The following is a 114,482-nucleotide window of genomic DNA, read 5'->3' as shown; positions in this document are numbered from 1 at the left end:
GCGCGCGCACCGTCGACAGGCGGTGCGCCACCACCAGCGTGGTGCGGCCCACCATCAGGCGTTCCATGGCCTGCTGGATCAGCACCTCGCTTTCGCTGTCCAGACTCGACGTGGCCTCGTCCAGAATCAGGATCGGCGCATCGGCCAGGAAGGCGCGGGCGATCGCCACGCGCTGGCGCTCGCCGCCCGACAGCTTGACGCCGCGCTCGCCCACCAGCGTCTCGTAGCCCTTGGGCAGCGCCATGATGAAGTCGTGCGCGCTGGCCAGCCGCGCCGCCTGCTCGATCTCGGCCTGCGTCGCGCCGGGGCGGGCGTAGGCGATGTTCTCGGCCAGCGTGCGGTGAAACAGCACCGGCTCCTGCTGCACGATCGCGATCTGGCTGCGCAGCGACGCCTGCCTGACCTGGGCGATGTCCTGCCCGTCGATGGTGATGCGGCCGCCGTTGACGTCATACAGGCGCTGGATCAGCTTGATGAACGTGGTCTTGCCCGAGCCCGAATGCCCGACCAGGCCGACCCGCTCGCCCGGCGCGATGCGCGCCGAGAAGCGGTCATACAGCGCCGCCTCGTGTCGGCCATAACGGAAGGTCACGTCCTCGAAGCGGATCTCGCCGGCCGTGACGCGGATTGCGCCCGCGCCAGCGCGATCGTCCACGCCCAGCGGCTGTTTCTCCAGCGCCACCAGTTCCTCCATGTCGTTGACCGAGCGCTGCAGGTTGCGGATATGCATGCCCACGTCGCGCAGGTGGCCCTGCAGCATGAAGAACATCGTCAGCGCGAAGGTGATGTCGCCGACGCTGGCCTGGTTGCGCGACCACAGCAGCAGCGACGCGCCCAGGATGCCGGCCTGCATCGCCACCAGCATCGCGCCCTGGATGCCGCCGTTGATCGTGGCGCGGATCCAGGTGCGGCGCGTGCGCCGGCGCCACTTGTCGACCACGCGCCCCAGGCGCGCTTCCTCGCGCGTCTCGGCGCCGAAGGCCTTGACGACCGGGTTACAGCTGACCGCGTCGGCCAGCGCGCCGCCCATGCGCGTATCCCAGGCGTTGCCCAGCCGCGCCGCCGGGGCCACGTAGCCCAGCGACAGCGCCGCCGTCACCGCGATGTACAGCACCGAACCCAGGCCCACCACCAGGCCCATCACCGGCCAGTACACGCCCAGCAGCACGGTGGCGCCGACCAGCATCACCACCGAGGGCAGCAGCGCCACCAACAGCGTGTCGTTCAGCACGTCCACCGCCCACATGCCGCGCGTGATCTTGCGCACGGTCGAGCCGGCAAAGCTGTTGGCATGCCAATCGGTGGAAAAGCGCTGCACCCGGTAGAAGGCGTTGGAGACCATGCCGTTCATCATCTTCAGGGTGAAGACGATGATGTTCTGGAACACGCCCTGGCGCAGCAGCGTGCTGCCGATGCCCAGTGCGATCAGCAGCCAGAACGCGGTGACGGCCGCGCCCCAGACCTGGGCGTCGGACGAGGCGCCGGAGGCCACCGCGTCGACCAGCCGGCCCGCGTACAGCGGTGTCAGCACGTCGGCCACGGCCGACAGCAGGGCCAGCGCGACGATAAGAGCGGTGCGCCAGGGCTGGGCGCGCCAATAGCGGAAGGTAAAGCCGAGGACGTCCTTGAAGGCTTGTCCTCGCAGATCGATTTTTGTTCGATTCATTGCGATCGCCCGGCAACGCGAAGGCGCCGGTTTCCTTGTGGGAAGAAGGTGATACGACCTGCGCCTCACGGCGCGGGCATTGCGTTCAGGGGTTTGGGGCGGGCGCGGCGGACCAGTCGCCAGGTAGTCTGGCGATGGGGCCGCGCGGGCGACGACTTAACGGCGTCGCGGAGATACGCGCGGGATGGCGGTATGCGGATTCATCATCTTGCGCCTCCCAGGTGTAGGTGAAGGGAAAAAAGAATGGGCACAGGCCCGAATTGAAGATTCTATAGAAGTGGTGTAGGCGGATCAACCGCGCGGGCGGTGGGGGATTGCGGGCGTGTGGGTTTTTCCCCACGGCGATGATGGGGCGCGCGTGGCGGGCGGCGCGGCCGTCGTGGGCAGTGCGGGCGGCGCGCCGGATGGCGGCGGAGCGCGGGCCGTCCGCCTTGAAGGGAGGGGGGAAAGGGAGAGGGGGTAGAGGAAGGGGGAATGGCCGGCGCGCCACGAAGGCGCGGCGGCCGGCCACGTGGTTACTTCAGGAACCCTGTCGAGATCCACGGCACCGCGGCGATGACCACGATGCCGACCGCCATCGAACCCAGGTAGCCCAGGATGGGCCGGATGCCGGCTTCGGGCGCGACCCGGCCGATGGCGCAGGCGGCGTAGTAACCCACCCCGAACGGCGGCGCGAACAGGCCCAGGCCCATCGACAGGATCACCACCATCGCGTAGTGCACCTCGTGGATGCCCATCTGGTGCGCGATGGGGAACAGCAACGGACCGAAGAGCACGATGGCGGGGATGCCTTCCAGCACGCTGCCCAGGATGACGAACGCCACGATCGACACCGCCATGAAGGTGGCGGCGCCGCCGGGCAGGCCGGCCATGGCTTGCGCCAGCTGGGTCGAGAAGCCCGATTGCGTCAGGGCCCAGGCCATGGCGGTGGCGGTGCCGATGATCAGCAGGATCGAGCCCGACAGGCAGGCCGTGTCGACCAGCATGGGCTTGAGCCGCTTGACGTCAAAGCAGCGGTAGACCAGCAGTCCGATCAGCGCGGCGTAGACGATGCCGATGGTCGAGACCTCGGTGGCGGTAGCCACGCCCTCGACCACCGCCGCCCGGATCACGAACGGCAGCGCCAGCGCCGGCAGCGCCACCAGCAGGGCGCGGCCGATCTGGCGGCCGCTGGCCTTGCGCACCGCGCTCAGGTCTTCGCGGCGGTTGCGCCACCAGACCACCAGGCACAGCATCACGCCCAGCACCAGCCCGGGCAGCAGGCCGCCCGTGAACAGCGCCGTGATCGACACGCCGGTGACCGAGCCGATGGTGATCAGCACCAGGCTGGGCGGCACGGTCTCGGTCTGCGCGCCGGTGGCCGACAGCAGCGCCACCAGGTCGCCCTCGTCGGCGCCGCGCTCGCGCATTTCCGGGAACAGCACCGGCGCCACCGCCGCCATGTCGGCGGCCTTGGCGCCCGAGATGCCCGAGACCACGTACATGGCGCCGATCAGCACGTAAGACAGGCCGCCGCGCACGTGCCCCAGCAGGCTGGCCAGGAACGCCACCATGCGCTTGGCCATGCCGGTCATCTCGATCAGCACGCCCAGGAACACGAACAGCGGCACCGCCAGCAGGATCAGGTGCGACATGCCTTCGTCCATGCGCCCGACCACCACCATCATCGGCACGTCGGTGGTCAGCGACAGATAGCCGAAGGTGGCCAGCCCGAACGAGAAGGCGATCGGCACGCCCGCGAACACCGTGGCCGCCACCACGCCGACGAAGAAGATCAGCAGGTTGAGGTTGCCCAGTCCCGCCAGCACCGGCTGCAGCGCCGTCAGGGCGGCCACCACGCCGCCGACCAGCAGCAGCGCCAGGCCGGTGACGCGCCACTGCGCGCGTTCAACCAACCGCAGCAGCGCGATCAGCAGCATCAGCGCGGTGCCCACTGGCAAGGCCGCGGCGCGCCAGGCGTTGGGGATTTCCAGCGCGGCGGTGGTGACGTACTGTTCCTCCGAGGCGTACTCGTAGCCCGGCGCCTGCAGCAGCAGCAGGAACGCCAGCGCCGCCGCCACGGCCACCATGTCCAGCAGCGCGCGGGTGCCAGGCGAGGCGCGGTTGACCAGCGCGCCCATGCGCATGTGCTCGCCACGGCGAAAGGCGATCACCGCGCCCAGCATGGCCAGCCACAGGAACAGGATCGAGGCCAGTTCGTCGGACCATACCAGCGGCGTGTGCAGCACGTAGCGCGCCACGATGCCCGAGAACAGGATGACGATTTCCGCGACCACCAGGATGGCCGCCGGAATCTCCACCAGGTGACCCAGGGCGTTGTCCAGCGTGATGGCCCAGGGGCGGCGCGCGCCGGACGCCGGGCCCGCCTCGGCCCGCAGCGCCGCCGGATGCGTCAGCGCAGCCCTCATGACAGACTCCCGGCCGCCTGCTCCAGCAGGCCCCAGGCCTTGTCGCCGTACTTTTCCTTCCAGCTGGCGTAGAAGCCGGCGCGGCGCAGCGCGTCGCGGATGGGGGCAGGGTCGGGGGTGTTGAAGGCCAGGCCCTGCTCGGCCAGCTTGGTCTGCAGCTGATTGTTGAGCGCCAGCACGTCGGCGCGCTCGGCCATGCCGGCGGCGTTGATGTGTTTGGCGACGACCTCGCGGATGTCGGCCGGCAGCTTTTCCCAGGCGCGGCGGTTGCCCAGGAACCAGAAGCCGTCCCACATGTGGTTGGTCATCGAGCAGTATTTCTGCACTTCGTACAGCTTGGCGGTCTGGATGATGGCCAGCGGGTTTTCCTGCGCGTCCACCACGCGGGTCTGCAGGGCGGAATAGGTTTCGTTGAAGTTGATGCTGGCCGGCGACGAGCCCAGCGCCTTGAACATCGAGGTCCACAGCGGGCTGACCGGCACGCGGATCTTCAGGTCGCGGAAGTCGTCCGGGCCGCTGATGGCGCGCGAGCTGGTGGTGACCTGGCGAAAGCCGTTGTCCCAGATGCGGTCCATGACGAACAGGCCCTTGCCATTAATGTCGGCGCGGATGTGGGCGCCCAGGTCGCCGTCCATGGCCTTCCAGACCGAGGCGTAATCGGGGAAGGCGAAGCCCACGCCGCTGATCGACGCGCTGGGCACCAGGGTCGACAGGATCAGCCCCGACAGCGTGAAGAACTCGACGGCGCCGGCGCGCAGCTGGCTCAGGGTGTCGGTGTCGGAGCCCAGCTGGCTGCTGGGGAACACCGCCAGTTCGAAGCGGCCGCCGGTGTCCTTGAGGATGTTCTGCGCGGCCTCGTTGGCGCGCAGGTTCATCGGGTGCGAGGGCGGTAGGTTGTTGGCGTACTTGTAACGGAACTGGGGCGCCGCCAGCGTGCGCTGGAACGGGGCCAGGGCGAGCAGCGCGCCGCCTCCCGCGGCGCGCATGAGGTTGCGTCGAGTCGTGTTCATGCTGTCTCCTTGGTTATGAGATCCGGCCGCCGTCGAGGACGGCCGGATAAAGCGCCTTGCCAGGCCTGTTGCTTTATCTTTGCATGAGGTCCATTATGTGGACCTGCTTACTACCCTTAAATTTATTTAATCACATTGATTCACTAGCGTAAATCAATAAAACTGGTGCAGAATGAAAAAACAAAATCAGGTTAATGGTCCACAAAATGGACCTGATGAAAACACAGGCGGAGACGTGACGGAGACCTCATCCCAGGTCGGTGGCGCCCAGGCGATATCCCGCGCCATGCTGGTGCTGCGCGCGGTGTCGCGCACCCGCGGCGAAGGCGCGGGCCTGCTGGCGTTGACGCGCGACACAGGCATGAGCAAGCCCACCGTGCACCGCATCCTGGCCGCCCTGGCCGCCGAAGGCATGGTCGAACAGGACCTGGCCAGCCGCCGCTACTTTCTGGGCCCCGAATGCCACGTGCTGGGCAACATCGCCAGCGAGCGCTTTGGCATCAACCGCCTGGCCGCGCCGGTGGTGGCGCGACTGGCGCACGAGTGCGGCGATTCCGCCTTCTTTTCGCTGCGCCGCGACGTGTTCGCGGTCTGCGTGCTGCGCGAGGACGGCGACTACCCGCTCAAGACCCACGTGCTGCTGCCGGGCGACCGGCATCCGCTGGGCATCGGCGCCGGCAGCCTGGCGATCCTGGCGGCGCTGCCCGACGACGAGGTCGACGCCTGCCTGCAGGCCAATGCGGCCCTGATCGAGCGGCGCTATCCGCATTACTCCGTGGCGCTGATCCGCACGCTGGTCGATGAGGTGCGCGAGCAGGGCTATGCCGTCAACCGCGGCCTGGTGGTGCCGGGCTCGTGGGGCATCGGCATGCCGCTGCGCGATGAGCAGGGCCACGTGCTGGGCGCCCTGAGCATCGCCGCGGTCGAATCGCGCATGGACGAGGAAAGACAGTTCCAGCTGGCCAAGCTGTTGTCACGCGAGGCCAAACGCCTGCTTGCGCAGGCCAACCCGGCAGGCCGCGAGGCGCGGGCGCGCCCGCAGGCCGCCAAGCCCAAGCCCTGATCCGCCGTGCCGGCGGGGCGGGACTGCCAACAGAGGAGACAGCAATGAGCAAGCGTGCCGTCATCGTGGGGTGGTCGCACACCCCGTTCGGCAAACTCGACGACCCCGACACCGAAAGCCTGATGGCGCGGGTATCCGGCGCCGCGCTGGAGCATGCGGGCATCAGCCCGGAGGCGGTGGACGGCATCTATGCCGGCGTCATGAACAGCGGTTTCCAGAAACAGGATTTCCAGGCCGCGCTGGTGGCGCTGGCCGACCCGGCGCTGGCTTATGTGCCGGCGACGCGGCTGGAGAATGCCTGCGCCACCGGCTCGGCCGCGCTGTACGCGGCCATGGATTTCATCGAGGCCGGACGCGGCCGCGTGGCGCTGGTGGTGGGGGCCGAGAAGATGACCGCGCGTTCCACCGAGGACACCGGCGACATCCTGCTCAATGCCAGCTACCGCAAGGAAGAGGCCAACCTGCCGGGCGGCTTTGCCGGCGTGTTCAGCCGCATCGCCACCGCCTATTTCGAGCGCCATGGCGACCACGGCGAGGCGCTGGCCCGCATCGCGGCCAAGAACCACGCCAATGCGCTGGACAACCCTTACGCGCAGATCCGCAAGGACCTGGGCTTCGCGTTCTGCAATACCGTCTCCGAGAAAAACCCTTATGTGTCGGCGCCGTTGCGCCGCACCGATTGCTCGCCCATTTCCGACGGCGCGGCGGCGCTGGTGCTGGCCGACGCGGAAACCGCGGCGGGCCTGCGCCGCGCCATCGGCTTTCGCGCCCGGCGCCACGTCAATGACTTCCTGCCGCTGAGCCGGCGCGATCCGATCGCGTTCGAGGGCGCGGCGCGCGCCTGGCGCGAGGCGCTGGCCGATGCCGGCGCGACCCTGGACGACCTGAGCCTGGTGGAGACGCATGACTGCTTCACCATCGCCGAACTGATCGAGTACGAGGCCATGGGCCTGGCGCCGCGCGGCCACGGCGTACGGGCGCTGCGGGAGGGCTGGGTGCAGAAGGGCGGACGTCTGCCGGTCAACCCGTCGGGCGGACTCAAGGCCAAGGGCCATCCGGTGGGCGCCACCGGGGTGTCGCTGCACGTCATGGCGTGTCTGCAACTGGCCGGCGAGGCCGGCGCCATGCAGGTGCCGGACGCGACGCTGGCCGGCGTCTTCAACATGGGCGGCGCGGCCGTGGCCAATTACGTCAGCATCCTGGAGCGCGTCAAATGAGCGGCCCGCTGGAGCAGGCCCTGGCGCCGCCGGGCGGGGTGGCGCCGGTGTCGCGCCGGGCCATGAACCTGGCGCATTTCCTGGTGCAGGCGGCGCGCCGCCACCCCACGCGCGCAGCGCTGGTCTGCGGCGAGGCCCGCCTGAACTGGCGCGAGCTGAACACGCGCACGGCCGCCCTGGCGCGGGCGCTGGCCGAGCGCGGCGTGAGCAAGGGCGACCGGGTGCTGGTGCACGCGCGCAACAGCTTCGCGTTCGCCGAAACCCTGTTCGCCGTGCTGCGGCTGGGCGCGGTCTGGGTGCCGACCAATTGCCGCATCTCGCCGGACGAGGCGGTCTATCTGGCGCGGGCGGCCGGGGTCAAGGCCTTCCTGTGCGAAGGCCAGTCTCCCGGGCACGCGGCGGCCGTGGCGCAGGCCATGCCCGACCTGGCCTTGCTGGCGCGGCTGGGCCCCGGCGAGTTCGGCGAGGCCGACACCGCTTCCCTGATCGCGGCGCATCTGGATGACGCGCCGGCGGCCTGCGCCGACGTGGACTATGACGATCCCTGCTGGTTCTTCTTTACTTCCGGCACCACCGGCCATCCGAAGGCGGCGGTGCTGACGCATGGGCAGATGGCGTTCGTGCTGACCAACCACCTGTGCGACCTGATGCCGGGCACCACCGAGCACGACGTCAGCCTGGTGGTGGCGCCGTTGTCGCATGGCGCGGGCATCCATTTCCTGACCCAGGTGGCGCGCGCCGCCGCCACCGTGCTGCCCGAGGGCGAGCGCTTCGACCCGGAAGAGGCCTGGCGCCTGGTGCAGGCGCATCGGGTGACCAACATGTTCACCGTGCCGACCATCGTCAAGCTGTTGGTCGAGCACCCGGCGGTGGACGCCTTCGACCACTCCAGCCTGCGCTACGTGATCTACGCCGGCGCGCCCATGTACCGCGAAGACCAGAAGCGCGCGCTGGCCAAGCTGGGCCGGGTGCTGGTGCAGTACTTCGGGCTGGGCGAGGTCACGGGCAACATCACCGTGCTGCCGCCGCAACAGCACCATGACGGCGACGGCCCCGAGGCGCGCGTGGGCACCTGCGGCTACGAGCGCATCGGCATGCAGGTCAGCATCCAGGACGAGGCCGGCAATCCGCTGCCGGCGGGCCGGACGGGAGAGATCTGCGTCTGCGGGCCGGCGGTGTTCGCCGGCTATTACGACAACCCGGGCGCCAATGCCAAGGCCTTCCGCAACGGCTGGTTCCGCACCGGCGACCTGGGCTACCTGGACGACGCGGGCTACCTCTACATCACCGGCCGCGAATCCGATATGTACATCTCGGGCGGCTCCAATATCTATCCGCGCGAGGTCGAGGAAAAGGTGCTGGCGCATCCGGCGATCGCGGAGGCGGCCGTGCTGGGAGTGCCGGACCCGGTGTGGGGCGAGGTGGGGGTGATGGTGTGCGTGCTGCGACCCGGCGAGACACTGGAAGAGGAGGCCCTGCTGGCCTGGCTCGGATCGCGCATGGCGCGCTACAAGCTGCCGCGCCAGGTGTTCTTCTGGGATGCGCTGCCGCGGTCGGGCTACGGCAAGATCACCAAGAAGCTGGTGCGCGAGGCCCTGCGCGAGCGGGGCTGCCTGGCGCCCGCCTAGGAAACGGGGCCGCCGCGCGGCGGCCGCGCAAGAGGGTGCGGACATCGCGAACACATCGCGAGCACACAACGAGGAGACCGAATCATGGATGGAGCGCAGGAAGCGGTGCTGGTCACGGGGGGCGCGTCGGGCATTGGCCTGGCCGTCGCGCGTGGCCTGCTGGGCGCGGGACGCCGGGTGCTGGTGGCCGACGTGTCGCAGGAACGGCTGGACGAGGTGCGAGGCCTGGCGCCGGCGGATCGGTTGGGCTGCGTGCGGATGGATGTGTCCGACGAGGCGCAGGTGAGCGAGGCGATCGCGAGGCTGGAGTCCGACTTCGGGCCGATCGCCGGGCTGGTCAATTCGGCGGGTATCGGCCGCGACGTGCCGTTCCTGGAGACCGACGCGGCGTTGCTGCGGCGGATCCTGGAAGTGAACCTGGTGGGGTCGTTCGTGGTGGCGCGCGAGGCGGCCCGGCGCATGCGCGATCGCGGCCGCGGGTCGATCGTGAACATCGCGTCCGTGTCGGGCATCCGCGGCAACGCGGGCCGCGCGGCGTACGGCGCTTCCAAGGGAGGCGTGGTGACGCTGACCCGGGTGATGGCGGTGGAGCTGGCCGCCTACGGCATCCGCGTGAACGCGGTGGCGCCGGGGCCGATCGAGACGCCGCTGGTGGGGCAGATGCACACCGACGAGGCGCGCGCGGCCTGGCGCCGGGTGGTGCCGCAGCATCGCTACGCGGCGCCGGAGGAACTGAACGGCACTATCGGCTGGCTGCTGGACGAGTCGCAGTCCAGCTACGTGACCGGGCAGGTGATCTGTGTGGACGGCGGCTTCACCGCGGCGGGCATGCTGCCGGCGGTGCATTGACGCCCGCGTTTTCAGCTTTCATTCCCATCTTGCGCCACAAGCGCACGGAGTGCACATCATGCGAACCACCACCGTGGATCGTTCGTTGCGGGGATCACCGGTATTGCCCCGCCCCAGGACGCTGATACACCCGGGAGCCTTCAACCCGGTCCGGATACACAGCCGCTGCGCGCGGCGCGGCCGTCATGTCCGGCTGGCGCTGCAGCCCGGCGCCAGTCTGTTCGAGGCGCTGGTCAATGGCCTGGCGCCGCTGGGCGTGGAGAACGCCTCGATGACGCTGCTGAGCGGAGAATTCAGCCATCTCGACTACTGCACCGCGCCGCCGGACCCGGCGCATCTGCGGGTGGTGGCGTACACCGCGCCGATCGCGGCGGGCGCGGCCACCCTGATCTTCGGCAACGCCACGCTGGGCAAGGGCGACAACGGCGAGCCGCTGGTGCACTGTCACGCGGCGTTCTGCGATCAGGGCGGGGCGTTGCTGGGCGGGCACCTGATTCCGCAGACATCGATCGTGGGCGCGGGGCCGGTGACGGTACTGGTGACGGCGCTGGAAGGCTTCGAACTGCGCGCCACTTATGACCCCGAAACCAATTTGTGGCTACTGCAGCCGCGGGAGATCTGACGATGATGCCGGCCGAGGTCGAAAGCGGAAGCATGGGGCGGGTGGCGTATGCGCGCATCGGGCCCAACGAGGATCTGGTGCAGGGGGTCGAGAAGCTGTGCCTGGCGGAGGGGTTTCGCAACGCCTTCGTGCGCGGCGCGCTTGGGAGCCTGGTGGATGCCTGCCTGTATGCGCGGGGCGGGGAGGTGCGGCAGCTGGAGGGGCCGGCGGTCGAGATCGTGAGCCTGGCGGGAGAGGTGCGCGCGCAGGCGGACGGGTCGGTGGTGGCCTCGTTGTCGGGGGTGGTGGCGGACCCGGCGGGGCGGGTGCACGGCGGGGTGTTCGTCCCCGGGGCGAACCCTGTCTGCATGACGTTCGAGGTGACGTTGGAGGAGTGGCTGCCGGACGGGTGATTTGCGCGCGGGGTTGCCGCCGCCATTGGTCTTGCTGGCCGCGAGACGGGGGGGGACGGGCTATGCCGACCATCCCAGCAGATGGATGGCGATACCCGCCACGCAACACACGCCTAGCGTGGCCATCATTCCCGCCTTGAAGCGAAAGAGCATGAACATGGCGACGGCGGCCAGCAGCAAGGACCACGGGTCCAGGCTTGCCAGGACGGGAATCTGCAGCGTGAAGCCATGCGCGTGCCTGACCTCGACCTGCCCGAACAAGGTGTGCAGGGCGAACCAGATCGCCAGGTTCAGGATGACGCCGACCACGGCGGCGGTGATGGTCGAGAGCGCCGCGCTCAGCGCCTTGTTGTTGCGCAGCGATTCCATGTACGGGGCGCCAACGAAGACCAGCAGGAAGGAGGGGGCGAACGTCGTCCATTTGGCGAGCACCCCTCCCAGCGTGCCCGCGAGGGCCGGATCGAGGGCGCCGGGCTGGCGGTAGGCGGCCATGAAGCCCACGAACTGCACCACGCTGATCAACGGGCCGGGCGTGGTTTCGGCCATGCCCAGGCCGGCCAGCATTTCCCCGGGCGCGAGCCAGTGGTAGTGCTCGACCGCCTGTTGCGCCACGTAGGAGAGAATCGCATAGGCGCCGCCGAACGTGACCACCGCCATCTTGCTGAAGAACTCGGCGATTCGCGTATAGACGTTGTCGGTTCCCAGCAGCGTCACCAGGACGGCCAACGGAGCCAGCCAGGCGACCAGGTTGATGGCGAGGATCTTGATCGCCCGGGCCAGAGAGGGCTTTACGTGTTCCGGAACTTCGATGGCGAAGGCGGCGTCGATGGCGGCCGTCTGTCCTTCGTCCTTCGCGGCGGCGCCGTGGCCAGCCCCCGCCTTGATGCCCTGCCATCCCAGCGCGTTGCCGGCCAGGCCTGTCGCCGCGGCGGCGGCGATGATGAGGGGGAAGGGCGCGGCCAGGAAGAAAATGGCAATGAACGAGAGCCCCGCGACGCCCACCATCGTCCGCGTCTTGAGGGCTCGACGCCCCACCCGCTGGACGGCTTCCAGCACCACCGCCAGCACGGCCGCCTTCAAGCCGAAGAACAGCGCCTGGACCACGCCCACATCGCCGTAGCTCGCATAGATCCAGCTCAGGACGCCCAGGGCGATCAGGCCCGGAAAGATGAACAGAATGCCCGCGACCAACCCACCGCGGGTGCGGTGCAGCAGCCAGCCGATGTATACCGCCAGCTTGTGCGCTTCAGGGCCGGGAAGCAGCGTGCAGTAGTTCAGGGCGTGCAGGAATCGCGTTTCGCTGATCCAGCGCTTTTCCTCGACGAGAATCCGGTGCATCACCGCGATCTGTCCGGCAGGGCCGCCAAAGCTCAGGGCCGCGACGCGGCACCAGACCCAGAACGCCTCGCGGAAAGACACGCCGTGACGCTCGTGCGCCGGAACCCGTGGCTTTGTGGAATCGCCTGCGTCGAGCGGCTCGGCCGTTTTGGCTTGCATCTTTTCACCTGCTTGTTCTGTTCGTTGCCCGGTTTTTTCGGTGGGTCGTTGACTATGGGATATCGGCCAGGCGGTTCATGGCGGTTTCCGGCAGATAGCCTGCCGCGCCGATCGGTCGCGCTAGGTCTTGTGGCCGGTGGCGAAGTGGGCATAGAGGGAGTCCAGCACCGCGCCGATTTCGGCCAGCAGGGCATCATCGTCATCCTGAATGCGCTTGCGGGCGCCGGCCAGCATGGCTTCGAACCCGGCCGCTTCCGGCACCGGCGTGCCGCCGACGTCCAGGGCGTGCACCAGTGCGCCCAGGCGCGCCAGGCCGCGGTTCCCGTCCAGCCCAAAACTGGCGAGCAGGACCTCAAAGGAGACCCGATCGCCCACGTGGGTGAATGTCGCTCCATCGAAATCGAAGCCCAGCGCGTCGGGCGGGCAATCGGAGGGCGTTTCCAGCCATAGGAAGCGAGCGGCCGGATCGATGAACCGCTGGATCAGCCACGCGGACGCGACACGGTCGACCCAGAGATGACGCCGGGTCGCCCATAGGCGCCCTTGGTAGCGGGTCGGATCGCGGCGCGCAATGCTTGCATCGACGGCGCGAGGTTCGCTGGGCGACAGGAGGGACTCGATGGCGTGGGCGAAGTCACGCCATTGCGCTTGCGCGCGCAGGGAGGCTTCGTTGGGAAAGAAATCCATCCGCCGCAGCGCCTGGAAACTGCGCTCGTGCCGGCGCGCCAGCCGATTCAATTCGGCGGGCTGCAGGGCAGGCAAGGTGGCGCGGCTTTCCGACAGTTCGGCCAGCCAGCTTTCGTAGTCCTGGGTTCGGTCAAAACGTGAGACGAACGCCTCGGATTCCTCGGCATCTTTCGGCTGGACCTTCAGAAGCCAGGCTTGCCCGCCTTCATCTCGGGCCTCGGCGGCCAGGTCGGAAAGCTGGAAGGCCTGCTCGGCATGGGCGGGCAACAGGTAGGCCCCATCCCGCAACGCGGCGCAGCCCAGGGCTTTGACGGCTCGCCAGATCCGCATGCGCGCGGTGGCGCTGTCGGTAGGCAGGCTGACAATGAGGAGAAGCCAGGCAGGGGTGTGCGGCGCGTTCATGACGGCAGAATATGGCCGGATCGCGATCTCTGCAATGATGTAGAGATCGCTACAAAGACTGCGTCGTTCGCCGGCATCGCCGCCCGGCTACCAGCCGGGCTTGCACGCTTGCGCTAGGGCCTCGCGCCCCTGGCCGCTGTTTCCGTTTTCGCCAATGCCGGCTGTTTGGGGCGGAAGCTGGCGAAATCCGCCCAGCACTGCTGTGTGTAGCTGTAGAGCGCGTCCTGGGCCTTCAGCGGGCTGCGGCCGGCGAGGCGGGCGAGAACGTAGTGGCCCTGGCGCTGGGGGTCGGCAGGAAGAGGAACTTCGACCAGGTCGCCGGCCTGCTGCTCCTGGCGGGTGACGCAGATGACGCCCAGCAGCAGGGTGTCGGTGGCGAGGGCCAGGTGGACCAGCGGAGCCAGGCTTTCGCAGCGCACGCTGACCATCTGCTCGGGGGCGCCGGCGGGGCCGAGGGTTTCGGCCAGGCGCAGGGCGACCTCGGGGCTGAGGGTGCTGGAGGCGACGGGGTACTGGCGGATGTGATCGATGGTGGGGCGGCGGTGGGCCAGGATAGGGTGATCCTTGCGACAGACCATGCCGGCGCGCAGGGGCGCGAGGGGCCGGGTCTCGATGTCGGCGGCGCCGTACAGCATGCGGGCGTCGCAGACCATGGCGTCGATGCGTTCGGCGCGCAGCAGATCGAGCAGGGTGGCGGTGGTGCCGAGTTCGGCCGCCACGCGCACCTGCGGATGGCGAGCGGCCATGTGCGCCAGGAAGGGCGTCAGCAACAGCGAGGCGGGGGTGGGACTGAGTCCGATAGACAGGGTGCCCGATTCGCCGCCGGCCAGCGTCTTGAGCTCGCGCCGCAGCTCGGCTTCTTCGTAGCGCATGCGGCGGGCGCGTTCCGCGACGCAGGCGCCGTAGGGCGTGAGGCGCACCTGGCGGGTGCCGCGGTCCAGCAGCGGCAGGCCAAGCTCGGCCTCCAGCGCCTGGATGCTGCGGCTGAGCGCGGGTTGCGACAGGTTGACCTTGTCGGCGGCGCGCGAAAAGGTGCCGTGTTCGACCACGGCGAGCAGGTGCTTGAGTTTCTGGAAGTCCATGTTCCAACCGCATGAATCATATGAATCAAATGCATTGGAATTATAGATTGGGCCTCCGTATCATGGTCCGCGGACGGCGCCCGGCAGAGGCGCTGCCATCGCCCGCGGCCGGCTCGCGGCGCGGTCCCATTCGATACGGAGACAGATTCAATGAAGCAGCATGTGTTGTCGGCCGCCCTGTTGGCGGCCAGTTCGTGCCTGCCCGCGATGGCGGCGCAGGCCGTGGCGCAACCCGTGGCGCCCGCCGCCGGGCAGGCCGCCGAGGCCGTCGCGGCGCGGCCGCAGGGCGCCGACGGCAAGGTCACGATCCGGCGCGATGCCTATGGCATGCCGCACGTCTATGCGGACACGGTGTACGGCATCTTCTACGGCTATGGCTACGCGGTGGCGCAGGACCGCCTGTTCCAGATGGAGATGGCGCGCCGCAGCACCCAGGGCCGGGTGGCCGAGGTGCTGGGCGCGTCGATGGTGGGGTTCGACAAGTCGATCCGCGCCAATTTCTCGCCCGAGCGCATCCAGCGCCAATTGGCGGCGTTGCCGGCCTCGGACCGCCAGGTGCTGGACGGCTACGCGGCCGGCATGAACGCCTGGCTGGCGCGGGTGCGGGCCCAGCCCGGCGCGTTGATGCCCAAGGAGTTCAACGACCTGGGCTTCGCGCCGGCCGACTGGACCGCCTACGACGTGGCGATGATTTTCATCGGCACCATGGCCAACCGCTTCTCGGACGCCAACAGCGAGATCGACAACCTGGCGCTGCTGACGGCGCTGAAGGACCGGCACGGCGACGCCGAGGCCATGCGCATTTTCAACCAGTTGCGCTGGCTGACCGACAGCCGCGCGCCGACCACGGTGCCGCCCGAAGAAGGCAGCTACCAGCCGGCCGTGTTCCAGCCTGAAAGCGCGGACAAGCTGGCCTACGCGCTGCCGCGCTACGACGGCACGCCGCCGATGCTCGAACGCGTGGTGCGCGATCCGGCCACGCGCGGCGTGGTCGATGGCGCGCCCGCCACGCTGCGGGCTCGGCTGGCCGAGCAGTACGCGCAATCGGGCCAGCCGGGCATCGCCGGCTTTCCCACCACCAGCAACATGTGGATCGTGGGGCGCGACCATGCCAAGGACGCCCGTTCGATCCTGCTGAACGGCCCGCAGTTCGGCTGGTGGAACCCGGCCTACACCTACGGCATCGGCCTGCACGGCGCCGGCTTCGACGTGGTCGGCAACACGCCGTTCGCCTATCCCGGCATCCTGTTTGGCCACAATGCGCACGTGGCCTGGGGCTCGACCGCCGGTTTCGGCGATGACGTCGACATCTTCGCGGAAAAGCTCGATCCGGCCGACCGCACCCGTTATTTCCACGACGGGCAATGGAAGACGCTGGAAAAACGCACCGACCTGATCCTGGTGAAGGACGCGGCGCCGGTGACGCTGGACGTGTACCGCAGCGTGCACGGCCTGATCGTCAAGTTCGACGACGCGCAGCACGTGGCCTACGCCAAGGCGCGCGCCTGGGAAGGCTTCGAATTGCAGTCGCTGATGGCCTGGACCCGCAAGACGCAGTCGGCCAACTGGGAACAATGGAAGGCGCAGGCGGCGCGCCACGCGCTGACCATCAACTGGTACTACGCCGACGACCGCGGCAACATCGGCTACGCCCATACCGGCTTCTATCCCAGGCGCCGCCCGGGCCACGACCCGCGCCTGCCGGTGCCGGGCACGGGCGAGATGGACTGGCAGGGCCTGCTGCCGTTCTCGACCAATCCGCAGGTCTACAACCCGCGCCAGGGCTTCATCGCCAACTGGAACAACCAGCCGATGCGCGGCTACCCGTCCACCGACCTGTTCGCCATCGTCTGGGGCCAGGCCGACCGCTACGCCGAGATCGAGACGCGCCTGAAGGCCATGACCGCCAACGGCGGCAAGGTCAGCGCGCAGCAGATGTGGGACCTGATCCGCACCACCAGCTACGCCGACGTCAACCGCCGCCACTTCCTGCCGTTCCTGCAGCGCGCGGTGCAAGGGCTGCCGGCCGACGATCCGCGCGCGCGGCTGGTGGCGGGGCTGGCGGCGTGGGACGGCATGGCGACCAGCGAGCGCCAGCCGAGCTATTTCGACAACGCCGGTCCGGCGGTGATGGACGCCTGGCTGCGCGCCATGCTCAAGCGCACGCTGGCCGACGAGATGCCGGCCGACTTCTTCAAGTGGTACAGCGCCACCGGCTATCCGACGCCGCAGGCGCCGGCCACCGGTTCGCTCAACCTGACCGCCGGCGTCAAGGTGCTGTTCAACGCCCTGGCCGGCCCCGAGGCCGGCGTGCCGCAGCGCTATGACTTCTTCAACGGCGCGCGCGCCGACGACGTCATCCTGGCGGCGCTGGACGATGCGCTGGCGGCGTTGCGCCAGGCCTATGGGCAGGATCCGGCCGCGTGGAAGATCCCGGCGCCGCCGATGGTGTTCGCGCCCAAGAACTTCCTGGGCGTGCCGCAGGCCGACGCCAAGGCGGTGCTGAGCTACCCGGCCACGCAGAACCGCGGCACCGAGAACAACATGACGGTGTTCGACGGCAAGTCGGTGCGGGCGGTGGACGTGGTGGCGCCGGGGCAAAGCGGCTTCGTCGCCCCGGACGGGACCCCGTCGCCGCACACCCGCGACCAGTTCGACCTGTACAACACCTTCGGCAGCAAGCGGGTGTGGTTCACGGCGGACGAGGTGCGGCGCAACGCTACGTCGGAAGAGACGTTGCGCTACCGGCGGTAAGGTCGCGCGCGCCCTGGTGGCTGGCAAGCCGGGCGTACGCGCCTTGCTTGCGCAGCAACTGGTCGTGGGTGCCGGCCTCGGCCAGGGTGCCGTTGTCCAGCACCAGGATCAGGTCGGCGTCGCGGATGGTGGCTAGGCGGTGCGCGATCACCAGCGTGGTCCGGTGCCGCATCAGCACGTCCAGCGCGCCGCGCACCTGCATCTCCGACAGGGTGTCCAGGTGCGAGGTGGCTTCGTCCAGGATCAGCACCGGCGCGTTCTTCAGGAAGGCGCGCGCGATCGAGATGCGCTGGCGCTGGCCGCCCGACAACTGCATGCCGCGCTCGCCGACGCGCGTGGCCAGGCCCTCGGGCAGGCTGCGCACGAAATCGCCGAGCGCGGCCTGTTCCAGCGCCCGCGCCAGTTCCTCGCGGCTGGCGTCGGGGCGCGCCAGGCGGATGTTGCCTTCCAGCGTGTCGTTGAACAGGTAGGTGTCCTGCGTCACCAGCGCGACGCGTTCGCGCAGGCCGTCCAGCCGCAGCTGGCGCACGTCCACGCCGTCGAGCTTGACCGCGCCCTGGCGCGGATCCCAGAAGCGCAGCAGCAGGCTGGCCACCGTGCTCTTGCCCGCGCCCGAGGCGCCGACCACGGCCACGGTGGCGCCGGCCGGCACGGTGAAGCTCAGGTCGCGCAGCGTGTCCTGGCTCTTGCCGGGATAGGTGAAATACACGTGGTCGAACGCCAGCGACAGGCCGTGCGGCGCCGCCGGCGGCGGCAGCGGGCCGTCGGTGACCGGCTCGGGTTCGTTGTTGACCACGTGCAGGCGGCGGGTGGCGGCGATGGTGTCGGCCAGTTGACGGCTGACCTGCGAGATCTCCGAGACCGGCAGGAAGGTGGCCAGCGCGATCAGCACCAGCAGCGGCAGCATGCTGGCCGACAGCGCGCCGGCTGACACCTGCAGCGCGCCGACCACGGCCACGGCCAGGCCGCCCAGGCCCATGGCGGTCTCGAACCAGGCGGTCTGGCGCGACAGGTCGCGCAGGATGTCCAGGCGGCGCACGCGGTACTGGTCGGCGACCTTGAGGAATTCCGCGCGGCGGCGGCCGGTGGCCTGGAATGCAGTCAGGTCGGCCAGGCCCTGGATGGTGTCGGTGGTGTGCGCGCTCATCTCGCCCAGGGCGTGGCGGGCGCGGTCGCCGAGCGCGTCGACCTTGCGGCGGCCGCGCACCGGCGACACCAGCGCATAGGCCAGGAACGGCAGCAGCGCCAGCGCCACCGGCCAGCTGTAGAAGGCCAGGAAGCCCAGCACCGACAGCGGCACCAGCACCGAGACGATGGCCGGGGCGATGGTGTGGGCGTAGAAGTACTCGACCATCTCCACGTCCTGCGTCGCCAGCGCCACCAGGTCGCCCGAGCGGCGTTGCAGCAGATAGGCGGGCGCCAGCCGCTCCAGCTTGTCGTAGAGCTTGACGCGCATGTCCGCCAGCAACTGGTAGGCCATGGCGTGCGCCAGCCACGATTCGAGCCAGTGGAACAGCGCGGCCAGCGGCGCGGCGATCAGCAGGCCGATGATCAGGGCCGACGTGTCGCGGCCGTCGCGGATGGCGGCCACCACCAGCGCGCTCAGCACGCCGACGCCGATGAAGGCGGCCACGCGCGCCACGCCCAGCAGGATGGTGGCGATCAGGGTGCCGCGCCACGGTTGCACCACCGACAGCAGCGTGGCCAGCGTGGCGCGCCAGCCGACCTGTTCGGCGTCGGCGTCCAGCGGGCGCAGCGCCGGGCCCTGGCCGCCGGATTCATCGTCAGTGGCGTGCGCGGCGGGCGTGGTATCGCGCGCCGTGGCGGCGGACGGCGCGTTTGGCGTGTTCGGCGCGCTCAAGGCCAGGGCCTGTTCGTGCATCAGGCGGTAGTACAGGCCATGCTGGCGCATCAGCGCATCATGCGGGCCTTGCTCGACCACGCGGCCCTGGTCCAGCACCAGGCAGCGGTCGGCGCCGATCACGCTGGCCAGGCGGTGCGCCAGGATCAGCGTGGTGCGGCCGGCCATGAGGCGGTCCAGCGCCTGCTGGATCAGCGCTTCGTTCTCGGTGTCGACCGACGACAGCGCCTCGTCCAGGATCAGGATGGGCGCGTCGCGCAGCAGGGCGCGGGCGATCGCCACGCGCTGGCGCTGGCCGCCCGACAGTTGCAGGCCGCGTTCGCCGATGCGGGTGGCGTAGCCCTGCGGCAGCGCCATGATGAAGTCGTCGATATTGGCGGCGCGGGCGGCGGCGCGCACCTGTTCGTGGCTGGCGTCGGGCCGGCCCAGCCGCAGGTTCTCGTCGATGGTGCCGTGGAACAGCGTGATGTCCTGGCTCACCAGCGCCATCTGGCCCAGCAGCGTCTGCGTGTCGAGCTGGTTGACGTCGTGGCCGCCGACGCGGATGGCGCCGGCCTGCGGCACGCATTCGCGCAGCAGCAGGCGCACGATGGTGGACTTGCCGGCGCCGCTGGGGCCGACGATGCCGACGCGTTCGCCGGCGGCGACGCGGAACGACAGACCCTGGTGCGCCGGGCGCTGCGGCGAATACGAGAACGCCACCGCGTCGAATTCGATGGTGGGGTCGAGCCGCGCGGGGGCGGCGCCCGCCCGCACGGCGGGGGCGGCGGTCAGCGGCTGCGCATCCATCAGCGCGTGGATGCTGGCGGCGGCCGACTGGCCCAGCATGCCCCGGTGCAGTACCGAGCGCAGGTCGCGCAGCGGGCGGAAGATCTCGGTGCCGGCCATCAGCACGATCAGCAGCGCTTCCACGCTCATGTCGCCGGCGGCCACGCGCCAGGCGCCGACCGTCAGCGCCAGCGCGGCGCCCAGCGCCACGCCCAGGTCGCTGATGCCGCGCGTCAGCAGGCTCACCGACAGCACCCAGAAGGTGTTGTCCGACAGGGCGCGGGCGCGCGCGGCCAGGCGCTGGCCAAAGGTCTTGCCCTGGCCGTACGACTTGAGCGTCGGCAGGCCCTGGACGGCGTCCAGGAATTCCTCGCCGAACTCGTTCAGCGAGCGCGTGCGCGCCAGGCTGGCGCGGCGGTCGAGCATGTGCACGGCCATCGGCCCGAACAGCGCGAACAGCGCCGCCACCAGGAACACCAGCGCGGTCGGCACGTCCCAGAAGGCGATGACGGCGAAGATGGCGAACGGCGCGGCCGCGGCGATGGCGACCTGCGGCAGGTATTGGCCGAAGAAGGTCTGCAGTTGCTCGACGCCGTCCACCACCGTCAGCATCACGCCGCCGGTGCGCTGGTTGGCGAACCAGGCTGGCCCCAATGCCACGATGCGGTCGTAGAGCCGCGCGCGCAGCGTCTGCTGTACCTGGGCCGAGCAGCGGTTGGCCTGCACCGTGCGCAGGTGGTCGAGCAGGGCGCGCAGCAGCACCATGGCGCCGGCGCACAGCGCCGGCGCGAGCCAGTCCCGCCACGGCGCGCCGTCGAACACCCTTGCCAGCAACTGGCCCAGGAACACATAGCGGGCGATGCCCGCCGCCAATGCCAGCAGGCCGAGGAAAATGCCGACCGCCATGCCGGCGCGCAGCCCCGCGGTCAGTTGCCAAAGCCTCGAATCGAAATACATATCAATGCTCCCTCCAGAGCCTGCATGGTCACGCATCCGGCGCGCTGGCGATAGCGATAGTTATTCAATCATGGGTTGAGATAAACTCAACCCATGCCGACCCTGCCCACCCATATGCCGCCGCTGGCGGCGCTGCGCGCCTTCGAGGCGGTCGCCCGCCTGGGCAGCCTCAGCCGCGCCGCGGCCGAACTCAATGTCACCAAGAGCGCCGTCAGCCACCAGTTGCGCGCGCTGGAGGCCGACCTGGGCGTGAGCCTGCTGCGCCGGGGCGGCACGGTGCGCCGCGCGGAAACCACCGAGGCCGGCGCCGCGTTGCTGGCTTCCGTACAACAGGCCTTGACCCTGCTGGAGACCGCCTGCCGCAACGCGCGGGCCAGCGCGCGCGGCACGCGGCGCTACAACCTGAACGTGTCGGCCAACCCGTCGCTGGCGGCGCTGTGGCTGGCGCCGCGCATCGGCCGCTTCATCGAATTGCACCCGGACATCGACATCCAGGTGTTCCTGCACGCCAGCCAGGACCCGGCCTGGAAGGCCCAGGACATCGACCTGGCGTTCCTGCACGTGCGCGCCCTGGGGCCGCACCTGGCCGCGCCCGGCGACATTCCGCTGATGACGGAAACCGTGGTGCCGGTGTGCAGCCCGGCGCTGGTCCCTCCCGACGAGCGCGACGATCCCGCCGTCTTCACGCGCCATCGCTGGCTCGAGGAAAAGCACATCGACAGCCCCGAGACCGACTGGCGCACCTGGCGTCCACGCCTGGGCCTGGCGGAAAGCGCCGGCCAGGATCCGCTGGTGCTGAGCGGCCTGAGCACGGTCGTGGCGGCCGCCGCGGCCGGCGTCGGCATCGCGCTGGGACGCGCGCCGCTGATCGACGAGGAACTGGCCAGCGGCCGGCTGGTGGCGCTGACGCCCGGCCTGCGCATGCCGGGCTCGTGGGGCTACGTGATGCGCATCCACGCCAATCGGCCGATGGACGCGTCGCTGCCGGCGCTGGTGGAATTCCTGGCGGAAGAAGGGCGTGGCGCGACGCTGTCTTGGCGCCAGCCCGTGGGGCGGCGAATGCCGAGGAGCCTGGCGCGCGCGGTTGAGCGGCCGCCGGTCGGACGCGGCCGGCGTTCACCGCAGGCTTGAGGGATCGCGCGCCGGCTGCCATACTCCGATGGCCGCGACGCGGCGACACCACAAAGGAAAGCGATGGGCGCGACGAATTCGGATGGATCGGCCGGTGTCATCGCCATGATGGAGCGCCCATGATGTCCCTGGCCCGCCGTGCGCGCCTCCTGCTGTTGCCGCTGCTCATGCCCCTGATCATGCTGTTGCCCGCCGCCGCGCTGGCGCAGGCCGCGCCCACGCCGGGCTGCGGGGATTTCCTGGCCGCATGGGGCGACAAGCCGGCCGCCATCGAATACCAGGGGTGCCGCCAGGAGTTCGGCCAGGGCAGGCCGTTGGTGGCGCGCTACCGGCTGGACGGCGCCGCGGCGGCCGAGGTCGAGCGCTACCTGCAACGGCGCTTCGGCATCGAGGCCCTGCGGTTCCGCTGCTGTGGCTGGGAGGCGCCGCCCCACTCGTGGCGCGACCCGCGTACCGGGCACAACTACCTGATCGGCTTCGGCTCCGAGGAAACGCTGGTGTCCTCGCGGGCGCAGTGGGATCGGATCGACAACTTCCACATCCGCGTCGAACGGTTCACCGAGGATAGCTGAGGGCGCGCCGCCGCCCGCTGGACGGCGCCATGGCGTCGTTTTCCTTCCGTCGCCACCACGCTAGCGCTTCTACTCAATATTCGCCGCGCTGATATACCGCGCGCCGGCTCGCGCCCGCGTCACACTGCCGCCATTCCCATCTGGAGCATGGCCATGAAAAGTTATGACGTGATCGTGATCGGCGCGGGCGTGGTCGGCAGCTCGGTCGCCTTCCACCTGGCCGCCCTGGGCGCCCGCGATGTGCTGGTGCTGGACCGCGCCGCCATCGGCGCCGGCACCACGGCGCAATCGTCGGGCATCCTGCGCACCCATTACTCGGTGCGCGAGAACGTGGAACTGGCGCGGCGTTCATGGAGCGCCTTCAACGACTTCGCCGCCTATGTGGGCGATGACGACGCCGCCAGCGGCCTGGTCCGCTGCGGCTACCTGATCGCCGCGGCCGATGACGACAAGCGCGCGCCGCTGGCCGATGCGCTGGCGCAGCAGCGCGCGCTGGGCATCCCGGTGCACGAACTGGACGCGGCGCAGGCCCGCGAACTGCTGCCCATCGCCGACTTCGGCGACGCCGCGCTGATCGGTTTCGAGCCGGAGGCCGGCTTCGCCGACGCCTATCTGGTCGCCACCAGTTTCGCGCGCGCCGCGCGCCGGCGCGGCGTGACGATCCGCGAGAACGTCGCCGTGCACGGCCTGCTGATGCGCAACGGACGCGTGGCCGGCGTGGCCACGTCGGAAGGCGATTACGCCAGCGCGGTGGTTGTCAGCACGCAAAACATCTGGACCGCCGAGCTGGCCGCCTGGACCGGGGTGGCGATGCCGCTGGCGCCCGAGCGCCACGCGGTGCTGGCGCTGGCGTGCGCCGCCGCGCCCTATGCCTATGCCATGCCGGTCTTCAAGGACCTGGCCTCGCCCGGCATGCTCTATTGCCGCAGCTATGGCGGCAACCAGATGCTGGCTAGCGAAGGCACTTCGGGCGAAACGCTGGCGCCGGGGGAGGCCGAGCAGGGCGACGTGCCGCTGGACTACGTGGCCGACGTCGGCGCGCAGGTGGCGGCGCGCTTTCCGGCCTATGCCGAGGCCGGCCTGGCCGCGTCATGGACCGGCGTGTACGACGTCACGCCCGACTGGAATCCCGTGCTGGGGCGCATCGCGCAGGTGGAGGGGCTGGTGGCCGGCTTCGGATTTTCCGGACACGGCTTCAAGCTGTCGCCGGCGGTGGGACGGGTGCTGGCGCAGGAAGCCCTGGGGCTGGCGCCCGATGTGTCGTTGGCGCCCTATGCGCTGTCGCGTTTCGAGCGCGGCGCGCTGCTGACGGGACGCTATGGGCGCGGCGCGGTGTCGTGATGGCGGTGGCGCGCGCGACCACGTCGCTCCGACGGCGTCAGCGGCGCAGGCTGCGCCACAGGGTGGCCGCTGGCAGGCCCAGCGCGGGCGCCACCTCGTGCTGCATCAGTCGTTCGACCGCCATCAGGATCACGTTGCGCGCCTCGGCCGGCAGCTTGCCGGCCTCGTGTGGCCGCGACGCGAGGTAGAAGGCGCGGGCCAGGTCGGGCGCGTCGGCGCGGGTCTTGTCCAGGCAGGACGCCAGCGGCAGCACCCGCAGCTGGTCGACGAAATGGCGCGATTGCCAGATGCACAGCGGCGTGCTGATCGCAAAGCCCAGGCCTGCGGTCACCAGGCTGAGCAGCGGATCGGTGTTGTCGAATTCGAAGGTGCGCTCGATGAAGATGCCGCGCGATTCCAGCAGCCGGTCGATGGCGGCGCCGATGTGCGAACGCGCGCTGTAGCGGATGAACGGGCTGCGGCGGGCCAATTCCGCCAGCTGGCCCGCCTGCGGCGGCGGCGTGGCGCGTGGCAGCACCAGCAGGTAGGGTTCGCTGAACAGCCCGAGCTTGCGGATGGCGGGAGGATCGGCGGCGGCGCTGGTGCTGATGACCAGGTCCAGCTGGCGTTCCTCCAGCTGTTTGTCCAGCACCGGGGTGATGCCGGACCACAGCCGGATCTGGCGCGAGGCGCCGGACAGGCCATGGATCAGCGTCGGCCCCAGCGTGCCGGCGAACGAATCGACGCAGCCGAAGCGCACGATGTTGCGCCGCGCGCGACTCAGGTTGCGCACGCTTTCGGTCATGTCGCCGGCCTGGGCCAGGAGGCGCGAGGCATGGTCGAACAGCAGCTCGCCGGCCGGCGTTGGACGCGCCGGACGGGTGCTGCGGTCCAGCAGTTCGGTCGACAGCGCGGCCTCCAGCTGCTTGACCCGCTGCGACACCGCCGCCTGCGACAGTCCCAGCAACCGGGCCGCGCCCGACACCGAGGCGGCCTGTACCACCGCGACCCAGGTCAGCAGCAGGCTCCACTCGGGATAGGCATCCGCGTCGCGGTGGGGCAGGCGGTTCATCGGGCGGCGCGGGGCGGCGGCCGGATCAGCGCTTGCGCGCCAGCGTCTGCGCCAGCGCGGCGCGCACCATGCTTTCGACCACCGGGATGACCTTGGCGGCCGCGTCGGCCTGGTAGCCGTAGGGATAGGTCTCGTCCATATAGGTGGACTGGCACATCTCCAGCTGCACCGCGTGGATGTCTTCGGCCGGCGATCCGTAGTGGCGCGTGATGTAGCCGCCTTTGAAGCGGCCGTTCACGGCGCTGGTGTAGCCGCAGCCGGGCAGGCGTTCGGCCAGCGCGTCCAGGATGTCGGGCGCGCAGCTGGCGCCGTCGGCGGTGCCCAGGTTCAGGTCGGGCAGCTTGCCTTCGAACAGGCGCGGCAGCACGCTGGCGATCGAATGGGCTTCCCACAGCAGTACCGTGCCGTGTTCGGCGCGGATACGGTCGAGTTCCTCGCGCAGCTTGGCGTGGTACGGCTGCCAATAGGTCTGCAGGCGGTGCTCGCGTTCGTCGTCGGTCAGCGGCGCGTCGTTCAGGTACAGCGCCTCGCCGCGGAAGGTGTGGGTCGGGCACAGGCCGGTCTTGGTCTGGCCGGGGTACAGGCTTTCGTCGTTGGGCGGGCGGTTCAGGTCGACCACATAGCGCGAGTAGCGCGCGCCCAGCACGGACGCGCCCAGCGCGTCGGCGAACTGGTACAGGGTGTCCAGGTGCCAATCGGTGTCACCGGACTGCTGGCCGACGGCCGTCATGCGGGCGCGCTGCGCGTCGGGCAGCTGGCTGCCCAGGTGGGGAATGGAGATCAGCAGCGGCGCGGTGCCGCGGCTGAAGTGATAGATGTCGCTCAAGAAAAACTCCGGGGTAAGGCGGGCCAGGCAGGCGCGGCGCGCGGGCTGGCTCAGTGCCGCGCTATGCTAGGCAGGCGGGCGGGCGCGGACATTTGCATCGAAAGCCACGATGCTGATCATCATGATATCTGATTCAAATTGCGTGCCGGCCCGGCCTTGTCCCAGGGCGCCCCGTGTTGCCAGCGCGCGGCGATGTCGTCAATCAGCCGGCGCACCTTGGGAGCCAGGTGACGCCGGTGCGGATACACCGCGCAGACCGGCGCGCCGGGTGGCGCGTAGGCTTCCAACAGCGGCACCAGGCGGCCTTCCCGCAGGTCCGCGCCAACCAGGAAGGCGCCCAGCTGCACGATGCCGGCGCCATCGAGCGCGGCGTCGCGCAGCGCTTCGGTGTTGCCCAGCCGCAGCCGGCCGGCCACGGCGACGCCGCGGTCCTGGCCGTGGCTGGCGTAGCGCCAGGGCACCGGCGTGCCCATGTGGGTGTAGGCCAGCGTCTGGTGGCGCGCCAGTTCATCGGGCGAGGCCGGCGCGCCATGGCGTGCCAGGTAGGCCGGCGCGGCGCAGGTGACGAGCCGGTGCGGCGCCAGCACGCGCCGCACCAGCCGGCTGTCGGCCTCGCCGCCGATGCGGATGGCGACGTCGATGCCGTCGCGCACCAGGTCGCTGTAGTCGTCGGTGAAGCTGATGTCGGCCTCGACCTCGGGCCATTGCCGCAGGTAGTCGGCCACCAGCGGCATGATGTGCAGCCGGCCCAAGGCCACCGGCAGGTCAATGCGCAGGCGGCCGCGCGGCGCCTCCTGGCGGCTGGCCATGGCGCCGGTGGCGTTGTCGACCTCGGCCAGGATGCGTTGCGCGTGTTCGTAGAACAGGCGGCCTTCGTCGCTGAGGCTGACACTGCGCGTACTGCGATGCAGCAGCCGCGCGCCCAGGCCGTGTTCGAGCCGCGCGATGCACTTGCCGATGGCCGAACGCGACAGGCCCAGCCGTTCCGAAGCCAGGGTGAAGCTTTGCGCGTCGGCGACGCGGACGAAGGCGATGACGTCGCCGATATGGTCGATGCCGGCGGCGGAGAGAGGCGTCATGGGGCGATTTCCACAGCAACGGGGATGCACGTCGGATTGGCGACGATTTGTCCCTTTTGTTTGTCTGATTGCCTACTTTATCAGCGAATTGGAAACAGTAGACTGGCCAGCACTGACACCCCCCAAGCTTCGATCACGCCGGCCGGCATGCCGCCCGGCGCCTGCCTCCGAGGGTGTTTTCCTTGTTCCTTCAGGCGAGAGACCTTCCATGACCCGCAGTATTGCCCTCGATCCGCGGCCCCCCACGGCCGCCGGCCATCCTCCCGCTGCCTGGGCCGGCGTGTCGGCCGCCGGCCTGGCGACGTTCTGCGTCGTTACCACCGAAATGCTGCCGGTGGGCTTGCTGCCGCCCATCGCCGCCAGCCTGGGCGTGTCGACGGGCCGCGTCGGCTGGCTGATGGTGGTGCCCGGCATCCTGGCCGCCCTGTGCGCGCCGCTGGTGGTAATGGGCGCGCGCGGCGTCGACCGACGCCGCATCCTGTGCGGCCTGTTGCTGCTGCTGGCAGGCGCCAACCTGGGCAGCGCGCTGGCGCCGCACCTGTGGGGGTTCCTGGCCGCGCGGGTGCTGGTCGGCGTCTGCATCGGCGGCATCTGGGCGGTGGCCGGCGGCTTGGCCGGCCGGCTGGTGCCGCCCGCCGCCGTCGGCCTGGCCACGGCCGTGATCTTCGGCGGGGTGGCGGTGGCGTCGGTGCTGGGGGTGCCGCTGGGCGCCTGGATCGGCGACGTGGCGGGCTGGCGCAGCGCGTTCGGCGCCCTGGCGGCGCTGAGCGCGGCCGCGCTGCTGTTCGCCGCGCTGGCCTTGCCGCCGCTGCCGGTGGCGCAATCGGTCACGGCGCGCGAATTGGGCCGGCAGCTGCGCAATCCGGGCGTGCGGCGCGGTCTGTTCATCACGCTGTTCCTGGTGGCCGGGCATTTCATGGCCTACACCTTCGTGCGGCCTGTCCTGCAGACCATGGCGGGGTTCGCGCCCGGCTGGATCGGCCCGCTGCTGTTTGCCTATGGCGTGACCGGCATCGCCGGCAATTTCCTGGCCGGCGGCGCGGCGGGGCGGCACCCGCGCGCGACCCTGCTGGGCATCGTGCTGGGCCTGCTGGCGACGCTGGCGTCGCTGCCATGGCTGGGCGACATGCGCGGCGCCGTGGTGGCGCTGCTGTTGCTGTGGGGGCTGTCGTACGGCGGTGTTTCGGTGGTGCTGCAGACCTGGGTGATGCAGGCGGCGCGCGGCGCCGTCGAGGCGGCGACGTCCTGGTTCGTCGGGGTGTTCAACCTGGCGATCGCGTTGGGGGCGCTGGCGGGCGGCGTCAGCGTCGATCACCGGGGCCTGCCCGCCACCTTGCTGGCCGCCGCGGCGTGCATGCTGGCGCCGCTGGCGGCGATTGCCTGGCGCGGCGGCCGCGGGTAGGGGCGGGTTGCCAAACGGCGCCCGGCGTCGCGCCGGTTCATGGCGCTAGCGCCGGCGTCCCGGCCGGAAAGCGTGGCCGCGTGCGCTCCAGGCTGCCAGCAGCGCAATCACGGCCAGCGCGGTCACCGTCCAGGCGAACGAGCCCGCGCCGGCGGTGTCGAGCAACGCGCCGCCCAGCACGCCGCCGCTGGCGATGCCCAGGTTGAAGATGGTGACCAGCATCGATTGCGCCACGTCGGAATGCTCGCCGGCGGTGTCGGCCAGGGCGGTCTGCAGCAGCGTCGGCGCACCGCCGAAGCTCAGGCCCCACAGCGCCACGCCGGCCATCAGGACGGCGGGGTGGGCGCCCGCCAGGCCCAGCGCGCTGGCGGTCAGGGCGAACAGCGCCAGCGACAGCAGCGTCAGCAGGCGCAGGCAGCGATCCACCAGCATGCCCGTCAGCAACAGGCCGGCGCGCGCGCTGGCGCCGAACACCAGCAGCACCGTATCGACGGAGGCCGGGCGGCCCAGGTGGATCAGGTAGGGCGCGATGTAGGTGTAGAGCACGTTGTGCGCCAGGATCCAGGTGAACAGCACGAACAGGATCGGCCGGATGCCGGGCAGCATCAGCGTCCGCGCGATCGGCAGGCGCCGGCGCGCGGTCTGGCCGGCAAAGTCCGGCACGGCGGCGCGCACCCAGATCACCAGCGTCAGCGACACCGCGGCCATCAACCAGAACACGCCGCGCCAGTCCATCAGGCTGCCCAGCCACGCGCCGGCCGGTACGCCCAGGCACAGCGCCAGCGGCTGGCCCGCGCCCACCACCGCCAGGGCCCGGCCCTGTTGGCGCGTCGCCACCATGCGGCGCGCGTAGCCGGCCAGCAGGCCCCACAGCAGGCCGGCCGCCATGCCGCCTCCAAAGCGCGCCGCCAGCGTCAGCACGTAGTCGGTGGACAGCGCGGTAATCACGTTGAACAGGCACAGGCCGCCGATGGCCAGCAGCAGCAGGGGACGGCGATTCCATCCGCGGGTGGCGGCGATGATTGGAATCGCCGCCAGCACCGAGCCGGCCGCGAACAGGGTGACCAGTTGCCCGGCCAGCGCCTCGGACACGCCCAGGCCCTGGCCGATCTGCGGCAGCAGGCCGGCGGGCACGGTCTCGGTCATGATGGTGATGAAGCCTGCCAGCGCCAGGGCCAGCAGCTTGCCCAGCGGCAAACCTTCGGTGTGGTCCAGGTGACAGGCGCCGGCGGGCAGGGGTGGGGTGCAGCTCATGCGGAAACTCCGATTGCGATTAAATTGGAATGATCGTTCCAAAAAAGAACGAAAAAAACGCGGCATGGACAGGCCGCGGCATGCCTCATGTCTTCTGGATCGAGCCCAGCGCCACCGAGATCACGTCACCCAGCCACTGCCGGCGTTCGCGGGCATTGCTGCCCTTGGCGACCACCCGCAGGCCCTGGATGGTGGTGACGATGAAGCGGGCCAGCGCGCGCGGCGACTTGCCGCTGTCGATCTCGCCGTTGGCCTGGCCTTCGGCCAGGATTTTCTCCAGCGCCTTTTCCAGGCGTTGAAAGTTACGTCGCACCAGTTCGGCCACCACGTCATCCTGACCCGCCATTTCCAGCGAGGCGTTGGCCACCAGACAGCCGCGCCGGCTGGCCTCGCGCAGTTCGTCGTCGGCGATGAAGTCGAGCAGCCGGCCGATGCGCTCGCGCGCATTGCCTGGGCGGGCGAGCAGGTCGAGGTTGGCGGCCGTCAGTTCGTGATAGCGCCGCAGCGCGGCTTCGTACAGGCCCTGCTTGCTGCCGAAGGCGTTGTAGAGACTGCCGCGTCCCAGCCCGGTGCCGTCCACCAGGTCCTGCACGGAGGTCGCGGCGTAGCCGCGACGCCAGAACACCTGCATGGCGGCGTCGGCGACGTCGTCGGGTTCGAAATCCTTGGTACGCATGGCGTGGTTTTTGGAATGATCGTTCAAATAACGATACAGTCCGCGGCGGCGCGGCGTCAAGCAAGACCGTTCGCCCCGAAGGGGCTTTGCGCATTGGGCGGGTCTTGGCGGCTTTCCTTGAACTTCCGCTTTATCCATGCCAGTCATAACCGTTAGCCGCGTCGCGGGCTCGCCGGCCGGGGGCCACGCCAGACAGCCGGCCTATGACCCGTTCAGCCCTGGCTTGCCGTCAATCGCGCGGTCAACGCCGCCATGTCATCCAGCATCCAGAACACGCGGCCGCGGTTGGTCTCGTAGGCGAAGTCGCGCAGCGACTTGCTGTCCGCCAGATAGGCCGAGATATCGCCCACCACCGCGCAATGCAGGCGGTAGTTGACGAACTTCTGGATCAGCTCGCCGGCGATGCGCGTTTCCAGGCGGAAGAAATCGGGATGCACGCGCGCGGCGGGCAGCGCCAGCCATTCGGCCTCGTGCTCCCAGGCGGCGCTGATCAGGTCGTTGGTGTCCTGGCCGGTGGCCAGGGCGGGGCCGGTCGCGTCGAATCGCAGGACGCGCTTGCCGCCGATGTCGACGAGCGTGGGAGATGAGGTGCGCATGGCGGGGATGTCTGGCTCAAAGGGCGTTGTCTTGGGGCGATCATGATAGCCGCTACGTGCCGACGTTCCTGGCGACGCGGGCGGTCAGGCCTGGCGGGTGATCATTGCGCGCCAGGGCGCACGCCGGTGAGTTCCGTGATCATGTCGTCGGTGCGATGCGTGCTCAGGTAGGGCATGAGGTCGCTTTCGGTGGGAACGATCCGCGCCATCCACTTGGCCGCTTCTGTGCCGATCTCTTCCAGCTGCTCGGCACTGGCGGCCTGCAGGCGGCGGCCGGTTTCCAGCATCGGATGCTCGTCCGGAAGATTGAAGTAGCCGGGTATCGCGCTATGGCCGTCCGTCCGCCCATCCGGATAGAGCGTGGCGTCGCCCGTGATCTTGCTGTAGTAGGGCACATCGTGGTTCGCATAGGCATCCAGCATTGTCTGGCGCAAGGCAGCGCGCAGGTCGGCGCGACCTTGGATGTCACGGATGCCATCGAGCTTGTTTTCCAGCGTGCCGTGCGGGTTGCGAGCGTCCGGGCCGAAGAACGCGGTGCCCAGTTCATCCATCAGGATTTCGCGTTGCCCCAGCGTACTGATGGGGTGATAGCGCAGATGGAAGCCGGTGGTGGCGGTGATGAACGGCTGCATGGTGTCGGCCGCTTGCAGCCGCGTCAGACCGTCGATCAGCCCTTTGCCAAAGTCCTCGGAATACCTGGCATAGGGTGACGTGGCGCCAGGATAGCGATTGTTGGAGTAGGTGTCGTCCGCGTTCCGCACCACCAGCAGGCTCTCGGGGACGTCCTCGAGGTTGTCCTGGCGCCTGAGGCGCCCGTCCACGAACCGATAGGCGGGTTGCAGCGGGTTGTTGTCGGTGGCGCAACCGAACGCCTTGTCCAGCATGATGGTGTCCATCAATTTGACCAGCGCTGGCGAAGGGGCGGTCTCGTCGTCGGCGCGGGCGTTGTCTTGCAGCAAGTCCGCAAAGCGTTGCGTCACGGGCGTGCTCAGCGCGAATTCCAAGTCGGTGAAGAAGAATCGGTTGTTGCTGACCATGATGTTCTCATGGTGGATGTCGGTGGCGCCCGCGAACATCAGGGCCGCAGTCGCTCGTCCCAGGTCCTGGAACATGTCGGCGGCGGCATCATGGGAGACCAGGTGGTTCTCCGCGTCGGCGTTCGGGATGAACTGCACGAATCCGAAGTCGCCGTGATCATCATGGCGGGGCAGGAATCGATAGGTCATTGCCGATGCTCCGGCAACTTCGAGCAGGCTGTGACCGCCCTGGCTCAAGGCGGCGCCGCTAATGGCCTCGTCGATGCGTACGTCGCGGGGCTTGTAGACGGCCTGCCTGCCCTGGCCGAAGTCCAACAGGGCGACGCGGTTGCCGCCCTTGTGCGGGTCGCTGTTGGTCAGGGTGATGCCATGCAACCGCGTTGACGCACCGTCGCCGGGGAAGCGTTCGCTGATGGCCTCGTAGTTGTCTGCCACCCGCGTCAGCATGGTGGCGACCGACGTTTCGAAAGCCCGGCACTCGGCCTGCAGATGCGGCGCGAGCGCCGGGATGGCCGCATGCAGGTGGGGCAGTCCTCCCTTGCTGTCGAGCCGGGCTATGAGCTGGTCCTGCGTCAGGCCGTCCACGTTCCGGGGGCCGAAGTGGCTGGCGGCATAGGCTTCCAGTCCGCGCAGCAGGTATTCGTCCAGCCGCGCGGCCAATTGTGTGCCCAGCGCGCCGGCGAGGCGTTTTTCCGGCGTGCCGTCGTTGGCCAGCACCTGCGGCAACAGGAGTCTGAGGGTGTCGCGCAATTCGGATTCGATGAAGTCGCCGCGAGGGCCGTCGGGCAGGCGCACATCGCCCATGACGAAGCGCATGGCGGCGTCCAGGTCGGCCGCCGAGGCGCCGTTCAGCGCCGCCTGGTTCAGCGCTTGCATACGCGCGGCGGCGTGCTGGGGAGCCGCGTGCACCGCGGCTTCGACGCGGTGGGAGGACAGCTTCCCGTGTTGCGTTTCCTCCAGCGCGAAGCGCCCCGCGCCGTGGCCGTGTTGTTCGTCCAGCGCATGCTGGAACGTGCGCAGCGCCTCGGTATTCTCCCTGGTCACGCTACCGTTGTAGAGGTCGCGTATCGGTTCTATCACGTACTTGGCGAGCCAGGAACGGGGCGTTCCATCGAGCGCGGCCGTCAGCGGACGCGCCTGGTCGTGCTGGCCATTCTGGCCATTGACGACGATGCGCTCCGCGGCGGGGTTCTGTTGCGCGAATTGGGTGAATCTGTCGAGGCCGACGCTCATGGTGCGCTCCTCAGGCCTGCAGCCAGCCCGTGGCCGGCGAGGCGTCCGGGGGATTGTCGGGGGATTGCGCCAGGGTGGCCCGCCACTGCATGGCGGTGTCCACGAAGGCGCCGGCCCATTGCTCCAGCGCCTGCACGTCCAGTCCGTGCCAGGGACGACGCGCGCTGATGAGCGCCGTATCGGTATTGCGCGCCAGGCCCAGGACGAACGAGGCGTTGCCGGCGCCATTGGCGCGCAGCATCTGTTCGAGCATGGCCGGTTTGCGCTCGGCGGGCACCTCGCCCAGCGGCGCGAACAGCGTCAGCATGTCGTCGGTCGCGGCGAGGTTCAGCGCCAGGGATCCGTCGACCATCAGCGTGCAAATACCGGTTTCGTCGATCGGCAGGGATTCCTGGCCAAGCAGGGGAGCCAGTTCGTCCAGCAGTTCCTTGAGCCGTTGCGCGGGGTTCATGCCTGTCTCCTGGTGCATCGCGCGCGAAGGGCGCGCAATGCCAGTGAGTAACGCTTCAGGCGCCAGGGTTCCATCCGAGACGCGGGCGTTCAGCCCGGTATCGGCCGATCGCTGCTGCCGCGCACCACCAGCGACGGCGCCAGCCGCACGCTGCGCGGGGCGCCGCCGTCGATCTTCTGCAGCAGCAGTTCCAGCCCCAGCCGCCCCATCTCGTGCATGGGTGAATGGATGGTGGTCAGGCCGATGGGCAGGGCGCCCGCCAGCGGCGTGTCGTTGTAGCCCACCACGGCCACGTCGCGGCCGGCCTCCAGGCCATGCTCGCGCGCCGCACCCATCACCCCCACCGCCAGGAAATCGTTGACCGCGAAGATGGCGGTGGGGCGGTCGGGACCGGCCAGCAGGCGGGCGCCGACCAGGCGGCCGGCGTCGGTATCGAACGGGCTTTCGATGCGCCATTGGGCGGGCACCTGAACCCCGTGCCGCGCGCAGGCCGCGAAAAAGCCCGCCGAGCGGTCGCGGCCCGTGCTGGTGAAGGGTTCGCCCACCATCACCGCGATGCGCCGATGGCCCATCGCCAACAGATGCTCCGCCGCCAGCCGTCCGCCTTCGAGATCATCGCAGGTCACGGCGCAATGGTCATCGGCGTGGCGGCTGACCAGCACGAACGGCACGTCGCGTTGCGCCAGGTCGGCCAGCAGCGGATTGGGCGCCGCGCCCTCGTGGCTGTGGGCGTCGCCCAGGATCAGGCCGTCCACGCGCCGCGCCAGCGCCATGTCGATCAGCTTGCGCTGCTTGTCGGGCGCATCCTGGGTGTTGGAAACGAAGGTCAGGTAGCCGTGTTCGGCGGCGGCTTCGTCGATGCCTTCGTAGATGGTGGCCAGCACCATGTCCGACAATCTCGGCACCAGCACGCCGATGGTGCGGCTGCGGCGCGTCTTGAGGCTGGCTGCGTGCGGATTGGTCCGATATTGCAACTCGGCGGCGAGCGCCCGGACCCGTTTGACCGTGTCGGGCGCGGCGGCGGCGCGCGCGTCATCCTCGGAACCGTTGAGGACGCGGGAGACGGTCGACACGTTCAGACCGAGCTGCCGCGCCAGGCTTTGCAGCGTGACAGGGCGGGATTTGTTCATGGGGCTGGAGGATACACGCACGAATACCGTCTCAGGGTCTTTGGCGGCAACCTAGGGTTTACACGGTGTCGATTTTTGTTTTCCGACCCCTTAGCATTGCGCAACCCAAACGTTTGGGTAAATCGACTGGATGGATCGCAATGACGCTTGAATCCCGGAACTCGCGGTTCCGTTACCGAATTTTCACCATGGTCGTGCTGCTGGCACTGATCAACTACATCGACCGCGGCGCCATGTCCTATGCCGCCGCTCACATCACCGGCGAATACGGCCTGGACCGGGGCGACTGGGGCGCCGTGCTGGGCTACTTTGGCTACGGCTACATGGTCGGCGCGCTGTTTGGCGGCATGCTGGCCGACCGTTTCGGCCCGCGCAAGGTCTGGATCGTGGCTGGCGTGACCTGGTCGATCTTCGAGATCGCCACCGCCTGGGCCGGCGACTTCGGCCTGGCCTTCCTGGGCGGCTCGGCGCTGGCGGGCTTTGCCACCATCCGCATCCTGTTCGGCGCGGCCGAGGGCCCGGCGTACTCCATCATCAACAAGACCATCGCCAACTGGGCCACCCCGCGCGAACGCGGCTTCGTGGTCGGCTTCGGCCTGCTCAGCACGCCGCTGGGCGCGCTGCTGACGGCGCCGGTGGCGGTGGGCCTGCTGAGCCTGACCGGCAGCTGGCGCGCCATGTTCTACATCCTGGGCGCGGCCGGCCTGATCGTGCTGGTGCTGTTCATGCGCATCTTCACCGACCGCCCCGACACCAACCCGCGCGTGTCCCCGGCCGAACTGCGCGAGATCCAGGCGGCGCGCGCCGAGCAGGCGGCGGCCGGGCAGGGCGGCGACGCGCCGGCGCTGCCGTGGTGGAGCTTCTTTCGCAGCAAGACCCTGCTGCTGAACACGCTGGGCTATTTTTCGTTCAACTACGTCAACTTCCTGCTGCTGACCTGGACCCCCAAGTACCTGCAGGACACCTTCGGCTACAGCCTGTCCTCGCTCTGGTACATGGGCATGATCCCCTGGACCGGCGCCTGCGTCACGGTGCTGCTGGGCGGCCGCATTTCCGACATGCTGGCCAGGCGCACCGGCAACCTGAAGATCGCTCGCAGCTGGTTCGCCGCCGGCTGCCTGCTGGCCACCACGCTGTGCTTCCTGATGGTGTCGCAGGCGCAGTCGGTGTTCGCCGTGATTGCGCTGATGACGCTGGCCAATGCCCTGAACGCCATGCCGAATTCGGTCTATTGGGCCGTGGTGATCGACACCGCCCCGGCCAGCCGCGTCGGCACTTTCAGCGGCCTGATGCACTTCTTCGCCAATATCGCTTCGATCCTGGCGCCGACGCTCACCGGCTATCTGGCGGCGCGCCATGGTTATTCCGTGATGTTCGTGGCCGCCTCGGTCGCCACCGCCGTTGGCATGATCGCCATGCTGCAAGTGCGTCCGGGCGTCGGCCCGCGCCTGCCCGCCAATTACCAGGGAGCCTCCCGATGAATCCGCAATCGAACCCCATTCCGGCGCTGGCCGTCGAACCCGGCTTTTTCGCGGGCCGCACCGTCGCCGAGCTGCAGGACGCCATGCGCCAGGGCGCGCTCGACGCCGAAGCGCTGGTGCGGCACGCGGCGGCTGCCATCGAGCGCCTGAACCCGCAACTGAACGCCTTCGTGCACGTGGACGTAGACGCCGCCCTGGCCGCCGCCCGCGCGCTGGACGCCGAGCGGGCCCGTGGCCAGGTGCGCGGGCCGCTGCATGGCATCCCGGTCGCCATCAAGGACAACGTCGACACCGGCGACATGCCCACCACCATGGGCGCGGCGCATTTCCTGGGGCACCGGCCCGCGGCCGATGCCGAGTGCGTGGCCTTGCTGCGCGCGGCCGGCGCCATCGTCATCGGCAAGACGCTCACGCACGAATTCGCCTACGGCCCCACTGGCGACCGCAGCGTCCAGGGCGCGGCGCGCAATCCGTGGCGCACCACCCAGATCACCGGCGGTTCCAGCGCGGGGAGCGGCGCCGCGGTGGCCGCCGGCATGGTGCCGCTGGCGCTGGGCACCGATACCGGCGGCTCGGTGCGGGTGCCCGCCGCGCTGTGCGGTGTGGTCGGTTTCAAGCCGACCCACGGCCGCGTGTCGGCGCGCGGCGTGTTCCCGCTGGCGCCCAGCATCGAGGATGCCGGTGTGCTGGCCAACAGCGTCGAGGACGCGCAGGTTTTCATGGAAGCGCTGTCCGGCGGCGCCATCGGCGCTTATGCTGAAGCGGCCGATCCCGGCCTGGCCGCGCCGCGCATGATGTGGGTGCCGAACGCGCCGTTCGCGATCGACGAGGCGGCCGTCACGGCGCGCGTCCGCGCCGCCGCCGAAGGCTTTGGCGGCGAGCTGGTGGATGGCGCCGAGGTCACGCGCCACGCCCGCGCGCTGCAGGCGGCACTGGGCGCCATCCAGCGTTCGGAAGCCTATGCGGTGCATGCCGAGCGGGTGGAGGACGAGCCCGGCAAGTTCGATCCCGAAGTGCTGGAGCGCCTGCGCGCCTCGCGTCCGGTACAGGGCTGGGAATACGTCCGAGCGCGCAATACGCGCGAGCAGTTGCGGGGCGTGTTCGCGGGCCTGTTCGAGCGGGTCGACGTGCTGGCGTTGCCGGCGGTGGCGATCACCGCGCCGGCGCTGCAACAGCGCAGCGTGGCCGGCCCGGGCAGCGCCGCCGTGCGCGAGACGTTGCTGGGCTTGACCAATCCGTGGAACCTGCTGGGTCTGCCGGCCATCGCCTTGCCGGCCGGCTTCGTCGACGGCCTGCCGGTGGCGCTGCAACTGGTGGCCGCCGAAGGCGCCGACGCGCGCCTGCTGGCGCTGGCGGCGCGGCACTGGCGCCGGCCCTAGACGCCGTTGTCGCCCTGCACCGGGCCGATCGACGTCTCGATATCGACCGCGCGGCGTTTGCCGCGCAGGTCGAACGCGTCCTGCTTGCCGGCGGGATCGTCCGGATCGCGGATCCACAACTGGGCGGACAGGCCGTTCTTGGCGCTGTAGTCGCCGAACCAGTCCACCACCCGGCCCACATAGCAGCGCGCGCCGATCCGCACCGTCAGGTCGCCGACCGTTTCGTAGCTGTAGTGGCCGGGTCCGTAGCCGTTGTAGGTCTCGCGCTGGTCCAGGCTGGTGCCGGCCGGCACCGGGCACAGGGGCTCGTCGCCCGGAGCGTCGCCCTTGGCCGGGCCCGCCGGCAGGCCGGCCAGCGCATGCGACAACGCCGCGTGCAGCGTGTCGTCCAGCGTCCTCGGCGCATTCGTATCCGGCCGCTTCTGCTGCCGGGGCACCGACAGGTCGTAGTGGTAGCGCACGGTCAGCGTCGGCACATCGCTCGCGCGGTATAGCGGCCGCAATAGATACAGGCGGTCCTCGCCGTAGGCGCCCACCCGGTAGGTGGCGTAGATGCGGCCGCGCAGGCGGATCCAGTCGCCCGACTGATTGGCGCCCCGGCCGTTGATGGTGTAAAGCGAGCCGCCCGCGTCGGGCGCTCCATTGGCATCGGCCGGGGCGAAACGCGCGCCGTCGCGGCGCAGGACGCCGATGTCGGAAAACAGGCCGGTGCCTCCGATGTACGTGTCGACCACCAGGTCGCGCCGGCCGTCGCCGTCCAGGTCCAGCAAGGTGTAGGAGACGTTGCCGCCTTCGGCGTCGCTGTCGCCGTCCAGGCCGGACGCCAGCACGGCGCGCCATTCGTCCTGGGTCACGCCCGGCGGCCGCTCGGCGGGCAGGCGGGCCGGGTCATCGCTATCGGCGGCGCGCACATTGGCGAACGTGGTCGCTTCCGCCTTGACCGAAAGCGCCGCCAGCGCGGTTTCCAGCGGCATTTCGGGATCCTTCAGGCGGGCCGCGGCCACCGCCTGGCGCAGGTCTTGCAGCGCCAGCCTGTCGGTGGCGTCCGGCTGGTAGCCCTGGGCCCGCCGCAACTGCCCCTGCAATTCGGCCGCCCGCGCCTCGTAGCGCTGGCGCAGGCAGTCGCCATCGGCGCCGCACAGGTCGCGCTGTTTCAGCCAGTCGCGCTGCGACTGACGCAACGCATCGCGCTGCCCGGGCAGGGCCGCGCGCAGCCGGGCATAGGTCGTGCCCAGTTCCTCGTCCAGCCGGTACAAGGCGGGATCGGCGCACAGGGTTTTTTCGGTTGGCGTGCGCGCCAGCTTGCAGTCCATGCCGGCCTGGGCGGGCGCGGTTGGCAGCGCAAGCAGCAGGGGCAGGGCGGCGAACCAGGCTCGCGGGCGAAGGACTGTCACTGCGCATTTCCTTTCTGGTGTCGTGGCCAGCGGCCACTCGGACGGCATGGTAACGGAGCGGGGGACAGGGTAAATACGGAGGTTTTCCTTTGCTTACATTACACTGTGCGGTGTAGCGCAGTCGACGACCCTGGACGAATGCGTTGCACGTCCATCCCGACCCGCCGCTTTTCCTCCACCGCGATGATTGATGATCTGGTTCAACTGGGCAAGCTGGTCAGCCTGGGCCTGGCGCTGATGCTGCCGCTGGCCAATCCCCTGACCTCCATGACCATGCTGCTGTCCCTGGGGCAGCACATTCCCTATAAAGAGCGCGAACGCCAGATCCGGCAGGCCGCCTGTTATGTCGTGGGCATCATGCTGGTGACGTACTACGCCGGCGCCTGGATCATGGCCACGTTCGGTATCTCGATCCCGGGTCTGCGCATCGCCGGCGGGCTGATCGTGGTCAGCATCGGCTTCACCATGCTGTTTCCGGCGGCGGCCAGCGCCGCCAGCGACGAGCGCGAGGCTGACGTGGCCGCCGATGTCGCGATCCATCGCCAGGTGCCGAACATCGCTTTCGTGCCCTTGGCGTTGCCGGGCACGGCGGGCCCGGGCACCATCGCCATGATCATCAGCGCCGCCTCGACGGTCGGCAGCCAGGCCGCCAGCGAGTATCCCGCCTGGACCATCGCGGTCACGCCGATCATTGTCTTTTCGCTGCTGGGCCTGTTGTTCTGGATCTGCCTGCGTTCGGCCGGCCGCATTGTCGCCCTGATCGGCAACGGCGGGGTCGAGGCCATCTCGCGCATCATGGGGTTCCTGCTGGTGTGCATGGGCGTGCAGTTCGTCATCAATGGCGTGCTGGAAATCGTGAGTCAACATGGCGCCGGGGCCTGACCGCGAACGCGCCGGCTGGGCCTGGCGCTGCCTGCGCTTGCTGGGGCGCCTGGCGCTCAGCCTGCTGATGCTGTTCTCGATGGCATGGGCCTGCCTGGCGTTCTGGTATCAGGGGCCGGGGGCCGTCTGGGCCAAGGCGGTGCTGATGCTGGCCTGGGTCGCCCTGGGGCTGTATGCGCTGCTGCGCCTGTGGCATGGCGTTGGCCGTCTGCGGCGCCGGCCGGCGCTGTGGGCCTATCTGTTGGCTGTGATCGCGCTGGCGGCGTGGTGGCAGGGCATCGCGCCCTCCAACGACCGGGTCTGGGCCGACGATGTGGCCCGCACCCTGCGCGGCAGTGTCGCGGGCAGCATCGTCACGCTGGACAATGTGCGCGACTTCAAATGGCGTTCAGACAGCGACTACACGCCGCGTTGGGAAACCCGGGTCTACGACCTGAACGACCTGCGCTCGGTGGACATGGTGCTGTCGTACTGGGACGGTCCGGCCATCGCCCACACCCTGGTCTCGTTCGGCTTTGCCGATGGCCGCCATGTGGTGTTCTCGGTCGAGATCCGCAAGGAACGCGGCGAACAGTTCTCCGAACTGGGCGGCTTCTTCAAGAAATTCGAACTGAGCGTGGTTGCCGCCGACGAGCGTGACGTGCTCTACGTGCGCGCCGGCCCGCGCGCGGAGAATGTCTACATCTACCCGGTGCAGATGCCGGTCGATGCCATGCGCGCGTTGTTCCTGTCCTACGTGCGGACCGCCAATGAACTGGCCGACACGCCGCGCTTCTACCATACCGTCACCGCCAATTGCACGACCCTGGTCTACCGCATGGTGCGGGCCATTGTGCCCGGGCTGCCGCTGGACTATCGCATCCTGTTGTCGGGCTACCTGCCCGAATACCTTTACGAGCAGGGCGGACTCGATACCCGACAGCCCCTGCAGACGCTGCGCGAACGCGGCTTTGTCGGCATTCCGCCGATCCTGGGCGAAGACTCGATCGGCTTCTCGCGGTCGATCCGGCGGCACCTGCGCGCCGAACCGGCGGGAGGCACGCCATGATCTCGCTGCGCGCCGTATTGTGGCTCCTGTTGGCGGGCGTGCTGGTGTTTCTGCTGATGCGCACGCCCGGCGTGCGGCTCTATGACGCCATTGCCCGCCGCCTGCGCGGCCGGCGGGCCGGCCCGGCTCCGAGCGACCCGCGCCCACGAACCCAGCCCGCCCCGCAGCAGCAGGCCCGACGCGCCAACCAGGCGCGTCAGCCGGGATAGCTGCGGGCCAAGGCCTGGCCCGCCAGCGACACCAGCGGCGGCAGCACGAACGCCCACAATCCGATCGACACGTGCAATAGCGCCGCCGCGCCGCAACCGATCGCGAACGCCAGCACGGCCCGTCCCATGCGCCCCATGCGGCGCTTGACCGCTTCGTCGGCCTGGCCGCGCGCGGCGTCGGCCAGGTCCAGCATGATCTGGGTGGTGGTGCCGGTCATCAGGGTCGAGGGCGGCGCCGCGCCCAGGTGGACGCGGTGCACCGCATTCTGGATCGACATCGCCAGCACCAGCGTCATGCCGGTGGCGAACAGCCCCCAGCTGTCACCCATCGGATACGGCCCCAGCGCCAGGGCCAGCGCGGCCGCCACGCACAGCAGCAGCGTCTTGGCCGTGAGCAGCCGCATGAACGCCGGCTTGCCCGCGTCGCGGCGCGCCTGGCCATACAGGCGCGCCAGGAACACGCCCAGGCAGAACATGGGCAGCGCCGCCAGCTTGGTCCAGGCGCCCGAGGCGCCGTTGCCGAGCGCATAGCCGATGGTGACGAAGTTGCCCGTCACGTGGGCGGAAAACAGACCGTGCAGGGCGATGAATCCCAGGGTGTCGACGTAGCCCGCGTTCAGGCTCAGCAGCAGCGGCAGGCGTTCGCCGGCGGGGGCGGCAGGGGGAGCGGCGGTGGCGGGCGCGGGCATCGGTGTTCCATCCGGGTGACGGCAGAGTGCCTACCGTTGTATCGCAGTTGCGGCGTTCACGCACGCAGGACGATGTTCCGATGACGCCGGTGATACGCCCAGGCCGGCGATGGCGCGGGGCGTTCAGAACCAGTACTTCACCGCATAGATAACGGTCATGGCGGCGCCCGTGACGATCACGAACGCCCGGATGGCCGAAGCCGGCAGGACGCGTATCAAGTGGCCTCCCAGGTAGCCGCCCGCCAGCGCGCCGGCCAGCATGCATAGCGTGGCCGGCCAATGCACCGAACCCTGCACGATGAAGATGACGATTGCCGCGGCGGTGACAAACGTGGCCAGCAGGTTTTTCAGCGATTTGATGGCGCGCAGGTTTCCGGGATCCGTGATGGAAATCACCGCGGTCAGGATCACGCCCAGCCCGGCGCCGAAAAAACCGCCATACACGGAGGCCAGCGCGATCGGCAGCACGCCGCGCGCGGGGCCGTCCTGCGCCTGGCCGCCGCGTCGGCGCGCGCTCCAGGCCTGCACCTGGGGCGCAAAGGCAAACAGCAGGGTGGCAAACGCGATCAGGGCCGGCACGGGCAGGATGAAATAGGCGGGAGGAATGGCAAGCAGAATGAATGCGCCCAGCGCGCCGCCCGCGGTGGTGGCGATGGATAACAGCCAGAAGCGCCGATCGGGAGCGGGCAGGTTTTCACGATCCGCCAGCGCCGCGAGGATATGGCCGGGGGATATGGCTACCGCGCTGGAGGCATTGGCGATGACGGGCGGCAGGCCCGCCGCCACCATCGCGGGAAAGGTAATCAATGTGGCGCCGCCCGCCAGCGCATTGATGACGCCGCCCAGCGTGCCCGCGCCGGCCAGCAGTGCCGCAATGCTCCACTCCATGCCCGCACCTCTTCGGTAAACCGCATTATGGTCCATATATTGGACCAATATATGGGGTGAAAATTTATTATTGCCTATTTTCCTCGCAAGTATAGAATGCTCGAAAATTAGAGAATAAATAATGGTCCAATATATGGACCATATAAAACTCCGGCGACGCCTTTTAGCCGCCCCGCAAGATCGCTGTCAACTCCCAGGACGGCGCATGCGGCCGGATCCGCATCGGCTGTGCGTGCCCCGTCCTGATCGCTGGTTTCCAACTCCGTCCCCGGAGTTGTTGCGTGTTCACCTGTCTGGCCCTGCGGGCCATCACCGTTGAATCAGGAGGGAATCTCGATGGATGTGAGCTTCATGGCGTTTTCCCGGCTGGCATTCGGGCATTGGGAGGGGCAACCCTTGTATGCCCTGGCCGACCTTGGGATTGCCCAGCGTTTGGCCGAACCCCGTACCTGCGCCGAGCTGGCTCGGGAAATCGGTTGCGAATCCGAGCCGCTGGAACGTTTGCTGGACTGCGCGGTCGCGCAAAAGCTGCTGGCATGTGACGGCGAGCGCTACGCCAATACCGATCTCAGTGCGCGTTTCCTCACCGAAGGCAGCCCCGAATCCCTGTTGTGCTGGCTCCGCGTCATGGCGCGCTGGAAGCAGCCCTGGACGCAACTGGCCGAGGCGGTGCGGCGAGGCGAGGCGGTGGACAACCAATCCAAGTGGCTGGGCGAGGATCCCCAGTTCATGCGCGACTTCATCCTGGGCATGCACCAGTTTGCGTCCCGTTCCGGCCCCGCGTTCGCGCAGGCGCTGAAAGACGTGCCCATTCGCCACCTGGTGGATGTGGGCGGGGGCGCGGGCACGTATTCGATTGCCTTGTGCGCGGCGCGGCCCGAGATAACCGCGCAGATTCTCGATCTGGCGCCGGTTGTCGAGATCACGCGCGAAACCGTGCGAGCGGCCGGCCTGGCGGACCGCGTGAGCGCCAAGGTGGCCGATTATCGACAGGACGGTTTTGGCGAGGCGGCTGACGCACTGCTTTTTTCAAACGTGCTGCATCAGGAAAGCGCGCAGGTGTGCCGATCGATGCTGGATCGCGCCAGGCAGGCCTTGCGGCCGGGCGGCGTCTTGCTGGTACAGGGTTACTTCCTTGCCGAGGACCGGCGCGCGCCGCTGTTCACCACGTTGCACAACCTGTCCGCGCTGGCGCTGTGGGACGGCGGGCGCAGTTGGACGGTGGGCGACATGCAGGCGCGGATCGCGGGTGCGGGGTTTGAGCGCCAGGCCGTGCTGCGCCAGGAGAGCAGCGGGTTCTGCCTGCTGTCGGCCGTCAAGGTCTGACGCGTTATCCACTTATTGAACCGGAGTCCCTATGTCCACACAGACCGTCACCGATACCGATACCGAAGCCGAAGTGATCGCCTGGCTGAAGGAAAACCGCAATGCGCAGGTGGAAGGCATCAAAGAGAAGAACCTGATCGAAGAGCGCATCCTGGACAGCATGCAGTTCCTGGATTTCATCATGTTCCTGGGCGAACTGGTGGGGCGTGATGTCTCGACCGCCATCACCGTCGACGACCTGCGCACGGTGGATGCCATCGTCGGATTCGTCCAGGCACAACGCTAGGCCGAGCGAGGAACGCACCATGACATTCGACTATTCAAGAATCGGCCGTCTGATGACGCTATCCAAAGGGCGCTCGCATGATCCCTACGAGCGTTTCGAGTGGCCCGCCCGTATCCCGGATGACCAGCCCTGGTGCAGCAATGACTTGCTCACCACCTATGGAACGCCCTTGCAGGAGCAATTGGACGCCGCCCAGCAGATACGGCTCAGCAAGTGGGAGGCGGTCAATTTCTTCAGCCTGAACGTGCATGGCATCAAAGGGGTGCTGAGCTTTGTCAGCCGCTGCATCTATGAAGAGCGCTATGCCGATGTCTCCGAATACCTGCATGTCTTCATGGGCGAAGAGAATTTCCATATGTGGTATTTCGCCAAGGCCTGCCTGGATTATGCGGGAAAGATATATCCATCCATTCAGTTGCAGGGCGATGCGCAGGCCGCCACGCCAGAGTTGGACGACTTGTACATGTTCGCCAGCACGCTGATCTTTGAGGAGTTCGTCGACTACTACAACCATAAGGTCGGCACCACGGACGGCATCACCGAGATCCTCAAGCAGATCAACTACCAGCACCATGTCGATGAGTCCCGCCACGTGTCCTTCGGCCGGGAAATGGTGCCGCGCCTGTACCAGCTGGCCTTGGAGCGCGGCGGCGATCCCGACGCGACGCGGGCGGAGGTGGCGCGCACGGTAACGAATATGTTCCGGTACTTCATCAGCCTGATGTACAACCCCGCCGTCTATGACGACGCCAAGGTCTACGAGCCGCTGGGGTTTCGCAATGGCAACGCCATGCGCAACGCGCTGCGCTCGCATCCGGCGCGCAAGGCCATCCACGAGCAATGGTTCAAGCGCAGCGCCGCCTTCTTCACCAAACAGGGGCTGGTGACGGACTTGAATCTGGCTGCGCTATAGGCGGAGGTTCACCATGGCGCGGATTGCCAGCAGTCCCGAGGTGGAGGCGTTTTTTGGCGCGTGCTTGCCTGTCCTGCAGGCCGGCATGGGCGGCGTGGCGCAGCCGGAACTGGCGGCCGCCGTGTGCGAGGCGGGCGCGTTCGGCATGATAGGGCTGTATCGCCACACGCTTGACGAGATCGGCGCGTTGCTTGCGCGGACGGCTCAACTGACCCGCGCGCGCTTCGGCGTGAATCTGGTGCCCTTCGTCCTGGACGCGGACGCGTTGCTGGAGCGGCTCGCCTTTCTGGCGGACCGTCCGGAGCGGCCGGTCGTGACCTTCTTCGGCCTGCCGGATGCGTCTGTGCTGCGGGCCTTGCCGGCCGGCATGGAATATGGCGTGCAAGCTGGGACCTGGGACGAGCTGGAAGCGGGGTTCGATGCCGGCGCCCGTTTTGGCGTGTTGCAGACGACGGAGGCGGGCGGCCATCACCTGGGCTCGACGCCGCGCGGACAGGCGCTGGACCAGGCCGGCCGCCATGGCGTCGACAGGCGCATGGTGTTCCTAAGCGGCGGCATCAGCAACGCGGCGGAGTTGCGCCAGGTGGTGCAGGCCGGATTTTCCGGCGCGCTGTGCGGCACCGTGTTCGCGGCCACCCGGGAGTCCGCCGCGCACGAGCGCTACAAGCAGGCGATCGTGAACGCCACGCCCGGCGATACCGTGGTCACCGACCGCTTCAGCATCGGCTGGCATACCCATCGCCACCGGGTTATCCGCAATGCCAGCTGCGAGCAATCGCTGCCGGCAAGCGTCATCGGTTCCGCGCATTACTTTGGCAAGCGTTATCCCATCCTGCGTTACAGCGTTGCGGTACCCACCGTGCACACCGAGGGTTTGATCGAGGAAATGGCGTTGTATTGCGGCACGTCCTGCAAGGACACGCATTCCATCCGAACCGTCCGCCAGGTGCTGGCTGACCTGACGGCGTAAGGCCGGGTCGTGCATGCATTCACTCAAGTGCTTTCAGGGATTTTCAGGAGATTGAATCGTGATTATCGAAAAGCAATGGCACCAGGTAAAGAACGTGCTGCAGGCCAAACTGGACGACATATTCTCGATTGCGCCCGACGCCACCACCGAGTTCGACAGCTTGCTGGCCCATGAAGAGATCAATGCGCTGGGCTACGTGCGCAATTTCCCGCACCTGACCTGCGTCATGTGCTCGATAGAACAGGGGGAGTTGCTGGGGTTCGCGCGCGGCCAGCGCAAGCTGGACCAGGATTTCAAGGCGCTTTGCGCCGACGTGGCGCTGTTGCCGGCCACTTGCTACAAGGTCTACCTGGGGCTGCAAGGGCAGCACCTGGAAGACGCGCGGGTGGAGTCCTGCATCGCGCGCTGCTTCCGGCACGAGGACAAGGCGCTGGATCGTTACCGCGCTTTCAACTTCACCATGAAGGAATACGTGTACCTGGGCACCGCGCAGGGCGCGCAGGCGCACCTGGAAGCGGGGTACGACCGCCTGTTCTCCCTGTTCGCGCAGCTGGGAATCAGCGCGGGTTGTGAAGAAGCCAACGATCCCTTCTTTGATTCAGGCAGCGCCGTGGCGCGCCTGTCGGCGCTGACCCCCACCAAGCGTGAACTGGTGTTCGACGGCCACGCCGTATCTTCGCTGAACTATCACCGCAACTACTTCGGTGAAAAGTTCGATATCCGCCTGGCCGACAGCTTCGTGCATACCAGTTGTGTCGCGTTTGGATTGGAGCGTTGGATCTCCATGTTCAAGGATCGTTTCGGCAATGCGGCGGATGCGCTCGCCGCGCTGGAGCGCGCCTAGATGGATGGCCCGACGCTACAGGCGCAGGCGCTGTTCGAGACGGGGCAGCGGTTCACGAAAACCTGCGTGGTCGATGCCGCCGCGAGCGCATTGAACTATGGGGGCGATCTGGACGTGCTGGCCACCCCGGTGATTGTCTATTGGATCGAGTCTTATGCGACCGAGTGCATCCGGCTGGCAGGCGACGGGCGCTGCGGGTCGGTCGGGCATGCGATCAGCGTGCGGCACGTGGCGCCCGCGCATCCGGGTAGCGCGGTGCGGCTGACGATCACGGTGGCGGCGATGTTCGGCAATTCCCTGCGGTTCAGTGCCCGCGCCGTGGCGGGCGAGGCCGACACCCTGATCGCGACCGGCACGCATGACCGCACCCTCGTCGACCTTTGACGTCACGGTAGTGCTGGGCCCTCCCGACCCGGTGCTGGCCGGGCGGACCGCGCGCGCTCCTACCCTGCGCACCCGGTTGGGCAAGCCGTACCTTCCCGGCCTTGCCGGTTTCGGCGTGAGCCACAGTGCCGGCGTGCAGGCGCGGCTATATGCCAATCGCAAGTACGTGGGCATTGATATCGAGCATCTGGACCGGCCCGACCTGGCCGCCCGCCAGCGCCGCCTGGCGGCCTGGCTGGCGCGGCGCGACCTCGTCGCCGTGGACTTCCTGGCCGGCTGGGTGGCCCGCGAGGCTTGCGCAAAAAGCGTGGGGCTGGGACTGCTGCACGCGCTGCCGCGCTTGTCCATCGCCTGGGCCCGGCCTTGCGGCCAGGACGGGGCGCAAGAAATCGGCCTGGTATTGAGCCGCTGGCGGTTCGTCGCGCGGTGCGAGCGGGTCGGCAGGGTGCTGCTATGCGTGTGTTATCGGCAGGACTATGGCCAGCCCGCCCTATCCTTGCTGCGGCCCGGCCTTGGCGCGGCCGGCGCCGTGGCCGCCAGCCCCGTGGCCGCCAGCCTTTCAGTCGTCAGCCTTTCCGTCTGGGGTACGGGCCGGCTCTTGCGGGGCGGCTGGAAATAGTCAGGCCAAACGACCAGGCAAAACAACCCGGCAAAAACAGTGTCCAGACAAAAACAGCGCCCAAACAAAAACAGCGCCTTTTAAGGCGCTGTCCTGGACTTGCCCAGATCACTCTGGAGCTTGAAGTGGTGGAGCGGAGGAGGATCGAACTCCCGACCTTCGCATTGCGAACGCGACGCTCTCCCAGCTGAGCTACCGCCCCAAATCAAGCAAGAACGCAACTATACAGGAATTTGCGCGCGCCGTGCAAGCTGGCAAACAAGATTCTTCGCTCAATCGAACGTCAGCGTGGCCACCACCGGCGCGTGGTCGGACGGCTGCTCGTTGCGGCGCGGTTCCTTGTCGATGACGCAGGCGGTGCAGCGCTTGACCAGCGGCGCCGACAGCAGGATGTGGTCGATGCGCAGGCCGGCGTTGCGGCGGAACGCGAATTGGCGGTAATCCCACCACGAAAACGATTTCTCGGGCTGCTCGAACAGGCGGAAGGAGTCGGCCAGACCCAGGTCGATCAGGTCGCGCAGCGCCTGGCGCTCGGGTTCGGAGACCAGCACCTGGCCTTCCCATTTCTCGGGGTTGTGCACGTCCTCGTCGGCCGGCGCGACGTTGTAGTCGCCCAGCACCGCCAGGCGCGGGAACTGCTTGATCTCGTCGGCCAGCCAGGCGCGCATGGCGGCGAACCATTCGAGCTTATAGGCATACTTGTCGGAACCTACCGATTGGCCATTCGGGCAATAGGCGCAGACCACGCGCACGTCGCCGTCGGCGCTGGGGAAGGTCAGCGCCAGCACGCGCTGCTGCGGATCCTCGTAGGTGGGCAGGTTGCGCACCATGGACGTGCCCGGCGCGCGCGACACGATGGCGACGCCGTTGTAGGTTTTCTGACCGGCCCAGGCGGCGTGATAGCCGGCTTCCTTGAAGGCATCCTCGGGAAACTTGTCGTCGGTCAGCTTCAGTTCCTGGATGCACAGCACGTCGACGGGATTGGCGGCCAGCCAGTCCAGCACTTGCGGCAGGCGCACGTTCAGGGAGTTGACGTTCCAAGTGGCTAATTTCATGTTGCGTGTCCGACCGAATATTGTTGCGGCTGGCCGTGCCGGACGCCTGGCGGCGCGCAGGCGGACGGCGCGTGACGGCGTCCCATCAAAGTCTGATACGGGGGGAGCCGCCGTTATCTGGGCCAGATGATACCGTGCCCGGCGCGCGCGCCGCGCGGCGCCGGCATCACCCCTTGACCAGCCCCCCATCCACAATCAAATTCTGCCCCGTCACCGCGCGCGACCACGGGCTGGCGAAAAACAGCACCGCGTCGGCGAACTGCTCGGGCGTGGTCACTTCGCGCAGCGGCGTGCTGGCGGCAATCAGGTCGAACACCGCCGCCGGCGTGGCGGCCGAGGCGTCGGTGGCGCGCAGCAGCCCGCCGGACACCATGTTGACGGTGATGCCGTCCGCGCCCAACTCGTGCGACAGCGTGCGCGTGAACGCCAGCAGCGCGGCCTTGGCGGCGGTGTAGTCGTGGTACGGCACCACCGGGTTCTGGACCAGGTTGGTGCCGACGTTGATGATGCGGCCGCCGCCAGCGGCGCGCATCGACGGCAGCACGGCCTGGGTGGTGTTGAGGGCGGCGCGCACGCTGCCCTCCAGTTGCGCGTTCATCCGCGCCCAGTCGAGCGTGTCGGCGTGGGGGCGGGCGTCGCCGTCGAACTGGAAGGCGGGCAGGGCGTTGTTGACCACGGTGCTGACCGGCCGGCCGAAATGCTCGCTGGCGCGCGCCACCATGGCGGCAACGGCCTCGGCATCGCGCACATCGGCCCGCACGGCCAGCGCGCGGTCCGGGGCGGTGGCGGCCAGTTCGCGCGCCGCGGCGTCGCTGTTCAGATAATTGATGACCACCCGCGCGCCTTCGCGCAGAAAGGCGCGGGCAATGGCCGCGCCCAGGCCGCGGCTGGCGCCGGTGACGATGACGAGTTGCTGGTCCAGGGGGAGGGGAAGGCTGGGCATGGTGGGGAATCAGGCGGAAATCAGGCAGTGAATCGGGTCAGGAAAAATGCGGTGGCGCCAGAAGGGCCGCATGAGCCGCCGCGCGGACGGGGCAGCGCCGGCGCCGCCTCAATGTTCCGAGCCGCTGTTGAGCATGCGGCTGCGGGCTTTTTCGATATGCGCGCGCATGATGTTGCGGGCGCCCTCGGCATCCTGTTCGCGGATCAGGCGGTAGATCTGGCGGTGTTCGTCGATGGCGGCGCGGGTGCGCTTCCAGGGTTCGCTGTGGACGAGGTGGCGCATCATGTTGACGGCGTGGCTGACGTCGTACTCCAGCGATTTGAGCACCTGCACGAAGCGCTGGTTGCCGGTGGCCGCCGCGATCGCGCGGTGAAAGCCATAGTCGTGATGGTGGGCGATGGCGCCGGCGGCGTCGGCGGCTTCGTAGCCGGCCAGCATGCGGTCCATTTCCAGCAGGTCGTCGTCGGTGCGGCGCAACGCGGCCAGGTAGGCGCATTCCGGTTCGATCACCATGCGCAATTCCAGCCCTTCCAGGATGTGGCCGACGCGGCGCGCGGGGTCGACCGCGGGCATGCCGCCCATCAGGTCGGGCTTGGCGCGCACGTAGCTGCCCGAGCCGCGCACCGACTCGACCAATTGGTCTTCACGCAGCCGGTCCAGCGCCTGGCGCACCACCGGACGCGATACTTCGAACAGCGCGGCCAGTTCCAGCTCGGTCGGCAGCTTGGCGCCCGGTGCGATCTTGCCCGTGGCGATGGCGTAGAACAGGCTTTCGTAGACCCGTTCGGCGAAGCGTTCGGCGCGCACGTAGCCCAGGCCCGAGGCCACTTCGGCCAGCACGTCCAGCTCCGGCCGCGGCCGGCTGGCCGCGGTAAGCAGCTTGTCCAGCTGCGGATCGCGCAGTTTGCTCATGGCCTTGCTCCTGTGGCGCGCACGCCAGGTTTGTTCTCTGTCATGACAAATCGAGCCGGCGCGTTCCGCGCTGAGCGAACGCTTCGACGGCCTTGATTTCCTAGGGATAACCCGAATTGGACGAAAAATATCCTGAAGCTTGGGACGAAAGCTGTCAATTCAATTGACAAGTTGTGGAGCGCTCCCTTACCTTGGCTGAATCCCGTTACGCCCCAAAACCACACCGCGCGCATTCGACGCCGGGCGGCGCGCCGATTCCCCCGGCCGCGCCAGGAGACCCAGCATCCGCGCGCGTTCCGCAACCGGCCAGCCGGCCGCTACTTTACTCCGCACATCGTGACTCAGAAGAACTTTATCGCCAATCAATGGGTGCCCGCCGTGAGCGGTGAAACCATTCCTGTCCTGAACCCGTCCGATGGCAAGGTATTCGAAGCCATCGCGCGCTCGGGCGAACAGGACGTGGACCGCGCCGTGATCGCCGCGCGCGCGGCCTTCGAGGGCGAGTGGGGCCAGATGGCCCCGGCCGCCCGCAGCCGCCTGCTGATGCGCATCGCCTTCGCGCTGCTGGACCGCCAGGAGGAGCTTGCGCAGCTGGAATCGGCCGATACCGGCAAGCCGATCAAGCAGGCCCGCGCCGACGCGGCCGCCGTGGCGCGCTATTTCGAGTTCTATGCGGGCGCGGTCGACAAGCTGCACGGCGAGACCATTCCCTATACCCCGGGCTTCACCGTGCTGACCGTGCGCGAAGCGCATGGCGTGACCGGCCACATCGTGCCGTGGAACTATCCGCTGCAGATCTTCGGCCGCAGCGTCGGCGCGGCGCTGGCCGCGGGCAACGCCTGCGTGGTCAAGCCGGCCGAGGACGCCTGCCTGTCGCTGCTCAAGGTGGCCGAGATCGCCGCCGAGGCGGGCCTGCCCGCCGGCGCGCTGAACATCTGCACCGGTTACGGCCACGAGGCCGGCGCCGCCTTGTCGGCGCATCCCGGCATCGACCACATCTCGTTCACCGGCTCGCCGCAGACCGGCAAGATGGTGGCGCACGCCGCCGCCGAGAACCACGTGCCGGTGACGCTGGAGCTGGGCGGCAAGTCGCCGCAGATCGTGTTCGACGACGCCGACCTGGACGCCGCCATGCCGGTGCTGCTGGCCGCCATCATCCAGAACGCCGGCCAGACCTGCTCGGCCGGCAGCCGCGTGTTGATCCAGCGCGGCGTCTACGAGAAAGTGCTGGCGCGACTGGGCGAGGCGTTCTCGGCCACCGTCACCGGCCCGGCCGCGCAGGACCTGGACGTCGGTCCGCTGATCAGCGCCCGCCAGCACGACCGCGTGCGCGGTTTCCTCGCCGAGGCCGAAGCCGAGGGGCTGAAGGTCGCCGCGCGCGGCAAGCTCAAGGACGGCGCGCCCGACAGCGGCTTCTACCAGCCGCCGGTGCTGTTCCGCGACGTGCCGCCCAAGAGCCGGCTGGCGCAGGAAGAAGTGTTCGGCCCGGTGCTGGCCGCCATGGTGTTCGACACCGAGGAAGAAGCGCTGGAAATCGCCAACGGCACGCTCTACGGCCTGGTGGCCGGCGTCTGGACGCGCGACGGCGGCCGCCAGTTGCGCCTGGCGCGCAAGCTGCGCGCCGGCCAGGTGTTCGTCAACAACTACGGCGCCGGCGGCGGCGTGGAACTGCCGTTCGGCGGTTCGCGCCAGTCGGGCTACGGCCGTGAAAAGGGCTTCGAGGCGCTGTACGGCTTCACCACCCTGAAGACCATCGCCATCCGCCACTGATCCGGCGGCGGCCGGGCGTGCCGCCCCGACAGGGGCGGGCGCCCGGTGGCAAAATATCGGTTACCTTTGATGTTTTGCCAGGGGCGCCCCGCCCCGTATCCAGGATCAGCATGTTCACCGGTATTGTCCAAGGCACCGCGAAGATCGCGAAAATCGCGGACCGCGAAGGCCTGCGCACGTTCACGCTGGCGTTCCCCGACGGCTTCTGCCAGGACCTGGCGATCGGCGCCAGCGTTTCGACCGACGGCGTCTGCCTGACGGTCACCGAAATCCTCGACGCCAACCAGGCCACCTTCGATGTCATGCTGCAAAGCCTGGCCATCACCACGCTGGGCAGCTACCAGGAAGGCGACCGCGCCAACGTCGAGCGCGCCGCCAAGGATGGCGCCGAGATCGGCGGGCATCCGCTCTCCGGCCACGTCGATTTCACCTCGGAAGTGGTGATGGTGAAGTCCTCGGACACCAACCGCCTGATGCGCTTCAGCATCCCCGAGGCCTTCCGCAAGTACGTGTTCGCCAAGGGCTACATCGCCATCAACGGCGCCAGCCTGACCGTGTCCGAGGTCAACCGCGCCGAAGGCTGGTTCGAAGTCTGGCTGATCCCCGAGACCCGCCGCATGACGGTGTTCGAGGACAAGCAGGTGGGCGACCACGTCAACATCGAGATCGAGCGCAGCACCCAGGTGGTGGTGGACACCGTGCGCGAGACGGTTCAGGAAAGCCTGGGCAAGCTGCAGCCGCTGCTGGAAGCCATCCTCAAGGAAAAAGGGCTGACGCTGGAAGATTTCGTCAGCCCGCAGGGCAAGCTCAAGTAGGACGCGGCCGTCCGCGTTCCATCCGCGTTCCGTTCAAGACCCGCTCCCGCGCGCCGGCCCGCGTTCGCGGGAGCCGGCGTGTCTGTATGAGGGCGCCCGGTCAGGCCTCGAACTCAACGAGCAAACCCAAGGCGCGAACTCAAGGCGCGAATTCAAGCCGCGAATGCCGGCCCCAGCGGCTTGATGCGGATGCCCGGTTGCAGCCGGGTCCAGGGCAGGTCGGCGGGATCGGCCTGCATCGGGCCCGGGGCCTTGGCCACCAGCACCTCATGCGCGATGGGCTGGAAGTCGGCGCGGAAGTGCACCGAGCTTTTCACCACCAGGATCGCCATCTCCTCGGGCTGCACGCCGCCGACGCGGAACAGGTTGCGATCCAGCATCTGCGACTTGGTGGCGCTGACCACCACGCGCACGCCGCCCAGGCGCAGCCCGGCCACCGCCTCCAGGTCCACGTCCATGCCGTTCATCATCGGGCCATCGAAGCGCAGCTTGCCCGGCGACAGCGTCTCGACCACGAATTCGCCCTCGAACGGCGCGTCGCCGGCCACGCCGGACTGGCCGCCCAGGCGCAGCTTCACCTTGCTGCCGATGCCGGCGGCGGTCGCCTGGCGCACGGCCTCGGGATCGTAGAACAGGCCCAGCGCGGCGTTCTGCGCGTCGGCCTCGACCAGCGCGCGCAGCATGCCGGTGGTGTTGGCGTCGCCGCCCGCGCCCGGATTGTCCTGGGTGTCGGCGATGACCACGGGGCGCGACGCGCCCGCCGCCAGCGCCTGGGCCCGCTTGACGGCGTCGGCCGGCGCCAGGAAGTCGGGCGACCATTGCGGTTCCAGTTCCAGCACGCGCTGGTACAGCGCCTCGGTCACGCGTTCGACCGCGTCGGCGTCGGTGCCGTAGGCCCACACCACCGGGCCGCATTCGGGAAAGTCGGCCGCCGGAAAGCCCGGCGCGAACGAGATCGAGGCCACGCCCGGCGTCCGCTCCAGGCGTTCGAGTTCTTCGTACACGCCCTGTGACGGCTGCAGCATCGTGCACATGCCGTTGATGGGGATCAGGAAGGGCAGGCGGCGTTCGGCGCGCACCCACTTGTCGCCGGCCGCGACGCGCGCGGCCAGCAGGCGCGCGGCATGCTCGCCGGTCACCGCCATGTCCACATGCGGGTAGGTGCGGAAGGCGGCCAGGCCGTCGGCCTCGCGCAGCATCCGCGCGGTGACGTTGGCGTGCAGGTCCAGGCTGCCGACCACCGGCACGCCGGGGCCGACCAGCGCGCGCACCCGCGCCAGCAGTTCGCCTTCGCCGTCGTCCAGGTGTTCGGCCACCATGGCGCCGTGCAGGTCCAGGTAGATGGCGTCGAAGCCGCCGGCGCGCGCCGCGTCGACGATCTCGCCGGCGATGCGTTCGTAGGCATCGCGGGTGACGTGGGCCGACGGGCTGGCGCCGGCCCAGATCACCGTGCGCACGGTGTGGCCCTGCGCCAGCGCGGCGTTGATGAAGCCGCCGGCGGGGATGTTGACCTCGCGCAGCGCCAGCATGTCCTCGCCGCGCACCATGGCGGGAAAGCCCTCGCCGCGCACGAAGTTCTCATAGGCCGCCTTGGACGGCGCGAAGGTATTGGTCTCGTGCTGGAAGCCAGCCACCAGAATGTGCATGATCGATTCCTTTGAGCGTCAGGCGCGCGCGGGCGCGGATTGGGGAGGACGGTTCACCAGCAGCAGCAGGGCGCCGGCCACCAGCAGGGCGGAGATCGCATACAGGCCGCCAGCCAGGCTGCCGGTGGATTCCTTGACCCAGCCGATGATGGACGGACTGAGAAAGCCGCCCAGCAAGCCGATGCTGTTGATCAGCGCGATGCCGCCCGCCGCGGCTTCCCCTTGCAGGTACTGCGACGGAATCGCCCAGAATACCGTGTAGGCGGCCCACATGAAGCCCGTGGCCAGCGTGATGGCCGTCAGGGATAGCGCGAATTGCGTCGGCGCCGCGGTGGCGATGCACAGCGCCACGCCGGCCAGCAGGGCGGGCACCAGCGTGTGCCAGCGGCGTTCGCGCATGCGGTCGGAACTGCGCGCGAACCACAGCATGAAGACCGCCGCGGCCACGTAGGGGATCGCTGAGTACAGGCCGATCTGCATGGTGTCCTGCACCCCGGCCAGCTTGAGCAGCGTCGGCAGCCAGAAGCTGACCGCATAGATGCCGCAGATCAGGCAGAAGTAGGTCAGCGCCATGCCGTAGATGGCGGGGTCGCGCAGCACCTGGGCGAAGGCGTGCTTCTTGTGCGCGCCGCGGCTGTCCAGGTCGGCGGCCAGCAGCGCCTTTTCGTCGGCGCTGAGCCAGCGCGCCTCGGCCGGCTTGTCGTCCAGGTAGCGGAAGGCGATGACGCCCAGCAGCACACAGGGCAGGCCTTCGAGCAGGAACATCCATTGCCAGCCGTCCAGCCCGTGCGCGCCGGAGAAGGCCGTCATGATCCAGGCCGAGACCGGCCCGCCGACGATGCCGCCGATCGGGCCGGCCAGCATCACCACCGCCATGACGCCGGCCATGCGCGACTGCGAGTACCAGTAGGTCAGGTAGAAGATCATGCCGGGGGCGAAGCCGGCCTCGAACACGCCCAGCATGAAGCGCAGGACGTAGAAGCTCCATTCGCCCTGCACGAACAGCATCGAGGCCGAGGTCAGGCCCCACAGCACCATGATGCGGCTGATGGTGCGGCGCGCGCCGATGCGCGTCAGCAGCAGGTTGCTGGGCACCTCGAACATCACGTAGCCGAGAAAGAAGATGCCCGCGCCCAGGCCGTAGACGGCATCCGAGATGCCGATGTCCTGCTGCATCTGCAGCTTGGCGAAACCGATGTTGATGCGGTCCAGGTAGGCGAACACATAACAGAGCAGCAGGAACGGCAGTAGCCGCCAGGTGATCTTGCGGTATAGCGGAGCCAGGCGCGGATCGGCGCCTGGCGTGGCCTGATGGGGCATTGCGTGTCTCCTCGCGGGCGGATCTGCGCCCGCCGCGGTGGTTGGGATGGCGGCGGTCCCCGGGGCGGGTCCGCGCGGCGTCCATATTGCGAGCACGCAGTGTTCGAAACAATGACCTGGGTGATAAATTATCGTTGCCTTCAGGGCAACATAAGGGCAACAGAAAGAGACGCCGGCCATGTCCCGGCTTCCATGACAAACCATGGCGGGCGCCGGGTTCCTGGCGCCGGACGTCCATAACCACAAAAAAGGGGAAACCATGGCGGAAATCAGCCAGACGCGGCTGAGGTATTTCAACGAGGTGGTGGCCTGTGGCTCCATCCGCGGCGCGGCCGACAAGCTCGGCACCGCGCCGTCGGTCATCAGCCGCCAGATCCAGTTGCTGGAGAAGGAACTGGGCGTGGCGCTGTTCGAGCGCCGCGCGCGCGGACTGACGCCGACCGAGGCCGCCGACATGCTGCTGGAATACCATCGCGCCTGCCGCGCGCAGCAGGAACACCTGAACACGCGTCTGCAAGAACTGCGCGGCATGCGGCGCGGCAACGTCCACCTGATGATCAGCGAAGGCTTCATCGACAGCCTGATGGAGCACGTGGTGGGGCCGTTCTGCATCGAACACCCGCGCATCAATGTCAGCGTCAACGTCGGCTCGGTCAACGAGGTGGTCGAGGCGGTGGCCACGGATGCCGCGCACATCGGCCTGGCCTACAACCCGCCGGTCGATCCGCGGCTGCGCTGCCGCGCCAGCCGCAAGCATCCGGTCTGCCTGCTGGCGGTGCCCGGCCATGCGCTGGCGCGGCGCCGCGCGCCGCTCACCATCGCCGACATCCTGCCGTATCCATTCGCGCTGATGTCCGCGCCGTATGGCTTGCGCCAGGCGGTCGACCTGCTGGAGTTCACGGAACGCATCCACCTGACGCCGAGCCTGACCACCAATTCGCTGCGCGTGCTCAAGCAGTACGCGATCAGCGGCGCCGGGGTGACGCTGATGCCGAACCTGGGCGTGCACCACGAATTGGCGAGCGGCGAACTGGTGGCGCTGCCGATCGCGCATCCGATCCTGAGCGCGCCCGAGTGCCAGATGCTGCTGCGTCTGGGGCGGCCGCTGTCATCGGCCGCCAACGAGGTGGTGCGTCGCATCGAACAGCGCCTGCCGGCATTCGCGGCGCCGTAATGGCGGCATGTGTGCCGAGGGCAAGGGGCCCGGGCTGCGGGTGGGTTTCGTTACGGATGGCGGCGCGTGAATATTGAAAGTTCCAGTATTCATGCGCTTTTTCAGCCATTTTTCTGCTGTAGGTCAATAAACAAGCCATTCTTCTAGTGAAATCGCCATGTAATGGGCTTTTCAGGGCGATGTCAGCTACAATGGCAGCACTTTCGGAGGTTTCTATGTCGGTAATATCCGATATCAAAATACGCCCCCTGGAGCGCGGCGACCTGCACTTCGTGCACAAGATCAACAATAACGACGTCATCATGCGTTATTGGTTCGAAGAGCCCTACGAGGCCTACGACGAACTGGTCGCCCTCTATGACCGCCACTTGCATGACCAGAACGAGCGGCGCTTCATCATCGAGCACGACACTGGCCAGCCGGCTGGCCTGGTGGAACTGGTGGAAATCGACTACATCCACCGCCGCGCCGAATTCCAGATCATCATCGCGCCCAGCTACCAGGGGCGCGGCTACGCCAAGGCCGCCACCCGCATCGCGGTGGGCTACGCCTTCCGCGTGCTGAACCTGCACAAGGTCTACCTGGTGGTGGACAAGGACAACCGCGCCGCCGTGCACATCTACGAGCGCTGCGGCTTCCAGATCGAAGGGCTGCTCAAGGAAGAGTTCTTTTCCAACGGCGCCTACCGCGATGCCTACCGCATGGCGCTGCTGCAGCACGATCACCTGCGCGAGGTCGGGCCGGGCGCGCCGGATGCGCCGGTGCTGCGCGACTGGCCGCAGGAAGAACAGACGGGCTGACGCGCGGCGCGATCGGCGTTGCATCCCCGCATGATCGAGGCGGCCCCGGCCGCCTTCCCGGGCAGTGCGGCTTGAACGATCGGACGGCGCGGGAGCGCGGCGCCGCGCCGATGTGGAAAAACGCCCCGGCAGGAGATTCCTGCCGGGGCGTTTCGCATCAGGGCGCCGCTTCAGTTCGCCGCCGGGGCGGCCCGCAGCAGCCGCAAGCCGTTGGTCACCACCAGCAGGCTGGCGCCGACGTCGGCGAATACCGCCATCCACAGCGTGGCGTTGCCGGTCATCGCCAGCGCCAGGAACACCACCTTGATGCCGAGCGCCAGCGCGATGTTCTGCACCAGCACGCGGTGGGTGGCGCGCGACAGGCGCAGGAAGGTGCCGATCTTGCGCAGGTCGTCGTCCATCAGCGCCACGTCGGCCGTTTCGATGGCGGTGCCGGTGCCGGCCGCACCCATGGCGAAGCCGATATCGGCGCGGGCCAGGGCCGGGGCGTCGTTGATGCCGTCGCCGACCATGCCGACCTTGCCGGCGGGCGCCAGCTTGCTTTCGATGGCGGCCAGCTTGTCCTCCGGCAACTGGTCGCCGCGCGCTTCGTCGATGCCGACCTGGCGCGCGATGGCTTGCGCCGTGGGCGTGTTGTCGCCCGTCAGCATCAGGGTGCGCACGCCCAGCGCGTGCAGGTCGGCGATGGCGGCCGCGCTGGTGGGCTTGACCGTGTCGGCCACCGCCGCCAGCGCCAGCACGCGCTGGCCATCGCTGAGCGCGATGGCGCTTTTGCCCTGCTGTTCCAGTTCGTCGAAACGGGCTTCCAGTTTTTCGTCCGACACGCCCAGCTCGCGCATCAGGCGGCGGTTGCCCAGCTGGAACAACACGCCGTCCACCTTGCCGCTGACGCCGCGGCCCGGCAGGGCGGTGAAGTCGTCCACGTCCAGCAGCGTCTTGCCGGCGTCGCGCGCGGCGTTGGCCACGGCCAGCGAGACCGGGTGGTCCGAGCGCGCCGCCAGGCTGGCGGCAATCCGCGCAGCGGGCTGGCGCGTCAGGTCGGAGACGTCCCAGTCCTGCAGGTCGGTCTGTACTGGCTTGCCATGGGTCAGCGTGCCGGTCTTGTCCAGCGCCAGCCACTTCAGGTTGCGGCCTTCTTCCAGGTACACGCCGCCCTTGACCAGGATGCCGCGGCGCGAGGCCGCCGTCAGGCCGCTGACGATGCTGACCGGCGTGGAGATCACCAGGGCGCAGGGGCAGGCGATGATCAGCAGCGCCAGGGCGCGATAGATCGCGTCGAACCAGGGCTGCGCCCACAGCAGCGGCGGCAGCACCGCCACCAGCACCGCCACGCCCACCACGGCGGGCGTGTAGATGCGCGAGAAACGGTCGATGAAGCGCTGGGTCGGCGCGCGCGCGCCCTGGGCCTGTTCGACCGCGTGGATGATGCGCGCCAGCGTGGTGTTGCCCGCCGCCGCGGTGACGCGGTAGTCGAACGAGCCGGCCGCGTTGACGGTGGCCGCATACACCTGATCGCCCTCGGCCTTTTCCACCGGCAGGCTTTCGCCCGTGATGGGGGACTGGTCCACCGCCGAGCGGCCGCTGACGATGATGCCGTCGGCGGCGATGCGTTCGCCCGGTCGCACGCGCACCACGTCGTCGATCTGCAGTTGCGCCGCCGGCACCGATTGCCAGCTGCCGTCGGCCTGGCGCACGGTGGCGGTTTCGGGCGCCAGGTCCAGCAGGCCGCGGATGGCGTTGCGGGCGCGGTCGAGCGAACGGGCCTCGATCAGTTCAGCCACATTGAACAGGAACATCACCATGGCCGCTTCCGGCCACTGGCCGATCAGCACCGCGCCGGTGACGGCGATGCTCATGAGCGCGTTGATGTTCAGGTTGCCATTGCGCACGGCGATCCAGCCCTTGCGGTAGGTGCTGATGCCGCAGGCCAGGATGGCGGCTACCGCCAGCGCGGCGGTGACGCCCCAGTGCATGCCGGCGAAGTGCGAGGCTTCGGACAGCGCGGCAAGCACGCCGGCGCCGCCGATGGCCCACCAGTTCACGCGCGCGGCGGCCGGGGCCGGCGTGCGCGGCGCGTCGTCGGCCAGCGGTTCAGGCGTCATGCCCAGCGACTTGATGGCCGCCGTGATGCGCTCCAGCGCGCCCTCGGCGTGCACCACCGTCAGGATGCGCTGCATCAGGTTGAAGTCCAGCGCGTGCACGCCGTCGACGCTGTCGAGCTTCTTGCGGATCAGCGTTTCCTCGGTCGGGCAGTCCATCTGGCCGATGCGCAGGCGCGCCAGCAACTGGCCCGGGCCGGCCTGCAGCACGGCCGCGCCGCCGGCGGACATCTGGATGTTGCCGGCATCGTGGCCGCAGCAGGCCGAGGCGCCGTGGTCATGCGCCCGCGCATGGGCATGGCCGTGATCGCGGTCGTGGCTGTGATTGTGATCGTGACCGTGATCGTGATCGTGACCGTGATCGTGATCGTGATCGTGGCCGTGATCGTGGGCATGCCCGGCGCCTTCGTGGCGATGGCCGTCGGCCGCGGCGGCCTTGCCTTGCGCGGGCCCGCAGCATCCGCCGGCGGCGTGGTCATGCCCGCCGGACGCAGCCGGGGCCTTCGTGCCGCAGTAGGCGTCCGGCCGTCCGGAAGCGGTGGGATCGGTATGTTTGTTCGTTGCGCAAGACATTCGCGTTGCCTTTTCGTTATCCATTGGCGGTATTCCACACCTTGGAGTTACTATAGGGTCAACCCCTTGAATCCATCGGATGCGTCCGGGAGGCACGATGCGTATCGGCGAATTGGCCACGGCGGCCGGCACCACGGTCGAAACCGTCAGGTATTACGAGAAGGAAGGGCTGCTGCCCGCTCCGGAACGGGGCCTGAACAACTACCGCAGCTACGGCCAGCCCCACCTGGAGCGCCTGCGGCTGATCCGCAACTGCCGCGCGCTGGACATGACGCAGGACGAGATCCGCGCCATCCTGTCGCTGGCCGACAATCACCAGGCAGGATGTGGCCCCATTAATGAACTGTTCGATGAGCACATCTCCCACGTGGACGAGCGCATCGCCGAACTGACCCAGTTGAAGACGCAATTGACCGATCTGCGCCAGCGCTGCCTGTCGGCGCGGCCCGACGCGGAAGACTGCGGCATCCTGCACGGCCTGTCGGAAATGCAGGTCGAGGAACGCCAGGAACGCCATACCCACCTGGGTTGAATCCGCCAGTCGCCATGCGCCGGGCAGGGGGATAGCCGTCCCCCGCGCGGCCATGGCGTAATATGAGAACCCTTCTCTTTCCCATTTGGGAAACCGCCAGAATCCTGTTACCTGTGCCTGACTCCATGACCCAGACCGCCACCGCCACGCCCCTGCATGCCATCACCTCGCGCCGTTCCGTGAAGTTCCTGCGGGGTCCGGCGCCCAAACCCGCCGAGCTTGAACAGATCCTGCAGGCCGCCATGTCGGCCCCCGACCACGGCGCGCTGCGTCCGTGGCGTTTCGTGGTGATCCAGGGCGAGGCCATCGGCAAGCTGGCCGACGTGGCGCTGGAAGCCGTCAAGCGCAGCGGCGACCCGCGCATGACGCCGGAAAAGGAAAAGTCGGTGCGCGAGTGGATGGCCGGCGTGCCGCTATTCGTCGCCGTGGCGCAGAAGATCGCCCACGACAACACCAAGATCCCCGAGGCCGAGCAACTGCTGGCCACCGGCTGCGCCACCATGAACATCCTGAACGCCGCCCACATGCTGGGCTATGGCGCGTTCTGGAGCACCGGCATCGGCACCTACGTTGAAGACGTGCAGGCGGCGCTGGGCCTGGATTCGCTCGACTACCGTTTCCTCGGCTTCCTGGCGATTGGCACCCCGGCGTGCGCGGTGCCGCCGGCCAACCGCCCGGACTACCGCGAGTTCGTCACCGAGTGGACCGGCCCGCTCTGACGCGCGCCGTGGCGCAATAAAAAACCGGCCGTTGGCCGGTTTTTTATTGCGTGTCGCCTACCGTTGTGACGCGATGGGCCGGAAGGCCGCGCGCACGAGTTTCTCCAGGCCCCAGCCCACGGCATAGAAGAGGGCCAGCGTCGGCAGCCCGATCAGCAGGTAGCCGCCGACCCAGGACAGCTCACCGAGCAGCTGGTCCAGGTTCAGTTCGTGCAGCAGCGCAAGCTGCAAGGCCAATGGCAATTGCAGCAGCACGAAGCGGCCCTTGTCGTCGCTGTCGGCGGACAGTGCGCTGGCGATGCAGAGGATGACGATGGCGAGGTAAAGCGCGGCAAACACGATGCCGGTCCAGCTGAACCCTTTCGAGGCAGTCAATCGAGGCACGTCGGTTTCCAGGGGAATCGGAAGCCGCAAGTATAGAGGTCGGCCAGATGCGGTCCAGCGCGCTAAGACACCGAGCCAAGACACCGAGCCACGACACCGAGCCAGGCCGACGTTGCTCGCCGTCCAGCTGCACCGGGCAGGCTTGCGCGGCCACCAATAAATGACAATAATTCTTATTGTTGATTAGCCCGCCATCCCATTCCCCGCCATGTCCCATCCCGCGCAGCCGACGCCGCACCCCGCCGCCCAGCTGTACGAGGCCCATCATCCGTGGCTGCTGGAATGGCTGCGGCGCCGGTTGGGTTGCCGTCATGACGCCGCCGACCTGGCGCACGATACCTTCGTGCGGGTGCTGGCCGGCCGCCCGACCGAGCCGATCCACGAACCCCGCGCGTTCCTGACCACGCTGGCGCAGCGCACGCTGTATACCTTCTGGCGCCGCCGCGAGCTCGAGCGCGCCTATCTCGACAGCCTCGAATCCCTGCCGCATGCCTGCGCGCCCAGCGAGGAACAGCGCGCGCTGGTGGCCGAGGCCCTGATGCAGATCGACCGCGCCCTGCAACGCCTGCCGGCGCGCACCCGCCACATATTTCTCCTGAGCCAGTTGCACGAACTGACCTATCCGCAGATCGCCGAGCAGCTCGGCGTGTCGGCCATCACCGTCCGGCGCGGCATGAAGCAGGCCATCACGCTGTGCGTGGCCGCGCGCCTGGCGGCATGAGCGCGCCCGCGCTGCCGGCCGCCGTCGAGGCGGCGGTCGACTGGATGGTGCTGCTGTCGTCGGGCGAGGCGAGCGCCGCCGACCGCGCCCGGTTCGAGGCCTGGCACCGGACCGACTCGCGCCACGCCGCCGCCTGGGACCTGGTCACCGGCGCCCTGGACAGCACCTTTGCGCCGCTGGGCGAGGGCGCCTCGTCCCGGGCGGCCGGCGCGGCGCTGCTGGCGCCGACCTCGCGCCGCCGGGCGCTGCGCAATGCCTTGATGCTGGCGCTGGCGGCCGGCGGGCTGGCCGCCCTGGTCGATCGCCAGACGCCGTTGCGGACCCTGGCCGCCGACCTGCGCACCGGCACCGGCGAACGCCGCGCCTATCCGCTGCCGGACGGTAGCGTGGTCACCCTGAACGCGCGCTCCGCCGTCGACCTGCAGTTCGATGACCGCGTCCGCGTGCTGCGGTTGCGCGAGGGCGCGGTCTACGTGCGGGTGGCGGCGGACGCCGCGCGGCCCTTCATCGTCGCCAGTCCCGATGGCGAGGTGCAGGCCTTGGGCACGGTGTTCGGCGTGGCGCGCGATGCGCGGGGCAGTGTCGCCTGTGTGATCGAGCACAGTGTCGAGATCCGCGCGGCCGGCCAGCGGCGCGCGCTGGCGGCGGGCGAGGGCGCGCGCTTCGGCGCGGACGGCATCGGCGCGCCGGACGCCGCGCTGGCCGAGGCCGCCGCCTGGCAAGACGGCATGCTGGTGGTGCGCGACCAGCCTTTGGGCGAGGTGGTGGAGGCATTGCGGCCATACCGGCGCGGCTTTTTGCGCATCTCTCCCGAGGCCGCCCGGCTGCGGGTGCTGGGCGCGTTTCCGCTGGACGACACCGACCGCGTGCTGGAATCCCTGCGCCAGACGCTGCCGATCGAGGTCGCCACGCTGGGCGGCTGGCTGGTCAGCATCGACCTGCGCGCCGATGCCGCCGAAAAAAAATGATCGCTCGCGGCGGGCTCGCTGGACATACCTCCTGAAGCACCCCCTTGTCGCAGGAGATTCCATGTTCCCCGTTCGTCCCGCGCCGCAGTTGGCGGCCGCGTTTCTCATCGCCCTGGCCGCGCCGGCCGGTATCGCCCAGGCCCAGGCGGGCGACCAATCGGGTGCGCCCATGGCGCAGCGCTACGATCTGCCCGCCGCGCCGCTGGCCGAGACCCTGACCCGTATCGCGCGCCAGAGCGGCCAGGCGGTGTCGGTCGATCCGGCGCTGGTGGCGGGCCGCCAGGCCCCGGCCGTGGCCGGCACCTACACCGCCGAGCAGGCCTTGCGCCAGGCGCTGGCGGGCAGCGGCCTGGAATTGCGTGTTACCGCCAATGGCACCTTCAGCGCGCGGCCCTTGCCGCAGGCGGGCGACGCCACCCTGCTGGAGCCGGTGCGCGTGACCGGCGCGGCCGAATCGCCCTCCGGCCCGCTGCATGGCTACGCCGCCCGCGTCAGCGCCACCGGCACCAAGACCGACACGCCCATCATCGAGACGCCGCAGTCGATCACGGTGGTCGGCGCCGAGGAAATCGAGACGCTCAAGGCGCAGAGCCTGCAGGACGCGCTGGGCTACGTGGCGGGCGTGAGCCGCGCGGAAGGCCTGGACCGCACCTCCGACAGCGTGTTCCTGCGCGGCTTTCGCGGCAGCCAGGGCAGCTACTATCGCGATGGCACGCTGTACACCGTGAACATCTACAACGGACGGCAGGAACTGTACGGGCTGGAACGGGTCGAGTTCCTCAAGGGCGCCGCCTCGGTGCTCTACGGCGCGGCGCCGCCGGGGGGTGTCATCAACACGGTCAGCAAGCGGCCCACGACCGAGCCGCTGCATGAACTGAACGTCGAGGCGGGCAACTTCCGCCGCAAGCAGATCTCCGGCGACTTCGGCGGCGCGCTCGATGACGAGGGTAAATGGTCTTACCGCCTGACCGCCTTGAAGCGGGACAGCGACACCTTCATCGATCACGTGCCGGACGACCGGACCTACGTGGCCCCGGCCCTCAAGTGGCAACCCAGCGATGCCACTTCGCTGACCCTGCTGGCGGAATACCAGGAGGACCGCACGGCCTACGTCTACGGCCTGCCTGGCCAGGGCACGGTCCTGCCCAATCCCAACGGCAGGATTCCCCGCAATCGATTCACGGGGGAACCTGGCTTCGACAAGTTCATCATGAAGCGCTATTCGATCGGCTACCTGTTCGAACACGCATTCACGGACCAGCTCAAGCTGCGCAACAGCGTGCGCTACTTCCACGCGGACAGCACCTATTTCTCCACCGACATCTGGCAGCTACAGGCCGACCAGCGCCACACCGCCGATCGCGGCGCGATGCCGCGCTGGGATCGGTCTTCGGCGGTTGTGGCCGATACATCGCTGCAGTACGACGCCACCACCGGCCCGCTGCGCCACACGCTGCTGGCGGGCCTGGACTACTCGCTGCCCAGGCACGAGACCGAGCGCTACCTGCGCAGCAACACCAACATCGATCTCTATGACCCGGTCTATGGCGTCCCCCTGGGACCGGCCACGCCGTTCCCGTGGTCGTCCTCGAAAACCGACCTGAAGCGCCTGGGGGTGTACCTGCAGGATCAGGTCAAGATCGCCGATAAGTGGGTGGTGCTGCTGGGTGGACGGCACGATTGGGTCACGGTCAACGAACGCAATTTCTTCACCGGCGAAAAGATCGCGGACAATGAAAAGAGCCAGGCCTTCACCGGCCGCGCAGGCATCGTCTACCTGGCCGACAACGGCCTGGCGCCGTTCCTGAGCTACAGCGAATCGTTCGAGCCGACCGGCGGCCAGGATCGCCAGGGCAGCCGTTTCAAGCCCACCACCGGTCAGCAGTACGAAGCCGGGGTGCGCTACCAGCCGGCGGGGGCGGACACCATGCTGTCGGCGGCGGTGTACCAGCTCACCCGCAAGAACGTGAACGTGACCGACCCGTTCGACACGAACTACGAGATCCAGGCAGGTCAGGCGCGCACCCGCGGATTGGAGCTGGAAGCGCGCACCCGCCTCGGCCGCCACGCCAACCTGATCGCCGCCTACGCCTACACCGATGCGCGCACCCTCAAGGCCAGCCCGCTGCAACCGGACGAGGTCGGAAAGCGTCTGAATTCGGTGCCGTTCAACCAGTTCTCGGTCTGGGGCGACTACGGCTTCGGCGCCTTCGGCCTGCCGGGGCTGCGGGTCGGCGCGGGCGTGCGCTACGTCGGCAGCACGCGCGGCCTGGCGCACGGCACGGCGGTCGAGGTGCCATCCTTTACGCTGTTCGACGCCATGGTCAGCTACACCTCCGGGCCATGGCGATTCGCGCTCAACGCCACCAACCTGGCCGACAAGACCTACATCGGCAACTGCACCTATGGTTGCTTCTACGGCGAGCCGCGCCGCGTGATCGGCACGGCGACCTACCGCTGGTGATAGCGGGCCGGCAGGGGCGTGCAACCCCCTGCCGCGCGCGCCGGCCGGCCCCCGAACCGCGCGGCCAGCAAGGCCCGGCGCGGCCCCTGTCTCGGGGCCGCGCCCTGTGCTACTCTGGCTCCCGGCCGTGCATGTTTATCCCTTTGCACAGGTCGACGATGGCAATGTCCGAGGTCACCCCCCCGGGCAGTGTCTTGGTAAGAAGAATGCGCATGACACGATCAAGCGTGGAGACAATTCATGAGCCAATACGGGCCGCTGAAGTTGCACGTCCCCGAGCCCACCGGGCGTCCGGGTTGCAAGACCGACTTTTCCTACCTGCGCCTGTCGCCACCCGGCGAGGTGCCCAAACCCCCCATTGATGTCGCCGCGATCGACACCGGCAGCCTGGCCTACAGCCTGGTGCGGGTCATCGACGACGACGGCCGCGCCGTCGGCCCGTGGGCGCCGGAGATCAGCGACGAGCTGTTGCGCCGAGGCATGCGCACCATGCTCAAGACGCGCATCTTCGACGGCCGCATGCTGACCGCCCAGCGCAAGAAGAAGATCTCCTTCTACATGCAGAGCCTGGGCGAAGAGGCCATCGGCTCGGCCCATGCGCTGGCGCTGGAGCAGGGCGACATGTGTTTCCCGACCTACCGCCAGCAGAGCATCCTGCTGGCGCGCGACGTGTCGCTGGTGACCATGATGTGCCAGCTCATGTCCAACGAGCGCGATCCGCTCAAGGGGCGCCAGCTGCCGGTCATGTATTCCGACCGCGAGAACGGCTTCTTCACCATCTCGGGCAACCTGGCCACGCAGTTCATCCAGGCGGTGGGCTGGGGCATGGCCTCGGCCATCAAGGGCGACACGCGCATCGCGTCCGGCTGGATCGGCGACGGCGCCACCGCCGAGGCGGACTTCCACACCGCGCTGACCTTTGCCCACGTGTACCGCGCCCCGGTGATCCTGAACGTGGTCAACAACCAGTGGGCCATCTCGACCTTCCAGGCCATCGCCGGGGGCGAGGGCGCCACCTTCGCCGGCCGCGGCGTGGGCTTCGGCATCGCCTCGCTGCGGGTGGACGGCAACGATTTCCTGGCGGTCTACGCCGCCTCGCGCTGGGCCGCCGAACGCGCCCGCCGCAACCTCGGCCCCACCCTGATCGAATGGGTGACCTACCGCGCGGGCCCGCACTCCACCTCCGACGATCCCTCCAAGTACCGTCCCGGCGACGACTGGAGCCACTTCCCGCTGGGCGACCCGATCGAGCGCTTCAAGAAGCACCTGATCCTGCGTGGCATCTGGTCCGAGGCCGAGCACGACGCGGTGCGCGCCGAGCTCGACGCCGAGATCCAGGCGGCGCAGAAGGAAGCGGAAAGCTACGGCACCCTGGTGGACGGCCACGTCCCCAGCGCCGCCAGCATCTTTGAAGACGTCTACAAGGACATGCCGGAGCACCTGCGCCGGCAACGTCAGCAGCTCGGAGTGTGAGTCATGGCTATCGATAACAATGTTGGTCCGGCGTCCGCGCCGATGACCATGATCCAGGCTTTGCGCTCGGCCATGGATGTGATGCTGGAGCGTGACGGCAACGTGGTGGTGTTCGGCCAGGACGTGGGCTATTTCGGCGGCGTGTTCCGCTGCACCGAGGGCCTGCAGGCCAAGTACGGCAGCTCGCGTGTGTTCGACACGCCTATTTCCGAAGGCGGCATCGTCGGCGTGGCGGTGGGCATGGGCGCCTACGGCCTGCGGCCGGTGTGCGAGATCCAGTTCGCCGACTATTTCTATCCGGCCTCCGACCAGATCGTGTCGGAAGCGGCGCGCCTGCGCTACCGCTCGGTGGGCGAATTCATCGCGCCCATGACCATCCGCATGCCCTGCGGTGGCGGTATCTACGGCGGCCAGACCCACAGCCAGAGCCCCGAGGCCATGTTCACCCAGGTCTGCGGGCTGCGCACGGTGATGCCGTCCAACCCCTACGACGCCAAGGGCCTGCTGATCGCGTCCATCGAAAACGACGATCCGGTCATCTTCCTGGAACCCAAGCGCCTGTACAACGGCCCGTTCGACGGCCACCACGACCGCCCCGTGACGCCGTGGACCGGCCGCCCGGGCAGCGTGGTGCCGACCGGTTACTACACCGTGCCGCTGGACTCCGCCGCCATCGTGCGCCCCGGCAACGCGCTGACGGTGCTGACCTATGGCACCACGGTGCACGTGTCGCTGACCGCGGCCGAGGAAACCGGCATCGACGCCGAGGTCATCGACCTGCGCAGCCTGTGGCCGCTGGACCTGGAAACGATCGTCAACTCGGTCAGGAAGACCGGCCGCTGCGTCGTGGTGCACGAAGCCACGCGCACCTGCGGCTTCGGCGCCGAACTGATCGCGCTGGTGCAAGAACACTGCTTCCATCACCTCGAAGCGCCCGTCGAGCGCGTGACCGGTTGGGACACTCCCTATCCGCACGCGCAGGAATGGGCGTATTTCCCCGGCCCGCGCCGGGTCGGCGAAGCGTTCAAGCGCGCGATGGAGGTGTGAGATGGGGATTCATGTCATCAAGATGCCCGACATCGGCGAAGGCATTGCCGAGGTCGAACTGGTGGGCTGGCACGTCAAGGTGGGCGACACGGTCGCCGAGGACCAGCCGCTGGCCGACGTCATGACCGACAAGGCCACGGTCGAGATCCCGTCGCCCGTGGTCGGCCGCGTGGTCGCGCTGGGCGGCGAAGTCGGCCAGGTCATGGCCGTGGGCGGCGAACTGATCCGCCTGGAAGTGGAAGGCGAGGGTAACGTCAAGGGCGAGGCGGCGGCGCAGACACCGCAGGCCGCTGCCGCGCCGGCTCCGGCGGTGAGCGCGCCGGCCGCCGCACCGGCGCCGGCCAAGGCCGACAAGGCCCCGGCCGGCGGCGTTGCCGGCCAGATCGCCGCGTCGCTGCAATCGTCCGCCGCCGCGCCGCAAGCGCCCTCCGCGCCGCCCAGCCGTCCGGCCGCCGCGCGCCAGGCGCCCGCCGCGTCCCGACAACCCGGCGAAAAGCCGCTGGCCTCGCCGGCGGTGCGCAAGCGCGCCTGGGACCTGGGCATCGAGCTGCGCTACGTGCACGGTAGCGGCCCGGCCGGCCGCGTCATGCACGAGGACCTGGACGCCTACCTGCAAGGGCAGGGCGCGGCCACGACCGCGCGCGGCCCGGCCTACGCCGAGCGCAACGACGAAGAGCAGGTGCCGGTGATCGGCCTGCGCCGCAAGATCGCGCAGAAGATGGCCGAGTCCAAGCGCCGCATTCCGCATTTCAGCTACGTGGAGGAAATCGACGTCACCGAGCTCGAGGAGCTGCGCGTCAGCCTGAACGCGAAGTTCGGCGAGTCGCGCGGCAAGCTGACGCTGTTGCCGCTGCTGGCGCGCGCCATGGTGATCGCGCTGCGCGACTTCCCGCAGATCAACGCCCGCTATGACGACGAGGCCGGCCAGGTGACGCGCTACGGCGCCGTGCATATCGGCATCGCCACGCAGAGCGACGGCGGCCTGATGGTGCCGGTGATGCGCCACGCCGAAACCCGTGACCTGTGGTCGATGGCGGCCGAGATCGGCCGGCTGGCGCAGGCGGTGCGCGCCGGCAGCGCCGGCCGCGGCGAGCTGTCCGGCTCGACCATCACCATCACCAGCCTGGGTCCGCTGGGCGGCATCGTCACCACGCCGGTCATCAACCATCCCGAGGTCGGCATCGTGGGCGTGAACCGCATCGTCGAGCGGCCCGCCTTCCGCAATGGCGCCGTGGTGGCGCGCAAGCTGATGAACCTGTCGTCCTCGTTCGACCACCGCGTGGTCGACGGCATGGACGCGGCCCGCTTCATCCAGGCCGTGCGCGCGCTGCTGGAACAACCCGCGCTGCTTTTCGTGGAGTAAGCATGAGCCAGACTACCAAGACGACAACCCTGCTGGTGATCGGCGGCGGGCCTGGCGGCTATGTGGCCGCGATCCGCGCCGGGCAACTGGGCGTGCCCACCATCCTGGTCGAGGGCGACCGGCTGGGCGGCACCTGCCTGAACATTGGCTGCATTCCGTCCAAGGCGCTGATCCACGCGGCCGAGGAATTCGACAAGGCGCGCCATTACGCCGGCCAGTCGGCGCTGGGCATCTCGGTGTCGGCGCCCGCCATCGACATCGGCCGCACCGTGGCCTGGAAGGACGGCATCGTCGGCAAGCTGACCGGCGGCGTGGGCGCGCTGCTCAAGAAGAACGGCGTGCAGGTGGTGCACGGCTGGGCCAGCCTGCTGGACGGCAAGACCGTCGAGGTCGAGAGCGCCGACGGCAGCCGCCAGCGCATCCAGTGCGAGCACCTGCTGCTGGCGGCCGGCTCCGAGCCGACGCCGCTGCCCTCGGTGCCGTTCGGCGGCATGGTGGTGTCCTCGACCGAGGCGCTGTCGCCGGCCGACATCCCGAAGAAGCTGGTGGTGGTGGGCGGCGGCTACATCGGCCTGGAGCTGGGCACGGTGTACCGCAAGCTGGGCGCCGAGGTGGCCGTGGTCGAGGCGCAGGACCGCATTCTGCCGACCTATGACGCCGAGCTGACCAAGCCCGTGGCCGCCGCGCTGGCCAGGCTGGGCGTCGAGCTGCACCTGGGCCGCAAGGTGCTGGGACTGAACGGCGCCGGCACCGCGGTGCGGATCCAGGACGCCAGCGGCGCCGAGACCGCGCTGCCCGCCGACCGGGTGCTGATCGCCGTCGGCCGGCGTCCGCGCACGCAGGGCTGGGGCCTGGAAAACCTGCAACTGGATCGCAAGGGCAACGCGCTGCGCATCGACGATCAGTGCCGCACCTCCATGCGCGACGTCTGGGCCATCGGCGATATCGCCGGGGAGCCGATGCTGGCGCACCGCGCCATGGCGCAGGGCGAGATGGTGGCCGAGCTGGTGGCGGGCAAGCGTCGCCACTTCCAGCCGGCCGCGATTCCGGCGGTGTGCTTCACCGATCCCGAAGTCGTGGTGGCCGGCCTGTCGCCGGCCGAGGCCGAAGCGGCCGGGCTGGACTGCCTGGCGGCGTCGTTCCCGTTCGCCGCCAACGGCCGCGCCATGACGCTGGAGTCCACCGACGGTTTCGTGCGGGTGGTGGCCCGTCGCGACAACCACCTGATCGTGGGCTGGCAGGCGGTGGGGCGCGGGGTGTCGGAACTGTCGACGGCGTTCGGCCAGTCGCTCGAAATGGGCGCGACGCTGGAGGACGTGGCGGGCACGATCCACGCCCATCCGACCCTGGGCGAAGCGGTGCAGGAAGCCGCGCTCAAGGCGCTGGGGCACGCGCTGCACATCTGATCCGTTACGGTGGATCCGCAGCCGCGGTGGCGGGCATCACGCCCGCCACCGCGGTTTTTTGCCGCCGGGCCGCCCCAAGGCAAAAACGCCCCCTTGGGGGGCAGCGACCCGCGCAGCGGCGGAGCGTCGGGGGCTATTTTTGCCGCCGGGCCGCCCCAAGGAAAAAATGTCCCTTGGGGCAGCGACCGCGCAGCGGCGGAGCGTGGGGGCCTTTTCCCTCTGGGTCCGCTAGCGGCGCGCGTCGATGTAGGGCCGCGCCTGCAGGATGATGATCTTGTCGCCGACCACCGCCCATTCGATATCCTGGTCGACCTGGCCCAGGCGCTGCTTGACCTGCCGGCCCACGGCGGCCAGCCGCGCCACCAGCGCGTCGTTCAGCACCTGGCGCGCGTCCGCCGCGATCGGCACTTCGCGCACGCCGCCGCCGGCGTCCGCCACCAACTGCGTGTCCTCGGCCGAGCGGCTCAGCACTTGCACCGCCTTGGACCAGCTCGAATACATCACCTGCTCGGCCTGGCGCTTGCCTTCCACCACCTTGATGCCGAGGCCGCGCTTGGCCGAGATGTAGGTCACGTAGCGGCGGCTGGCGTCGAACGGATCGCGCGTGATCATGACGCCGGAGCTGTCGGACGGCGCCGCCAGCTGCACCAGCACGGCCATCACCACCGCGTCCTGGGGGATGCCCGCCGCGCGCCGCGCCTCGTAGGCGTCGAAGTTGTAGACCGAGGCCCATACCGTCTGCACCGCCTTGGCCAAGGCCTCGGGCTGGGTGATGTTGGGCACGGTGGTGTACAGCCCGGCGCCGCTGAAGCCGGGCAGGTCCTCGGAATTGGACGAGCTGCGCACGAACACGCCCGCGCCCTTCAGGCGCGATTGCCACAGCGCGCGCCAGGATTCGGCCTGCGCCGGGTCGACGGCGGCCTGCATGATGTCCTGGCGCAGGGCCGCCAGTTCCTTGCGCCGTACTTCGGCGTCGGCCATGAAGTCGGCGCGCTGTTCCAGCGCGGCCACCCGTTGCGCCACGTTCAGCCGCTTCATGAAGGCGGCATATTGCGCGAACGGGATACAGAAGCCGTCCGGCACGCTGGCGGCCGGCGGCAATGCGGAGCGGAGCGCGCCCAGGTTGGCGGCCTTGACGCCGCAGTGGCGGCTGTCGCGCACGGCCAGGGCATCGAGCGGCTTGAGCGCCTGGACCGTCAGGTCCGGCTTGGGCAGTTGCGCGCGCGGCTTGGGCGGCGTGGCCGGCGGTTGGCTGGCGGGCTTGTCGCTGGGCCGCACCTGGTAGTCGTTGCCGCTGACGGTCAAGGTGACCCATTGGCCGTCGTACTGGCGCAGCGCGGTGTTGGCGTCGCGCACGTAGGCGTTGGGAATGCCCCAGCCCTTGGCCAGCAGGTTGACGTGCGACAGCAGCGTGGACGGCCGCTGCGTGATCAGGCCGGCCACGGGCGGGATGGCGATCGGCACTTCGTCCAGCACCACGATGTCGTCGCGCTTGAGGTCGGGCGTGGCGTCGACCGAGGCGACGATGCGCAGCCGGCCCTGCGCGGTGCCGGGGTTCAGCGGCAGGAAGGCTTGTTCGCGCAGCAGCGCTTCCTGGGTCACGAAGGTCAGGCCGGCGGTAGCGGCGGCCTGTTCGTGCAGCGTCGAGTTGGTCTTGAAGCGGACCGGGGCATAGAAGCTTTTGGCGACTACCTCGTCGGCCAGCTTCAGCAGCTCCGGGGTGAGGCGGTCGCCTTCCCAGAATTCATAGGTGTAGCCGGGCAGGTCGCGCTGCCAGCTGAGGGTGCCGAACAGCAGGCGGCGGTTCGGATCCTTGTACTGCGCGGTCAGCGCGGCCTTGTCCTTGCCGGGCAGCAGGCGGCGCTCGCGCGCGAAGGTCTCGTGCAGGCCGTAGCGCGGCGTGTCCAGGTAATGGATGCGGTTGCCGCGCTGGCGATCGATCACGAACAGCACGTGCGGGATTTCCAGCGGCGTGCCGGCGTTGTAGACGCGCGCCAGCTGGCGGAACGCGGCTTCGTCGTCGATCCGGGCCATGAAGGCCGGGCCGCCGCGGCGCGCGTCCTCGGCCTTGCGCGCCGCGATCTCCTCGGGGGTCAGCGGCCGGGGCGCCTTGAAGGGCTCGATGACGTTGTTTTCGTACGGCGACGGCTTGCGCGCCGTCTGCGCCTGGGCGGCGGGGAGGGCGGCAAGCGCCAGCAGGCAGGCGGCGGTCAGAACGGCCGGTTGGGACAGGGGCGACGGAAACCAGGACGCGCGCAGGGCTGGCATGGGGGTGGGGGGAGTGAGAAAGCGCCCATCATAGCGAACCTGTCCCCGCCGCTCGTGCGAGATCGGAAACGAGGAATGACACGCCGTGACAGGTCATTTGCGTAGCGTGGCCACAAAAGAAAACGGCCCCGGAAATCCGGGGCCGCTTGTTTTCCCGCCAGGGAATCGCCGGCGTGTTACGCCGCCGTCTCCTGCAGCACGCGGCGGGCTTCCTCGGCCACGCGTTCGGGGGCGGTGCCGCCCACATGCTTGCGCGCGGCGACCGAGCCTTCCAGCGTCAGCACCTGGTGCACATCGTCGCCGATGGTCGGGTGATAGGCCTTGAGTTCGTCCAGCGACAGGTCGGCCAGGTCGCAGCCGCGCTGTTCGCAGTCGCGCACGGCGTGGGCCACCACTTCGTGGGCGTCGCGGAACGGCACGCCGCGCTTGACCAGGTAGTCGGCCAGGTCGGTGGCGGTGGCAAAGCCCTGCAGCGCGGCGGCGCGCATGTTGTCGGCCTTGACCTTGATGCCGGCGGCCATGTCGGCGAATATCGTCAGCGTGTCGCGCACGGTGTCGACGGTGTCGAACAGGCCTTCCTTGTCTTCCTGGTTGTCCTTGTTGTAGGCCAGGGGCTGGCCCTTCATCAAGGTCAGCAGGGCGACCAGGTTGCCGTTGACGCGGCCGGTCTTGCCCCGCGCCAGTTCGGGCACGTCGGGGTTCTTCTTCTGCGGCATGATCGAGCTGCCGGTGCAGAAGCGGTCGGCCAGGTCGATGAAGCCGACGCGCGGGCTCATCCACAGCACCAGTTCTTCGGACAGGCGCGAGACGTGCGTCATGATGAGCGCGCCGGCGGCGCAGAACTCGATGGCGAAGTCGCGGTCGGAGACGGCGTCCAGCGAATTGCGGCAGACGCCGTCAAAGCCCAGGGTCTTGGCGACGCGTTCGCGGTCGATCGGGAACGAGGTGCCGGCCAGGGCGGCGGCGCCCAGCGGCAGGCGGTTGACGCGGCGGCGGCAGTCGGCCAGGCGCTCGGCGTCGCGGCCGAACATCTCGGCGTAGGCCAGCAGGTGGTGGCCGAACGTGACGGGCTGGGCCACTTGCAGGTGGGTGAAGCCCGGCATGATGGTGGCGGCGTTGTCCAGCGCCACCGTGGCCAGCGCGTGCCGCAACTGGCGCAGCAGGTCGATCAGCGTGTCGATCTCGCCGCGCAGCCACAGGCGGATGTCGGTGGCCACCTGGTCGTTGCGCGAACGGCCGGTGTGCAGGCGCTTGCCGGCATCGCCGACCAGCTCGACCAGGCGCTTCTCGATGTTCAGGTGCACGTCTTCGAGGTCGAGCAGCCACTGGAAGCTGCCGGCGTCGATTTCCGACAGTATCTGGGTCATGCCGCGCTGGATGTCGGCCAGGTCCTGGGCGCCGATGATGCCCTGGGCCGCCAGCATGTCGGCGTGCGCCAGCGAACCCTGGATGTCGACGCGCGCCAGGCGCTTGTCGAAGTCCACGGACGCCGTGTAGCGTTTGACGAGTTCGGAAACCGGTTCCGAGAACCGGGCGGACCAGGCCTGCGCCTTGTTGGCGAACTGGTTTTGATCGGGGGAGGGAGTGTTTGCCATGATGGCGGGGATTATAGGGCCTGCCTCGGGCGCCTGACGAATCCGGCGCCCCGCGGGGTGGCCCCGCTGTTGCGGCTGGAAACGCGCGGCGGCGCGAGTTGTCGGATAATTCAGGGTCATATCCGGCGGTCTACGGCGTTTTTCCATCGCCGAGCCGCCTCAGGATGAAACACGCCCCTCCGGGGGCGGCACGCCCAAGGCGGCGGGGCTTTCCCCGGCGGCTGTCGGCGCCTTCCCACTTAGTCACCTGAAAGAGAGCACACGACCTATGCCCATGGAATGGGAACAGCTGGCCACCGAACTCGATACTTATATGCCGCACCAGCCGTGGGCGCAGACGCTGGTCGGCATCGGCGTGCTGATCCTGACGGCGTTGTTCGTCCAGTGGGTGGTCGCGCGGGTGGTGCTGCTGCTGGCGCACCGGTTGCTGGTGGTCAGCGGCCACGAGGACTGGGACAAGGCGCTGCAGCGCCGTCGCGCCTATCAGAACCTGTGGTACGCGGTGCCGTTCGCGGTGGTGTCGGTGGGCATCGAACTGGTCCCGCACGTCGAGAAGGCCGCCACGCTGGTCGGGCGGCTGGCCCACGCCGGCGCCTGGATCTGCGTGTTCGTGGCGTTTTCCGGGGTGCTGAGCGCCTGGCAGGACACCTATTCGGCCACCACCCGGGCGCAGACCCGCTCGATCAAGGGCTATATCCAGATCAGCAAGCTGATCCTGATGGCGGTTTGCACCGTGTTGGTGCTTTCCATCCTGATCGACCGCTCGCCGCTGTGGATGATCTCCGGCCTGGGCGCGCTATCGGCGGTGCTGCTGCTGGTGTTCAAGGACACGCTGCTGTCGCTGGTGGCCAGCACCCAGCTCACCAGCAACGACATGCTGCGCATCGGCGACTGGATCGAGATGCCGCAGTCCAACGCCGACGGCTTCGTCAAGGACATCGCGCTGCATACGGTCAAGGTGCAGAACTGGGACAACACCGTCACCACGGTGCCGACCTATAAGCTGTTCTCGGAAAGCTACCGCAACTACCGCCACATGTTCGAGTCGGGCGGCCGGCGCATCAAGCGCACCCTGCGCATCGACGCCAGCAGCGTGCGCTTTCTGACCGATGAGGAAGCCCAGCAGTTGATGCGCTTCCGGCTGCTACACGATTACCTGCGGGTCAAGACCCAGGACATCGCCCAGGCCAACCAGACCATGGGCGAGCTGGCCAGCGTGCCGGCCAACCGCCGCCGCCTGACCAATATCGGCACCTTCCGCGCCTACGGCCTGGCCTATCTGAAGCAGAACCCCGAGGTGCGCCAGGACATGGCGATGATGGTGCGCATGATGGAACCCACCGCCGATGGCATTCCGGTGGAGGTCTATTGCTTCACCGCCGTCACCGCCTGGGTCGAGTACGAACGCATCCAGGGCGACATCTTCGACCATCTGCTGGCGATCCTGCCGGAACTGGGCCTGCGGCTGTACCAGCAGCCGTCCGGCGCGGACATCGGCGCCATGGGCAACTACCTGCGCGAGGGCGCCGTCCAGGCGGCGCTGGCGGCCGAAGGCGCGCATCACCGGGCCGATCCGGAGCGCCTGGCGCCGCCGTCCGGCGCATGACGCCGTGAGATAATCGCCCGGTAGGATTCCCAGGGCCTGCAGCAGGCCCGTTTCGTGCAGTTCCGTATCAAGGCGCCCCAGGCGATGGATCCGATGTCGAACCCGTTCTTCAACCTGTATTCCCATGGCTTCGCCCGGGTCGCCGTGGGCGTGCCCGAGTGCAAGGTCGCGGACCCGGCCTTCAACGCCGCGCAGACCATCGCGCTGGCGCAGCAGGCGGCCCAGGGCGGCGCCGTGCTGGTGGCGTTCCCCGAACTCGGCCTGTCGGCCTACACCTGCGACGACCTGTTCCACCAGAAGGCCCTGCTGGACGCCTGCGAGGCGGCGCTGGACCAGGTGGCGCGGGCCACGGCCGAACTGGATATCGCCGTCATCGTCGGCGCGCCGCTGCGGGTGGCGCACCAGCTGTACAACTGCGCCGTGGTCATCGCCGGCGGCCGCATCCTGGGCGTGGTGCCCAAGAGTTTCCTGCCCAACTACAGCGAATTCTACGAAGCGCGCCAGTTCAGCGCGGCCGATTGCGCCGTCGCCACCGAGATCCGCCTGCTGGAGCAGACCGTGCCGTTCGGCGCCGAGCTGCTGTTCCAGATGGAAAAGCTGCCGCTGTTCCAGTTCCACGTCGAGATCTGCGAAGACGTCTGGGTGCCGATCCCGCCGTCCTCGTTCGCGGCGCTGGCCGGCGCCACGGTGCTGGTGAACCTGTCGGCCTCGAACATCGTGGTCGGCAAGTCGGCCTACCGCCACCAGCTGGTGGCGCAGCAGTCGGCGCGTTGCCTGGCGGCCTACATGTACACCTCGGCCGGCCGCGGCGAGTCGTCCACCGACCTGGCCTGGGACGGCCAGGCGCTGATCTACGAAAACGGCGAGCTGCTGGGCGAGTCCGAGCGCTTCCTGAACGAATCGCACCTGCTGTTTGCCGACGTCGACCTGGAGCGCCTGTCGCGCGAGCGCATGCACCAGACCACCTTCGGCCAGTCGGCGCGCCGTCACCGCGACGAAGTGCGCCAGTTCCGCCTGGTGCCGGTGCCGGTCGCGGCGCCGCTGGAGGACGCCGAGCTGCCGCTGGAGCGGCGCGTGGCGCGCTTTCCGTACGTGCCGGCCGATGCCCGGCGCCGCGACGAGCGCTGCAAGGAGGTCTACAACATCCAGGTGCAGGCGCTGGCACAGCGGCTCTCGGCCAGCGGCATGTCCAAGGTGGTCATCGGCATCTCGGGTGGGCTGGATTCGACCCACGCGCTGCTTGTCTGCGCCCAGGCCATGGATACGCTGGGGCTGCCGCGCGCCAACATCCTGGCCGTGACCATGCCGGGTTTCGCCACCAGTACGCGCACGCTGCAGCAGGCGCGCCAGTTGATGGCGGTGGTCGGCTGCACGGCCTCCGAGGTCGACATCCGCCCGAGCTGCCTGCAGATGCTCAAGGACCTTGGCCATCCCTATGCCGATGGCCAGCCGGTGTACGACATCACCTTCGAGAACGTGCAGGCCGGCGAGCGCACCAACCACCTGTTCCGCATCGCCAATTTCAACAACGCCATCGTCATCGGCACTGGCGACCTGAGCGAGCTGGCGCTGGGCTGGTGCACCTATGGCGTGGGCGACCACATGTCGCACTACAGCGTCAACGCCAGCGTGCCCAAGACGCTGATCACGCACCTGGTGCGCTGGGTGGCCGAGTCCGGCCGCCTGGGCGAGACCGGCGCGGCGGTGCTGCTGGACGTGCTGGGCACGGACGTCAGCCCCGAACTGGTGCCAGGCGGCGATGACGGCAAGCCGACCCAGAAAAGCGAAGACACCATCGGCCCCTACGAGCTGCAGGACTTCAACCTGTACTACACGCTGCGCTACGGCTTCGCGCCGACCAAGGTGGCGTTCCTGGCGCTGGCGGCCTGGCGCGACCGCGACGCCGGCGCCTGGCCGGAAGGCGGCCACGTGGCGCGCAACCAGTACGACCTGGCGGCGATCAAGCGCAACCTGAAGATCTTCCTGGACCGCTTCTTCCGCCTCAGCCAGTTCAAGCGCACCTGCGTGCCGAACGCGCCCAAGGTGGGCTCGGGCGGGTCGCTGTCGCCGCGTGGCGACTGGCGCGCGCCGAGCGATTCCGAGTCGGTGGTGTGGATGCGCGACGCCGACCGGATTCCGGACGAGGCGCCGCCGGGTTGACCGGCGCGGGTCCGGCGTGCGGGTCGGCCAGGCTGGCGTCGGCCCGCCTGCCGCAAGCGCTGTCCGTGGCGCCGGCGGCAGACTTGCCCGCAAGGACGTATTCGGGTTTTCCCGGCAACGCCTGGCGGACCGTATGGCGCGCGGCGCCGGTGGTATTCTCTTAATCATTGCGCCTGGGTCCGAGAATGGTCGGATCCGGGCGCCGCAACAGACCGCATAATCAGGACGACCAACGTGAAACAAGTCACCGCCATCATCAAACCCTTCAAGCTCGACGAGGTCCGCGAAGCGCTGGCCGAGGTCGGCGTCAGCGGGCTGACCGTGACCGAAGTGAAGGGGTTCGGGCGCCAGAAAGGGCATACCGAGCTCTACCGTGGGGCGGAATACGTGGTGGATTTCCTGCCGAAGATTCGCGTCGAGGTGGTGCTGCCGGATGACCAGGTCGAGGCGGCGATCGAGGCGGTGGTGAAGGCGGCTCGTACCGGCAAGATCGGGGATGGCAAGATCTTCGTGACGCCGGTGGAGCAGGCCATCCGGATTCGGACGGGGGAGAGCGACGAAGAGGCGCTTTGAGTTTGCGCTGGGATTCGTTTTTGGGTTGACTGTCGGGGTGATCGTAATGGTCGCCCCGCTGTTTTTTGGGCGGGTGGTTGCGTTCTTGAGGCGCCCGGCGCGCAGGCGCAGCGGGTGCGGGCGCCAACGATTGCGGTCCGGAGCGTTCGCTCCGGACTTGCCTAGGCGGCCCCCCCCATCCTCATCCTTGTTGCCGCCTGCGGCGGCTGCCTTCGGATTCCGTCGGGCGCATCGACGGCGCCCGCACCCGCTGCGCCTGCGCGCCGGGCTCGCACCTTTGAGAATTGACGCGCTGCTGCGGTGGTGGCTTGCGGGAGAGCTTGCAGGGCCCGCAAACAGTGGCCGCGCGGGCGGCCGCTGTTGCATACGCGGGCCGGCTGCGGCGGGGTGTTGTTGCTTCGCGCGGGTGGGGAGAGAGAGAACTGTAGGGCGGCGGCTTTTGGGGCGCCGCTTTTTTTCTTGGCGTTCACTTTTGTCTTTCCGCGCACCGCTGTTCCAGCTGTTCCGCGGCGAGCCAATGCGTGCGTTGGCGGTTGTTCGATTCCTTGTTATTGATTCGGTGAGGCCTGCGGTTTGGACGCGGGCCTTTTCTTTTTGTGCGCCTAGCGGATCAGCTGGTTCATTTCCAGGATCGGCATCATCACGGCCAGCACGATCAGCAGGACGAAGCCGCCCATCAGCAAAATGAGGGCGGGTTCGAGCAGGGCGGTCATGGCCATGGCGCGGCGTTCGAGGTCGCGCGACAGGTTCTGCGCGCCACGGTCCAGCAGTTCGGGGAGCTGGCCGGTCTTTTCGCCGCTGGCGATCAGGTGGATGAGCAGCGAGGGGAAGGCTTTCTGCGCGGCCAGCGAGGCCGACAGGGATGCGCCTTCGCGCACGCGCGCGGCGGCTTCGTCGACGGCGCCGCGCAGCACGTCGTTGCCGAGGGTGCGGCGGGCGGCGTCCAGGGCGGTGAGCAGGGCGACGCCGCTGCCGCAGAGAATGGCCAGGGTCGAGGCGAAGCGCGCGGCGTTGACGCCGAGCACGAAGCGGCCGGCCAGGGGCAGGCGCAACACGCGGGCGTGCCAGGCTTGGCGGGCGGCGGGCACGCGCAGGGAGTAGCGCCACAGCACGATGGCCAGCGCGATGGCGGCGCCGGTGGCCAGGCCCCAGTCGCGCACGTAGTCCGACAGCGCCAGCATGATGCGGGTCAGCAGCGGCAATTGCTGCTTGGCGTGGTTGAAGGCCGACACCACCTGTGGCACCACGTAGCCCAGCAGGAAGATCACGATGATGACGGAGACGCAAGCCACCACGGCGGGATAGATGAACGCCGTCATGACCTTGCTGCGCAGCGTGTTGCGCTCTTCGATGTAGTCCGCCAGTTTTTCCATGACCTGCGCCAGATCGCCGGATTCCTCGCCGGCGCCGATCAGCGCGCGGTAGATCTCGGGAAAGTCGCGCGGGCGCGAGGCCAGCGCGGTGGACAGGCGATGGCCGGCGCGTACGTCGTCGCGCACGCCTTCGAGCGTGGCGGCGATGTGCTTTTTCTCGGCCTGTTCGAGCGTGGCGCTGAGCGCGGCGTCCAGCGGCAGGCGGGCGGCCAGCAGGCTGGCGAGCTGGCGCGTGAGCCAGGCCAGGTCGGCATCGGACAGGCGCGTGCGCAGCGCGGCGCCCAGGCCTTCGACGCGCGCGGCGGGGGAGGTGGACAGGGGCAGCAGGCCGCGGCCGCGCAACTGGTTGCGGGCGCCGCGCTCGCTGTCGGCGTCGATCGTGCCCTGCACGATTTTGCCGAGCGCGTCAGTCGCTTCGTAACGAAAGGATGGCATGGTGGAGGTCGCTGCGGGCTTGCGCCGATTGGCGGAAAGGCCCGTAAATCAAGGCTTTGCAGCCCGTCACCTTGCCTTTGGATTATGACCGTAGTGTTGCAGTGTCACCCCGTATACTCCGACGCGCTTTCACGTTTTTTCACACGACTTCACGTCTCAGGCATATCTCGTCATGCGTCATATCGCGCAACTCAGCCTTGCGGTCTTGCTCGCGGCAAGCCAACTCGGACCCGCGGCCGGCCAGGCCTATGCTCAACAGGCGGACAATCGCGTCAGCCTGAACTTCGTCGACACGGACATCCCTGCCGTGCTGCGTGCGCTGTCGTTGTTCACCAAGCGCAATTTCCTGGTGGATCCCCGCGTGAAAGGCAAGCTCACGCTGGTGTCGGACCGGCCGGTCGACAGCGGACAGGCGCTGTCGATGCTGACCGGCGCGCTGCGGCTGCAGGGTTTCGCGATCGTCGAGGTGGACGGCGTGACGCGCGTGGTGCCCGAGGCCGACGCCAAGCTGCAAGGCAGCGCGGTGGTGGGCGATCCGCGGCCGGCGCCCGCCACCGGCGGCGCGGGCAAGGCGCCTGTGTCGGTCGCGGACTTCGCGCGCGGCCGCTCGGGCAACAGCGGCGAGATGCTGACGCGGGTGTTCCCGCTGAAGTACGAGAACGCGGCCAACCTGGTGCCGGTGCTGCGCCCGATGGTGCCGCCGAACAATCCCATCAATGCGTACCCGGGCAATAACACGCTGGTGGTGACTGACTATGCCGACAACCTGGATCGCATCGCCGCGGTGATCGCCCGCATCGACGTGCCCAGTTCGATCGACACCGACGTGGTGCCGGTGCGTTCGGGCATCGCGTCGGACATCGCCGTCCTGGCCTCGCAATTGCTGGACACGCAGAGCAGCGATCCGACCCAGCGCATCGCCGTGGTGGCGGACCCGCGCAGCAACAGCGTGCTGATCCGCGCGGGCAGCCCGGCGCGCACGCGACTGGCGCGCGACCTGATCATGAAGCTGGACGCGCAGCAGAACCGCGCCGGCAATCTGCACGTGGTCTACATGCGCAATGCGCAGGCCACCCGCATCGCCGAAGTGCTGGGCGGCCTGCTGGCCGGCCAGGCCAACGCCGCGCCGGGCTCCAGCCCCAATGGCGGCGCCGGCGGCGGCATCGGGCAGACCGGCGGCAACCGCCCGGCGCAATCCTCCGCCAGCGCCACCAACACCGGCATGGGCATGTCCGGCTCGACGAACAGCGCCGGCAACGCCAAGGGCGGATTGTCGGGGGACCAGGAACGCATCGCGCGCGACGATTCCGGCAACCAGGCCGTGTCGTATTCCGCCGGCGGCGCCACCATCCAGGCGGACCCGGCCACCAACTCGTTGATCATCGCGGCGCCCGAGCCGCTGTACCGCAGCCTGCGCGAAGTGATCGACCAGCTCGACCAGCGCCGCGCGCAGGTGCTGGTGGAGAGCCTGATCGTCGAGGTCAGCGAACAGGCGGCCGCCGAATTCGGTATCCAGTGGATGACCGGCGCGGGCAACATCAACAGCGGCGGCACCAGCTTCATCGGCGGCACCAATCTGGGCGGCAGCGGCTTGTCGGGCACCGGTCCGACCTCGATCGACGCGCTCGGCAGCGGCCTGAGCCTGGGCGTGGTCAAGGGCACGGTCGACGTGCTGGGCAACAAGGTGATCAACCTGGGCGTGCTGGCGCGGGCGATGCAGAACACCGGCGAAGCCAATATCCTGTCCACGCCGAACCTGCTGACGCTGGACAACCAGTCCGCCAGCATCCTGGTGGGCAAGACGGTGCCCTTCGTGACCGGCCAGTATGTCACCAACGGCGGCAACAACAACAACCCGTTCCAGACCATCCAGCGCGAGGACGTGGGCCTGAAGCTGAACATCCGGCCGCAGATCTCCGAAGGCGGCGCGGTCAAGCTGGACATCTACCAGGAAGTCAGCAGCATCGATGAGAGCCGTTCGACGCCGACCACCGGCATCGTCACCAACAAGCGCGCCATCGACACCAGCGTGCTGATCGACGACGGCCAGATCATCGTGCTGGGCGGCCTGCTGGAAGACAACGTGACGCTGACCTCCAACAATGTGCCGGGCCTGAGTTCGATTCCGGTGCTGGGGGCGCTGTTCAAGTACGACAGCCGCAAGCGCACCAAGACCAACCTGATGGTGTTCCTGCGGCCCTACGTGGTGCGCGATGCGCGCCAGAGCGCCAGCGTGACGATGGACCGCTACGACTACATGCGCCGCGCCCAGGGCGTCGCGCAGCCGGGCGATCACTGGCTGCTGCCCAACATGCAGGCGCCCATGCTGCCGCCGCCGGGCTCGGCGCCGTCGGTGTCCAACAACGTCTACGACATGCGGCCCGATCAGTTGGCGGACACGATGCGGCGTCCGCCGCCCGCCACGGTGGAATCGTTCGCGGTGCGCCAGTATCCGGCGGCGCGCCAGACCAGCGATCCGTCGCTGCCGATCCGCGCCAACCTGCCACTGGGCGTGAGCGTGGCGCGCGACCCGGCTTCGCTCTACGGCGAGGTCGACAAGACCAGCGCGACCCTGCAGTTTGCCTCGGTCAAGACGCGCGGCGAGGCCGATCGCATCGTCCAGCGGGTCCAGACCAGCGGCCTGCAGGCCTACGTGCAGGCCGGCCCGGGCGGCATGGGCTATGTGGTGCGCAGCCAGGTGTCCAAGGATCCCGGCACCATCTCCACGGCCACCTCGCTGCTGCGCGAGCTGGGCTACAAGGGCGAACTGGTCTCGCATCTATGAGCGCGCATCCCTTGCCGTACGCGTGGGCGCGGGCGCAGCGGGCGGTGCTGTCGCTGCGCGCGGGTCATGCGCAACTGACCGTGAGCCCGCGCACGCCGGAATGGGCGGTGCGCGAGATCCGGCGCTGTCACGGCGACATCGCCGTGACGCGGGTCGACGACGAGGCGCTGGAAACGCTGCTGGCGGCGGCCTACAGCCATGCCGAGGACGCCGCCTCGGTGATGGGCGTGGCCGAGAACGAGATCGACCTGGACCGCTTGCTGCAGGATATGCCGGAGGTGGCCGACCTGCTGGACGCGCAGGACGACGCGCCGGTGATCCGCATGATCAACGCGCTGTTCGCCCAGGCGGCGCGCGATGGCGCCAGCGATATCCACATCGAGCCATTCGAGACCCATTCGGTGGTGCGCTACCGCGTCGATGGCACGCTGCGCGACGTGGTCTCGCCGCGCAAGGCGCTGCACGCGGCGCTGATTTCGCGCATCAAGATCATGGCGCACCTGGACATCGCCGAAAAGCGCCTGCCGCAGGACGGCCGCATCGCGCTGCGCGTGGGCGGCCGCCCGATCGACGTGCGGGTGTCGACCCTGCCCACCGGCCACGGCGAGCGCGCGGTGCTGCGCCTGCTGGACAAGGAAGCCGGCCGGCTGCAGCTGGAAAAGCTGGGCATGGCGCCTGGCGTGCTGCGCCAGCTCGACCGCCTGATCCGCCAGCCGCACGGCATCGTGCTGGTGACAGGGCCCACCGGCAGCGGCAAGACCACCACGCTGTACGCGGCGCTGAGCCGGCTGGACGCCTCCACCAGCAACATCCTGACCGTGGAAGACCCGATCGAGTACGACCTGCCCGGCATCAGCCAGACCCAGGTCAACGCCAAGATCGACATGAGTTTCGCGCTGGCGCTGCGCGCCATCCTGCGCCAGGATCCGGACGTCATCATGATTGGCGAGATCCGCGACCTGGAGACCGCGCAGATCGCGGTGCAGGCATCCTTGACGGGTCACCTGGTGCTGGCCACGCTGCACACCAACGACGCGGTGTCGGCGGTGACCCGCCTGACCGACATGGGCGTGGAGCCGTTCCTGCTGTCCTCGTCGCTGCTGGGCGTGCTGGCCCAGCGGCTGGTGCGCAAGCTGTGCCCGGCCTGCAAGAAGCCGGCGATGCAGGACGGCGAGCGGGTGTTCCAGCCGGTCGGCTGCGAGGCGTGCAACCACACCGGCTACGCCGGCCGTTCCGGCATTCATGAACTGTTCACGGTCGACGACGAGGCGCGCCGCCTGATCCACGAAGGCAGCGACGAACGCGAGTTGCGCCGCGCGGCCAGCGCCGCCGGCATGCTCAGCATGCGCGAGGATGGCGCGCGCTGGGTGCAAAGCGGTGAAACCTCGCCCGAGGAGATCCTGCGAGTGACGCGCGATGCCTAGTGTGCGGCCGGCTACCGCGCCACGCGGTTCAGGGCGCGACCGCGCCCGGCTTGCCCGGCGCCCGCGCGCAGGCGTCGGCGATGCGGCGCAGGTCCGCGCCGGACAAGGCGCCGAGCTGGCCCTCGCAGATGCGGGCCTGACGGGTCGCCACCGTGAAGGGCAGGGCGCCGCCCCGGTTGCCAGCGGCGCGCATCAGGGCGACGACATTGCCGCCGGGGCGCAGCACCGGCAGGCGGACGTCATGGCGCCGCGCGAATTCGGTGGCGGCGGCCGGGGCGTCGGTGCTGACCAGCAGCACCGTCCACGCCGGATGGGCGTCGGCGAAGCGCTGCAGCCGTGGCAGCTCGGTGACGCACGGCGGGCAATCGCGGCTCCAGAAATTGACCAGCACCGGCCCTTCCAGGGACGCCAGCCGCACGAAGCGGCCGCCGTCCAGGGTGGGCAGGGAGAAGTCCCAGGCTTGACCCGCCGGCGGGCGCGAGACCGGCCGTGGCTGGGCGCTGGCGATCGCCGTCGCCGCGCACAGGGCCAGGCAGGTCCACGGCAGGCGGCGCATCAGAAGCTCAACCGGGTGCCGGCATACAGGTAGCGGCCGCGGCTGGGGCCCCACAGCTGGGTGACGTCGAGGTCGCCATCGCCGTTGACGAACAGCGGGCTTTCCTTGTCCGACTGCTTGTAGTCGAACAGGTTGTCGACCCCGGCATAGAGCGTGAAGTGCTTGCTGACGGCGTATTCGCCGCGCAGGTCGAGGGTGAAGAAACCGGGGCTTTTTTCGCGCTTGGGCGTGCCGTCCAGGTTGTAGCGATCCTGCCGGCCCGAGCCGTCGTCATGGAACTTGCGCAGGTTCATCGGGCCGGTCCAGACCAGCTTGGCGTTGAAGTCGAAATCGCCGCGGTCGTAGTCCAGGCCCAGGTAGGCCTTGGCGTTGGGACGCGCGAAGATCAGCGTCTTGGCGGGGAAGCGGTAGTTGAATGCCTCGGCCGCCGCCATCACGCTCAGGGCCGGCGTCAGCAGGTAGGACATCGTCAGGTCCACGCCCTGCACGATGACGGGCTCGCGGGAGCTGGAGAACAGCGTGATGTCGTTGCCGTCCGCATCGTGCCGGTCGGGGTCGAGCATGGCGAAGTTCTTGATGCGGTTGTAGTTGTACGAGCCGGTCACGGCGAGGCGGTCGTCGGCGTAGTTGAGCGCGTAGCTGGCGTTGAGCGATTCTTCGGGCTTGCTGATCTGGCGGTCGATGCGGATGGTGTTGAGGATGCCGTGTTCCTGCTCGAAGAAGCTGGTGGGCGCGCGGAAGCCCTTGCCGACGCTGAAGCGGCTGGAAAGCCGGTCATTGTGGTGGTAGAGCGCGTTCAGGCGCGGCGAGGTGATGCCGCCGAAGACGTTGTGGCGGTCATAGCGCACCGAGCCGTTGATCTCGAGCGCGTCGTCCAGCAGCGCGCGGTAGGCCTGCACGAACAGGGCCGGGGTGCGGTAGGTGTAGTCGTCGACGCCGCTTACCGGGGTGCCGTCTTCCATGCTGCCGTGGCTTCTCAGGTCTTCGTAGCGCAGGTTGGCGCCCAGGGTGGTCAGCCAGCCCGCGATGGGCGTCTGCCAGCTGGCCTCGGCGTAGTACTGCTTCTGGCGGGCGATGTAGGTGGCCAGCTCGTAGAAGCTGTCCTGCTTGTGCTCGGCCGCGCCCACGGCCAGGCGCAGCAGGCTGTCGCCAAGGCGCTTTTCGCCGGTGGAGATGAACTGCACGCGGTCGGTGAAGATGATCTCGGACATGCCGCCACGGCCGCCGCGGTCGCCGCCCGGGCCCTTGTCGTAGGCGATGATGGCGCCGTCCGCCGGGTCGACCCAGCCGTCGCGGTCGGGCGAGCCATGCACGCCGCCGCGCCAGTCGAAGGGGTTGCCCGTGGTGCTGTGCTTGATGGCGGAATAGTCGGTGCCGAGTGCCCCACCGCCGCGCTTTTCGTTGACCACGTCGAGCCGGCCGCGCACCTTGAAGCCGCCGGCGTCGTCCAGGAAGAAGCCGATGCCGCCCAGGCGGCGGTCGTAGCCGGTGTATTCGGAGATGCCGTTGTGGTCGGCGTCGACGGAGTCGTGCTTGTTGTAGTTCAGCGTCGCGGTGATGGCGCCGCCGTCGAACGGCCGCGCGAGGTAGGCGTCGCCCTGGCGCGACCCATAGCTGCCGATCTGCGCGCGGGCGCGGTTCTCGGCCTCGGTGGGGCGCTTGGTGACGATGTTGACCGAGCCGGACAGGGCCTCGGGGGCGATCAGGCTGGCGCCGGCGCCGCGCGCCACGTCGATGCGTTCGACGCCGTAGACGCTGACGCTGTCCAGTCCGTAGGCCGACGATACCGAGGAGAAGATCGGCACGCCGTCGATCATCAGCGTGGTGTAGCGGCCGGGCAGGTTGTTGAGCAGGATGTTGCGCACGTTGCAGATCGAGCATTCGACCTGGACCGCGATGCCGGGATTCTTGTCGAGCGCCTCGTTGACGTTGGTGGCGCCGGCCTTGGCAATGGCGCGTTCGCTGATGGATTCGGTCTTGACGAGTTCGTCGCGCAGGGCGCCGGGCCGCATCGAGCCCTGGTTGGAGCGGTCGATGACGGTGATCGGGGCAAGCGTGGGCGCCGCGTCGGCGGCAGCCGCGTTCTGCATCGGGGCGGTCCAGGCGGCGGCCAGGGCCGCGGCCAGCGTGGCGAATCGGAGGCGGGAGCGGGGAGGGAAGACGGAAGGCATGGCGGAGGGCATCGGATGGTCGGGTTCCAGGAAAGGCGGCCACGGCCGGGGCGGCGAGCCCCGGCCGTGATGCGTTCAGTTGAGACAGGAGCCGGCCGTGGCGATGTCGCGCGTCGTGGCCCGGGATGCGGACCGGAGCGGCGGCGCGGGGGGACGCGCGGGGAGATGCGCGGGGAGATGCGCGGGGAGATGCGCGGGGAGATGCGCGGGACGTGCGCGGGGCGAATACGACATGGGGCGACGAACGAAAGCGACGGCTGCAAAAATCATTCAAAACGTTATGTTTTATGAATTTTTGCGTCAATCGAGAGACAGTCCGAGATCGCGCGGGCGTGTCCGCGAGCGGGCTGCTGCGCGGTCTACGCAGGGCGGAAACGATGCAGACTCCGCGGCGTTGTCGAGGACGCCGCGGAGTCTGCGACTCAGTCTGACAAAGACGGCTTCGTGGCCGGCGTGCAACAGGACGCCGGTCCGGCGCTACTTGTCGGTGCCGAAGATCACCGTGTCGTTGTTGCGGCGGCCCAGCGTCGACATGAGGCCGTCGAGCGCGCCGCGGTCGGCTTCGCTGGCGCCAGGCGCGAACGTGGCCTGGCCCTGGAAGCGCACGCCGCGGGCAGTCACGCTGCCCTGGCCGGTGACCGCCAGCGGACCGCTTTCGGTGCTGAGCGCCAGCGTGGCGCCGGCGCGGCCGTTGCCGCGCACCCGCAGCACGTAGGTCCCCACCGGCGCCACGGGCGACAGGGCGGTGGCGGCATCGCGCCAGCGCAGTTCGGCCAGCGGCGCATCGGGCAGGGCGCCGCCCAGCCACAGCGCCTGCCACTGGATTTCCAGCAGGCCCTCGGGCGCCAGCGTGTTCCAGGGCGCGCCCAGCGCCGGCAGCACCGTGGCAGGCAGGCGCAGCGATTGCGCCGACAGGCTGATGCCGTTCCAGCCCAGGCCGGCGCGCACCGGGCCCTGCAGCCAGGGGTGCGACAGTTCCAGCGACAGCGACGACCAGCGCCATTGCCAGCGCAGGGCCTGGGGCAGCATGCGGCGCGCCCCTGGCGGACCCAGCGCGATCCAGGCGCTGCCGTCCCAGATCGTGCCGCCAGCATCGGCCAGCGCCACTGGCGCATCGGCGGGCAGGCAGGCCAGCAGCCAGCGCGCCGGCAGCACGGCGGCCGCGGCGATCGCGGCGCTGGCGGCGCAGGCCAACGCCAGGCCGGTGCCTTTGGGCAGGCGGGGCAGGCGCATCAGGATCGCGCCCGGCGGGCGGGCAGGACCAGCGTCACGCTGCCGTTGACCAGGCCGGGCAGCGGCCGGCCATTGGCGTTGGCGGCGCGCGTCAGGTCGGCCTTGCCGACCGTCATCCCCCAGTCGCCGGCAATGTTCTCCAGCCACCGCATCAGCGCCGAGGCGGGCACTTCGGTCAGCGCCAGCGTCACGCTGTCGCCCTGGCCGGGGGCCTCCAGCTTCCAGTGATCGGCCGGCAGGCCGGCGCGCGCCAGGCTGGCGCCGATGTCGGCCGCGGCAGGCAGCGTGGCGGCGGGCGCGGCGGCCAGGTTGCGCAGCCCGGCCGCCTGGCGGGTCAGGTCGGCCACGGCGGCGGCCTGGCCGCGCAGCCGTGGCAGTTCTTCGCGCAGCTTGCGCACCGAATCGAGCGCCGGCTCGACCAGGATGGTGAAGACCAGCGCCAGCCCCAGCAGGACGCCGGCGCTGTTGACCAGCCGGCGTTCACGCGGGGCCAGGGCCTGGTAGCGCTGGCGCGCGCGATCGGCGGCGGGGGCGAGGGGGGTGAGGGCGGCGCGCCAGGCGGCGCTCAGGCGTTCGATCGGTTTCATGGTTGGCTGCGCGTGATGCGCCAGGTGTTGTCGGTGTCGCCGCGTTCCAGTTTCAGGCCCTGGGCCGCGGCCTGCTGGATCAGCGCCGGGGTTTCGGCGACGCGCTGGGCCTGGGCGCCGGCGTCGGCCAGTTGCAGGGTCAGCGCCTGCTCGCCGTACGACAGCCGCGCGACGTTGTCGGCGGCGAAGGGCAGGGTCTGGGCCGCGGCCCGCGCCAGCGGCAGGAAATCGCCGGCGGTGGCGGCGCCGCGGCGATTCTGCAAGGCGTCCAGCCCCTGCCGCGCCTGGCGCGCCGGATCCAGCACCACCGGGATGTCGGGAAAGGCCGCCAGCACCTGGCGCCGCATGTCTTCGCGCAGCGCCTTGGCCTCGCCGCGCATCTGGGCGGCGTGCAGGTTCAGCCCGCCGATCCAGACCACGGCGGCGACCGCGCCCCAGCGCCACACAGGCCGCCAGCGCGAGACCCGCGCCGGTGCCAGCTGCGGCATGGCCAGCGACCAGGAGGGCGAGGGCGCGAGCCAGCGCGGGTCGGCGGGATCGCGCAGCGGCGCGGCTTCGCCGGGCGCCAGCGTCTGCGGCGCGATCAGGGCGTGGGCGCGCAGGCCCTGGGCGTTCAGCAGGCTCCAGGCGCGGCGCACGGGTTCGCGCGGCGCCCAGGCCAGCGGCACCTGGCCATCGGCGCCGCGCGGGCCGTGGCCGATGGCCAGCTCGTCCAGGTCGCTCAATACCAGCGGTTCGAGCGCGCCGCGCACGGCGGCGGCGAAGCGGGCCTTGGCCACGGCGGGCACCTGTACGGTGGCGGCGATTACGTCGCCGGGATGCAGCACGGCTTCGCAGGCCGCCTGCGGGTAGGCCTGGCCGAGGGCATGCAGCGGCAGTTCGCCCTGGCGCGCGCAGCGGCCGCGGCGGTCGAACCAGGCATAGGGCAGCAAGGATCCCGGACCGAGTTCGGCCAGGGGGACCAGTGCGATGCGCAGGGAATTCTTCAAGGGTTTTCTCTCGTCCAGATAGTGTCGGGCGCGGCCGGCGGGGCGCTGCGTATCAGCGCCTGCATCGAGACGCGGGCCCGTTCGTACACGACCGCGCCGCTGGCCATGAACCAGCCGCTGGCCGTGGTCACGGCCGGCACCGGGCCCTTGACGCCGGTGGCGGCCAGGCGGTTGGCGAAGTCGCCGCTGTTGTTGAACCAGTTGCCGCGGTCGCGTTCGCCGGTCAGCGCGCGCGCCTGGCTCAGCGACAGGCCGGGCACCAGCGCCGCCACGACTTCGGGCGGCGCCGTATTGACGTTGACGCTGGTGGCCACGGGCAGCACCGTCATGGTGCGCCGCAGTTCGTTGCGCACGGCCGGCTCCAGCCCCAGCAGCGCGCTGACGTCGTCGATGCCGCGCGGCAGCGGCGCGCGCGCGTCGGGGGTCGGCCCGCCCTGCGCCGGCGTGGGCGCGCCGGCCGCCGGCGCCGGCGGCTGGCTGGCGGCGATGATTCCGACGATGCGCGCGGCCAGCGTGTCCGGCAGGCGCTGCGCGCCCAGCAGGCGCCGCAGCACCTGTTCCTGTTCGGGCTGGGGCACGCCATGGCTGGCCAGGTTGCCCAGGTTGTACTTGCCCTGTTCGTCCTGCACCTGGCCGGAGAACACCGCCACGCGATCGTCGCCGGGCCGTTCGATGCGGGTGTCGAGCACCGGCGTGGCCCAGATCTGGTCGCCGCGGGTGGTCGACTCGCGCCGGCCGTGGTCGCGTATCACCAGGCGCGCCCAGTCGATGCCGCCGGCCAGCAGCATGCGCGCCTGCACCCGGGCCATCTCGTTCTCGATGCGGCGGGTGCTGGCCGTCTGGCGCTGGAACAGGCTGGTGGTCAGGGCCGCGACGATGGCGACAATGATCAGCGCGCTGACCACCGCGGCGCCGCGTTCGCGCGGCAGGCACGGGTTCATGGCGGCCCCCCTCATGGCAGTTCCAGGATGCGGCTGTAGCGCCGCGCGTCGCCGGCCGGGCCGCGGTCGAGCGTGATCTCGATGCCGGCGGGCGTGGCGGAGAAGGGCGCGCGGGTGTCGACCCAGCCCATGCCCATCACCCAGCCGCGCAGCGCCAGCGCGCGCACGCCGGGCAGCAGCAGCACGCCGTCGTTGACCGGCGGCAGCGGTCCCTGTTCGGCCGGCAGGCCGCTGGCGCGCCACAGGCCGTCCTTGCGCACCGACCATTGCACCCGCTGCCAGCGGCCGTCGTCATCGGGGGCGGGGCGCAGGATTTCCAGCGTCTGCGCGCCGGCGGCGCCGCGCAGCAGCCGCACGCCCGAGGTGAAGACCTGGGCGTCGACGCCGGGCGCGGCGAACGACGGACCGTTGTAGGCCATTTCCACATCGCGTCCCATCTGCCCGAGGGTGCGGACGACGGCGTCGGTGTCGTCGGCCTGCCGCGCGATCCAGTCGCGCGCGCTGGAGACGCTGTCCAGGCCGCGCCAGGCCATCAGGCTGACGAGCGCCATCAGGGCCAGCGCCACCAGCACTTCGATCAGGGTGAAGCCCGCCTGGGCGCGGGCGACGGCGCGGCGGGAATTCATCGCAGGCTCGACAGGAGGCCGTCCAGCTGCAGCAGGGACGCGCCGTTGGCGCCATCGCGCACCTTGACCGAGACCTGGCGGAAGCTGCGGTTCAGCGAATTGGTGAAGACCAGTTCGCATTGCAGCGCCAGTCCGCCTTGCGGGCAGGGCACGGTCTGCGAGCCGGCGCGCGGCAGGGTCTGTTCCAGCCGCAACTGGGTCAGCGCGTTCTGCGCCGCCAGCAGCGCCAGGGTCTTGTCCTGCAGCGCGCGGTTGTTGGCGGCCATGACGCCAGTGGCGCGCAGCGCCGCGCCCATCGCCACGGCGATGATGGCCAGAGCCACCAGCACCTCGATCAGGGTGAAGCCGCGCTGGCGTTGCCGCCGGCGGCTAAGCGGAAGGGGGGAATCAGTGAATCTCATAATGTCCGGCGGCGTCGCGCGTCAACGTCACGCGCGAGTCGCCCGCGCGCAGCTGCACGCTGAACGGGTCGGCCACCCATTCGGTGTTAAAGCGCAGCGGGCGTTCGGGCGACAGATGCCATTGCACCGGGCCGGCTCGCCAGGCTTGCGGCCGCAACACCTCGTCGCGTTCCAGCTTGTCCGCGGGCAGGGGCGAGTCATCCTGGGCGGTCGGCGCGGCGGAGCGGCCCTGGCGCTCGAACGACCAGCCGCCGCTGGTGGGCAGCCAGCGGATCGGACGGCCATCGCTGCGCGCCTCGCCCTCGGCCACGGTGAAGGCGTCGGCCAGGCGCCGCGCATCCTCGCGCAATGGATCGGCGCCCTTGCCGATGGACAGGCTGACCATGCTGGCGGCGATGGCGACGATCACCAGCACCACCAGGACTTCGACTAGCGTGAAGCCGCGCTCAGAGTTCCCACGAACCGATGTCGGCATCGCCGTCTTCTCCCCCGGGCTTGTTGTCGGCGCCGAACGAGAACACATCGATTTCGCCTTTGACGCCAGGGCTCAGGTATTGGTAGGGATGGCCCCAGGGATCGTTGGGCAGCTTGTCCAGATAGCCGCGCCAGTTGGACGCGCCTTCGGGCTTTTCCACCAGCGCGCGCAGGCCCTGGGCGGTGGTCGGGTAGCGGCCGTTGTCGAGGCGGTAGAGCTTGAGCGCCTGCATGATGCCGCCGATGTCCTGGCGCGCGGCGACCTGGCGCGCCTGGTCGGGGCGGTCCAGCACGCGCGGCACGATCAGGGCCGCCAGAATCCCCATGATCACGATGACCACCATGATCTCGATCAGGGTGAAACCTTGCTGGCGGGCGAGCCCACGCGATGACTGGCGCACTTCACGACTCCGGTATTTCAGTGAGAAGCGTGCGATTGTGGACATGAAATATGACAGCAATATGAGGCGCGCGGCTCACGGCGCGGCGCGCGCGATGCCGCCCTCGGGGGCGGGAGCGGCCGGCGCGGCGATGCGGCTGGCGCGGCCGCCTTGCTCGACCGTGACGGCGTCGGCGCCGACGGCCTTGAGCACGATGCCCGGGGCGACCTCGTCGCCGACGCGCCAGGCCAGCGGCGGGCCGCCGTCGACGCTGAAGACGGCGGCGCCGTCGGGGCCGGCCGCGATCACCCCAAGCACGCTGATCTGCGTGCGCAACACTTCATCGCGGCCGAACCACAGGGCCACCGGGCCGTTGTCGGCCGCGCGCGGCGCGGGCGCGGCGACGGGGGCGGGCAGGGCGGGCGGCGCGGGCGCGAACAGCACCGCGCCCCACACGCCCAGGCCGGCAGCCAGCGCCAGGATGGCAAGGACTCGGAGCGCGTCGGGGGCCGCGGGCGGGGACAGGCGCAGGGACAGGGGCATGGCGGTGACGCGGGCAACGTTACGGCGGAAATGCGCCCGACTCTAGCAGCCGATCATGACAATTGCGCGATACGGCGGCGCGGGCTCTTTCAAACAACCAACACCGCACTGTCATCAAGCTTACATCGCGTCTCTCTAGCATGCGTGCACGTTGCGGCCGGGCGCCGCGGCACCGATCCCTTCCCACAGGAAACCACGATGCAAGACACGACACACGCCAATCGCCGCCGCCTTCTGAAGATGCTCGGGGGCGCGCCGATGCTGCCGCTGGGCGGCGTCGGCATGGCCGCGCTGCTGACGGGCTGTAATTCGAGCGACGACGATGACGACAGCCCCGTCGTCACGCCGCCGCCGAACGTGACCTTCACGTCCGCCGCGTTCACCTCGATGGCCGCGCCCACGCTGGCCACGCCCGAGCTGATGGCGCGCACCACCGTGGGGTCGGCGATGGTGCTGACCTTCAGCGACGGCTCCACCCGCAAGATCGAGCTGGGCTACGAACCGTTCTTCATGACCGGCGACGCGGTGCCGGACGGCAAGGGCGGCAGCATCATCGCCGGCGCGTATTTCAACAACAGCGGCGCGCCCATCATGGACAACTCGGTGCCGGCCAAGGCCCGCCAGTTCTTCTCGAACTGTCCGGACGGCATGTCGCTGCTGAAGCTGGAGGCGCCCGCGGTGCCCGGCGTCAACGGCAATACCGTGTTCGCCGTGGTGCAGTTCGAATACCAGTCGATGGACCAGTCCGGCGCCGACATGTATGGCCGCCTGCCGTCGCCGATCGCGGTGCTGACGCTGGCGCAGGACCTGGCCACCGGTAAGCTCAGCCTGGTCAAGTACAGCAACGTGGACACCTCGTCGGTCAATGGCCTGTGGATCACCTGTGGCGCCAGCCTGTCGCCGTGGAACACGCACCTGTCCAGCGAAGAGTACGAACCGGACGCCACCATCGCCCGCTCGGACGCGCAGTTCCAGGCCTACAGCCAGAACCTGTTCGGTGATCCCAACAAGGCCAACCCTTACCATTACGGCCACATGCCGGAGGTGACGGTCAACCCCGACGGCACCGGCAGCATCAAGAAGCACTACTGCATGGGCCGCATCTCGCACGAGCTGGTGCAGATCATGCCCGACCAGCGCACCGCGCTGATGGGTGACGACGCCACCAACGGCGGCCTGTTCATGTTCGTGGCCGATCGCAAGGCCGACCTGTCGTCCGGCACGCTCTACGTGGCCAAGTGGACGCAGACCTCGGGCACGGGGCCGGGCGCGGCCACGCTGACCTGGATCAAGCTGGGCCACGCCACCAGCGCCGAAGTGAAGGAACTGGCCGACCAGCTGACCGCGGCCGACATCATGGACGTGCGCACTGCCGATCCGGCCGACGGCAGTTTCACCAAGATCCGCTTCAACGGCGCCAACAACTGGGTCAAGCTGCTGCCGGGCCGCCGCCAGGCCGCGGCGTTCCTGGAAACCCACCGCTATGCCGCGCTGGTCGGCGGCTCGCTGGGCTTTACCAAGATGGAAGGCACCACCGTCAACGTCAAGGACAAGATCGCCTACAGCGCCATGTCGCGCATCGAGAAGTCGATGATCGACGGCACCGTGGACGGCATGAAGGTGCAGGCCAACGCGGCCGGCGCGGTGTACCAGCTGCACATGAAGGCCGGCCAGGTCGACAGCACCGGCCAGGCCATCGACAGCGAATGGGTGCCGGTCGACATGGCGGCGGTGGCCGAGCTGGTCGGCGCGCCGATCTCGCCGGTCGACGCGCTGGGCAACACCCACAATGCCGACAAGATCTCCAATCCCGACAACCTCAAGTTCTCGGAGAAGCTGCGCACGCTGTTCGTGGGCGAGGATAGCGGCGGCCACGTCAACAACTTCCTGTGGGCCTATAACGTCGACACCAAGCAGCTGTCGCGCCTGTTGTCGTGCCCGGTGGCGGCTGAATCGACCGGCCTGCAGGCGGTCGACGAGATCAACGGCTGGACCTACATCACCAGCAATTTCCAGCACGCCGCCGATTGGGGCACGCCGCAGAGCGCACTGTTCAACACGGTGCGTCCGATCCTGGAACCGCTGGTCAAGGCCAACTACAAGGACGGTTTCGGCGCGTCGGTCGGCTACCTGACCGGCGTGCGGATCGGCGCCTGATTCCGCGGCCGCCGGCCCTCCGACCAGCATGGGACCGGCTTGCCGGTCCCATGTCGTTGTTGCGGTCTGTAGCGCTGCGGAAAAAAATCCTGATCCATCGATCAATGATTCCCTTCTTCCCTTAATGGGTCTTTCACCTTGCGACGCCACTATGTGGGCCACCCATAAAGCGGGTTTCGAAAGGGAAAGAACATGCAGGTATTGAAATGGAAGCGCTGGTGCGCGGCGCTGGCGGCGCTGGGCGCGCTGGCCGGCTGCGGTGGCGGCGATGACAACAACGACGACGGCACGACGGCGCCGCCGGCCGTGCAGCCGCAGCCGGGCGCGGCCGCCAAGGTGCTGTTCATCGGCGTGGACGGCCTCACCTATGACGCCTACCGCAAGAGCATGGCGGACAAGTCGCTGCCCAACCTGGCGCAGTTGACGGCGACCCGTTCCTGGACCGGCGGCGTCACCGGCGGCGTGACGCAGCAGCCCACCCTGCTGGCGCCTGGCTGGGCCACGCTGCTGACCGGCCAATGGGCGGATCAGCACGGCGTGCGCAGTAACGCCCCGGGTCAGGCGCCCAAGACGGCGACCCTGTTCAAGCGCGTCAATGCCGCCAAGCCGGCCGCGCGCGCCGCGGCGGCCTTCAACTCGTCGTTGCTGGCCGGCCTGGTCGGCGGTGACCGCGACGCCGGTTATCTGCAAAGCCTGACGGACTGCGCCGGCGTCGACGATTGCGTCGCCAGCCAGGCGCGCGATCGCATCACTGAAGGTTATGACGTGGTGGTGGCGCAGTTCGGCGCCGCCGAGCGTGCGGCCGCGACCGGCGGCTTCGGCGACGGCTACCGCGCCACCTTGCGCCAGACCGACAGCGCCATTGGCGCGTTGCTCAAGCAGGTCGCGGATCGCCGCGCCGCCCATCCGGACGAAAACTGGCTGGTGGTGGTGGTTTCCAGCCACGGCCTGGACCGCACCGGCGGCAGCGACGGCCTGCCGCTGTCGCTGAACAAAACCACGCTGCTGGCGATGAACCGCTCGCCGCTGCTCGGCGGCAGCGCCGATGATGCGGCGGTCGACGGCGCCTGGGACAACGCCTGGTACGGCCTGCCCAGCGCGGCCGATGCCGCGCCAACGCTGCTGGCGCACCTGGGCGCGCTGCCGGCGGCGGGGCAGTACGACCTGGCCGGCACCGCCTTGTCCGAGGCCGTGGCGTTGCGCCGTGGGGCCAGCCGCACCTCGATGGATAACAAGAGTGTGACGTTGAGCTGGAGCCGCGTGGGCACGCCCACCGGCGACATCGTCATCAGCCGCGACGGCAAGGAGATTGCGCGCCTGCCGGGCACGGCCACGGACTATGTCGACACCGGCTTCGTCTTCACCACCGAGGGCGTGCATGAGCTGAACTATGGCATCGCGGTGGGCAACGCCGTGACGGCGGTGCGCGCCACCGTGGTCTACACCGCGCCGGTGCCGCTGCTGCCGTCGTTGAGCAACGGCCTGACGATGCTGTTCCCGTTCGAAGGCAACCTGACGGACAAGGCCGCCGGCGGCGGCGCCATCACCCCCTATGACGGCGTGCAGGCGCCGGTGTTCGCCGACAAGGGCGTGTTCGGCAAGATGTTCCAGAACGAGCGCAGCGGCGACCCCACCGGCGCCTTCAAGCTGGACTATCCGGCGGGCCTGCTCGACAGCGTCCAGGCCTTCACCATCGGCTTCTGGTATCAGTCCGACGGCACCGCCAACGACCGCTCCATCCTGGGCAACAAGGACTACAACTCCGGCGGCAACCCCGGCATCACCATCGCCCAGTGGGCCGGCCCCGAGCTGCGCTTCAACCTGGCGGGCGGCAGCCGCGTGGACATCAACGGGGTCAAGTTCACGGCCAACAAGCCGGTCTACGTGGCGATGGTCATCAACAAGACCGCCAAGACCATGGCCGCCTATGTCTACGACACCGAAATGGGCTGGTTCAGCCGCTCGATCTCCACCGGCAGCGTCAATTTCGCCCAGATCGCCGGCGTGTTCGGTCCGCACCTGGGCCTGAATGAAGACGGCAAGGGCACCTACGGCGTGTGCTGCGCCGGCACCAAGGGGCCCTACACGATGTACTTCGACGACCTGGCTTTCTGGTCGCGCGCCCTGACCGAAACCGAGGTCAAGTCGCTGGCCATGTCCGGCAAATCCGTTTCCGAACTGCTTCCCTGATGTCCAAGGATAGATACGACATGAACACTGCCTCCCCGATCTTGCGCGCCTGCCTGCGCGCGGGCGCCGCCCTGATGGTGGCCGCCGTCCTGACCGCCTGCGGCGGCGACAAGGATGACGACGACGCCGGCACCAACCCCGGGACCCAGCCCGAGACGCCGACCCAGCCGGTCAAGCCCCAACTGCGTTGCGCGCCCTGAAGCCGCGCTTTTTTCAGAATCCAAGGAACAGCATCCGTGACGTCCGCTAAAGACCCGATCCACGCCGGCAAGCGCCGCTTCCTGCGCAACGCCGCCGCCTCGACCGCCGGCCTGACCGCCTTGTCGATGTTTCCGCCGGCCATCCGCCGCGCCCTGGCGATTCCCGCCAACAACCGCACTGGTACCATCAACGACGTCGAGCACGTAGTCATCCTGATGCAGGAAAACCGCTCGTTCGACATGTACTTCGGCACGTTCAAGGGCGTGCGCGGCTTCGGCGACCGCATTACCGTGCCACTGCCGCAGAACCGCTCGGTCTGGGAACAGACCAACGGCACCCGCGTGGTGCTGCCGTACCATCTGGACAGCACCAAGGGCAACGCCCAGCGCGTGTCCGGCACGCCGCACGACTACCCGGACGCGCAGAACGCCTGGGACGGCGGCCGCCTGTACCAATGGCCGCGCTACAAGCAGAACCAGTCGATGGGTTACTACACGCGCCAGGAGCTGCCGTTCCAGTTCGCGCTGGCCGAGGCCTTCACGCTGTGCGACGCCTATCACTGTTCTTCGCACGGCGGCACCAACACCAACCGCCTGTTCCACTGGACCGGCACCAACGATCCGCTGGCGCAGGGCAATGGCCCGTCGACCCGCAACCAATGGGACGGGCTGGGCGCCTCGACCATCGGCTGGACCTGGAAGACCTACCCCGAGCGGCTGCAGGAGAATGGCGTCAGCTGGAAGGTCTATCAGAACCTGCCGGACAACTTCACCGACAATCCGTTGGCGGGTTTCCGCCAGTTCCGCAAGGCTTACGAGCTGTCCGGCAACGATCCGACGGTCAGCAACCCCAATCCGCCGGCCTGGACGCCTGCGGCCGACACGGGCAACCCGCTCTACAAGGGCGTGGCCAACACCATGGCCGGCGACAATGGCCTGCTGCAGTCGTTCCGTGACGACGTATTGAATGGTTCCTTGCCGCAGGTGTCGTGGATCGTGGCGCCGGCCAACTACTCGGAGCACCCCGGCCCGTCGAGCCCGGTGCAGGGCGCCTGGTACATCCAGGAGACGCTCAACGCGCTGACGGCCAACCCGGACGTCTGGAGCAAGACCGTGCTGCTCATCAACTTCGACGAGAACGACGGTTTCTTCGACCACGTGCCGTCGCCGGCCGCGCCGTCGCTCAATCCCGACGGCTCGATGGCGGGCGCGTCCACCATCAACACCGACCTGGAGCGCCACATCAAGCCGTCGCTGCAGGACGCGGCCGACAAGCGCGTGTACGGCCCGGGCCCGCGCGTGCCGATGTACGTCGTCTCGCCCTGGAGCCGCGGCGGCTGGGTCAATTCGCAGGCCTTCGACCACACGTCGGTGCTGCGCTTCCTGGAAGCGCGCTTCGGCGTCAAGGAAACCAACATCAGCGACTACCGCCGCGCGGTGCTGGGCGACTTGACCTCGGCCTTCAACTTCGCCACGCCCAACAGCGAGCAGTTGCCCGACCTGACCATGTGGACCAAGGCCACGGCGGACCAGACCCGCGCCGACCAGCAGGCGCTGGCCCAGGTGCCGCTGCCCGACACCACCGCCCAGGCCAGGCCCAGGCAGGAAACCGGCGTGCGTCCGTCGCGTGCCTTGCCCTACGAAATGCACACCAGCGGCCGCGCCCAGCCCGGCAGCAGCGCCATGTGGCTGGTGTTCGCCAACACCGGCAGCGCCGCCGGCGTGTTCCACGTGTACGACCGCCTGCACTTGGACCGTCTGCCGCGCCGCTACGCGGTCGAACCCGAGAAGCAGCTCGAAGGCAGCTGGGACGTGGCCGCCGATGGCGGCAAGTACGACCTGTGGGTGATGGGCCCGAACGGCTATCTGCGCCATTTTGCCGGCGATCTGGCGCTGGCCCGCGCCGAAGGCCTGGGCGCGGAAATCCGTGTCTGCTACGACATCGCCAACGGCGACGTCTACACCAGCTTCATCAACAGCGGCGCCAAGCCCTGCACCTTCGTCATCACGCCGAACGCCTACTACACCAACAATGAGAAGTGGACGATCACGGTGCCGGCCGGCGGCCAGGTCGAGCAGTCCTGGTCGCTCAAGGCCAGCGGCAGCTGGTACGACTTCACGGCGCGCCTGAACGAGGACCCGGCCTACCTCCGCCGCTTCGCCGGCCGGGTGGAGACGGGCAAGGCGTCGATCACTGATCCGGCGATGGGCCAGTAAGGCCTGCTGCGCGGGCGCGGCCGGCCACGGCCGGGCCCGATGCGACGCCCCGTGCCGCTCCCGCCCCCGGGGAGAGGGCGCGGGGCATTGCCATTCGTGGCGGGTCTACGCCGCCGCCTGCGCGTCGCGCGCCCGGAAGGCCGCGGCGCAGGCTTCGCAGATGGCCGCGGTGATGCCCTGGCGGGCGTGTTCGCGCCGCTCCAGCATGCCGATGGCGCGCGCCGACGGCCCCAGGTCGTCGGGCAGGGGCAGGATGCGCAGTTGCGGGCTGTCGCGCCAGTTCGAGCCGTTGATCAGCGGCAGCAGCGTCACCCCGACCTCCTGGCGCACCAGTTCGATCAGAGTCTCGATCGCGTTCAGTTCCAGGAATTCATCCAGCGGCACCGCCAGGCGCCGCAGCAGGCGGTCGATCTGCAGGCCGGTGCGCTGGGTGCGGTCAAAGCGCAGGAAGGGGTTGCCGGCCAGCACCTGGCGCGCGTCGCGCCCGGCGGCCGAGGGCGGGGCGATCACCACCAGCGGTTCTTCATAGAGCGGGGTCCAGCGGGTGCTGGCCATCTTGCGGCCGGCCTCCACCAGGAAGGCCGCGTCCAGTTCGCCGTCCTCGACCTTGCCGGCCAGTTCGCTGGCCTTGCCCGACAGGATGCGCACGTCCAGCCTGGGGTGCGACTTCTTCATGCCCGACACCACCTTGGACAGGGTGCCCATGCAGGACACGATGCTGCCCACCGAGACCGACCCCGCCAGTTCGCCCGGCACGGTGCGCGGCAGTCGCATGCGGTCGTATAAATCCAGCAAGTGCTTGATTTCCGGCAGCAATTCCCGGCCCGCCGCATTCAGGATGGCCAGCCGGCCGCTGCGGTCGAACAGCTCGCGCCCCAATTCCGCCTCCAGCGAGCGCATCTGGAAGCTGACGGCGGCCTGTGTCAGGGCCACCTGCTCGGCCGCCTCGGAAAACGAGCCATGGTGGGCGACGGCCAGGAAAGTGCGCAGGAAACGGATCGTGCTCATGGGGTTAATTCACAAAAATTTCTTTCATGACCGAACAAAAAATCAAATTGATTTAATTAGATCACGGGAGTACCTTCGCCTGCTTACCTATATGTGAGACAGGCGCCATGAAATCCTTTGACTGGGTCAATCCGTATCCCTCCATCCGCATCCCGCTGTTCGCGCGCAACGTGGTGTCCACCTCGCACCCGCTCGCGGCCCAGGCCGGCCTGCGCATGCTGCTCAAGGGCGGCAACGCGGTTGACGCCGCCATCGCCGCGGCCGCCACCATCGTGCTGGTCGAGCCGGTCTCCTGCGGCCTGGGCGGCGACTGCTTCGCCATCGTCTGGGACGGCAAGGAACTGCATGGCCTGAATTCCTCCGGCGTGGCCCCGGCCGCCTGGAATGTCGAGTATTTCAAGCGCAAGTACGGCGTCGGCGCCGACGGCCTGGCGATCCAGCCCAAGCGCGGCTGGGACGCGGTCACGGTGCCGGGCGTGGTGGCCGGCTGGTCCGCGCTGCACGAAAAGCTCGGCAAGCTGCCGTTCGAGCAACTGTTCGAGCCGGCCATCGAGATCGCCGAGCGCGGCTACGCCGTGCCGCCGGTGGTGGCGCACAAGTGGGCCGCCGCCGCCAATGAACTGAGCAGCCAGCCGGGCTATGCCCAGGCCTTCATGCCCGAGGGCCGCGCGCCCAAGGTCGGCGAGCACTTCCGCTTTCCGGACGCGGCCCACACGCTGCGCCGCATCGCCGCCTCGAAGGGCCGCGATTTCTACGAAGGCGAGCTGGCCGAGCGCATCGCCGCCTTCAGCCAGGAATGCGGCGCCGCCATGACGCTGGAAGACCTGCGCGGCTATCGGCCGGAGTGGGTCAAGCCGATCTCGCGGTCCTATCGCGGCTACGAGTTGCACGAGATCCCGCCGAACGGGCAGGGCATCGCCGCGCTGATCGCGCTGGGCATCGTCGAGCGCTTCAACATCGCCGACCTGCCGGTCGACTCGGTGCAGTCGCAGCACGTGCAGATCGAGGCCATGAAGCTGGCCTTCGCCGACCTCTACAAGTACGTGGCCGACCCGCGCTCGATGGAAGTCACGCCCGAGCAGATGCTGTCGGACGACTACCTGGACAGCCGCGCCAAGCTGATCCGCCTGGACGGCGCCACCCATTTCAGCGCCGGCCGTCCGGCCGCCGGCGGCACCATCTACCTGACCGCCGCCGACGAGAACGGCATGATGATCTCGTTCATCCAGTCCAACTACATGGGCTTCGGCTCGGGCGTGGTCGTGCCGGGCACCGGCATCAGCCTGCAGAACCGCGGCGTCGGCTTCTCGATGGATCCCAAGTCGGCCAACGTGGTCGAGGGCGGCAAGCGGCCGTTCCACACCATCATCCCGGGTTTCCTGACGCGCGGCGGCAAGCCGGTCATGAGCTTCGGCGTGATGGGCGGCGACATGCAGCCGCAGGGCCACCTGCAGACCGTGATCCGCATGGTCGACTACCACCAGAACCCGCAAGCCGCCTGCTGCGCCCCGCGCTGGAAGGTCAACCGCGATTTCACGCTGGATATCGAGACCAATATGAAGGCTTCCACTATTGCGGGCCTGAAAGACCTCGGGCATGCTTTGAAATCCGTGGACGATCCGTACATGGATTTCGGCGCCGGCCAATTCATCTGGCGCATGTCCGAAAGCGACAACGAGCTCGGCTACGTCGCCGCCAGCGACAGCCGCCGTGACGGCCAGGCCGTGGGCTTCTGACACGCGCCTTGCCGCCGGGCATCGCAACCCGGCATTGCAGCCACAAGGGGAACAAACACAATGAAACGCTTTACCATGACCTTCGGCGCCAGCGTGCTGGCGCTGGCCGCCGGCGCCGCCTGCGCGCAGAACATCCGCATCGGCCTGCAGGAAGATCCGGACGTGCTGGACCCGCACCGCGCCCGCACCTACGTCGGCCGCATCGTCTTCACCTCGCTGTGCGACAAGCTGGTGGACATCGATCCCAAGCTGCACTTCGTGCCGCAACTGGCCACCTCGTGGTCGTTCAGCCCGGACAACAAGGTGCTGACCTTCAAGCTGCGCGAAGACGCGCTGTTCCATGACGGCAGCAAGTTCGACGCCGCCGCCGCCAAGGCCAACCTGGAACGCGCCATGACGCTGCCCGACAGCCTGCGCAAGGGCGAGCTGGCCTCGGTCGAGAAGGTCGAGGCGCCCGACGCCAGCACGCTGGTGCTGACCCTCAAGCAGCCCGACGCCACGCTGCTGGCGCAGTTGTCCGACCGCGCCGGCATGATGCTGTCGCCCAAGTCGTTCGCCGACGCCGACGTGGCCGCGGTCGGCCGCAAGCCGATCTGCTCGGGTCCGTACAAGTTCGTCGAGCGCATCCAGAACGACCGCGTCGTGCTGGAGAAATTCGACCAGTACTACGACGCCAAGGACTACGCCTTCAAGCGCATCACCTTCCTGCCGATTCCGGACACCACCGTGCGCCTGTCGAACCTGCGCGCCGGCGACCTGGACCTGCTCGAGCGCCTGAACCCGTCGGACGCGGCGCAGGTCAAGAGCGACGCCAGCCTGACCTTCGCGCCGGTGGCCGGCCTGGGCTTCCAGCAGTTCATGTTCAACGTGGCCAACGGCAAGCGCGCCGAGGACAACCCGTTCAAGAACAAGCTGGTGCGCCAGGCGTTCCAGCTGGCCATCGACCGCAACGCCATCAACGAAGTGGCCGGCGGCGGCATCTTCGAACCGGCGCAGCAGCCGTTCCCGCCCGCCAGTCCCTACCACAGCGACAAGTTCCCGGTGACCAAGCGCGACGTGGCCAAGGCCCGCGCGCTGCTCAAGCAGGCCGGCTTCGACCGCGTCAAGGCCGAGGTCATGTTCGGCAACAACACCACCACCTCGTCGGTGGCCGAGATGGTGCAGGCCATGGCCTCCGAGGCCGGCTTCGACCTGTCGCTGCGGCCCACCGAGTACGCCGCGCTGCAGAAAGAATCGGCCGGCGGCAATTTCCAGGTGGTGATGCTGGGCTGGTCGGGACGGGTCGATCCGGATGGCAACATCCATAGCTTCGTGACCTGCAAGGGCGCGCTGAACGACGGCCACTATTGCAACCCGGACGTCGACAAGCTGCTCAACGAGGCCCGCACGGTGCCCGATGAAACCAAGCGCCGCGCCATCTACGACCAGGCGCAGACGATCATCCAGGACGAACTGCCCGGCGTGTACAACTACTACCAGCCGTGGCCGTTCGCGCTGGCCAAGAAGGTCAAGGGCTTCGTGCCGTACCCGGACGGCATGATCCGCCTGAAGGGCGTGACGTTCGCGCAGAAGTGATCCGGGCGCGGCGGTTCGCCGCCGCGCCCGCCGGCCGCTTGAACGCGGCCGGTCGTTTCCCGCGGCGGCCGCGCGCCGTGCCCTGACGGGCCGGCCCCGTCCGCCGCTTTCGTTCTACGGTTTTCCCTCATGCTCAAACTCATCTTGCGCCGCGTGATCGTCGCGATACCGACCCTGATACTGGTGTCGATGATCGTCTTCATGCTGCAGAAAATCCTGCCCGGTGACGCGGTGCTGACCATGGCCGGCGAAGAGCGCGACCCGGCCGTGCTGGACTATCTGCGCGAAAAATACCGCCTCAACGACCCGCTGCCGGTGCAGTACGTCGCCTGGGCCACCCAGGTGGTGCAGGGCGACCTGGGCAAGTCGCTGCGCACCGACGTGCCGGTGACCACCCTGATCGGGCAGAAGCTGCCCGTGACCTTGCAGCTGGCCGCCATGGCGATGTTCTTCGCGCTGCTGATCGGCATCCCCATGGGCATCGTCGCGGCAGTGCGCAAGGGCAAGCCGGTCGAGATGGGCGCCAACATCGCGGCGCTGTCCGGCATGTCGATCCCCAATTTCTGGCTCGGCATCATCCTGATCATGGTGGTGTCGGTGCAGTGGAAGCTGCTGCCGGCCTCGGGCTACGTGTCGCCCAGCGAGGACTTCTGGCTGTCCATCAAGACCATGCTGATGCCGGCGCTGGTGCTGTCCACCGCCATCGCCGCCTACCTGATGCGCCACACCCGCTCGGCCATGCTGGAGGCATTGTCCGCCGATTACGTGCGCACCGCGCGCGCCAAGGGCGTGTCGCCGCGCCGCGTGGTGCTGCGCCACGCGCTGCGCAACGCCCTGATGCCGATCGTCACGCTGGTGACGCTGCTGTTCGGGGAACTGATGGCCGGCGCGGTGCTGACCGAGCAGGTCTTCACCATCCCCGGCTTCGGCAAGCTGGTGGTCGATGCCGTTTTCACGCGTGACTACGCGGTGGTGCAGGGCGTGGTGCTTTGCGTGGCGGTGGGCTTCATCCTGATGAACCTGCTGGCCGACATCCTGTACATCCTGGTCAATCCCCGTCTGAGGCACGCATGAGCGCACTTCCCGCAACGGCCGCCGCCGTCACGCCGCCCCGCGCCCGCAACCGCGCCTGGGCCAAGTTCAAACGCAACCACGTCGCCATGCTGGGCCTGGGCATCGTGCTGTTCTTCGTGCTGGTGGCCCTGGTGGCGCCGCTGATCGCCAACCACGACCCGTTCCAGACCAGCTTCACCACCATCCGCAAGGCGCCGTCGGCGTCCTACTGGCTGGGCACCGATGAACTCGGCCGCGACATCTTCAGCCGCATGGTCTACGGCGCCCGCGCCTCGCTCATGGCCGGCCTGGTGTCGGTGCTGATCGCGCTGGTGGTGGGCGTGCCGTTCGGCCTGGCCGCCGGCTACTTCGGCGGCTGGACCGATAGCTGCATCTCGCGCGCCACCGAGGCGCTGCTGGCGATCCCGTTCCTGATCCTGGCCATCGCGCTGGCCGCCTTCCTCGGGCCCAGCCTGACCAACGCCATGATCGCCATCGGCGTATCGGCCGCGCCCAAGTTCATCCGGCTCACGCGCGGGCAGGTGCTGGCCGTCAAGAACGAGGACTACGTGCAGAGCGCCCGCGCGCTGGGCGCCTCGGACCTGCGCATCATCTGCCGCCACGTGTTCCCGAACGTCATGCCGCCGCTGATCGTGCAGGCCACGATCACCATCGCCACGGCCATCATCGCCGAGGCCAGCCTGTCGTTCCTGGGCCTGGGCCTGCAGCCGCCGAACCCATCGTGGGGCTCGATGCTGAACACCGCCAAGAACTTCATGACCCAGGCGCCCTGGATGTCGATCTTCCCCGGATCGGCCATTTTCCTGGTGGTGCTGGGCTTCAATCTGCTGGGCGACGGGCTGCGCGACGCGCTGGATCCCCGTCAGGACAAGTAATCATCATGGCAACCATGGATCCCAAACGCGTCGTCCAGGTCAACGACCTGACCGTGCGCTTCAAAACCCCCGAGCGCGTCGTCGAAGCGGTGCGCAACGTGTCATTCCACGTCGACCGCGGCGAAACCCTGGCGATCGTGGGCGAGTCCGGCTCGGGCAAATCGGTCACCTCGCTGGCGCTGATGCGCCTGGTGGAGTACGGCGGCGGCCGCATCGTCAACGGCGGCATGCTGCTGCGCCGGCGCAACGGCGACGTGCTGGACCTGGTCAATGCGCCCGACAGCACGCTGCAGCGCGTGCGCGGCGCCGACGTGGCCATGATCTTCCAGGAGCCGATGACCTCGCTCAACCCCAGCTTCACGGCCGGCAACCAGATAGCCGAGGCGCTGCAACTGCACCAGGGGCTGGACGCGGCCGCGGCGCGCGCGGAAACGCTGCGCATGCTGGAGCGGGTGCGCATCCCCGAGGCCCGCGCCATCCTCGACCGCTATCCGCACCAGCTGTCCGGCGGCATGCGCCAGCGCGTCATGATCGCCATGGCGCTGTCCTGCAAGCCGCAACTGCTGATCGCCGACGAACCCACCACGGCGCTGGACGTCACCATCCAGGCCCAGATCCTGCAACTGATCCGCCAGTTGCAGGAAGAAATGGACATGGGCGTGATCTTCATCACCCATGACATGGGCGTGGTGGCCGAAGTGGCCGACCGGGTGCTGGTGATGTATCGCGGCGACAAGGTCGAGGAGGGCGGTTCCGACGACGTCTTCGCGCGGCCGCAACATGCCTACACCCGCGCCTTGCTGTCGGCCGTGCCGCGCCTGGGCGCCATGCATGGCACCGACGAACCGGCGCCGTTCCCGCTGCTCAAGGTCGAGGAAGCCGCGCGCCAGGCCGAGCCGGCGGCCGCCCCGGTGGCGCAGCCGTCCACCGTGCGCCGCGACAACGGCCCGGTGCTGAAGGTGCGCGACCTGACCACCAGCTTCGACATCACCGGCGGCATCTTCGGCCGGGTGCAAAAGCGCGTGCACGCCGTCGAGAAAGTCAGCTTCGACCTGTATCCCGGCGAGACCCTGTCGCTGGTGGGCGAATCCGGCTGCGGCAAGACCACCACCGGCCGTTCGCTGCTGCAACTGGTCAAGAGCAAGAGCGGCACGATCGAGTTCGACGGCCAGAACATCGGCGCGCTGCGCGGCAGCGCCATGCAGACGCTGCGCCGCCACATCCAGTTCATCTTCCAGGATCCGTTCGCCTCGCTCGACCCGCGCATGACGGTCGGCTATTCCATCATGGAACCGCTGCTGATCCACCGCGTGGCCAGCGGCGCGGCGGCGCAGGAGCGGGTGCGCTGGCTGATGGACAAGTGCGGCCTCGCGCCAGAGATGATCGACCGCTATCCGCATGAATTCTCGGGCGGCCAGCGCCAGCGCATCTGCATCGCGCGCGCCCTGGCGCTGAACCCCAAGGTGGTGATCGCCGACGAATCGGTCTCGGCCCTGGACGTGTCGATCCAGGCGCAGATCGTCAACCTGCTGCTGGACCTGCAGCGCGAGCTGGGCGTGTCGTTCCTGTTCATCTCGCACGACATGGCGGTGGTCGAGCGCGTCAGCCACCGCGTGGCGGTGATGTATCTGGGGCAGATCGTCGAGATCGGCCCGCGCCGCGCCATCTTCGAGAACCCGCAGCATCCCTACACCAAGAAGCTGATGGCGGCGGTCCCGATCGCCGATCCGCAGCGCCGCCATCGCGAGCGCTCGCTGCTGGTCGACGAAATCCCCAGCCCGATGCGCAAGCTGGGCGACGATCCCCTCGTGGAGCCGCTGGTGCGGGTTGGGGAAGGGCACTACGTCGCGCGCCATTCCGTCGGCGTGTACTGAGCCGTGGCGCGGGCGCCCGCCGGCAAAGCGGCGGGCCCTCGCCGCGGCCCGCGCGGGCCGGCCGCGCCACAGGCGGTATCATGGCGGCCTTCAGTCATTCGCCCCATTCAACGGATTTTCTCGCCATGGCCCTGCGCGCCACTATCTACAAGGCCGACCTCAACGTGGCCGACACCGATCGGCACTACTACGGCAGCCACGCGCTGACGGTCGCCCGCCATCCCTCCGAAACCGACGAGCGCATGATGGTGCGCCTGGTGGCCTACGCGCTGCAGGCCCAGGAAGAGCTGTCCTTCACCAAGGGGCTGAGCGACACCGACGAACCGGACCTGTGGGTCAAGGACCTGACTGGCGCCATCACCCTGTGGATCGAGGTCGGGCAGCCCGAGGAGCGCCGTATCCTGCGCGCCTGCGGCCGCGCCGAGCAGGTCATCGTCTACTGCTATGGCGGCTCCGCCAGCAGGATCTGGTGGGACGGCGTGCGCAACAAGCTGGAACGCACCCGCAACCTGAAGGTCATCAATCTGCCGTCCGAGCAGACACGCGCGCTCGCCAATCTGGCCGAACGCACCATGCAGCTGAACGCCAACATCTCGGACGGCGTGGTGTATTTCTCGGCCGACAAGGGCGAAGTCAGCATCGAACCCGAAGTCTGGCGCTGATACCGCCAGGCCCTTTCCTGGAGGCGTAGGGATGAGGAAGACCCGAGCATTGGCATGGGCGGCATTGCCGCTGATGGTATTTTCGCTGCAGGCGGTCGCGGCGCCCGCCGAGGAGCCGGCCACGGCCGCCACGGACCGCATGCACGTGTTCGCCGGCGGACAGAAGGTGCTGGTCCCGGCGGGGTGGGAACTGCTGCAGGGGCCGGCTCAGGCTGGCCAGGAAATGATCATGATCGCCAAGCCTGGCGCCACCGCGGCCGACAACCAGACGTGTTCGGTCTCGCTGCGCACCATCGATCCCCCGGCGCCGCTGGGCGAGCAGGATGCCGTCCTGCCCGAAGTCGCCTGGAGCATGATGTATTCCGACCAGCAGGTGAAGGTGCTCGAGAACGGGGTGTCGACCCTGGCCGGGCTGCCGGCGCACCAGGCCCTGCTGGCCCTCACCCAGGGGGACGACCGCCAGGTGGCGCTGGTGCGGCTGCGGTTGGCGGACGGCTACACCTGGTCCCTCATGTGCTCGTCTGGAGCCTATCACCCGGGCGTCGCCCGGGAGGGCTTCGACCGCACGGCCGGGACGTTCCGCAAGGTGCTGGACAGCTTCAGCGCGCCCTGAGGGGGCTTTTCCGCCGCGCCGGCGCGCGTTCCGTGAGGAATCGTGCGCCGCAACAAAAAAAGCGTGCAAAGCGCGCGGGGTGGATTTATATTATGGTCATCATATTTAGGAGTGCCTGATCATGGCCGGCCCCGCTTCCCGTAAAGAAATGTCCCACGACCGCATCGTGGAAGCGGCCGCGCGCGCGATCCGGCGGGTCGGTTACGCCGGCGTCGGCGTGGCCGACGTCATGAAAGAGGCCGGGCTCACGCACGGCGGCTTCTACGCGCATTTTCCGTCCCGCGATGCCATGCTGGTGGCGGCGATGGAACGCGCCGGCCGGGATGGCGCGGCGCGCATGGCGCAGGGCATGGCGCGGCGCCGCGCCGAAGGGGCCAGCCCCCTGCGCGCCCTGGTCGAGAGCTATCTGTCCGAGAACCATCTACTGGCTTGCGAAAGCGGGTGCCCGATTTCGGCGCTGGCGTCGGAAATGCCGCGCCAGTCGCCCGAGGTCCGCGACATCTCGGCCAGTCGGGTGACCGGCCTGGTCGGCGTGGTGCGGCAGGCGCTGCCGGCCGACGCCGGCCCGCACGCGGCGATGGCGATCACCAGCAACCTGGTCGGCGCCATGCAACTGGCCCGTGCGCTCGGCGACAACGAGCAGGGCCGGGCCATGCTGGCGGCCGCGCGCCAGTCCATCCTGGACCAGTACGACAGCGAGGGCCGTCAAGCCGCCCACTGAACCCCTTTTTCCGGGCCGCCGCGCGCGGCCTTTCTTCACCCCATTAATATGATGATCATCATATTTATATAACCGGCCGGTGTTTCCGACCCCCCGCCAGAACGCAGCATCCAAGGAAAGACATCATGCAACTGAAGAACGCCACCGTCCTCATCACCGGCGCCAATCGCGGCATCGGCCTGGCCTTCGCCCGCGAGGCGCTGGCGCGCGGCGCCCGCAAGGTCTACGCCGGCGTGCGCGATCCGGCCAGCGTCACGCTGCCGGGCGTACAGGCCATCCAGCTCGACGTCACCAGTGACCGGGACGTGGCCGCCGCCGCCGCGCTGGCCAGGGACGTGACACTGGTCATCAACAACGCCGGCATCGCCGCCACCGGCGGCTTCCTGGCCGACGACAGCATCGAATCGGCGCGCCGCCACCTGGAAACCAACCTGCTGGGCCCGCTGCGCGTGGCACAGGGCTTTGCGCCGGTGCTCGCGGCCAAGGGAGGGGGGGCGCTGCTGAACGTGCTGTCGATCGCCAGCTGGATCAACCGGCCGCTGCTGGGCGTGTACGGCATGAGCAAGTCGGCCGCCTGGGCCCTGACCAACGGCCTGCGCCACGAACTGCGCGAGCAGGGCACGCAGGTGCTGGGCCTGCACATGGGGTTTGTCGATACCGACCTGACGCGGGGACTGGACGCGCCCAAGAGCAGTCCTGAATCGGTGGTGCGCCAGGCCTTCGACGCGCTCGAGGCCGGCGCCGAGGAAGTGCTGGCCGACGACGCCACGCGCCAGGTCAAGCAGGGCCTGTCGGCCCAGCCGCCCGTCTACCTGCAGGCATGAACCGCGCACGCCACGCCTTCCCGACCTTTCCGACGACACTTGCGAGTCCGATCGACATGCATTCGAATGCCACCTCCGCGGCTCCCCATGCCGCCGCCGCGCCGCTCGCGGCCCAATCTCCCTGGCCGATCTTCTGGATCGCCAGCGTGGCCGTGTTCCTGGTTTCCCTGGACGCGACCATGCTCTACGCCGCGTTCGGCGCCATGCGCGCCGGCTTTCCGCAGGCCTCGGCCGCCGACATGTCCTGGGTGCTGAACGCTTATACGGTGGTCTACGCCGCTATGCTGATCCCGTCCGGCGGTCTGGCCGACACGCATGGACGCAAGCGCATGTTCATGGTCGGGGTGCTGCTGTTCCTGGCGGCCTCGGCTGCCTGCGGCCTGGCGGGCAGCGTCGGTTGGCTGATCGCGGCGCGCGTGGCGCAGGCGATCGGCGCGGCGCTGCTGACGCCGGCCTCGCTGTCCATCGTGCTTGCCGCATTTCCGGCCTCGCAGCGCTCCGTGGCGGTGAGCCTGTGGGGCGCGGTGGCCGCGCTGGCGGCGGCGGTCGGTCCCAGCCTGGGCGCGTTCGTGGTCGATGCCGCCGGCTGGCCGTGGGCCTTCTACATCAACCTGCCGCTGGGGGCGTTGTCGCTCTGGTTCGGCGCCAGCCGCCTCAAGGAATCGGTGCGGCCCGAAGCGCGGCGGCGCGTCGACGGCGTCGGCATGGCGCTGCTGATGGTGGGCGTGGGCGCGGTGGCGCTGGCCATCGTGCAGTCGGAATCGCCGCACTGGAGCCGTGGCGAATTGTGGATGGTGGCGGCCATGGGGTTGGTGTCGCTGGCGGCCTTCGTGGGCTGGGCCCGCAGCACGCCGCACCCGCTGGTCGATCTGGCGCTGTTCAAGCATCGCACCTATCGCTACGTGAACCTGGCCACGCTCAGCTTCGGCATCGCCTTCGCGATGATGTTCTTCGCCTTCTTCTTCTACATGACCGGCGTCTGGCACTACAGTCTGCCGCGCGCGGGCCTGGCCGTGACGCCGGGCCCGCTGCTGGTGATGCCCACCGCGATCATCACCGGCAAGCTGGCGGCGCGCCTGGGCCATCGCCCGTTCCTGGTGGGCGGCTCGCTGGTGTACGCCGCCAGCGGACTGTGGTTCCTGCTGGTGCCGGGCGCCGAGCCCGCCTACCTGGCGCATTGGCTGCCCGGCTTGATCCTGAGCGGGTTGGGCGTGGGCCTGGTGCTGCCGTCGCTGGCCGGCGCCGCCGTCAACCGCCTGCCGCCGCAGCACTACGCGGTGGGCAGCGCCGTCAACCAGGCCACGCGCCAGATCGGCGCGGTGCTGGGGGTGGCGTTGACGGTGCTGTTGCTGGGCAAGGGGGCGCTGAGTCACGCGGACTTTGATCCGCTGTATATCGGCCATGTCGGGCTGGCGCTGTTGACGGGCCTGCTCTGCCTGGCGGTGGACACCCGGCCGCGCCCCGCGCATGCGTAAGCGCCTGCGTGGCGGGAACGAGG

The 114,482-nt window shown here is 68.9% G+C and carries 96 protein-coding genes and 1 tRNA gene (1 of these 97 only partly in view); 55 read left to right on the top strand and 42 right to left on the bottom strand.

Going from position 1 to position 114,482, the window contains the following annotated elements:
* From AruCF_RS16960 to AruCF_RS16950, 3 genes are all read right to left on the bottom strand, one after another.
* Positions 1 to 1,666, bottom strand: partial view of an ABC transporter ATP-binding protein gene (locus AruCF_RS16960; protein WP_049074626.1) — the 5' portion only. 233 nt of this gene lie to the left of the window's left edge; 1,666 of the gene's 1,899 nt are visible here — the first part of the coding sequence; it begins with the start codon at positions 1,664 to 1,666; its stop codon lies beyond the left edge, outside the window.
* A gap of 515 nt (positions 1,667 to 2,181) precedes the next feature.
* Positions 2,182 to 4,074 carry a TRAP transporter large permease gene (locus AruCF_RS16955; protein ID WP_049074625.1) on the bottom strand — a complete coding sequence of 631 codons (1,893 nt, stop codon included), beginning with the start codon at positions 4,072 to 4,074 and terminating at the stop codon, positions 2,182 to 2,184.
* Entirely contained in the window at positions 4,071 to 5,084 is a 1,014-nt protein-coding gene (locus tag AruCF_RS16950; RefSeq protein WP_080977449.1) for a TRAP transporter substrate-binding protein, read from the bottom strand. The genes AruCF_RS16955 and AruCF_RS16950 overlap by 4 nt, the downstream gene beginning before the upstream one ends.
* Before the next feature lie 235 nt (positions 5,085 to 5,319).
* On the opposite strand from AruCF_RS16950, the gene AruCF_RS16945 reads away from it, so the two are divergent.
* The 6 genes from AruCF_RS16945 (at position 5,320) to AruCF_RS16920 (ending at position 10,855) form a co-directional block, all read left to right on the top strand.
* On the top strand, positions 5,320 to 6,147 hold the full coding sequence (locus tag AruCF_RS16945; RefSeq protein ID WP_231891528.1) for an IclR family transcriptional regulator: 828 nt from the start codon (positions 5,320 to 5,322) through the stop codon (positions 6,145 to 6,147).
* A gap of 44 nt (positions 6,148 to 6,191) precedes the next feature.
* Entirely contained in the window at positions 6,192 to 7,364 is a 1,173-nt protein-coding gene (locus AruCF_RS16940) for an acetyl-CoA acetyltransferase (protein WP_049074617.1), read from the top strand.
* Positions 7,361 to 8,992 carry an acyl-CoA synthetase gene (locus AruCF_RS16935; RefSeq protein WP_049074615.1) on the top strand — a complete coding sequence of 544 codons (1,632 nt, stop codon included), beginning with the start codon at positions 7,361 to 7,363 and terminating at the stop codon, positions 8,990 to 8,992. Before AruCF_RS16940 ends, AruCF_RS16935 begins: the two co-directional genes overlap by 4 nt.
* An 84-nt stretch (positions 8,993 to 9,076) precedes the next feature.
* Entirely contained in the window at positions 9,077 to 9,841 is a 765-nt protein-coding gene (locus AruCF_RS16930; RefSeq protein WP_049074614.1) for an SDR family NAD(P)-dependent oxidoreductase, read from the top strand.
* Between the two features lie 58 nt (positions 9,842 to 9,899).
* Complete coding sequence (locus AruCF_RS16925) at positions 9,900 to 10,463, top strand: PPC domain-containing DNA-binding protein (RefSeq protein ID WP_049074613.1); 564 nt, start codon at positions 9,900 to 9,902, stop codon at positions 10,461 to 10,463.
* Positions 10,464 to 10,465: 2 nt separating this feature from the next.
* The gene (locus AruCF_RS16920; protein ID WP_049074612.1) at positions 10,466 to 10,855 is read left to right on the top strand and encodes a PPC domain-containing DNA-binding protein; all 390 of its coding nucleotides are present in this window, start codon (positions 10,466 to 10,468) and stop codon (positions 10,853 to 10,855) included.
* A gap of 60 nt (positions 10,856 to 10,915) precedes the next feature.
* Here the strand turns inward: AruCF_RS16920 and chrA are convergent, their stop codons facing one another.
* From chrA to AruCF_RS16905, 3 genes are all read right to left on the bottom strand, one after another.
* Positions 10,916 to 12,352 carry a chromate efflux transporter gene (gene chrA, locus AruCF_RS16915; protein ID WP_049074609.1) on the bottom strand — a complete coding sequence of 479 codons (1,437 nt, stop codon included), beginning with the start codon at positions 12,350 to 12,352 and terminating at the stop codon, positions 10,916 to 10,918.
* A 120-nt stretch (positions 12,353 to 12,472) separates the two neighbouring features.
* A complete protein-coding gene (locus AruCF_RS16910) occupies positions 12,473 to 13,441 on the bottom strand; it encodes a chromate resistance protein ChrB domain-containing protein (protein WP_049074606.1) in 969 nt (322 codons plus the stop codon).
* A gap of 113 nt (positions 13,442 to 13,554) precedes the next feature.
* Positions 13,555 to 14,523 (bottom strand): LysR family transcriptional regulator, encoded by a 969-nt coding sequence (locus AruCF_RS16905; RefSeq protein WP_049074603.1) that lies wholly within the window; start codon positions 14,521 to 14,523, stop codon positions 13,555 to 13,557.
* A gap of 150 nt (positions 14,524 to 14,673) precedes the next feature.
* Here AruCF_RS16905 and AruCF_RS16900 point away from each other — a divergent pair, with 150 nt between their 5' ends.
* On the top strand, positions 14,674 to 17,277 hold the full coding sequence (locus AruCF_RS16900) for a penicillin G acylase (RefSeq protein ID WP_049074600.1): 2,604 nt from the start codon (positions 14,674 to 14,676) through the stop codon (positions 17,275 to 17,277).
* Here AruCF_RS16900 and cydC read toward each other — a convergent pair.
* Entirely contained in the window at positions 17,243 to 20,863 is a 3,621-nt protein-coding gene (cydC, locus tag AruCF_RS16895; RefSeq protein ID WP_049074598.1) for a thiol reductant ABC exporter subunit CydC, read from the bottom strand. The genes AruCF_RS16900 and cydC overlap by 35 nt on opposite strands.
* 93 nt (positions 20,864 to 20,956) lie before the next feature.
* Here cydC and AruCF_RS16890 point away from each other — a divergent pair, with 93 nt between their 5' ends.
* From AruCF_RS16890 to AruCF_RS16880, 3 genes are all read left to right on the top strand, one after another.
* A complete protein-coding gene (locus AruCF_RS16890; RefSeq protein WP_235432673.1) occupies positions 20,957 to 21,994 on the top strand; it encodes a LysR substrate-binding domain-containing protein in 1,038 nt (345 codons plus the stop codon).
* Between the two features lie 119 nt (positions 21,995 to 22,113).
* Positions 22,114 to 22,566 (top strand): DUF4952 domain-containing protein, encoded by a 453-nt coding sequence (locus AruCF_RS16885; RefSeq protein ID WP_049074596.1) that lies wholly within the window; start codon positions 22,114 to 22,116, stop codon positions 22,564 to 22,566.
* A gap of 153 nt (positions 22,567 to 22,719) precedes the next feature.
* Complete coding sequence (locus tag AruCF_RS16880; protein WP_049074595.1) at positions 22,720 to 23,907, top strand: NAD(P)/FAD-dependent oxidoreductase; 1,188 nt, start codon at positions 22,720 to 22,722, stop codon at positions 23,905 to 23,907.
* Positions 23,908 to 23,944: 37 nt separating this feature from the next.
* Here the strand turns inward: AruCF_RS16880 and AruCF_RS16875 are convergent, their stop codons facing one another.
* The 3 genes from AruCF_RS16875 to AruCF_RS16865 all read right to left on the bottom strand — a co-directional run bounded on the left by AruCF_RS16875 (position 23,945) and on the right by AruCF_RS16865 (position 26,863).
* The gene (locus AruCF_RS16875) at positions 23,945 to 24,958 is read right to left on the bottom strand and encodes a LysR family transcriptional regulator (protein ID WP_049074592.1); all 1,014 of its coding nucleotides are present in this window, start codon (positions 24,956 to 24,958) and stop codon (positions 23,945 to 23,947) included.
* A gap of 25 nt (positions 24,959 to 24,983) precedes the next feature.
* Positions 24,984 to 25,784: an N-formylglutamate deformylase gene (gene hutG / locus AruCF_RS16870; RefSeq protein ID WP_049074589.1), complete on the bottom strand. Its 801-nt coding sequence runs from the start codon at positions 25,782 to 25,784 to the stop codon at positions 24,984 to 24,986.
* Positions 25,785 to 25,903: 119 nt separating this feature from the next.
* Positions 25,904 to 26,863 (bottom strand): LysR family transcriptional regulator, encoded by a 960-nt coding sequence (locus AruCF_RS16865; RefSeq protein WP_049074587.1) that lies wholly within the window; start codon positions 26,861 to 26,863, stop codon positions 25,904 to 25,906.
* A 208-nt stretch (positions 26,864 to 27,071) separates the two neighbouring features.
* Here AruCF_RS16865 and AruCF_RS16860 point away from each other — a divergent pair, with 208 nt between their 5' ends.
* Entirely contained in the window at positions 27,072 to 28,265 is a 1,194-nt protein-coding gene (locus tag AruCF_RS16860) for an MFS transporter (RefSeq protein ID WP_049074584.1), read from the top strand.
* Between the two features lie 45 nt (positions 28,266 to 28,310).
* Here the strand turns inward: AruCF_RS16860 and AruCF_RS16855 are convergent, their stop codons facing one another.
* From AruCF_RS16855 to AruCF_RS16830, 6 genes are all read right to left on the bottom strand, one after another.
* A complete protein-coding gene (locus AruCF_RS16855; protein WP_083036812.1) occupies positions 28,311 to 29,519 on the bottom strand; it encodes an MFS transporter in 1,209 nt (402 codons plus the stop codon).
* 85 nt (positions 29,520 to 29,604) lie between these two features.
* Positions 29,605 to 30,195 carry a TetR/AcrR family transcriptional regulator gene (locus AruCF_RS16850; RefSeq protein WP_049077918.1) on the bottom strand — a complete coding sequence of 197 codons (591 nt, stop codon included), beginning with the start codon at positions 30,193 to 30,195 and terminating at the stop codon, positions 29,605 to 29,607.
* Positions 30,196 to 30,407: 212 nt separating this feature from the next.
* The gene (locus tag AruCF_RS16845) at positions 30,408 to 30,791 is read right to left on the bottom strand and encodes a DUF4180 domain-containing protein (RefSeq protein ID WP_049074578.1); all 384 of its coding nucleotides are present in this window, start codon (positions 30,789 to 30,791) and stop codon (positions 30,408 to 30,410) included.
* A gap of 101 nt (positions 30,792 to 30,892) precedes the next feature.
* On the bottom strand, positions 30,893 to 33,061 hold the full coding sequence (locus AruCF_RS16840) for a DUF4135 domain-containing protein (protein ID WP_049074576.1): 2,169 nt from the start codon (positions 33,059 to 33,061) through the stop codon (positions 30,893 to 30,895).
* 10 nt (positions 33,062 to 33,071) lie between these two features.
* Positions 33,072 to 33,512 carry a type III secretion system chaperone gene (locus tag AruCF_RS16835; RefSeq protein ID WP_049074574.1) on the bottom strand — a complete coding sequence of 147 codons (441 nt, stop codon included), beginning with the start codon at positions 33,510 to 33,512 and terminating at the stop codon, positions 33,072 to 33,074.
* Positions 33,513 to 33,601: 89 nt separating this feature from the next.
* Complete coding sequence (locus AruCF_RS16830; protein ID WP_049074573.1) at positions 33,602 to 34,642, bottom strand: LacI family DNA-binding transcriptional regulator; 1,041 nt, start codon at positions 34,640 to 34,642, stop codon at positions 33,602 to 33,604.
* 140 nt (positions 34,643 to 34,782) lie between these two features.
* Between AruCF_RS16830 and AruCF_RS16825 the strand changes: the two genes are divergently transcribed.
* Both AruCF_RS16825 and AruCF_RS16820 read left to right on the top strand, forming a co-directional pair.
* Positions 34,783 to 36,123: an MFS transporter gene (locus tag AruCF_RS16825; protein ID WP_049074570.1), complete on the top strand. Its 1,341-nt coding sequence runs from the start codon at positions 34,783 to 34,785 to the stop codon at positions 36,121 to 36,123.
* Positions 36,120 to 37,502: an amidase gene (locus AruCF_RS16820; protein WP_049074568.1), complete on the top strand. Its 1,383-nt coding sequence runs from the start codon at positions 36,120 to 36,122 to the stop codon at positions 37,500 to 37,502. The genes AruCF_RS16825 and AruCF_RS16820 overlap by 4 nt, the downstream gene beginning before the upstream one ends.
* Here the strand turns inward: AruCF_RS16820 and AruCF_RS16815 are convergent.
* Positions 37,499 to 38,896 carry a lysozyme inhibitor LprI family protein gene (locus tag AruCF_RS16815; RefSeq protein ID WP_235432671.1) on the bottom strand — a complete coding sequence of 466 codons (1,398 nt, stop codon included), beginning with the start codon at positions 38,894 to 38,896 and terminating at the stop codon, positions 37,499 to 37,501. The genes AruCF_RS16820 and AruCF_RS16815 overlap by 4 nt on opposite strands.
* Positions 38,897 to 39,079: 183 nt before the next feature.
* Between AruCF_RS16815 and AruCF_RS16810 the strand changes: the two genes are divergently transcribed.
* From AruCF_RS16810 to AruCF_RS16800, 3 genes are read left to right on the top strand one after another with little or no spacing between them, the layout of a single operon-like run.
* The gene (locus AruCF_RS16810) at positions 39,080 to 39,778 is read left to right on the top strand and encodes a MarC family NAAT transporter (RefSeq protein ID WP_080977447.1); all 699 of its coding nucleotides are present in this window, start codon (positions 39,080 to 39,082) and stop codon (positions 39,776 to 39,778) included.
* Positions 39,762 to 40,826 carry an Lnb N-terminal periplasmic domain-containing protein gene (locus tag AruCF_RS16805; protein WP_049074567.1) on the top strand — a complete coding sequence of 355 codons (1,065 nt, stop codon included), beginning with the start codon at positions 39,762 to 39,764 and terminating at the stop codon, positions 40,824 to 40,826. The genes AruCF_RS16810 and AruCF_RS16805 overlap by 17 nt, the downstream gene beginning before the upstream one ends.
* Positions 40,823 to 41,035 (top strand): hypothetical protein, encoded by a 213-nt coding sequence (locus AruCF_RS16800; RefSeq protein WP_049074566.1) that lies wholly within the window; start codon positions 40,823 to 40,825, stop codon positions 41,033 to 41,035. The genes AruCF_RS16805 and AruCF_RS16800 overlap by 4 nt, the downstream gene beginning before the upstream one ends.
* Here AruCF_RS16800 and AruCF_RS16795 read toward each other — a convergent pair.
* Both AruCF_RS16795 and AruCF_RS16790 read right to left on the bottom strand, forming a co-directional pair.
* The gene (locus AruCF_RS16795; RefSeq protein ID WP_049074562.1) at positions 41,023 to 41,724 is read right to left on the bottom strand and encodes a YoaK family protein; all 702 of its coding nucleotides are present in this window, start codon (positions 41,722 to 41,724) and stop codon (positions 41,023 to 41,025) included. The two genes, AruCF_RS16800 and AruCF_RS16795, sit on opposite strands and share 13 nt — an antisense overlap.
* Positions 41,725 to 41,847: 123 nt before the next feature.
* Positions 41,848 to 42,612, bottom strand: a complete 765-nt coding sequence (locus AruCF_RS16790; protein WP_049074559.1) for a sulfite exporter TauE/SafE family protein — start codon at positions 42,610 to 42,612, stop codon at positions 41,848 to 41,850.
* A gap of 336 nt (positions 42,613 to 42,948) precedes the next feature.
* Between AruCF_RS16790 and AruCF_RS16785 the strand changes: the two genes are divergently transcribed.
* Genes AruCF_RS16785 through AruCF_RS16755 form a run of 7 tightly spaced genes read left to right on the top strand, consistent with a single transcriptional unit; the run spans position 42,949 to position 47,954 of the window.
* On the top strand, positions 42,949 to 43,938 hold the full coding sequence (locus AruCF_RS16785; RefSeq protein WP_049074558.1) for a methyltransferase: 990 nt from the start codon (positions 42,949 to 42,951) through the stop codon (positions 43,936 to 43,938).
* Positions 43,939 to 43,969: 31 nt separating this feature from the next.
* Positions 43,970 to 44,224 carry an acyl carrier protein gene (locus tag AruCF_RS16780; RefSeq protein ID WP_049074555.1) on the top strand — a complete coding sequence of 85 codons (255 nt, stop codon included), beginning with the start codon at positions 43,970 to 43,972 and terminating at the stop codon, positions 44,222 to 44,224.
* Between the two features lie 19 nt (positions 44,225 to 44,243).
* A complete protein-coding gene (locus AruCF_RS16775) occupies positions 44,244 to 45,137 on the top strand; it encodes a diiron oxygenase (RefSeq protein WP_049074553.1) in 894 nt (297 codons plus the stop codon).
* A 13-nt stretch (positions 45,138 to 45,150) separates the two neighbouring features.
* On the top strand, positions 45,151 to 46,107 hold the full coding sequence (locus AruCF_RS16770; RefSeq protein ID WP_049074551.1) for an NAD(P)H-dependent flavin oxidoreductase: 957 nt from the start codon (positions 45,151 to 45,153) through the stop codon (positions 46,105 to 46,107).
* A 58-nt stretch (positions 46,108 to 46,165) separates the two neighbouring features.
* Positions 46,166 to 46,951 carry a class-II aminoacyl-tRNA synthetase family protein gene (locus AruCF_RS16765; protein ID WP_049074550.1) on the top strand — a complete coding sequence of 262 codons (786 nt, stop codon included), beginning with the start codon at positions 46,166 to 46,168 and terminating at the stop codon, positions 46,949 to 46,951.
* On the top strand, positions 46,952 to 47,335 hold the full coding sequence (locus AruCF_RS16760; RefSeq protein ID WP_049074548.1) for a thioesterase family protein: 384 nt from the start codon (positions 46,952 to 46,954) through the stop codon (positions 47,333 to 47,335).
* Positions 47,310 to 47,954, top strand: a complete 645-nt coding sequence (locus AruCF_RS16755) for a 4'-phosphopantetheinyl transferase family protein (protein ID WP_144419144.1) — start codon at positions 47,310 to 47,312, stop codon at positions 47,952 to 47,954. The genes AruCF_RS16760 and AruCF_RS16755 overlap by 26 nt, the downstream gene beginning before the upstream one ends.
* A 126-nt stretch (positions 47,955 to 48,080) precedes the next feature.
* On the opposite strand, the gene AruCF_RS16750 is transcribed toward AruCF_RS16755, so the two are convergent.
* From AruCF_RS16750 to AruCF_RS16735, 4 genes are all read right to left on the bottom strand, one after another.
* Positions 48,081 to 48,156, bottom strand: a tRNA-Ala gene (locus AruCF_RS16750).
* Positions 48,157 to 48,226: 70 nt separating this feature from the next.
* Positions 48,227 to 49,009 (bottom strand): exodeoxyribonuclease III, encoded by a 783-nt coding sequence (gene xth / locus AruCF_RS16745; RefSeq protein ID WP_049074544.1) that lies wholly within the window; start codon positions 49,007 to 49,009, stop codon positions 48,227 to 48,229.
* Between the two features lie 166 nt (positions 49,010 to 49,175).
* Positions 49,176 to 49,952, bottom strand: a complete 777-nt coding sequence (locus tag AruCF_RS16740; protein ID WP_049074542.1) for a 3-oxoacyl-ACP reductase — start codon at positions 49,950 to 49,952, stop codon at positions 49,176 to 49,178.
* 108 nt (positions 49,953 to 50,060) lie between these two features.
* Positions 50,061 to 50,864, bottom strand: a complete 804-nt coding sequence (locus AruCF_RS16735; RefSeq protein ID WP_049074539.1) for a FadR/GntR family transcriptional regulator — start codon at positions 50,862 to 50,864, stop codon at positions 50,061 to 50,063.
* Positions 50,865 to 51,200: 336 nt separating this feature from the next.
* On the opposite strand from AruCF_RS16735, the gene AruCF_RS16730 reads away from it, so the two are divergent.
* A complete protein-coding gene (locus tag AruCF_RS16730) occupies positions 51,201 to 52,634 on the top strand; it encodes an aldehyde dehydrogenase family protein (protein WP_049074536.1) in 1,434 nt (477 codons plus the stop codon).
* A 110-nt stretch (positions 52,635 to 52,744) separates the two neighbouring features.
* Positions 52,745 to 53,449, top strand: coding sequence for a riboflavin synthase subunit alpha (locus AruCF_RS16725; RefSeq protein ID WP_049074535.1), 705 nt, complete (start codon positions 52,745 to 52,747; stop codon positions 53,447 to 53,449).
* Positions 53,450 to 53,601: 152 nt separating this feature from the next.
* Here the strand turns inward: AruCF_RS16725 and AruCF_RS16720 are convergent, their stop codons facing one another.
* Positions 53,602 to 55,095, bottom strand: a complete 1,494-nt coding sequence (locus AruCF_RS16720; protein WP_049074532.1) for a M81 family metallopeptidase — start codon at positions 55,093 to 55,095, stop codon at positions 53,602 to 53,604.
* A gap of 18 nt (positions 55,096 to 55,113) precedes the next feature.
* Positions 55,114 to 56,415, bottom strand: a complete 1,302-nt coding sequence (locus tag AruCF_RS16715) for an MFS transporter (RefSeq protein WP_049074531.1) — start codon at positions 56,413 to 56,415, stop codon at positions 55,114 to 55,116.
* A 259-nt stretch (positions 56,416 to 56,674) separates the two neighbouring features.
* Here AruCF_RS16715 and AruCF_RS16710 point away from each other — a divergent pair, with 259 nt between their 5' ends.
* Entirely contained in the window at positions 56,675 to 57,589 is a 915-nt protein-coding gene (locus AruCF_RS16710; RefSeq protein ID WP_049077912.1) for a LysR family transcriptional regulator, read from the top strand.
* Between the two features lie 215 nt (positions 57,590 to 57,804).
* Entirely contained in the window at positions 57,805 to 58,389 is a 585-nt protein-coding gene (gene speG / locus AruCF_RS16705; protein ID WP_049074529.1) for a spermidine N1-acetyltransferase, read from the top strand.
* 170 nt (positions 58,390 to 58,559) lie between these two features.
* Here the strand turns inward: speG and AruCF_RS16700 are convergent, their stop codons facing one another.
* Entirely contained in the window at positions 58,560 to 61,061 is a 2,502-nt protein-coding gene (locus AruCF_RS16700; protein WP_049074528.1) for a heavy metal translocating P-type ATPase, read from the bottom strand.
* A 97-nt stretch (positions 61,062 to 61,158) separates the two neighbouring features.
* Between AruCF_RS16700 and cadR the strand changes: the two genes are divergently transcribed.
* Positions 61,159 to 61,593: a Cd(II)/Pb(II)-responsive transcriptional regulator gene (gene cadR, locus AruCF_RS16695; RefSeq protein ID WP_006386392.1), complete on the top strand. Its 435-nt coding sequence runs from the start codon at positions 61,159 to 61,161 to the stop codon at positions 61,591 to 61,593.
* A gap of 125 nt (positions 61,594 to 61,718) precedes the next feature.
* On the top strand, positions 61,719 to 62,312 hold the full coding sequence (locus AruCF_RS16690; protein WP_049074526.1) for a nitroreductase family protein: 594 nt from the start codon (positions 61,719 to 61,721) through the stop codon (positions 62,310 to 62,312).
* A gap of 57 nt (positions 62,313 to 62,369) precedes the next feature.
* Here AruCF_RS16690 and AruCF_RS16685 read toward each other — a convergent pair whose 3' ends face one another.
* A complete protein-coding gene (locus AruCF_RS16685; protein WP_049074523.1) occupies positions 62,370 to 62,696 on the bottom strand; it encodes a hypothetical protein in 327 nt (108 codons plus the stop codon).
* A gap of 208 nt (positions 62,697 to 62,904) precedes the next feature.
* On the opposite strand from AruCF_RS16685, the gene AruCF_RS16680 reads away from it, so the two are divergent.
* The 7 genes from AruCF_RS16680 (at position 62,905) to lpdA (ending at position 72,138) form a co-directional block, all read left to right on the top strand.
* Positions 62,905 to 63,417, top strand: coding sequence for a sigma-70 family RNA polymerase sigma factor (locus AruCF_RS16680; protein WP_049074520.1), 513 nt, complete (start codon positions 62,905 to 62,907; stop codon positions 63,415 to 63,417).
* The gene (locus tag AruCF_RS16675; RefSeq protein ID WP_049077910.1) at positions 63,414 to 64,385 is read left to right on the top strand and encodes a FecR family protein; all 972 of its coding nucleotides are present in this window, start codon (positions 63,414 to 63,416) and stop codon (positions 64,383 to 64,385) included. The genes AruCF_RS16680 and AruCF_RS16675 overlap by 4 nt, the downstream gene beginning before the upstream one ends.
* 61 nt (positions 64,386 to 64,446) lie before the next feature.
* On the top strand, positions 64,447 to 66,849 hold the full coding sequence (locus AruCF_RS16670) for a TonB-dependent siderophore receptor (RefSeq protein WP_053086012.1): 2,403 nt from the start codon (positions 64,447 to 64,449) through the stop codon (positions 66,847 to 66,849).
* Between the two features lie 240 nt (positions 66,850 to 67,089).
* Positions 67,090 to 68,322, top strand: a complete 1,233-nt coding sequence (locus tag AruCF_RS16665) for a 3-methyl-2-oxobutanoate dehydrogenase (2-methylpropanoyl-transferring) subunit alpha (RefSeq protein ID WP_049074519.1) — start codon at positions 67,090 to 67,092, stop codon at positions 68,320 to 68,322.
* A 3-nt stretch (positions 68,323 to 68,325) separates the two neighbouring features.
* On the top strand, positions 68,326 to 69,369 hold the full coding sequence (locus AruCF_RS16660) for an alpha-ketoacid dehydrogenase subunit beta (RefSeq protein WP_049074516.1): 1,044 nt from the start codon (positions 68,326 to 68,328) through the stop codon (positions 69,367 to 69,369).
* A gap of 1 nt (position 69,370) precedes the next feature.
* Complete coding sequence (locus AruCF_RS16655) at positions 69,371 to 70,732, top strand: dihydrolipoamide acetyltransferase family protein (protein WP_049074514.1); 1,362 nt, start codon at positions 69,371 to 69,373, stop codon at positions 70,730 to 70,732.
* A 2-nt stretch (positions 70,733 to 70,734) separates the two neighbouring features.
* Entirely contained in the window at positions 70,735 to 72,138 is a 1,404-nt protein-coding gene (lpdA, locus tag AruCF_RS16650; RefSeq protein ID WP_049074512.1) for a dihydrolipoyl dehydrogenase, read from the top strand.
* A gap of 228 nt (positions 72,139 to 72,366) precedes the next feature.
* Here the strand turns inward: lpdA and AruCF_RS16645 are convergent, their stop codons facing one another.
* Both AruCF_RS16645 and argH read right to left on the bottom strand, forming a co-directional pair.
* A complete protein-coding gene (locus AruCF_RS16645; RefSeq protein ID WP_049074508.1) occupies positions 72,367 to 74,406 on the bottom strand; it encodes a PEP/pyruvate-binding domain-containing protein in 2,040 nt (679 codons plus the stop codon).
* A gap of 176 nt (positions 74,407 to 74,582) precedes the next feature.
* Positions 74,583 to 76,001: an argininosuccinate lyase gene (argH, locus tag AruCF_RS16640; protein WP_006386379.1), complete on the bottom strand. Its 1,419-nt coding sequence runs from the start codon at positions 75,999 to 76,001 to the stop codon at positions 74,583 to 74,585.
* Between the two features lie 274 nt (positions 76,002 to 76,275).
* Here argH and AruCF_RS16635 point away from each other — a divergent pair, with 274 nt between their 5' ends.
* From AruCF_RS16635 to AruCF_RS16625, 3 genes are all read left to right on the top strand, one after another.
* On the top strand, positions 76,276 to 77,607 hold the full coding sequence (locus tag AruCF_RS16635) for a mechanosensitive ion channel family protein (protein WP_049074506.1): 1,332 nt from the start codon (positions 76,276 to 76,278) through the stop codon (positions 77,605 to 77,607).
* 93 nt (positions 77,608 to 77,700) lie between these two features.
* Positions 77,701 to 79,767, top strand: coding sequence for an NAD(+) synthase (locus tag AruCF_RS16630; protein ID WP_049077907.1), 2,067 nt, complete (start codon positions 77,701 to 77,703; stop codon positions 79,765 to 79,767).
* A gap of 234 nt (positions 79,768 to 80,001) precedes the next feature.
* Positions 80,002 to 80,340: a P-II family nitrogen regulator gene (locus AruCF_RS16625; protein WP_006386376.1), complete on the top strand. Its 339-nt coding sequence runs from the start codon at positions 80,002 to 80,004 to the stop codon at positions 80,338 to 80,340.
* Positions 80,341 to 80,942: 602 nt separating this feature from the next.
* Here AruCF_RS16625 and gspF read toward each other — a convergent pair.
* A complete protein-coding gene (gene gspF / locus AruCF_RS16620) occupies positions 80,943 to 82,148 on the bottom strand; it encodes a type II secretion system inner membrane protein GspF (protein WP_049074505.1) in 1,206 nt (401 codons plus the stop codon).
* Between the two features lie 172 nt (positions 82,149 to 82,320).
* Here gspF and gspD point away from each other — a divergent pair, with 172 nt between their 5' ends.
* Positions 82,321 to 84,933 (top strand): type II secretion system secretin GspD, encoded by a 2,613-nt coding sequence (gspD, locus tag AruCF_RS16615; protein ID WP_049074504.1) that lies wholly within the window; start codon positions 82,321 to 82,323, stop codon positions 84,931 to 84,933.
* A complete protein-coding gene (gspE, locus tag AruCF_RS16610; RefSeq protein WP_049074503.1) occupies positions 84,930 to 86,357 on the top strand; it encodes a type II secretion system ATPase GspE in 1,428 nt (475 codons plus the stop codon). The genes gspD and gspE overlap by 4 nt, the downstream gene beginning before the upstream one ends.
* 28 nt (positions 86,358 to 86,385) lie before the next feature.
* Here the strand turns inward: gspE and AruCF_RS16605 are convergent, their stop codons facing one another.
* The 11 genes from AruCF_RS16605 to AruCF_RS16555 form a co-directional block, all read right to left on the bottom strand.
* Complete coding sequence (locus AruCF_RS16605; RefSeq protein ID WP_049074500.1) at positions 86,386 to 86,913, bottom strand: TlpA family protein disulfide reductase; 528 nt, start codon at positions 86,911 to 86,913, stop codon at positions 86,386 to 86,388.
* Positions 86,913 to 89,084, bottom strand: a complete 2,172-nt coding sequence (locus AruCF_RS16600) for a TonB-dependent receptor plug domain-containing protein (RefSeq protein ID WP_235432670.1) — start codon at positions 89,082 to 89,084, stop codon at positions 86,913 to 86,915. The genes AruCF_RS16605 and AruCF_RS16600 overlap by 1 nt, the downstream gene beginning before the upstream one ends.
* Before the next feature lie 477 nt (positions 89,085 to 89,561).
* On the bottom strand, positions 89,562 to 90,317 hold the full coding sequence (gspN, locus tag AruCF_RS16595; RefSeq protein WP_049074496.1) for a type II secretion system protein N: 756 nt from the start codon (positions 90,315 to 90,317) through the stop codon (positions 89,562 to 89,564).
* Positions 90,317 to 90,904, bottom strand: a complete 588-nt coding sequence (locus AruCF_RS16590) for a type II secretion system protein M (RefSeq protein WP_049074493.1) — start codon at positions 90,902 to 90,904, stop codon at positions 90,317 to 90,319. Before AruCF_RS16590 ends, gspN begins: the two co-directional genes overlap by 1 nt.
* Positions 90,901 to 91,893, bottom strand: a complete 993-nt coding sequence (gene gspL, locus AruCF_RS16585) for a type II secretion system protein GspL (RefSeq protein ID WP_049074489.1) — start codon at positions 91,891 to 91,893, stop codon at positions 90,901 to 90,903. Before gspL ends, AruCF_RS16590 begins: the two co-directional genes overlap by 4 nt.
* Positions 91,890 to 92,834, bottom strand: a complete 945-nt coding sequence (gspK, locus tag AruCF_RS16580; protein WP_049074486.1) for a type II secretion system minor pseudopilin GspK — start codon at positions 92,832 to 92,834, stop codon at positions 91,890 to 91,892. The genes gspL and gspK overlap by 4 nt, the downstream gene beginning before the upstream one ends.
* Before the next feature lie 11 nt (positions 92,835 to 92,845).
* Positions 92,846 to 93,460 carry a type II secretion system protein GspJ gene (locus AruCF_RS16575; protein ID WP_049074484.1) on the bottom strand — a complete coding sequence of 205 codons (615 nt, stop codon included), beginning with the start codon at positions 93,458 to 93,460 and terminating at the stop codon, positions 92,846 to 92,848.
* Complete coding sequence (gene gspI, locus AruCF_RS16570; RefSeq protein WP_049074482.1) at positions 93,457 to 93,861, bottom strand: type II secretion system minor pseudopilin GspI; 405 nt, start codon at positions 93,859 to 93,861, stop codon at positions 93,457 to 93,459. Before gspI ends, AruCF_RS16575 begins: the two co-directional genes overlap by 4 nt.
* Complete coding sequence (gspH, locus tag AruCF_RS16565; RefSeq protein ID WP_049074481.1) at positions 93,848 to 94,336, bottom strand: type II secretion system minor pseudopilin GspH; 489 nt, start codon at positions 94,334 to 94,336, stop codon at positions 93,848 to 93,850. The genes gspI and gspH overlap by 14 nt, the downstream gene beginning before the upstream one ends.
* Complete coding sequence (gene gspG, locus AruCF_RS16560; protein ID WP_235432829.1) at positions 94,308 to 94,679, bottom strand: type II secretion system major pseudopilin GspG; 372 nt, start codon at positions 94,677 to 94,679, stop codon at positions 94,308 to 94,310. The genes gspH and gspG overlap by 29 nt, the downstream gene beginning before the upstream one ends.
* A gap of 132 nt (positions 94,680 to 94,811) precedes the next feature.
* Positions 94,812 to 95,258: a general secretion pathway protein GspC gene (locus AruCF_RS16555; RefSeq protein ID WP_049074478.1), complete on the bottom strand. Its 447-nt coding sequence runs from the start codon at positions 95,256 to 95,258 to the stop codon at positions 94,812 to 94,814.
* Between the two features lie 198 nt (positions 95,259 to 95,456).
* Between AruCF_RS16555 and AruCF_RS16550 the strand changes: the two genes are divergently transcribed.
* The 4 genes from AruCF_RS16550 to AruCF_RS16535 all read left to right on the top strand — a co-directional run bounded on the left by AruCF_RS16550 (position 95,457) and on the right by AruCF_RS16535 (position 102,022).
* On the top strand, positions 95,457 to 97,415 hold the full coding sequence (locus tag AruCF_RS16550) for a PhoX family protein (protein WP_049074475.1): 1,959 nt from the start codon (positions 95,457 to 95,459) through the stop codon (positions 97,413 to 97,415).
* A gap of 192 nt (positions 97,416 to 97,607) precedes the next feature.
* Positions 97,608 to 99,605, top strand: coding sequence for an alkaline phosphatase family protein (locus AruCF_RS29220; RefSeq protein ID WP_144419143.1), 1,998 nt, complete (start codon positions 97,608 to 97,610; stop codon positions 99,603 to 99,605).
* A gap of 20 nt (positions 99,606 to 99,625) precedes the next feature.
* A complete protein-coding gene (locus tag AruCF_RS16540; protein ID WP_049074472.1) occupies positions 99,626 to 99,805 on the top strand; it encodes a hypothetical protein in 180 nt (59 codons plus the stop codon).
* A gap of 36 nt (positions 99,806 to 99,841) precedes the next feature.
* A complete protein-coding gene (locus tag AruCF_RS16535; RefSeq protein WP_049074469.1) occupies positions 99,842 to 102,022 on the top strand; it encodes a phosphocholine-specific phospholipase C in 2,181 nt (726 codons plus the stop codon).
* Positions 102,023 to 102,127: 105 nt separating this feature from the next.
* Here AruCF_RS16535 and AruCF_RS16530 read toward each other — a convergent pair whose 3' ends face one another.
* Positions 102,128 to 103,030 (bottom strand): LysR family transcriptional regulator, encoded by a 903-nt coding sequence (locus AruCF_RS16530; protein WP_049074468.1) that lies wholly within the window; start codon positions 103,028 to 103,030, stop codon positions 102,128 to 102,130.
* Positions 103,031 to 103,137: 107 nt separating this feature from the next.
* On the opposite strand from AruCF_RS16530, the gene ggt reads away from it, so the two are divergent.
* The 10 genes from ggt to AruCF_RS16480 all read left to right on the top strand — a co-directional run bounded on the left by ggt (position 103,138) and on the right by AruCF_RS16480 (position 114,459).
* Positions 103,138 to 104,766, top strand: a complete 1,629-nt coding sequence (ggt, locus tag AruCF_RS16525; RefSeq protein ID WP_049074464.1) for a gamma-glutamyltransferase — start codon at positions 103,138 to 103,140, stop codon at positions 104,764 to 104,766.
* A gap of 60 nt (positions 104,767 to 104,826) precedes the next feature.
* The gene (locus tag AruCF_RS16520) at positions 104,827 to 106,341 is read left to right on the top strand and encodes an ABC transporter substrate-binding protein (protein ID WP_049074462.1); all 1,515 of its coding nucleotides are present in this window, start codon (positions 104,827 to 104,829) and stop codon (positions 106,339 to 106,341) included.
* Between the two features lie 129 nt (positions 106,342 to 106,470).
* Positions 106,471 to 107,415 carry an ABC transporter permease gene (locus tag AruCF_RS16515; protein WP_049074460.1) on the top strand — a complete coding sequence of 315 codons (945 nt, stop codon included), beginning with the start codon at positions 106,471 to 106,473 and terminating at the stop codon, positions 107,413 to 107,415.
* Positions 107,412 to 108,290 carry a nickel transporter permease gene (gene nikC, locus AruCF_RS16510; RefSeq protein WP_049074457.1) on the top strand — a complete coding sequence of 293 codons (879 nt, stop codon included), beginning with the start codon at positions 107,412 to 107,414 and terminating at the stop codon, positions 108,288 to 108,290. Before AruCF_RS16515 ends, nikC begins: the two co-directional genes overlap by 4 nt.
* A 14-nt stretch (positions 108,291 to 108,304) precedes the next feature.
* Positions 108,305 to 110,164, top strand: a complete 1,860-nt coding sequence (locus AruCF_RS16505; protein WP_104010920.1) for a dipeptide ABC transporter ATP-binding protein — start codon at positions 108,305 to 108,307, stop codon at positions 110,162 to 110,164.
* A 125-nt stretch (positions 110,165 to 110,289) separates the two neighbouring features.
* The gene (locus tag AruCF_RS16500; protein WP_049074453.1) at positions 110,290 to 110,826 is read left to right on the top strand and encodes a YaeQ family protein; all 537 of its coding nucleotides are present in this window, start codon (positions 110,290 to 110,292) and stop codon (positions 110,824 to 110,826) included.
* Positions 110,827 to 110,857: 31 nt separating this feature from the next.
* Positions 110,858 to 111,439 (top strand): hypothetical protein, encoded by a 582-nt coding sequence (locus AruCF_RS16495; RefSeq protein WP_144419142.1) that lies wholly within the window; start codon positions 110,858 to 110,860, stop codon positions 111,437 to 111,439.
* A 121-nt stretch (positions 111,440 to 111,560) separates the two neighbouring features.
* Positions 111,561 to 112,160, top strand: coding sequence for a TetR/AcrR family transcriptional regulator (locus AruCF_RS16490; protein WP_049074448.1), 600 nt, complete (start codon positions 111,561 to 111,563; stop codon positions 112,158 to 112,160).
* A gap of 125 nt (positions 112,161 to 112,285) precedes the next feature.
* Positions 112,286 to 112,984 (top strand): SDR family oxidoreductase, encoded by a 699-nt coding sequence (locus tag AruCF_RS16485; protein ID WP_049074446.1) that lies wholly within the window; start codon positions 112,286 to 112,288, stop codon positions 112,982 to 112,984.
* 56 nt (positions 112,985 to 113,040) lie between these two features.
* Positions 113,041 to 114,459 (top strand): DHA2 family efflux MFS transporter permease subunit, encoded by a 1,419-nt coding sequence (locus AruCF_RS16480; protein WP_049074443.1) that lies wholly within the window; start codon positions 113,041 to 113,043, stop codon positions 114,457 to 114,459.
* Positions 114,460 to 114,482 lie beyond the last annotated feature (23 nt).

This window comes from Achromobacter ruhlandii (assembly GCF_002082135.1).
GTDB classification, from domain to species: Bacteria; Pseudomonadota; Gammaproteobacteria; order Burkholderiales; family Burkholderiaceae_B; genus Achromobacter; species Achromobacter ruhlandii.
This window is presented reverse-complemented; position numbering and strand designations above follow the sequence as displayed.

Bases quoted from the DNA above. Each gene is read 5' to 3' on its own strand.
- AruCF_RS16955 (WP_049074625.1), bottom strand. From the start codon at position 4,074: ATGAGGGCTGCGCTGACGCATCCGGCGGCGCTGCGGGCCGAGGCGGGC.
- AruCF_RS16950 (WP_080977449.1), bottom strand. From the start codon at position 5,084: ATGAACACGACTCGACGCAACCTCATGCGCGCCGCGGGAGGCGGCGCG.
- AruCF_RS16940 (WP_049074617.1), top strand. From the start codon at position 6,192: ATGAGCAAGCGTGCCGTCATCGTGGGGTGGTCGCACACCCCGTTCGGC.
- AruCF_RS16935 (WP_049074615.1), top strand. From the start codon at position 7,361: ATGAGCGGCCCGCTGGAGCAGGCCCTGGCGCCGCCGGGCGGGGTGGCG.
- AruCF_RS16930 (WP_049074614.1), top strand. From the start codon at position 9,077: ATGGATGGAGCGCAGGAAGCGGTGCTGGTCACGGGGGGCGCGTCGGGC.
- AruCF_RS16925 (WP_049074613.1), top strand. From the start codon at position 9,900: ATGCGAACCACCACCGTGGATCGTTCGTTGCGGGGATCACCGGTATTG.
- AruCF_RS16920 (WP_049074612.1), top strand. From the start codon at position 10,466: ATGATGCCGGCCGAGGTCGAAAGCGGAAGCATGGGGCGGGTGGCGTAT.
- chrA (WP_049074609.1), bottom strand. From the start codon at position 12,352: ATGCAAGCCAAAACGGCCGAGCCGCTCGACGCAGGCGATTCCACAAAG.
- AruCF_RS16910 (WP_049074606.1), bottom strand. From the start codon at position 13,441: ATGAACGCGCCGCACACCCCTGCCTGGCTTCTCCTCATTGTCAGCCTG.
- AruCF_RS16905 (WP_049074603.1), bottom strand. From the start codon at position 14,523: ATGGACTTCCAGAAACTCAAGCACCTGCTCGCCGTGGTCGAACACGGC.
- AruCF_RS16900 (WP_049074600.1), top strand. From the start codon at position 14,674: ATGAAGCAGCATGTGTTGTCGGCCGCCCTGTTGGCGGCCAGTTCGTGC.
- cydC (WP_049074598.1), bottom strand. From the start codon at position 20,863: ATGTATTTCGATTCGAGGCTTTGGCAACTGACCGCGGGGCTGCGCGCC.
- AruCF_RS16890 (WP_235432673.1), top strand. From the start codon at position 20,957: ATGCCGACCCTGCCCACCCATATGCCGCCGCTGGCGGCGCTGCGCGCC.
- AruCF_RS16885 (WP_049074596.1), top strand. From the start codon at position 22,114: ATGATGTCCCTGGCCCGCCGTGCGCGCCTCCTGCTGTTGCCGCTGCTC.
- AruCF_RS16880 (WP_049074595.1), top strand. From the start codon at position 22,720: ATGAAAAGTTATGACGTGATCGTGATCGGCGCGGGCGTGGTCGGCAGC.
- AruCF_RS16875 (WP_049074592.1), bottom strand. From the start codon at position 24,958: ATGAACCGCCTGCCCCACCGCGACGCGGATGCCTATCCCGAGTGGAGC.
- AruCF_RS16865 (WP_049074587.1), bottom strand. From the start codon at position 26,863: ATGACGCCTCTCTCCGCCGCCGGCATCGACCATATCGGCGACGTCATC.
- AruCF_RS16860 (WP_049074584.1), top strand. From the start codon at position 27,072: ATGACCCGCAGTATTGCCCTCGATCCGCGGCCCCCCACGGCCGCCGGC.
- AruCF_RS16855 (WP_083036812.1), bottom strand. From the start codon at position 29,519: ATGAGCTGCACCCCACCCCTGCCCGCCGGCGCCTGTCACCTGGACCAC.
- AruCF_RS16850 (WP_049077918.1), bottom strand. From the start codon at position 30,195: ATGCGTACCAAGGATTTCGAACCCGACGACGTCGCCGACGCCGCCATG.
- AruCF_RS16845 (WP_049074578.1), bottom strand. From the start codon at position 30,791: ATGCGCACCTCATCTCCCACGCTCGTCGACATCGGCGGCAAGCGCGTC.
- AruCF_RS16840 (WP_049074576.1), bottom strand. From the start codon at position 33,061: ATGAGCGTCGGCCTCGACAGATTCACCCAATTCGCGCAACAGAACCCC.
- AruCF_RS16835 (WP_049074574.1), bottom strand. From the start codon at position 33,512: ATGAACCCCGCGCAACGGCTCAAGGAACTGCTGGACGAACTGGCTCCC.
- AruCF_RS16830 (WP_049074573.1), bottom strand. From the start codon at position 34,642: ATGAACAAATCCCGCCCTGTCACGCTGCAAAGCCTGGCGCGGCAGCTC.
- AruCF_RS16825 (WP_049074570.1), top strand. From the start codon at position 34,783: ATGACGCTTGAATCCCGGAACTCGCGGTTCCGTTACCGAATTTTCACC.
- AruCF_RS16820 (WP_049074568.1), top strand. From the start codon at position 36,120: ATGAATCCGCAATCGAACCCCATTCCGGCGCTGGCCGTCGAACCCGGC.
- AruCF_RS16810 (WP_080977447.1), top strand. From the start codon at position 39,080: ATGATTGATGATCTGGTTCAACTGGGCAAGCTGGTCAGCCTGGGCCTG.
- AruCF_RS16805 (WP_049074567.1), top strand. From the start codon at position 39,762: ATGGCGCCGGGGCCTGACCGCGAACGCGCCGGCTGGGCCTGGCGCTGC.
- AruCF_RS16800 (WP_049074566.1), top strand. From the start codon at position 40,823: ATGATCTCGCTGCGCGCCGTATTGTGGCTCCTGTTGGCGGGCGTGCTG.
- AruCF_RS16795 (WP_049074562.1), bottom strand. From the start codon at position 41,724: ATGCCCGCGCCCGCCACCGCCGCTCCCCCTGCCGCCCCCGCCGGCGAA.
- AruCF_RS16790 (WP_049074559.1), bottom strand. From the start codon at position 42,612: ATGGAGTGGAGCATTGCGGCACTGCTGGCCGGCGCGGGCACGCTGGGC.
- AruCF_RS16785 (WP_049074558.1), top strand. From the start codon at position 42,949: ATGGATGTGAGCTTCATGGCGTTTTCCCGGCTGGCATTCGGGCATTGG.
- AruCF_RS16780 (WP_049074555.1), top strand. From the start codon at position 43,970: ATGTCCACACAGACCGTCACCGATACCGATACCGAAGCCGAAGTGATC.
- AruCF_RS16775 (WP_049074553.1), top strand. From the start codon at position 44,244: ATGACATTCGACTATTCAAGAATCGGCCGTCTGATGACGCTATCCAAA.
- AruCF_RS16770 (WP_049074551.1), top strand. From the start codon at position 45,151: ATGGCGCGGATTGCCAGCAGTCCCGAGGTGGAGGCGTTTTTTGGCGCG.
- AruCF_RS16760 (WP_049074548.1), top strand. From the start codon at position 46,952: ATGGATGGCCCGACGCTACAGGCGCAGGCGCTGTTCGAGACGGGGCAG.
- AruCF_RS16755 (WP_144419144.1), top strand. From the start codon at position 47,310: ATGACCGCACCCTCGTCGACCTTTGACGTCACGGTAGTGCTGGGCCCT.
- xth (WP_049074544.1), bottom strand. From the start codon at position 49,009: ATGAAATTAGCCACTTGGAACGTCAACTCCCTGAACGTGCGCCTGCCG.
- AruCF_RS16740 (WP_049074542.1), bottom strand. From the start codon at position 49,952: ATGCCCAGCCTTCCCCTCCCCCTGGACCAGCAACTCGTCATCGTCACC.
- AruCF_RS16735 (WP_049074539.1), bottom strand. From the start codon at position 50,864: ATGAGCAAACTGCGCGATCCGCAGCTGGACAAGCTGCTTACCGCGGCC.
- AruCF_RS16725 (WP_049074535.1), top strand. From the start codon at position 52,745: ATGTTCACCGGTATTGTCCAAGGCACCGCGAAGATCGCGAAAATCGCG.
- AruCF_RS16720 (WP_049074532.1), bottom strand. From the start codon at position 55,095: ATGCACATTCTGGTGGCTGGCTTCCAGCACGAGACCAATACCTTCGCG.
- AruCF_RS16715 (WP_049074531.1), bottom strand. From the start codon at position 56,415: ATGCCCCATCAGGCCACGCCAGGCGCCGATCCGCGCCTGGCTCCGCTA.
- AruCF_RS16710 (WP_049077912.1), top strand. From the start codon at position 56,675: ATGGCGGAAATCAGCCAGACGCGGCTGAGGTATTTCAACGAGGTGGTG.
- speG (WP_049074529.1), top strand. From the start codon at position 57,805: ATGTCGGTAATATCCGATATCAAAATACGCCCCCTGGAGCGCGGCGAC.
- AruCF_RS16700 (WP_049074528.1), bottom strand. From the start codon at position 61,061: ATGTCTTGCGCAACGAACAAACATACCGATCCCACCGCTTCCGGACGG.
- cadR (WP_006386392.1), top strand. From the start codon at position 61,159: ATGCGTATCGGCGAATTGGCCACGGCGGCCGGCACCACGGTCGAAACC.
- AruCF_RS16690 (WP_049074526.1), top strand. From the start codon at position 61,719: ATGACCCAGACCGCCACCGCCACGCCCCTGCATGCCATCACCTCGCGC.
- AruCF_RS16680 (WP_049074520.1), top strand. From the start codon at position 62,905: ATGTCCCATCCCGCGCAGCCGACGCCGCACCCCGCCGCCCAGCTGTAC.
- AruCF_RS16675 (WP_049077910.1), top strand. From the start codon at position 63,414: ATGAGCGCGCCCGCGCTGCCGGCCGCCGTCGAGGCGGCGGTCGACTGG.
- AruCF_RS16670 (WP_053086012.1), top strand. From the start codon at position 64,447: ATGTTCCCCGTTCGTCCCGCGCCGCAGTTGGCGGCCGCGTTTCTCATC.
- AruCF_RS16665 (WP_049074519.1), top strand. From the start codon at position 67,090: ATGAGCCAATACGGGCCGCTGAAGTTGCACGTCCCCGAGCCCACCGGG.
- AruCF_RS16660 (WP_049074516.1), top strand. From the start codon at position 68,326: ATGGCTATCGATAACAATGTTGGTCCGGCGTCCGCGCCGATGACCATG.
- AruCF_RS16655 (WP_049074514.1), top strand. From the start codon at position 69,371: ATGGGGATTCATGTCATCAAGATGCCCGACATCGGCGAAGGCATTGCC.
- lpdA (WP_049074512.1), top strand. From the start codon at position 70,735: ATGAGCCAGACTACCAAGACGACAACCCTGCTGGTGATCGGCGGCGGG.
- AruCF_RS16645 (WP_049074508.1), bottom strand. From the start codon at position 74,406: ATGCCAGCCCTGCGCGCGTCCTGGTTTCCGTCGCCCCTGTCCCAACCG.
- argH (WP_006386379.1), bottom strand. From the start codon at position 76,001: ATGGCAAACACTCCCTCCCCCGATCAAAACCAGTTCGCCAACAAGGCG.
- AruCF_RS16635 (WP_049074506.1), top strand. From the start codon at position 76,276: ATGGAATGGGAACAGCTGGCCACCGAACTCGATACTTATATGCCGCAC.
- AruCF_RS16630 (WP_049077907.1), top strand. From the start codon at position 77,701: ATGTCGAACCCGTTCTTCAACCTGTATTCCCATGGCTTCGCCCGGGTC.
- gspF (WP_049074505.1), bottom strand. From the start codon at position 82,148: ATGCCATCCTTTCGTTACGAAGCGACTGACGCGCTCGGCAAAATCGTG.
- gspD (WP_049074504.1), top strand. From the start codon at position 82,321: ATGCGTCATATCGCGCAACTCAGCCTTGCGGTCTTGCTCGCGGCAAGC.
- gspE (WP_049074503.1), top strand. From the start codon at position 84,930: ATGAGCGCGCATCCCTTGCCGTACGCGTGGGCGCGGGCGCAGCGGGCG.
- AruCF_RS16605 (WP_049074500.1), bottom strand. From the start codon at position 86,913: ATGCGCCGCCTGCCGTGGACCTGCCTGGCCCTGTGCGCGGCGACGGCG.
- AruCF_RS16600 (WP_235432670.1), bottom strand. From the start codon at position 89,084: ATGCCTTCCGTCTTCCCTCCCCGCTCCCGCCTCCGATTCGCCACGCTG.
- gspN (WP_049074496.1), bottom strand. From the start codon at position 90,317: ATGCGCCTGCCCCGCCTGCCCAAAGGCACCGGCCTGGCGTTGGCCTGC.
- AruCF_RS16590 (WP_049074493.1), bottom strand. From the start codon at position 90,904: ATGAAACCGATCGAACGCCTGAGCGCCGCCTGGCGCGCCGCCCTCACC.
- gspK (WP_049074486.1), bottom strand. From the start codon at position 92,834: ATGAACCCGTGCCTGCCGCGCGAACGCGGCGCCGCGGTGGTCAGCGCG.
- AruCF_RS16575 (WP_049074484.1), bottom strand. From the start codon at position 93,460: ATGAATTCCCGCCGCGCCGTCGCCCGCGCCCAGGCGGGCTTCACCCTG.
- gspI (WP_049074482.1), bottom strand. From the start codon at position 93,861: ATGAGATTCACTGATTCCCCCCTTCCGCTTAGCCGCCGGCGGCAACGC.
- gspH (WP_049074481.1), bottom strand. From the start codon at position 94,336: ATGCCGACATCGGTTCGTGGGAACTCTGAGCGCGGCTTCACGCTAGTC.
- gspG (WP_235432829.1), bottom strand. From the start codon at position 94,679: ATGGTGGTCATCGTGATCATGGGGATTCTGGCGGCCCTGATCGTGCCG.
- AruCF_RS16555 (WP_049074478.1), bottom strand. From the start codon at position 95,258: ATGCCCCTGTCCCTGCGCCTGTCCCCGCCCGCGGCCCCCGACGCGCTC.
- AruCF_RS16550 (WP_049074475.1), top strand. From the start codon at position 95,457: ATGCAAGACACGACACACGCCAATCGCCGCCGCCTTCTGAAGATGCTC.
- AruCF_RS29220 (WP_144419143.1), top strand. From the start codon at position 97,608: ATGCAGGTATTGAAATGGAAGCGCTGGTGCGCGGCGCTGGCGGCGCTG.
- AruCF_RS16540 (WP_049074472.1), top strand. From the start codon at position 99,626: ATGAACACTGCCTCCCCGATCTTGCGCGCCTGCCTGCGCGCGGGCGCC.
- AruCF_RS16530 (WP_049074468.1), bottom strand. From the start codon at position 103,030: ATGAGCACGATCCGTTTCCTGCGCACTTTCCTGGCCGTCGCCCACCAT.
- ggt (WP_049074464.1), top strand. From the start codon at position 103,138: ATGAAATCCTTTGACTGGGTCAATCCGTATCCCTCCATCCGCATCCCG.
- AruCF_RS16520 (WP_049074462.1), top strand. From the start codon at position 104,827: ATGAAACGCTTTACCATGACCTTCGGCGCCAGCGTGCTGGCGCTGGCC.
- AruCF_RS16515 (WP_049074460.1), top strand. From the start codon at position 106,471: ATGCTCAAACTCATCTTGCGCCGCGTGATCGTCGCGATACCGACCCTG.
- nikC (WP_049074457.1), top strand. From the start codon at position 107,412: ATGAGCGCACTTCCCGCAACGGCCGCCGCCGTCACGCCGCCCCGCGCC.
- AruCF_RS16505 (WP_104010920.1), top strand. From the start codon at position 108,305: ATGGATCCCAAACGCGTCGTCCAGGTCAACGACCTGACCGTGCGCTTC.
- AruCF_RS16500 (WP_049074453.1), top strand. From the start codon at position 110,290: ATGGCCCTGCGCGCCACTATCTACAAGGCCGACCTCAACGTGGCCGAC.
- AruCF_RS16495 (WP_144419142.1), top strand. From the start codon at position 110,858: ATGAGGAAGACCCGAGCATTGGCATGGGCGGCATTGCCGCTGATGGTA.
- AruCF_RS16490 (WP_049074448.1), top strand. From the start codon at position 111,561: ATGGCCGGCCCCGCTTCCCGTAAAGAAATGTCCCACGACCGCATCGTG.
- AruCF_RS16485 (WP_049074446.1), top strand. From the start codon at position 112,286: ATGCAACTGAAGAACGCCACCGTCCTCATCACCGGCGCCAATCGCGGC.
- AruCF_RS16480 (WP_049074443.1), top strand. From the start codon at position 113,041: ATGCATTCGAATGCCACCTCCGCGGCTCCCCATGCCGCCGCCGCGCCG.